Origin of the sequence: Streptomyces sp. x-80 (genome assembly GCF_046549095.1) — a bacterium.
In the GTDB taxonomy this organism is placed as follows: domain Bacteria; phylum Actinomycetota; class Actinomycetes; order Streptomycetales; family Streptomycetaceae; genus Streptomyces; species Streptomyces celluloflavus.
Map to the genome: position 1 here is coordinate 1 of NZ_JAJPWM010000028.1, position 83036 is coordinate 83036.

An 83036-nucleotide genomic window follows, 5' to 3' on the forward strand; every position below is an offset into this window, starting at 1 on the left:
ACGTCCTCGCCGAACGGGCGGCGCCCCTGGACCGCCTGGTGCCGCGCGCGCCCGACGATCTGGCCCTGGTGCTGTACACCTCGGGCACCACCGGCCGGCCCAAGGGCGCGATGATCACCCAGCTCAATCTGGTGATGAACGTCAGCACCACCATGCGCTCGCCCTTCGACCTCGGCCCCGACGACGTGCTGCTCGGCTGCCTGCCGCTGTTCCACACCTTCGGCCAGACCTGCGGCATGAGCGCCTGCTTCCTGGCCGGCGGCACCCTGGTCCTCATGAACCGCTTCGACGGCCCCGGCGCGCTCGACCTCATGGTCACCGAGGGCTGCACGGTGTTCATGGGCGTCCCGACCATGTACCTGGCCCTCCTCGACGCCGCCGCCCACGACGCCCGCCGCCCCGTCCTCGACCGCGCCTTCTCCGGCGGTTCGGCGCTGCCGGTCAAGGTGCTGGAGGAGTTCCAGGAGGTCTACGGCTGCCCGATCTACGAGGGGTACGGCCTCACCGAGACCTCGCCGGTGGTGGCGTACAACCAGAAGGCGTGGCCGCGCAGGCCCGGCACCGTGGGGCGCCCCATCTGGGGCGTGGAGGCGGAGATCGCCGCCGCCGGCGTCGAGGACCGTATCGAGCTGCTGCCGGCCGGGGAGGTCGGGGAGATCGTCATACGCGGCCACAACGTCATGGCCGGCTACCTCAACCGGCCGGAAGCCACCGCGGCCGTACTGGTCGACGGCTGGTTCCGCTCGGGTGATCTGGGAGTGAAGGACGCCGACGGCTGTCTGACCATCGTCGACCGCAAGAAGGACATGGTGCTGCGCGGTGGCTACAACGTCTATCCGCGCGAAGTCGAGGACGTGCTGGTGCGCCACCCGGCCATCGCCCAGGTCGCGGTCATCGGTGTCCCCGACGACAAGTACGGCGAGGAGGTGTGTGCCGTGGTGCGGACGCGGCCGGGCACGGACCCGGACGCGGCGCTGGCCGCGGACATCGTGTCCTGGAGCAGGCAGCGAGTCGCCGCGCACAAGTACCCGCGCCTGGTGGAGTTCGTCGAGGACTTCCCCCTCGGGCCGAGCGGCAAGGTACTGAAGCGGGAACTCACCGCCCGCTTCACCGGCGGTCGCTGACCTGGCGTGCACGCGCCCTCGCGTCCGGCGCGTGCACCCCTCCCGACCCGGATCAGCGCTCGGCGCCGATCCGGGAACGCTCCTGGAAGCCCGTCAGATCCTCACGCGGTGCCGCGATCACCTGCGCGCTCCGCTCGGCGAGGCAGAAGTGACCGCCGCATCGAGCGGCTCCGTCGCTACCCGTGAGGCTCCGGACACCTGGCGCGCACCGGGCTCCGAGCGCGCATTCCGTCGGGAATTCTCAGCGGCGCCTGAGCACCGCCCGTCTCGCCGTCAGGTCCACACCGATGGCACGCGGTGGTGGTGCACCGGCCTCGCTGTCATGACGTACCCACGCCGTTTCCCTGGCGAGCACCGGATTCCCCATGGCGTGAACCTGCTCGCACCCGGCTCACTGATGCCGGCCACGCCTTCCGGGCGTGGCCGGCATCGGCCGGTGCTATGAGCCGGCAGTTCGTTGTGGGTTGCAGGGTGTGGCGATGCCGAGCCCGAAGCCTGATCCGGTGGTGCGGTCCGACGAGGAACGGTCGTCCCCGGTGGGCTGAGCGTCTCCACTGTCCCCTCCAGGTTGCGGAGTGCAGCCCGCCGACGCGGTCACCCGCACCGCGAACGCCGCCGGCGCCGGCGCCGCTGACACAGTGGTCGACAGGAACGGGCCACCGGCCTGCGGTCGTCTCCTGGCCGGGACATCACGCCGACGGCTGCTACCAGGGCACGGGCTGGTCCTGGTAGTTGAGGAATTTCAGGCCCGGTTCGCCGCTGTGACGGTTGATCGTTTCCACTGCACCCGGGATGGACTGATCGATGGTCAGCGGTGCCTCCGGTCCGCCGAGTTCCGTGCGGACATGGCCGGGGCAGATGAGCAGCAGTGTGTGCGCGGCGTCGGCGTACCGGGCGGCGTAGCTGCGCATCAGCTGGTTCAGGGCGGACTTGCTGGCGCGGTAGACATCCTGACCGCCGTTGGTGTTCAGGCTGAGGCTGCCCTGGCGCGAGGACATGACACCGATGGTCCCGGTCGGCGCGACCAGCGGGCGGAGGGACTCGATCACGCGCATCGGGCTGAGTGCGTTGGTGACCACGACCTCGACGAACATCTCCGTCGGGACGTCGCCGACGGGAATGTTGCCCCGTGTGATGGCGGCGTTGACGAACAGCAGGTCGAGCGTGTGCCCCGCCAGGCGTTCGCGTAGCGTGGCGACCTGTTCCGGCTTCGTCATGTCCAGCGACTCGACGGTGACCCGGCCCCCGGATGCCTCGGCCAGGTCGTGGAGGCCGGTGCGCCGGTCGCCCCGGACGGTTCCGATGACGTCCCAGCCGCGGCGCGCGTACTCGGTGGCGAGGCCGAGTCCGAGGGAGCGGGATGCCCCGACGATGAGAGCGGTTCTGGCGGTCATGCCTGGACCGCCGGCTGGAGAACCTCTTCGCACCACTCGCGGAAGGTCGTCGGGCTCGCGGTCTGACGGGTGCGCGGTACGCCGTCGTCGAGACCGTTGTTCTTGGCGCGCATCATGTCGACGTAGCCCTGTACGAACGCGTCCCCGGTGCCGCGTCCGGCGAGTGCGGCGCGGAAGTCGTCGAGCGTCTGCCGCTCGTAGCGGATCGGGCGGCCGAGCACATCGGACATGATGCGCGCCATGTCGTGCGCCGAAAGGTCCTCGGGCCCCAGCACCGGGACCTCGCCCGTCACCGTCCACGAGCGGTCGAGCAGCAGGCCGGCGGCGGCCGCGGCGATGTCCCGGACGGCGGCCGTCGGTGCCTTGCGGTCGGCGGCGACGGTGCCGGTGAACACGCCTTCGTCGCGGATCGAAGCCGCCTGCCACAGCAGGTTGTCCATGAAAGTCGGGTTTGCCAGCGCACGGTAGGCCACGCCCGTGCTCGCGATCAGGTCGTCCATGGCCAGCGACGCGGTCACGTGCCCGGCGCGGCCGGCGACGGGGGTGCCGCGGCCGAGCGCCGAGACGCCGACGACGTGTCCGACTCCATGGGCCGTGAACGCCTTGGCGGCAGTGCGGGTGAACCCGGAGTACACGGCGTCCAGGCTCGGCGCCCGCGGGTTTGGCGGAGCCAGCCAGAAGACGGCGTCGGCGCCGGTGAAGGCCCGGTCGACGACCTCGGCGTCGCCGTGCGAGCCGGTGACGACGTCGACATGGGCGCGGACCGCGTCGGGGAGCTTCCCGGGGTCGCGCACGATGACGCGCAGCTCCTCACCGCGCGCGGGGGCCTCTTTGAGCAGGATGTCCAGCAGCCGGCTGCCGATCTGGCCGGTGGGAGTGGTGATGACGATCATGTTTCGAGTCTCGGGGCGGCCACCCGCGGCCGTCCAATACCCTTCCGGCACATTGATACCCTCAAGGTATGGATCTCGATCTGCGCAAGCTCCGCTACTTCGTCGCGGTGGCCGAGCACCGGCACTTCGGCCGGGCGGCGGAACAGCTCTACATCGCCCAGCCGGTCCTCAGCCGTCAGATCCGGTCCTTCGAGCGGGAGTTGGGGTGCACTTTGCTCGTGCGGACCACCCGCAGCGTGGAGCTGACCGCCGCCGGGAAGCAGCTCCACGAGGAGGCGCAGCAGATCCTCGCGGCCGTCGCGGCGGCGGTGCGGCGCGTGCACGACGCCGATCAGGCCGTCCAACGGCTCGTGGTCGCCTTCTCCCCCGGGCTGCATGTGTCGGATGCGATCCGGGCGTTCACGTCGCGCCACCCGGACGTCGAGACCGACGTCGTCCCGGCACGCTGGTGGGAGCAGGACGCACCGCTCCGGGACGGCCGGGCCCAGGTCGGGTACCTACGGCGGCCGTTCGACGAATCGGGGCTGCACACCATCCCCATCGGCCACGAGCCCAGGGTCGCCTGCATGCCCGCGGCGCACCCGCTGGCGCGCCGTCAGGAGCTCACCTCCGCGGACCTCGCCGACGAGCGCATGCTCGACGTACCGAGGCAGCGAGCGTCTTCGCCAGACGAAAAGTTCGAGCTCGTCGCCTCCGGACACGGCATCGCACTCATCCCGCGGAGCGTCGCGCGGTCCTACTCCCGCCCCGACCTCGCCCACGTCACCGTCACGGATGCCCCGGGGATCCAGACGTGCCTGGCCGTCCTCGCGGACCGGCGCGAGAAGCTGCTGCGCGACTTCCTGGAGATCGCCACCGCGACACTGCGGACCCCCTGAGCCATCAGCGGCCGCCGTCGGCGGCTTCCCGGCCACTGGCGTGAACACCATCACGATCAACAGCGCCACAGTGGGAGGCGCGGTCCACCGTCCCGCGCCACTTCGCCCTCGACGGCACCTGCCGTACCGGCCAGAACGAGCAGGGCGGCATGCCCCGCCGCCACACCCTCTGGCGAAACCGTGACGCTGCGGGTGTGCGGACCTGCCGTCGCCGACCGTCAGCGGCCCGCCCACCCCGCGGAAATCGTCCTGGCCGCGCTGGTTGTCCTCGGAGCGCCGGAAATACGGCGGCACATCGGCGTACGACCAGCCCGTGGCCCCGGCCGCGGCCCAGCCGTCGTGGTCCGCGCGGTTGCCCCGGATGTAGATCACCGCGTTCATCGAGCTGGCTCCGCCGAACGTCCTGCCCCGGGGCAGGTAGGCCACCGATCCCCGGCTCCGGGTCGGAGTCGAGGTCCCGGTCGAGGCCGGTCCTGAACAACTGGGGGAAGGCGGCCGGGATGTGGATCTCCTGCGCGGCGTCGGGGCCGCCCGCCCCGATCACCGCCACCCGGACCTCGGGGTCTTCCGACAACCGTGCCGCCGCACGGAGCCCGCGGATCCGGCGCCGACGATGACGTAGTCATAGCTGTTCACTCCCTCCCCTTTGGCTGAAGTGGCTGCCGGAGCCGCGGCGGTCGAAGACGAGCGCCTCGCTACCGGTACTGGCGAAAGATGCGCTCCGGACCCACGCCGGCCCCGGGCCATCGCCACCCGGCGCTCTCCTCTCCGATCGGGTCGCCGACCGGCACCGTACGTCGTGGAACTCCCTCTCTCCCTCGCGCCATCGGTGACCGGTCGTTGGGCGATCGGCGCTGCCAGTAAGCCGATACCGGCATCGGTGCCGATCGCGGTCTGCCCCGCGAGTTTGTCGGCCATGGATGCTCCTTGACCGGCCATGGATGTGCCCCGACGGGGACGGGCCTGCTCAGTACGAGCCGTTGTCCAGCGCTGCGGCGATGTCGCGGGCGGCACCGGCGCCGGTTTCCATGGCGCCTTCGATCCCCCCGACGCCCAGCGTCGCGATATCGCCTCCGGCGAAGTGGATGCGCCCGTGGGGCTTACGCAGCTGCGGAGCGGCCTGGGTCAGGCTCCCGGGGCGGTGATGGACCCATGTTCCCTGGGAGTACGGGTCGCCCACCCAGTCGTGGCCGGCTGTCTCCAGTACGTCGATGTCGGGGACGAAGGTCCGTAGCGCGGCCTGCACGCCCTCGCGGTCCTCGGCGCTGAGGGCCGAGGCGTCGGAGGCGAAGCACACGACGAGCGTGTCGCCCTCGTGCCGGTACTCCACCCTGGCGGTATTGACGGGGTTCTTGCCGACCGGGGCAAAGGCGTAGAAGGGCTCGATCTCGCCCCTGACCCTCGCCAGGATCTTGGCGGTCCTCATCGGGTGCCTCCGGTCGATCATGGCGCGCACCGGCGCAGCGACCTCAGGGGTGATCGTCACCTCGCTCAAGGTGTTGAGCGGCAGCGCGACGACGGCCGCACGGGCCCGGATCTGCTCGCCTGCGCGGGTGGTCACGGTGACACCGCAACCGTCGTCCTCGATGGCGCTGACGGGCGTGGACAGGCGGAGTTCGGCGGTCGATTCGCCGAGGACGGCATCGATGAGCCTCCTGGTTCCGCCCTTGATCGGGCAGTGACCGGCGGCCTCCAGGAACGCACCCCACTCTCCGAAGTTCACCGAGGCCCAGAGAAGCATCTGCGCGAGGCCCTGCTCGCTGTAGGAGTGGACCAGCGTGGCCAGCACACCGTCGAGTACGTCCCGGTCGTGGTCGGACAGGTTCAGCGAGTCGAGCCGGCCCGCGAGCGTCTCCTTCTCGATCGCGCTGGTGTCGACCGCGGACACGTCGAACGGCCGGGGGAACCACGTTCGTGCGTCGGCGAAGAACTGGGCCGTGAGGGGAGCGACGGCGCTGTGGTAGTCGGTCTGGTTGCCGGAGTGCACCGTGCCGCCGGCCAGCCAGTGCACGGTGTCGACGTCCAGTGGCCGCGCCAACGGGATGTTGTGGCGCTGGAGTTCACGCCACACGTTCGGCTGGGTCCAGTGCACATAGGTGCCGCCGAACTCCACTTCGCGACCGAAGGCTTCGCCGGTGTGGGTCCGGCCGCCGACCCTGCCGCGCGCTTCGAGGTGGATCACCGAGCGCCCCTCGGCGCTGAGGTCCCGTGCCGCGGTGACGCCGGCGAAGCCGGCACCGATCACCACAACGTCACAACTGTGAGCCATGACCCGCTCCGTTCTGTTGTCCTCGCCCTCCGTGCTCGGCGAGATCCGTATCGCGACCGGCCTGACCAAGAGGCAAGATCCGATCTCGAATCGAGTTCGAGTTTATGACCCACGCAAAGCCTGTCAACCTTGACCGGCACGGAAGTTGAGAGAGCGACTGATACGATCCCGAATCGTGTTCGAGAAGAATCCGGCAATCCAGGCACCAGCCCGCTCGGCGGGGACGCAGCGTCGCGGGGTGGAACGCAGACGGGCCATCCTCGACGCCGCCGAAGACCTGCTCGCCGAGCAGGGCTACGAGGCCGCCACACTCAAGGCCGTCGGCGAACGGGCAGGCATCCCCACCGCCTCCGTCTACCACTACTTCTCCGACCGGCATCAGGTCGACGCCGAACTCGTGCGGCGCCACGTGAACGACCTCGACGCCCTCATCGCCGCCGCCCTGGACAACCCCGGGCCGCGCACGCTTCGCGACGCCGTCGACGCCGTCATCGACCCGCAGCGCGCCTACTTCCGCCGGCACCCGAGCTGCGCCGAGCTGTGGTTCGCGAGGAGCACCGAGACGATCGACGAACTGGTCCGCACCTTCGACGCGTCACAGGCAGACCGGCTATGGCACTTCCTCGTCGAGAAGAACCTCCTCCCCGCGGACACCCCCCCACTCGTCCTGCGGCTCGCCTGGGACGCCGGCAACCGGCTCTTCGAGGTCGCGTTCCGGCGCACCCGGACCGGCGACGCGGCCACGATCGACGAAACCCGACGCCTCATCACCGCCTACCTCCAGACCTACGCCGCGCAAGCGCCGGGGCGACGCGACTGACGCACCGATCCGCCGGGGACCGGCCGCCGGAGAACCGGCGCGCGAGCGGCCGCCTGGACCTGGACCAGGAGGGGGCACCGCTCGCACGGTGACCCCTCCTGGTCCGCGACACCGCCGGCCTGCCGCCGCGCGCCCCGGAGCGCATGTCCTGTCACGACGCGCGCGACCAACCCCTTTACAGCGCGCCCGCCGACGCGAATCGCTGCACCCCTGTGACCCAAGGCGCATCTTCAGCGTCGAGAGGCCGGGAGATCGAGCCCCTCGACGCGCGAGGGCACTCGGTCACGAGTTGACCCTCCTCCTCCCCCTCGCCCCCCACTTCCCCGCCACTACCTCCGCTACCGCCGCTACCGCCGCCCAGAAGCAGCCTGCGCGAGCGTGGCTCCACCCGGCACAGCCACTCACCGGTCAACCCGACCGGACTCCGGAGCGGGCCGGGGCCCGGCTTCCCCGTAAACCGGAGCGAACTACCGCTCGGCGCAGGCCGGATGCCAGCGGAAGCAGCCGCGCAGTGGGTCGATGACGGTATCGACGACGCGACCTTGACGGAGCCTCAGTCAGAGCTAAACTCAAATCCGATTCGAGATCGAATCTCGCGCTCTCGGCCTGCACAGCTGACCGCGACACGTATCTCGCCGCGTACATACGGCGACGGCACCGGAAACGGAGAGGCCATGGCCAACAGGTATGACGTTGTGCTGATCAACGAAGGAATCGCCGGAGCCACCGCATGACGGCCCGGCGGGTGGTCTTCATCGGAGCCGCCGGCGAGATGTGCCGGGTGGCCATCGAACGCTTCGCCCGCGCGGACGGCGACTGGGCACTCACCCTCGCCGACATCCGGCCCGAGATCCTCGAACCGCTCACCACACGGCTGCCGGCCGGACGCGCCACGGTCCGACGACTGGACCTCTACGACCGCGCCGACCTCCTCCAGGTGATCGACGGCGCCGCCCTCGTCGTCCTGGGCGCGGGGCCCTACATCCGCACCTCCGAACCCGTCGTCTCAGCCTGCCTGGAAGCGGGGGTGCCCTACCTCGACTTCGACGACGATGTGGAGAGCACCCGGGCCGCACTCGCCCTCGACAACCAGGCCCAGGAGGCCGGCGTACCGCTCTACATCGGCTGCGGCGCCTCGCCGGGAATGAGCAACGTGCTGGCGGTCGACGCCGCGAGCGAACTCGACACCGTCGAGAACATCGATGTGTGCTGGGTGGTCGGCGACGAACGACCGGCGGTCGGCCGGGCGGTTCTGGAGCACCTGATGCACATCGGTGCCGGCGACTGCCTGACGTGGTCGGGCGGCGGGCCGGTCATGCACGAGTCGTGGGTCGAAACCGGCGCTGCGCCGATGGGCGGCGGTCTGGGCGAGACCCTCCTGTACGAGACCGCGCACCCAGAACCCGTCACCTTGCCCCGCCGCTATCCCACGGCCCAACGCATCCGCTGCCTGGGCGGGCTCGACCCGGCACCGTTCAACGGCATCGCACGCGGCCTCGGCCTGGCCGTCCACGACGGCAAGATGACCGTCCACCAGGCGGTCGGCTTCCTTGAGGACCTCCTCAAAAACCGCATCGGCACCGCCACGGGCTGGCGCCACGCACTGTCCGGCATGATCGGCCAGATCCGCCGCGGCGAGAGCGGCGCGGGCACGATGGCCGCATTCCTCGCCTCATCAGCCCTCCAACGCAGCTACCCCTACCGCGGCGGCCTCCTGGCCCGCGTCACCGGCACACGCAACGGCAGACCGGCCGTGGCCATCCGGCGCACGCCCCTCAGCGGCCCGAGGGCGTACCTGATGCGCAACATGGCCGCCATCACGGGTACTTCCTGCGCCGCGTTCATGGTGCTGGCCCTCGACGACAACGGCACGCGCACCGGAGCGTTCGCCCCCGAAGACTGGGCCGATCCGCCGGCCTTCTACACCGCCCTGGAGCGCGTCGGCACACCGCGCGCCGAGATCGTCGAGTCGGTGCGTTAGGCCCAGCCCGTCCAGGCGGTGCGCTGCCGCAAGGACACTCCTGACCTCAACACCCACCGGGGCGATGCCGCGACCGTGCGCAAGGGCGGGGCACGGCGATGCCCCGGGTGTCCCGGTGCCCGCTGCCGAGGCGGTCGCCGGCCCCGGCGGGGGCCGGGTGGCCGGGCGGCAGCCGGCAGGCACGAACCGGGCGCTCGCCTTCTGCCGACGTCCGTGAAACCGCAACATCGTTGACGCACAGACGAATAGAGGAGCCTGACATGTCCGAAGCCAATGGTGGGTTGACAACTCACGATGTCGCGGTCATCGGCTGCGGATTGATGGGTGCCGCTCTTGCGCGGGCATTCGCGAAGAGCGGGTACTCGGTGGCGGTCTGGAACCGCACTCCCGAACGCGCGGAAGCGCTCGCCGGTGAGGGCATCAGGCCGGTGCGATCCGTCGGTGACGCGGTGGGATCGTCACGACTGGTCGTCGCCTGCCTGTCGACCTGCGCAGCCACGCTCTCGGCCCTCGCCCCCGCCGCCGGCTGGCACGGCACCACGCTGGTCAACCTCGCCAGCAGTACGCCGGACGAGGCCGAAGAGCTGGAGCGCTGGGCCGCGAAGCGAGGTGCCGAGTACCTCGACGGGGCCATCGTCTGCTACCCGCAGGACATCGGCTCGTCCGACGCGACGATCGTCTTCTCGGGCTCGCCCGCGGCCTGGTCGGAGCACGAGCGGACGCTCACGGCCCTCGGTGGGGCGCCGCGTCACGTCTCCGACCAGGTGACGGCCGTCAGCCTGCTGGACGTCGGGGTCATTGGCGCGTTCGGCGTCACCGCACTGAGTGCCTACGTCGAGGGGGCGACCTACGTGCTCGGTCAAGGCGTGCCCGCCGCGGCGCTGCGCGAGCACACCCAGCTGGCCCTCGGCACCCTTCGGCGCGCTGTGGAGGAGGCCGCCGCGGCGATCGCGAGCGGCAACCACCGAACGGACCAGGCGACTCTCGCGACCTACGCAGAAGGGGCACGCGCCGGCCTGGCCGTCATGCGCGGAGCCGGCCACCGGGCCCGGCTCCTCGAAGCGGCCACCGAGAACTTGGCGCTGGCCGAGGCAGCCGGCCTGGGAACACTCGGCTTCGCCGCCCAGACCACGGTCGTCGGCAGCGCCGATTCGGCCAAGGAGGTGTGAGGTGACCACCCTGGGAGTCACGTACTCGGCGTTCACCGGCTGGGTCGATCCCCCCACCGATGTCATGCCGGCGCTTGAGGGTGAGCTCATGTGCGATGTCGCCGTCGTCGGTGGTGGGTACGCCGGCATGGCAGCGGCGCTGCGACTGGCCGAGCGGGGTGCCGATGTCGTCCTGCTGGAGGCCGGGTTCTGCGGCTGCGGGGCGGCCTCGCGCAACGCCGGCCAGTTGACGGGTGCACCGGCGGGCGACCCTCAGCTTCTGAGCACGCTGCACCCGCGCCGCTTCCCTGCCCTCGTCCACTTCGCCGAGGAAGCCGTCCACTTCACCGAGAAATTGATCGGGCGGCTCACCACCGACTGCGAGTACGAGCCGACGGGCAATGTCGGGGCCGCCGTTTCCAAGGGACAGCTTCGGAAGGCGCGGCGCAACGCGCGGATTCTCCACACCGCGGGGGCCGGCGTCGAGTTCGGCGACGGCCACGATCTGGGTCTGCCGGAGGGGTTCGTCGGTGGCTTCCTGGAGCGCCTCGGGGGGCTGTTGAACCCCGGGAAGTTCGCGCTCGGTCTCCGCGAGGCACTCCTCGGGTCGGGTGCGAGGGTGTTCGAGCGGACCGCCGTGCGCGCGGTGGAGCCCAGTCGCGCGGGAGTCGTCGTGAGCGTGCCGGGAGGCCGCGTCCGTGCCGAGCGGGTCGTGCTCGCCACCAATGCCTACTCCCACGACCTCGCGAGTGCCCCGAGGCGGCTGGCCACACCCCTCTGGGTCAGCATGGCCGAGACCGAGCCGATCAAGCCCGAACGCCTGGCGGCGACCGGCTGGACGAGCCGTTCCGGCATCGCCACCCAGCACCTCCTCATGCAGAGCTACCGTCCCACCGCGCGCGGCACGATCATGTTCGGTGTTCGCCGGCTCCAGCCGGCACGGGGAGCGCTGGGTGCTCGTGAGCCGGACCCCGCGGTCGTGGCGGACCTCGCCCGCGGCTTCTACGACCGGTTCCCTTCCCTTCGCGACGTCGCGCTGCAACGGGCGTGGGGCGGGTGGGTCGCGCTGACACCCTCGTGGCTGCCGGTCGCGGGAGAAGCGACGCGGAACGTCTTCTACGCCATCGGCTGCAACGGCCACGGCCTCGCCCAGGCCCCCTACCTCGGCACGCTGCTCGCTGACCGGCTCGCCGGCGATGAACTCCACGACGACCTCGGCGCCGTCTGGCGAGCGCGGCCACGGTTTGCTCCCTCGCTGGTCCTCAACGCTCCGACACTGCGAGCCGCTTGGGCGATCGACCGGATGTCGGACCGCCTCCACAGCTTCAGGGGCTGACGTCCGTACCGCCGGGGCCTCTCCTGTCCATCGAGCCGGCGCGTCCGCCCGCACCGCGGACGCCCCGGCCGGACACCTTGGGCAACAGCCCACATGCCGGCTGCCGTCGTCCTCGGCCGGGTCCTCGGCGCGGAACAAGCTGACGGAGGGGCGGGGGCGGAGAGTTCGCCGTGCCGGAGCAGGTGGGTGCCCTCCTCGACGGAGAGAGGGCTATGACCAACATTCGAGCCGGACTGACCGGCGTCCCCGCGCGGCTGCCCCGCGGGGACCCGTCAGCTCCCTGAATGGCATGCACCCCAACGCCCTTGGAGTTCAGGTGGCCCAGAGGACCCTGGCCAACACCGGGAGGGCCCGACCCGTGATCTCGACTCGCCTCACCGAGATGTCCGGAGTGGTCCATCGGATCGCCTGCGGCGGACCGACCGGCGTGGGCACCATCGGGCCGGTGCCCTACGCAGCCGTTGTCCCGGCTCAACCGACGACGCTGCGACAGCGATCGAGGTCGAACTCAACGTTTCGGCAAGGTTCCTGATGAAGATTCAGCAAGGTTCCCTGATGAAGAAGGGAAGTTGACGTGCCTGAATCCAACGGTGGATCCACGACCGATGGCGTCGTGGCCATCGGCGCCGGATTGATGGGTGCCATGGGCGCGGACGTTCGCACGAGGTGGGTACGGAGGTGTGCGATGACGTCCGTCGGAGGCGCCTACCCGGAGTTCGGCTGGGCAGACCCCCCGACCGGTGTCACGGCGGCACTCAAGGGATAGTCACAGACATGCGAACCACGGGATACACAGCAACAGAATACGGCGAGGTCAGCGTGCTCGTCGGCGCTGAACTGGGCGCCTACCCGTACAGCAACTCGCTGCTCGTACGTGGCGCGACGGAATCGCTGGTCGTCGATCCGTCGCTGTCGCTCGTCGAAGCGGCACCACCCGCGGACGTGGTCCTCGTAAGCCATGCGCACGAGGACCATATCGCCGGTCTCGGAAGCTACGAGGTGCCGGTCCACATCCACGAAGGCGACCTCGACGCGCTGCGCTCCCGCGAGGTACTGGTCGCCGGGTACGGCTTTCCGCCCGACGCGGCCGACGCGGCCGACAAGGGAATGCGGGACCAGTTCCACGTGCGGGGACGTCCGGAGGCGATGGGGCTGGAAGACGGCGCCGTGTTCGACCTCGGCGGGCGCACCGTGACCGTCGTGCACCTCCCCGGCCATACCGCAGGCCACAGCGGCTTCCTGATCGAGCCGGACGGCTTCCTGTTCGTGGCAGACATCGACCTGACGTCGTTCGGTCCGTACTACGGTGACGTCGGCAGCAGCCTCGTGGACTTCGAGGCGTCGATGCGCCGGTGCCGCGAGATCGACGCGCGCTGGTACGGCACGTCTCACCAGAAGGGCGTGATCGAAGGCGCCACGGAGTTCCGACGTCGGCTCGACGCCTTCGCCCGCGTGGTGGAGAAGCGGGAGGCGGCACTCCTCTCGTTCCTCAACGAGCCCCGGACCGTCGAGGAGATCGCCGAACACCGGCTGGTCTACCGGCCCCACGTCGAAGGGCCACACGTGAGGCCGGTAGAGCGGAGGACGGCGGTACAGCACCTGGACCGGTTGATGAGCGGAGGGCTGGTCGCGGAGGCGGAGGAGGGACGATTTCGCGCGACGTAGGCCCGCGACGGCGGCTCGGGTCACCCGCGGGCGATTGCCCCAGAGCTGAACCCGAGGGGCACTGCGTGGAGGTGGAACGTGCGCGCCGACTGGTCGCGTGGGTGGGTGCAATGGCGGTGGGGGCTTGGCCCTGCCGCGGCGCTCGAAGCGCCAGGCAGACAGTACTGGTGCGATCAACTCCCAGCGGGCATCGGCCGGCGGAGCCGCTCGACAAGGATCTCGGCGTCCTGGTTTCGTGGCAGCGGTGGCCCGGTGTCGCGTCAACATCCCGCACCTTGAGGTCAGCGAGCCCGACGCCTACTGGCGGGCGACTGCGCCCCTGCCGTCCAGAAGCAGCCGCCGATGCCGGCCACCCGTACCGGGAGGCTGCGGCGGCGCAGCACGCCACCGCCGAACGCCACGCGGGTACAGCGCCGTCGGGCGGCAGCCCGCCCCGGCCGGGGACTTACGCGATCACCGGACACGCCCGGCCAGCTCCACACAAGGTCCCTTCCGCACATGAGGAAGGGACCTCGCCATGTGCCGTGTTCGGCTGGCTTGGACTTGGCGATCTTCTTGATCTCGCGCCGCTCGGGCAGGGTGAAGGTCTTCGGACGGCCGCCCTTGTGCTTTGGGTAGAGCGAGTTGAAGCCGTCGGCGTTGACGTTGTGGATAACGTCCCGGACCCGGTCTGTGCTGGTGAAGGTCACCTTGGCGATCTTCGCCACGGGCATGCCCTGCGCGGACAGCGGAAACATCTGCGCCCGCCGCCAGGTCACCACCGGCCCGGAGCCTCTGCGGATGACCCGCAGCAGCCGTCGGCCCTCGTCATCGTCGATCTCACGCACCCGCACTCGTTCTGCCACCGCAACAAGCCTGATGGCACGGTGTTCAGGCACGTAGCGGGATTCTGGAGGTCTCCTTCCTGGCGCGGCGGCGGACACCGATCGGTAGCTGTGGGGCAGACTGCTCGATCTCTTCCCACTCGGTCGATGTGACGTCGACGTCTGTCTCGGTCACTTGGTCCCGGTTCGCCAGTCGCAGTTCGACCTGTCGGCGGAGGGCCGCGTAGCGCACTGCGGCTGCTCGGTGGCGCGAGGCGAGTTCGGGATAGTTCCAGACCAGTTGCCCGGCACTGAGCGCAGCCGTCAGCAGGCTGGAGGCTCCGGCTGCCACACGAACCCCGCTGAGGCCGGAGGCCGAGAGAGAGGCGAAGAGCGTTGTACCGACGACTGCGGACAGCATGGCTGTGGAGATCCCGGTGACGCGGTTCCAGTGATGGAACCGCTCCGAGGCGATGTTGTGAGCCACATGGAGCATCTGTAAGCCCCGGGCCCAACGCTCCAGTATCTCCACGTGGTCCGGACCACCGACACCTTGCACCACGTGCCCCCCGACTCGACAGCCGCGCCCCGTGCGCACCCACCATCCCGCCCGACTGTGAAGCGACTGTCAAGAGTGCACCGCAGGCCGCCGTCTCGTCGTGGGGCATGTCGCCGTACATCAGGTCCCCCAATTGCATTGCCCTGCAAGGCAGAGGGCGAACATTGCCTGATGCGGCACCAGGCAGTACGCACGGTCTCAGGCCACTGACAGGGCGGAGCTGCTGCACGATGTCAAGATGCTCAGCTGCAACTTCGGCCCGCGGGAAGCGGGGTGGGAGTCGGGCGTCTTCGACCATCCACCCGAACCCCTCGCGAACATCCCGCAGCAGCTCACGCTCGAAGACGTCGTGTGACCAAGGCCCTCAGACACCACAGCCAGGGCCGGATCCTCGGTCAGCCACGCGAGCAGGACGTTGCACTCGAAGCCATTGAGGCCGACGGAGATGCCGGCGAACAGCTGGTGGAGAATCCGCAGCAGGACGTCGCGGCGCCGGGGCTTGTCACGCCGCTCGTACAGGCAGCGCCGGCACAGCCGGCCCATCGGGACGAACCGTGGGTCCTTGGGGCGCGCATCCGGCTGATGAGGTCGCCCGCCTTGACCGGATCGCCGCACAGGCCGCACATGGTGTCCACGCCGGCTGACGTGACCGTACGGCGCACGGGCAGCTGACCGATACCCTCAGGCCGCCGCACCCGCGGCCACCGGTCGGGCGGGGCGATGCCGGCGGCAGGTCAGAAAATGCCCTCCCCGCTGACGACGGGGTGCTCCGATGGAGGGCAGCAGCGACGACGCGCTCCAAGGTGCCCTCCGAAGGAGCGGGCGGGCCTCGCGGCTCATGCGGCTCGGAGTTCCTGGACCGTGCCTTTCGACAGGCCGACGCGCACCAGGGCGGCTGCGAGTCGGGCGTGGTCGTCCGGCCGCACCAACCGCCCGAGGCCGTCGGGAGTGTGCGGCAGTCCCAGACTCTTCGCCGTCTCACAGGTCCTCTCGTCGAAGAAGGGGCGCAGGTGTGGCCAGACGGCCTGGGCCTCCCGGCAGAAGATGTTCGCGCCGACCGGGCCGATCCTGGGGACCTCCCGCAGCAGCTCCTGGAGCTTGCCACGGTCGCCGCCGGATTCTTCGTGCATCCGCCGGAGGTCGCCGTGCCAGCGTTCGAGCACCATGTCCGCCCCCCTGCCGAGAGCGGTGGCGGTGCTTTCGTCGTAGCGGACGTAGTGGGCCCGGCCCAGCGCGTCCACCCGGTCCTGCCAGTCGGAGCCCGCCATCGCTCGTGGCGTGCGGAAACCCGCCGCGAACAGTTCCTGGGCCGCGTGCGTAGCCGTCTCGGCCTTGATCCGGATGGCGCACAGTGTCGCGAACACCAGCAGCTGGTACAGCGGCGCGGGTTTGTCCCGGAGTGTGATTCCGGCTTCCGCGGCGTATGTCTGCCCGTGTGCGGACAGCAACTCGGAAACGATCTCGTCGGACTTCATGAGGGCTCGCATTCTCCGGACGTGGTCGTCGTCACTGACGGACCGCATCAGTCACTGACGGACCGCATCCCCGTGGTGCCGTCGCGGGGTCCGTCCTCTCCTGGCGGTGGGAGGGTGAAGACCCCATGGAAGGCCCACCGTCCGACGTGGGCCGGTGCCCGCACGGCGATCCCTCCTTCGCTCTTCTGCGACTCGCGAAATACGGGAGTGTGGAAACGGGCGCTGGGCGCGCACGGCGGGCGGCGGTACCACGCGCGGCGGGCGCGCGGGCGCCGCTCGGCCCGGCACGGGCCGTTCCTTCAACGATAAATTCCGCTGACGGCATGCGCACCGCGGCCGTCGCGGAGAGCAGTGCGCGCAGGAACCGGTCGGTTGTGCCCCGCGCCACGGTGCGGAGACGCCGCATCGCTGATTCGGGGCCAGTCGCCTGTCGGCGCGCTACGGGTGCCGAGCCGTCGGGAGAACGTGGGGGGCGCGCTGGAGCGGCCGCTCGTCGCACCACCACAGGGAGGCGGACGAGGACGGGACGTGGCGGTCTACCGGTGATCGGCTGCGCTTCCGGGCCGGATGGAGCGGTCGAGGAGGCGGACGGCGATGTCGATGGCGCGGTCCGCCCGTGCGCGGTCCCCGGAGACGAGGAGATCGAGCTGAAGGCCCCGCACCTGCGCGAGGACAAGGGTGGACAGAGCGGAGGCTTCCTCGGGCGGCCAGCCGTCCGCGGCGGGCCTGGTGGCCCGCGCCACCAGCCGCCCGGTCGCCGACTACATGCACGAGAAGCTGTGCGAACCGCTCGGCATGACGTCGGCGGGCTACTGGCTGCTGGACCCCGCCGGGAGGGAACTCGCCTTCGCCGGGCTCAACCTGACCGCCCGCGACTTCGCCAGGCTCGGCGAGCTGTACCGCAACGACGGTGCCTGGCAGGGCCGGCAGGTCGTACCCGCGCAGTGGGTGCGCGACTCGGTCACCGCGACCGCGCCGCACCTTCAGCCCGGCCGCCCGCTGACCGGCGGCCAGCACATCGATCTCGGCTACGGCTACCAGTGGTGGATCCCGGCCGGAGACCGTGGCGAGTTCAGCGCGATCGGCGTCTACAACCAGTTCGTCTACGTCGATCCGGTCAGCCGGACCACCATCGTGAAGCTCTCCGCCAACCGCCGGTACGGGACGTCCCCCGGCGAAGCCACCAACCGCGAGATGGAGACCGTCGCCTTCCTGCGCGCGATCGCCCGGCACGGCCACTGACCCACGGGCCGGACCCCGATGGCACGCGGGCGCTGTGTCGTGTGTGTGAGGGGGGCGTGAGGAGCGGGTCGGCCGGGACGGCGCGGTGCTGGCAACGCGTCAGGTCCCGCCATTCCAGGGTGAACGATCAGGAACGCATGCCCGTACCGCTGCGCGCTCCTGGCCGGGGCTGTCCGTGTCGGGCGTCGCCCGGCGGTCAGAGGCTGGTGAGCAGGCCGTCGAGCGGGGCGGGTGTGCGGTCGGGGTCGAGGGCCTCGACGAGGACACGGCCGTAGTGGATCTTGCGGCCTTTCTTTGTGCCGAGGAAGCGCCGCAACTGCTGCGGTGAGGTGCGGCCCTGCTGTGCGGGCTGACGCAGGAAGGTCCGCAGGGCGCGCGGGTCGCCCTCCGCCCGGACGAGCTCCGCCACCCGTGTCACGCCCAGCGCGCGGATGAGCTCGTCCTCCAGATCCGCCGCGCAGACGAAGAACTCTTGCGGTGCCGTATCGGCCCGCGCCAAGGCGCGGGCGTAGTAGGGCCGCTCCGCCTCGTCGCACAGTCCCGTGAGGCGGAGGCCCAGGCCGGTAGGCCCGAGAAGGCGGGCGAAGCGACCGACGCTCATCGCACCGCCCATCGACAGGACGCAGACTCCTTCGGCCGCCAGGTTCCGGCCGCGGCTCGTGGCCAGCGCGCCGACCGCCGCGGCGTCGCTCAGCCCTTCGAGCAGGACGACGGCCCGGACGGGCAGCCGCCCGGCCAGTTCGCGCGCGCCGTCGCCGGGGCCACCCGCCGCCCACGCGGCGACCGCCTCCCGGAACGTCTGCATATCGGCCATGAGGCGGAGTCTCCACCCCTTCCCGGCCACCGCACCAGGGGATTTCCGAGGGCGCGTCGATCGGCGGTGTGCAGCCGGTCCGAGGCCCCAACACGGCTGACCGGTACGGGATTTCCTCCAGTCGGTGCGCCAGGGGGACGCCGATTCCCCGGCCTCCAACTCCTCGGAGGCGGGGAAATGGCGCGGGGCATGGAAGTGGAGTAGGGCGGTGGCAGCCGTGCTTCCGGGACGGCTCCCCCGCACGGGACCCGTCCACCTCGCTCGTCTCCGGCGGTGCGTTCATGCCGGACTCACTCGGCAAAAGCGGGCTTCCGCACTCAGGAGTTGGACGGTGTCCTACGTGGCCGGTTCGAGGCGTCCGTGCCGGGGCTCAAGTCGCGGCCCCGTCCCCCGTCCCCCGTCCCCGGCCGCCGGTCAGCCGAGGCGGGTGAGCTTCGCGGTGAACGACGGCTCGACGAGGCTCTGCTGGAGTGCCACCGGTACCTTCACCTCGCCCTGACCGCTGCCCGCCGTCAGCAGACCGACCTCCGTACCGGCCTTCGCCGCGTGCGGGAGCTTCTTTCCGCCGTCGGTGAGCTTCAGTCGCACGGCCGCGGCGGGCCAGCCGACGACCGTCATGTCCGCGGTCGCCACGACCGGCGTCCGGCCGCCGAGCCCGTCGTCGATCGCGCCGACGACCTGGCCCTTCTTGACCACCGTCCGCTCCGTCAGTTCCTTGCCCGCCGCCAGGATGAGCTGCTTGCTGTGCTCGGTGGCGGTCTCGATGATGTTGGGCTTGTGCTGCCCGAAGACCGCGCCGACGATCAGCTGCGTGGTCGGGCCCACCTTCTTCTCGGCGGCGAAGAGCAGATTGCCGCCCGCCTTGGTGGTGGAGCCGGTCTTGATGCCCACCACACCGAACATCGGCACGAGCTTGTTGAAGTTGTACTGCGTCCGCGTGGTGGGGTCACCGGGGCTGCCGGTGCCCGACGTCGTGGTGGCGGTGTAGCTCGTCATCTTCGCGATCTCGCGGAACGCCTCGTCCGTCATCGCCTTCTTCGCCAGTTTCACCTGGTCCTCGGCGGTGCTGACCGTGGTCTCCTTGAGCCCGCTCGCGTCGGTGTACGTCGTGTTGGTCATCCCGAGCTCCTTCGCGGTCGCGTTCATCTTCTCGATGAACGCCTCCTCGGAACCGCCGGTGTCCCAGCGGGCGAGCAGCCGGGCGACGTTGTTCGCGGACGGCAGCATGACGGCCTCCAGGGCTTCGCGCTGGGAGATCTGCTGCCCCTTCTTGACCTCGACGACCGACTCCTTCTCCTTACGGCCCTGCGTGTAGTCGTCCTCGGCCTTCTGGTCGACGGCGAGGGACGGGCCCTTCGCCCCCTTCTCCAGCGGGTGGCCCTTCAGCACGAGGTACGTGGTCATCACCTTCGCGACACTGCCGATCGGCAGCGGCTTCATCTCGCCGAACGCGCCCATCCGGCCGAGACCGTTGACGTCGACGACCGCCTGCCCCTCCGTCGGCCACGGGAGCGACGGTCCGGCCCCGTCGAACGTGTGCGTCTCCTGCGCGGTGAGCACCGCCTTCGGGTCGGGCAGCGGCCGTACCGCCTGTACGACCACGAGGCCGACCACGAGCAGCGCCGCCAGCGAGCCCCATATCTTCACCCGCCGGGCGGCCGTACGCATCGGAGTCTCGGGCGGCGCCGGGGTGTTGGTCAGCTGCGCCAGGAGGTCCAGCGGCGGCTGGGCGTCCGGTTGCGGGCGCCCGGTGTCCGGGACCCCGGCCGCCGGGCCGGCAGGCCGGCCGACGGGGGGCGCGGCCGGCGGCCCGGTGAGGGCGGGGCCGCCGGCCGCGGTGCGGTTGCCCAGCGTCGGCGCCTGCTGGTCCACCGCTCGCCAGGCGGGCCCGGCGTCCGCTTGCCGGGCCACCGGTGCGCCGCCGCCCGCTCCCCCGCCCGCTCCCCCGCCCGGTCCGTCTCCGGCGGCCGGAGCGGACGCGCCGCTACCGGGGACGGCCGGCGGACGGGACCCGGCCGGGCCCGGCGACAGCGGCTGCGGAGGCTTGGCCGGCGACACCGGCTGCGGAGGTTTGAGCGGTTGTGGGTCCGTCGACTTCAGCGCCACGAACCGGCTGGTCCGCTCCGCGTCCGACGCGTCGTCCGACGGCGCGGCCGGGCGCTTCGGCACGCGTACGGGCAGCGCCGACGGCCTGGACTCGGCACCGGTGCGGGCGGCCGCCCCCGCGTCGGCCCGTACCGTGCCGACGGCCCGTACCGCCCCGTCGGCGCCGTCGGATTCCGCGCGCCCGGCTTCGGCCGCGTCCTCGCGGGTTTCGGAGCCTGTGCGGGTCTCGGTGGCCTTGCCGGTCTCGGTGGCCTTGCCCGGCCCGGTGGCCTGGCCGGGCTCCCCGTTCTCGCCGGCCTTGCCGTGCGTACCGATCGTGCCGGTCTCGGCGCGATCGGCGGCCTTGGCGGCCTCGGCAGCCTTGCCGACCGCGCCGTTCGTACCGGTCGTGTCGGCCCTGCCGGTCTCGCCGCCCGCGCCCGCCTTGCTGTCCCTGCCGTCCTTGCTGTCCTTGCCGTCCTCGCCGGGCGCGCCGTTCTCGGTCCCGCGGCTCGTCACGGCCCCGCCGCTCGTCACAGCCCCGGCCCCGGAGGTTCTGTCTCTCGGCGTGAACGCCCAGGAAGGGACGGCCTTCGCGGCGTCACGACCCGTCGCATCGCGACCCGCCGACTCACGACCCGTTGTCTCGCGGCCCGCGGAGTCGCGGTCCGCTGGCTCGTGGCCCGCGGACCCGCGCCCCGCGGAGTCCCGGTCCGCCGGACCGTGGCCCGCTGACTCACGCGGCGCCACCTGTGGGACATCGTCACGTCGCCGAGGGGATTGGTCCCCCGTCAACTCCCCTGACGACTGCTGCTCTTCCGGTCTGCCAGGGGATGCGCCCGCCACCGTGTCTCCTTCGTCCCTTGCCCTGCTGCCTGGTCGGTGTCCGCTGCTCCGCAGAAGAAGTGGATCACCGAGCTGCTAGACGGGTCGAAACACGTGATGGTTCCGGGAGAGAACACGCCGTATGTAATGAATTGACTCCCACTGTGGCGCAGGTGTCCGGTGACACGGTGCGGGGCCCGGCGCGATCGTCCGGACGGCGGTTGCCGGGAGCCCCGGCGCGCGGCGGGCCGTCGTCGGAGATCAGCCGAGGGAGAGGGATTTGAAGGCGCGGGCCTGGTCGGTGATGGCGCGCTCGGTGGGCAGGCGCTCCATGGAGGAGGCGCCGAAGAAGCCGGCGATACCGGAGGTGTGGTCCAGGATGTAGCGGGCGTCCGCGGGTTCGGCGATCGGTCCGCCGTGGCAGAGCACGATGATGTCCGGGTTGACCCGCTTGGCGGCGTCGTGCATCTCCTGCACGACGGAGGCGGCCTGGTCGAGGGTGAGGGCGGTGGCGGCGCCGATGGCGCCCTTGGTGGTGAGTCCGACGTGCGGTACGAGGACGTCCGCGCCGGCCCGTGCCATCTCGGCGGCCTGGCCGGGGTCGAAGACGTAGGGGGCGGTGAGCAGATCGCGCTCATGGGCCTGGCGGATCATGTCGATCTCCAGGCCGAAGCCCATGCCGGTCTCCTCCAGGTTCGCGCGGAACGTGCCGTCGTACAGCCCGACGGTGGGGAAGTTCTGTACGCCGGTGAACCCGACGGCCTTCAGCTGGTCGAGGAAGTTGCCCATGATCCGGAAGGGGTCGGTGCCGCACACCCCGGCGAGCACCGGCACGTCCCGTACGACGGGCAGGACCTCGCCCGCCATCTCCAGCACGATGGCGTTGGCGTCGCCGTAGGGCAGCAGGCCCGCCAGCGAACCCCGGCCGGCCATCCGGTACCGGCCGGAGTTGTAGATGATCAGCAGGTCGACGCCGCCGGCCTCCGCGCATTTGGCGGACAGACCGGTGCCGGCGCCGGCGCCGATGACGGCGTGGCCGGCGCTGACCTGGTCGGTCAGGCGGGCCAGGGCTTGCTTGCGGTTCACGGGTGGCTCCTGTTCGGTCGGTACGGGGTTCAGGCGTGCGCGGTCGAGCGGTCCTGCGCGGTGATCAGCCGGTGGAGGTGGTCGGCGGCGGCGACGGCGAAGGCCTGGTCGTTGAGGTGCGCGTCGATCTCGTGCAGGGCGACGGCGCTGTCCGTCAGGGCCGCGCGCAGCGCCGCGAGGCCGGCCCGGTCGGCGGCCGGGTCGTGGAAGGGGCCGTCCGGGGCGTCCACGGCGGAGACGCCGCCCAGCGGCCAGAAGACCGCCGCCGGGCCGCGCGCCGCGGCCAGCTTCTGCCCGATGGTGGTGCCGAGCACCGCCATCTCCTCGGCCGTGGTGCGCATCAGGGTGACGGTGGGGTTGTGGACGAGCAGCCGGCGTTCGGCGAAGCGCTCCGGGACGGTCTCCGCGGGGCCGAAGTTGACCATGTCCAGCGCGCCCGGGGCGATGACCTGGGGGATGCCCGCCCGGCCCGCCGCGGTGAGCCGGTCGGGCCCGGCGCTCAGCACGCCGCCGACCAGTTCGTCCGCGAGTTCGGTGGTGGTCAGGTCCAGGACACCGGCGAGGAACCCGCCGGCGGCGAGCTTCTCCAGGGCCCGGCCGCCCGCACCGGTGGCGTGGAAAACCAGGACCTCGTAGCCGAGGTCGTCCAGGCGCCGGCGGGCGGCGTCGACCGCCTCCGTGGTGACGCCGAACATGCTGGCGCCGATCAGCTTGCGGCCCTGCGGCTGCGGATGGTTCAGGCTCCGCTCGTGGTGGGCGGCCATCCCGGCGGCCGCGGCCACCGCGTTCCCCAGGATCCGGGAGGAGACGGAGTTGATGCCCGCGACGTCGACGACGCTGTACATCATGGTGAGGTCGCTGCTGCCCACGTACGGCGCCACGTCCCCGCCGGCCATGGTGGAGACCAGCAGCTTCGGTACGCCGACGGGCAGGGCCTGCATGGCACGGGCGGCGATGAACGAGCCGCCGCTGCCGGCCACCGCCAGCACCGCGTGCAGCCGCCCCTGCCGGTACAGATCGGCGACGACCCGCTCGACGCCCTCGGCCATCGCCGCCACGGCCGCGCCGCGGTCGCCGCCCGCCCGCAGTGCCGCCAGGTCGTGCCCGGCGCGGCGCGCCACGGCGGCGGCGTCGATGTCACCGGCCGGTGTGCTGCCGCCGGCCGGTGGCGGCAGCACACCGGCGTCGACGGTCACGACGTCGCAGCCGGACGCGCGCAGCCGCGTCGCGAGCCACGCGTACTCCGCTCCCTTTGTGTCGAGTGTCCCGACCAGCACCACGGTCGCCATGTCCTTGCTCCTTTGAACGGACGGTGCTCCCGATCCTGCGTCCGGCGCCGGCGGGCGGCAAAGACCACTTGGGGGCAATTGGCCTGCGGGGCGCCGGCCGGCCCGGCGCCGTCCGGGCGGGTGATGCGCGGCGGGGGATCATGGGGGCATGGACCGGATACCGTCCACCCGCCTGTCGCGTCTGCTGACCGGGTGGTCCAAGGGCGGCACCGAGGCGCTGCCGCGGCTGCTGGCGGACGCGCTGCGCGAGCTGGCGCAGCGCGGCGATGTGGCGCCCGGCACGGTGCTGCCCTCGCAGCGCGCCCTCGCGGCGGCGATCGGCGTCAGCCGCTCCACGGTGACGGCCGCGTACGGCCTGCTGGAGGCCGAGGGGTGGCTGGAGAGCCGGCAGGGCAGCGGGTCCCGGCTGCGGGGGTCCGGGGCGGTGGGCGAACCCGCGACCGAGGGACGGCTGGCGAGTTTCGGGACCCGGGACGGTGGCATCGATCTGTCCAGCGGCGCGCTGGACGGGCTGCCCGCGGTCGCGGCGGCGGTCGGCGCCCTGTCCGCCCGGGACCTCACGGCCGCGCTGGCCGGTGACGGCTACTTTCCGTACGGGCTGCCGGAGCTGCGTGCGGGCATCGCCCGGTATCACCGGTCCGCGGGCCTGCCGACGTCACCGGAGCAGATCCTGGTCACCGCCGGGTCCCAGCAGGCCGTCTGGCTGATCACCCAGGGGCTGGTCGAGCCCGGTGACACGGTGGTCGTCGAGGACCCGACCTACCGCGGCGCCCTGGAAGCGCTGCGGGCCCGCGGGGCCCGGCTGGTCCCGCTGCCGGCGGACGCCGCCCCCGGCGAGGGTCCCGCCGCACTGGCGCGGCTGGCCGGTCACGTCCGCCCGCGCCTGGTCTATCTGCAACCGTCCGTCCACAACCCCACCGGCCGCGGTATGGGCGAGCACACCCGCCGGGCCTGGGCGGCCGCACTGGCCGAGCACGGTCTGTACACGGTGGAGGACAACGCCTACGCGGAACTGTCCCTGCGCGACGACACCGCGCCCGTCTCCCTCGCGGCGCAGCTGCCGCCCGCCGCCACCGCCACCGTCGGCACCCTGTCCAAGCTCTTCTGGGGCGGTCTGCGGCTGGGCTGGATACGCGCTTCCACCACCGTCATCCGCCGCCTGGCCGACATCAAGAAGTCCGTCGACCTGTCCTGTCCGGTGGTGGACCAGATGCTGGCCGCGCAGCTGCTCCGGCAGCTGCCCGAGGCGCGCGCCCGGCGCCGCGCCCAGCTGCGCGAGCGGCTGGCGGAGACCGAACGGCTCCTCGCCGACCGGGCGCCCCGCTGGCGGTGGGAGCGCCCCGCGGGTGGCTCCGCCCTCTGGGTGGAGATCCCCGGTGCCGACGCCGAGGCCACCGCGCAGCTCGCCCGCCGCGCGGGGGTACTGATCGTCCCCGGCCCGGCCTTCTCCGCCGTCGACGGCTTCCGTCACCATCTGCGGCTCCCGTTCGCCGACCGCGACGGCGGCCTGGCGCGGGCCCTGCCCGTCCTCGTCGACTGCGCGGAGCGGAGCCGCCCCCCGCACTGAGCGCGAGGGGCGGCGACCGGGTACGGGCCAGGTGCCGGGGTTTACCGCTCGGTCCAGGTGAACGCCACGCTGTCGCCGTCGGCTGTCCGGAACCGGCAGCCGCCCACCGGTGTGGCGACACCGTTGACGGCGATGTTCCAGTACGCCTCGGAGCCGCCCGTATGCCCGGCGATGGACGCCACGAGGTGGTCGTCGAAGGACGCGTACCAGGTGTCGTCCCAGGTGAAGCCGGCCGCGTGGGGCCGCACATCGTGCGTCCGTTCCCCTATGCCCACCAGACCCGCGGCCGGATGCCCGCCCGAGGGGCGGCGGCACCCGCCGGGGGCCCGTTTTCCGCGATAAGAGGAACCGGTTCTCCGCGGCGATCCGTTGATCTACAGTGCCCGGAAAGCCCCCGTCACCTGGTGACCTGTAAGGATTCCACGCATATGCCGACCGAGACATTCGAGTTCCAGGTAGAAGCACGCCAGCTTCTGCAGATGATGATCCACTCGATCTACTCGAACAAGGATGTGTTTCTGCGCGAGCTGATCTCCAACGCGTCCGACGCGCTGGACAAGCTCCGCCTCGAAGCCCTGCGCGACGACACGCTCGGGGCCGACGTGTCCGACCTCCACATCGACATCGAGGCCGACAAGGACGCCCGTACGCTCACGGTGCGCGACAACGGCATCGGCATGTCGCACGACGAGGTGGTCCGGCTCATCGGCACGATCGCCAACTCCGGCACCGCGAAGTTCCTGAAGGAGCTGAAGGAGGCCCAGGACCCGGCCGCCGCGGAAGGGCTCATCGGACAGTTCGGCGTCGGCTTCTACGCCAGCTTCATGGTCGCCGACGAGGTCACCCTGGTGACCCGGCGCGCGGGCGAGAGCAAGGGCACCCGCTGGGCGTCCACCGGCGAGGGCACCTACACGATCGAGACGGCCGACGACGCCCCGCAGGGCACCTCGGTCACGCTGCGGCTCAAGCCGGCGGACACCGAGGACCAGCTCTTCGACTACACCTCTCCCTGGAAGATCAAGGAGATCGTCAAGCGGTACTCGGACTTCATCACCTGGCCGATCAAGATGGCGCCGGAGGCCGCGGAGCCCACGGCCGACGCCGAGGGCGGCGAGAGCGGCGAGGACGGCGAGAACACCGCCCGGCCGGAGCCCGAGACGATCAACTCCATGAAGGCGCTGTGGGCCCGGTCCCGCGACGATGTGTCCGATGACGAGTACCACGAGCTGTACAAGCACATCAGCCACGACTGGAACGATCCGCTCGAAACCATCCGCATGCAGGCGGAAGGCACCTTCGAGTACCAGGCGCTGCTCTTCATCCCCTCGCGCGCGCCCCAGGACCTGTTCACGCAGGGGCACAAGCGCGGGGTGCAGCTCTATGTGAAGCGCGTCTTCATCATGGACGACTGCGAAGCGCTCATGCCCGAGTACCTCCGCTTCGTCAAGGGCGTCGTCGACGCGCAGGACCTCTCGCTCAACGTGTCCCGCGAGATCCTCCAGCAGGACCGCCAGATCCAGCTGATGCACCGCAGGCTGGCGAAGAAGGTGCTGTCCAGCATCAAGGACATGATGGCCGCCCACCCGGAGCGCTACGCGACGTTCTGGCGGGAGTTCGGCCGGGTCCTCAAGGAGGGTCTGCTCGGCGACTTCGAGAACCGCGACGCGATTCTCGGTGTCTCCTCGTTCGCCACGACCCACGACGAGGAGGAGCCGACCACCCTCCAGCAGTACGTCGCGCGCATGAAGGAGGGACAGCAGCACATCTTCTTCATGACGGGCGAGTCCCGTGCGGCCATCGAGAACTCGCCCCATATGGAAGCCTTCCGGGCCAAGGGCGTCGAGGTGCTGCTGCTGACCGACCCCGTCGACGAGGTGTGGGTCGACGTCGTCCCCGAGTTCGACGGCAAGCAGCTGCGGTCCATCGCCAAGGGCGAGGCCGACCTCGACACCGAGGAGGAGAAGAAGGAGGTCGAGGCCGAGCGGGAGAAGCGGCAGCAGGAGTTCGCGGAGCTGCTGACCTGGATGACGGCGCGGCTCGGCGAGGACGTCAAGGAGGTCCGGCTCTCCTCCCGTCTCACCGTCTCCCCGGCCTGCATCGTCTCGGACACGCACGATGTGACCCCGGCCCTCCAGAACATGTACCGCGCCATGGGCCAGGACGTGCCCCGTACCAAGCGCATCCTGGAACTCAACCCCGGCCACCCGCTGGTCACCGGCCTGCGGACGGCCCAGGCCGAGCGCGCGGAGGACACGGACCTCGCCGAGGCGGCCGAGCTCCTCTACGGGCTGGCGCTGCTCGCCGAGGGCGGCGAACTGAGCGACCCGTCCCGCTTCACCAAGCTGATGGCGGACCGCCTGGAGCGCACCCTGTAGGCGCCCCGGCGCTCTGTGGGTACCCGGCCGCGGGGCAGGCCGACGCACACCTGCCCCGCGGACCGGCGCGGAGAGAGCACGCCGGCGACAACGCGGCCGGCGCTCCGTTTCCCCGGCCGTTCGGTGTAACTCCATCGAGTACGACGGGATTTCAGCGCTCCACCGAAGGCCGCCGCGCAGTCACCTCCGCGAGAACAGCGGACTTCCCCTCTTCGGCTTTATCCGGTCGGGACGGGATACGGGAACGGCCCGCGATGCGGAACGCCGGTGTCCGGCACGGCGATTCACCGGCCGGCCCCGCCCGCACGGCCCCCGGCCGCAATGTCGTGTGAATGTTCTAGCCAATTCGAACCACACCGACTAAGATCCTTCGTAACCGGCAACACACGGCCCGTCCCGCGGACTTGACCTGGAGGCTGCGATTCCGTCCCTCGGCCTCCTGCTGCGATTTCGGCCTGTCCCGTCCTGCTGACGCAGTACCGCTCGCGAGAAATTCCTCGCGGGGGTAAATGCGACGGGATGCCGTGGCGTTACCGAATGGGCGCGGCCTGACGTGCCTTCCGCCACAGGCCGGGCCCGGCAAGAATATGCGGCGTCATTCCTCTGCCCGCATACGTCACATGTGAGTACCCGTTCTTCCCGCAATGCGCTTTCGCGCACTACACGAAGAGTAAGGAAATCTCGATGACTACTGCCCTCCTCGCGGACGAGACGGATCTGGATCTCGACCTCGCCGACCTCGACCTGGACATTCAGACGGCGGTCACCGGCGGCGCGAACGCCCCGCTCGAACCGACGATGTTCACGTTCGTCACCTGTGACACCGGTGGCGCCACGGGCACCTCGTGCGCGTTCACCAACGGCTGCAACCCCATGTGTTGCTGACCTCGGGGTCCTGAACCGACCGGACTCACCGAGTCCTGAACGTCCAGGCCGCAGGCCGCCATCGGCGACACCCGCCGGTGGCGGCCCCGGCTGCCTGTCCCGACCGGAAAGAACCTCAGCATGACGCGGCGCAGCCCCTTCTCAGCCGTCGGACCGGTTCTCCTGCGGTCCGCCGCCCTCCCCCACGACACCTTCGACGAGGCCGTCGAAGGGTTCGGGCGCACCACCGCGCCGACCGACGCGGAACTGGTCGCGTACCTCACCGGCATCGCCGCGCATCCCGTGCTGCGCGAGGCGATCGCGGTGTCGAGTGACGCCCTGTCGGAGGAGCTGGACAAGATCGCGGGCGGTGCGGCGGTCAGCCGCAAGAAGCTGATCCGCGCGGCGATATCCGTCACCCGCTACGCCCGGCGGATCACCGGCCGGCCCACGCCGTTCGGTCTCTTCGCCGGAGTGTCGGTACCCGGCGGGCACGACCGCCCGGCGGACGCTCCCGCCGCCGGTCCCGCGGTCAAGTCGGCCCGCCCCGACGCCGGCTGGTTCGACGGGCTGGCCGCGAAGTGGCTGGCCGACCCGGCTGTCCGCCGCTCCTTGCACGTCGTGCTGAACAACCTCTGCTTCGTCCGGGGCGACCGGCTGGTGCTGCCGCACGTCCGGCTGCGCAGCGCGGGCGACGAGAAGGCGACCACCACCCAGCAGGCGAGCCAGGAGCTCTCCCTGCGGTGCACTCCGGTCCTGTCCTGGGTCCGGGAAGCGGCCGCCCGCCCCGTGCCGTACCGGGAACTGCTCGCCGCGGCCGTGGCGGCCCACCCCCGCCTCGGCGAAGCCCGTCTCGAATCCTTCCTCGGCAGCCTGGTCGCCCACGAAGTCCTGCTCACCCAGCTCGCCCCGACCCGGCTCGACGACCCCTACCTGGAGTCGCTGGAGCGCGTCCTGCCCGCGGACTCGGCCGAACGCGCCCACCTGACGGCAGTGCGCACCGCCCTGGCCGCGTACGGCGGGACCGCGCCGGGCGAGGGCCGGGAGCCGTGGCGCCGTCTCGTCGAGGTGTCGGAACGGGCGCACCGCTCCCGGGCGGTCGCGCCTCAGGTGGACCTGCGCCTGGACACGGATGCCGAGGTCCCGCCGGCGGTGACCGAGGAGGTCGAGCGGTACGCCGCGGCGATGTGGTCGATGTCGCCGAAGAACGAGTCGTACGCCCATATGCGGGGATACCGGCGCGCCTTTCTCGACGCCTACGGGCAGCACGGTGCGGTCCGGCTCGCGGAACTCGTCGACCCGCACCGCGGACTGGGCTACCCGGACACCTACCTCCACCCGAGGTCCAGCAACGAGTTCCCGTCCGGGAAGCGCGCCGCGGGAGCGGCGGACGACCGGATCCAGGCGCTGGCCGACGTGCTGCACCGGGGCCTGGCCGATGAGCGGCGGGAGGTCGTCCTCACCGAGGAGGACGTCCGACGGCTGACCGTCGATCCGGACGCGCCGGTCCCCGCCTCGCTCGAACTCTGCTTCCAGCTCCTGGCCGGCAGCGCGCAGGACCTGGCGGCCGGGAGATTCGACCTCCTCACCACCCCTTCCGTGGGCACGCCCACCGCCGGCGCGATGGCGGGACGGTTCGCCGCGCTCACCGACAGCACCAAGAGCCTCGGCCGGCTGATGGCGGACACGGACGGTGCGCTGGCCGCGCAGGTGGAGTTCCGCCCCGTGCTGCCCCGCGCGCTGAACGTGATGCAGGTGCCCGGTCTCCTGCCGCACTCGATCCCCGTGGGGACCTTCGGCGATCCGGGCGGGGAGGGCTGTATCGACTGGCGGGACCTCGTCGTCGCCGCGGACGGCGACCGGCTCCGCCTGTACTGGGAGAAGACCGGTCAGGAGATCCGGCCGGTGATCCCCCATGTGCTGTCGCTCGGCACCGCCGCACCCGATCTCGCGCGCTTCCTCGGGGAACTCCCGTACTGCGGCGAGGACAAGACCTGGCAGCCGTGGGACTGGGGACCGTTCGAGCACCTCCCCTGGCTGCCCCGCGTCCGGCTCGGCCGGGTCGTGCTCTCGCCCCTCAGCTGGCGGCCGAGCGCGACGATGCGGGAGAGCGCGGGGCGGGGCAAGGACTGGCGGCGGGTGGTGGACGCCTGGCGGACCGGTACGCGCGTCCCCGACCGGGTCACCGTCGGCCAGCGCGACCAGCTCTGCGAGCTCGACCTGGGCAACGCCTTCCACCAGGAGATACTGCGCCGCGAAATCGTCCGGGGCCGGGTGACCGTCGCGGAGAGCCCCCGGGACTTCGGCGAGGTGTACGGCTGGCTGGGCGGCCGGAGCAACGAGATCATCGTGCCGCTCCGGGGCGCGCCGCGGCCGCCCGGCGCGGAGCCGGCGGCGGCGGAGCTGGACGTGCAGCGCGTCGCCCACAGCGCCGCCGCCACCGCCCATCCCCCGGGCGGTGAATGGGCCTTCGTCGAACTCCACGGTGTGCCCGAGGTCCATGAGGAGTTGCTCACCCGCCATCTCCCCCCGCTGATCGACCGCACCGCCGGGCAGGTCGACCGCTGGTTCTTCATGCGCTACCGGGAGGCGGGCCACCACATCCGGCTGCGGCTGCACGGGGACCCCGCGGAGCTCGTCGCCACCGTGTGGCCGGAGCTGCTGGGCTTCTGCGACTCCCTGAAGAAGGCCGGTCTCATCCGGGACTTCAAGGTCTCCTCGTACGCGCCGGAGGTCTCCCGCTACGGCGGGCCGGAGGGGGTCCGGCGCGCCGAGGAGTGGTTCTGCGCCGACAGCCGGCTGGCGACGGGGCTGCTGACCCTGCTCGCCGGTGGTGGCGGCGCCGTCCGCAAGGACCTGCTCCTGCTGGCGGGTTACGTCCATCTGCTGGAGTCGCTGGGGCCGTGGGACTGGTGTTCCTGGGTGGACCGGTCGCTCCCGAAGGAGAACGGCGCCGCGCCCGCCCGGTCCGACATCGCGGCGGCGGCGCGGCTGGTGCCGCCGGGACGCGCCCGGGAGGAGCTGGCCCGGGTGCTGCCCGCGCCCGTGCGGCCGGTGCTCGACCGGGTCGCCACGACGGCGCGCGGACTCGGTGAACTGCTGCTGCCCGGTATCGGCCGGTACGCCGGACGGGGCTGGCAGGACACCGCGGTGGCCAGTCTGCTCCATATGCACCACAACCGGCTGTACGGCATCGACCCCTACAGCGAGGCGCGCAGCCTGGCCCTGCTGGCGCACGCGGCCCGTGCCCAGCTCGGCAGGGCCCGGCACACCGCACCACCCGCCGCCGGACCGGCGGCGACGGCCGAGGAGAGGAGCGGGCAGTGACACCGACCGTGCCGGTCCCCCGGCACCGGGACCGGGCCCTGGCGCTCGTCGGCACCCTGGCCGACCGGTTGCGCGACCCCGCGCGCCTGCCCCACGCCACCACCGGGACGGAGCCCGCCGACCGCTGGAAGACCACGTCCCTCGCCAGCGGATACGCCGGTATCTCGCTGCTCTTCAGCAGCCGGTCCGGTACCGAACCGGCTGACCGGCGCACCGCGCACCGGTATCTGAGCCTGGCCGCGGACAGTCTCAAGAGCCAGCCCAGGCCCCACTACGGCCTGTTCTACGAGATCGCCGGCCTGGGGTTCGCCCTGGACCTCGCCCACCGGGCCGGCGGGGGCTATGCGAAGGCCCTCGCCTCGCTCGACGCCCGTGCCGCCGAGGGCGCCCGCGGCCTGTGCCACGTGGTGGACACCGTCCCGCTCGGCCCGATGGCCCGGTTCGACGTCCTGGACGGCCTGGCCGGTCTGGGCCGGTACCTGCTGCTGCGCGGACTCGGCGGCTCCGCCGAGATGGAGCGGATCCTCACCGCCCTGGCGGCCATGCTCGGCACCACCGAGCACTTCGGCCGCCAGGTCCCCCGCTACTGGTCGACCACCCCGCCGAACTGGTACCCGACGACCGACCGCGCCCTGCGCGAGTCCGGCCACCTCAACCTGGGGCTCGCCCACGGCATCGCCGGACCGCTGGCCCTGCTCTCCCTCGCCCACCGGCAGGGTGCCGTGACCGACGGACAGGAGGAGGCGATCCGCGGCCTGGTCGGTCTGCTGGACCGGTTCCGGCAGACCGATGAGTACGGCGTCTTCTGGCCCCATACCGTCTCCCTGGACACCTTCGCGGGCAACGCGCCCGGCGCCGGCCGCGGCCGGGTCGCCTGGTGCTACGGAACCCCCGGTATCTCCCGGGCCGTGCAGCTCGCCGGACAGGCACTGGGCAGGGCGGACTGGCTGCGCCTCGCCGACGACTCGATCGGCGCGGTGGCCGCCCTCCCCCTGGACGCCTGGCGGGCCGATCACTGGTCGCTGTGCCACGGGTGGGCCGGTGTGCTGCATCTGCTCGGCTTCTTCACGGACGGGCCCGTCGGCGCGCGGGCGGGCGCGCTCATCGACACCGTCGCCGGGCGGATCCTCGACGGCTTCGACACCGCCGGCTGCCCGCCCCTGGAGATCGGCCACGACGGCCTGCGCCCCGGCAACGAACCGGCCGGATTCCTGGAGGGCGCCGCGGGCCTCGCCCTCGCCCTCGACTCCTACGCACGTCCCGGGCAGACGCTGCCCTGGGACACCGTCCTGATGGTGAACTGAATGCCCCGCACCCCTGCCGCGCAGACACCTGCCGAGAAGCCCGCCGCCGGAAAGACCGTCGGTGGCACGACCCATGCCGTCGGGCCCGGACCCGCCCAGGGCTCCGGGACGGCACCGGCACCGGCGCCGGGCGGCACCGTCCGGTGCGGCGAACTCGATCTGCCGCTCCCCCGGTTCCTGCGCACCGTGGCCGACCAGCTGGAAGGGACGGACACCACACCGCCCGACGGGCTGCTCCCGGCTGCCGAGGTCTTCCTCGGCGCCGGCCTGTCCGCGCTGCGCGCCGCCGACCGCCCGCACGCCTGGCTGGAGTACCGCCTCCTGACCTCACCGGCGGCCACGGGGGCACCCCGCCACTACGCCGCTCTGCTCGGGACGGTGCGCGAACTCCTCGCCGAGGGGACCGTCGAGGACTTCTTCTTCGTCCACAAGACACCCGGCCTGCGGGTGCGCTTCCAGACCCGCCCCGCGCTCCGGGAGCGGGCCGCCGGCCGGCTGGCGCGGACCTGGGCCGACTGGCAGGCCCGCGGCATCATCACCGGCGTCCAGCACGCCGTGTACGAACCGGAGCAGCATCTGTTCGGCGGCCCGGAGTCGATGCGCAGCGTGCACCGCGTCTTCACCGCGGACTCCCTGGTCTGGCTGCGTCACCTGTCCCTGGCGGAGCCGCCCGCACCGGTGTGGGCGCTGTCGATGGCCATGATCCGCGTCCTGTTCACGGAGCTGCACATCACGGACTTCGAGGACCGGGACGTCTGGGACCGGATGCGGTGGCAGGTCGGCAGGAGATTCGCCGGGGACCCGCCCGCCGGCTGGGCGGACACCTCGGCCAGGCTGCGCCAGGTCTGGCACTCCCCCGAGCGGCTCGACGCGCTCCGCGGCCCCGCCGTCGAGGACGACTTCGCCGCGTTCCGGGAGTCCGTCGCGGAGATCTGCGCACAGTGGCGCGCGGAGTACTTCACCGGGCCGGGCGCACGGGTCGGCCCGCGGGAGGCGGCCGCCTTCCTCCTCGTCTTCCACTGGAACCGCGCACGGCTGCCGAAGGACTGGCAGATCGGCATCACCGAAGCACTGGTACAAGGACCGGCGAAGGGCGGGGGACATGACTCCTGACGTACACGGCGCACCCACCACCGGCGACGCGTTCGGCGCCATGCTCCACGACTGCTGGGCGGGCGGCGGGGCGGGCAGCGGGGTCCGCGAACTCCTCGAACGGGACGACGGGCAGCTCTACCACTCGGACGCGGGCCTGTACTTCACCGCCGCCGCATCCTGGCCGGACGTCGACCAGGAGCTGCTGCGCCGGGTCCGCGGCACGGTCCTCGACATCGGGTGCGGCGGCGGCCGCACCATGGCCGAACTCCAGGCGCGCGGACACGAGGTGCTCGGCGTCGATCCCTCCCCGGGAGCCGTCCGCCTGTGCACCGGGCGCGGACTGCGCGCCGTCGAGGCCACGGCGGCCGATCTCGGCGCCGTCGACGGCGAGTTCGACACCCTCGTGCTGACCGGCAACGGGCTCGGCTTCCTCGAAAGCCGGGAACAGGCCCCGCGCGTCCTCAAGGAGCTGGCGCGGGTGGCCAGGCCCGGGGCGGCGCTGCTGGGCACGACGTTCGACCCCGCCCGCCTGACGGCACCGACCGAGACGGACTATCGCGCACGCAATGTGGCGGCCGGCCGCCTCCCGGGGCAGTGGCGGATCCGGGTCCGCTACGCCGGTCTGGCGACCGACTGGTTCCGTTACGCCTTCCTCTCCCCCGACGACCTGGCGGAGCTCACCGCCGGCTCCCCTTGGCGTATCGAGGAGATCCACTCCGGGGACTTCCACTACCTGGCACATCTCGTCCTGGACTGATCACGATGGCTGATCACGCTGGGCGGCGCGAGGCGTCGCACGGACAGCGCGGCGGGGTGCCCGTGGATTCCCGGGCACCCCGGCGGGCGGGCCGGGGTGCCGGGGTGCCGCGTGTGTCAGGGCGCGGGTTCGAAGTGGAAGGCGCTGATGAAGCAGTCCCGGGGCTGGTTCACCGCGAAGGTGATGCAGTCGACGAGCGACTGGGCGGTCAGGGTGTTCTCCGGTCCGCGCGGGGCCGTCTCCCACTCGGGCGAGAGGGGGTCGATGTTGTCGAAGTCCGGCGGGAAGAGGGAGATGACGCGGACGCCCCGCTCGCGCAGCCGCTTGGACAGGATGCCGGTGAAGGCGCTCTGCGCGCCCTTGGCGGCGTAGAAGGCGTCGTGCGCGGCGGAGCCCGCGAAGTTCGGGACGCCGCACACGGAGACCATGGTGACGATGTCCGGCTGCGCGGAGGCGAGCAGCAGCGGCAGGAAGTGCTTGGTCACCAGCACCGTGCCGGTCGCGCCGGAGCCGGTGGTGGCGAGGATCGCCTCGTCGTCGGCCGACAGCAGGTCCTCGCCCTCCAGCCAGGCGGCGCCGTTGTTGATGAGGAGGTCGACGTGGTCGGTGTGTGCGCGGACCGCGTCGGCGAACGCCCGGACCGATTCCGGTGAGCTGATGTCGCAGGCGAAGGCGTGGACGCGGTCGTGGCCGAGCGCCCGGATCTCGTCCCGGGTCCGCTCGGCGCCGGTCAGGCTGCGGGCGGAGAGGTACACCTCGGCGCCCAGCCGGGCGAAGGCGATGGCGAGGGTGCGCCCGAAGTCCCGGGCGGCACCGGTGATGACGACGCGCCGGTTTTCGATGGTCATGCGGTTGGCTTTCTGTTCGGGAGCGGGTGGCGAGAACAAGGGGGCGACGGTGGGTGGGGACCACCGGGTGGCCGGTGCCGGTGCGGGCGGCGAGGCCGGTCCGGCGGCCAGGGTGTCCGGTGGTCAGGTGGTCAGGTGGTCAGGTCGAAGATGCCCGCGCGGTTCAGTTCCTGACAGCGTTCGATGTCCGCGCGGAGTGCCGCCTCGTCGCGGTTGCGCAGCAGCACGGTCAGCGGTCCGCCCTCGATCGAGCGCTGCCGCACCTCGTCGCCGGGTGACGGGGCCTCCAGTACGCCCGCGTAGGAGCCGAGTGCCCGGATGGTGTCCAGGTGACGGATGCGGACCAGACGGCCGGAGCGGCGGGTGATGAAGGAGTAGTCGGCCAGGAAGCCGGTGCCGTACTCGGCGAGTTCGCGGGCCAGTGTCGGCAGCGGTTCACCGCCGGCCCGGGGCGCGAACTTCACGACCTTGCACGTCCGCTCGCCGAGGACCAGCTCGAAGGTCACCGGCCCGTCGCGCAGTCCGGCCTCGTCCACCACCGGCTGGAGGCGGTCGGCGAGACCGCGCACCGCCCGCGCGCCGGGGGGCACGTTGATCACGCTGGTGAGATACGCGAAGGGGCCCTCGTCGAGGCAGAAGCACTGCCAGCAGTCGGTGAGTTCGAGCCGGCCGCCGGTCACCCGGCCACCGGCGAAATGCGGGACGCCGGCGACGTGGTCGTGCGCGACCAGGCGGGTGCCCCGGGCCCAGAGGTCCGCCGTCTCCCGTTCCGGCAGCGGCGCACCGGCGCGGCACAGGACGGCGGAGCCGAGGTCGTCGGAGAACTCCGGGCGCAGCACCACGGTGCCGGTCCGCGCGGCCAGATGGCCCGGGAGCTGCTCGGGAGCGGTCAGGACGGTGAGGTCGAGGGCCAGGTCCGGATCGGCCGCGGCGACCAGATCGCGCTGGGCGATCTTGCCGGTCCACGGGTGGACGGCGGACTCGGGCGGGGGCGACGGGGACACGGCTCTCTCCTCGGTGAACGTCGGGCTGCGGACGGGGTGGTGGGACGCCGGTGACGGGGAAGGCCCGGCGAGGCGGCCGGCCGGGGAGACGCAGCGGTACGGGCCGGCCGCCCCGCCGCGTCAGCCGCGTCGCAGGTGGCCGGGGAGCGCGATGTCCGGGGGCAGCGCCGGGTCGGGTACGAGCGCGCCGCGCACGGTGGTCAGCGGCAGTACGCCCGCCCACAGGCCCAGTCGCGCGTCGGGGCTGTCGCCGTCGTCCGGCGGACCGGTGCGCACCTTCACCGACGCCTCGTCGAGGCCCAGCGCCAGCAGGGAGGTCGCGGCCAGTTCCTTGCGGCTGGGGCGCCGTGCGTAGTCCCACTGGCCGGGGGCGGCCTGTTCGGTCAGGACCCGCAGGCCGGCCAGCTTCTCGGCGTCGTCGGTGACCTGGCGCGGTACGCCGTAGATCATGGCGCAGCGGTAGTTGATGCCGTGTTCGAAGACCGACCGGGCCAGGACCACGCCGTCCACGTGCGTGACCGTCACACAGACGGTCCCGTCCGGGGCCTGTATCAGGCTGCGGCTGGCCGACGAGCCGTGGAGGTACAGGGTGTCGGCGGTGGCGCCGTACACGGTCGGTACGACCATGGGGGTGCCGTCCACGAGGACGCCCAGGTGGCAGACGAAGCCCGCGGCCAGGACGGCGTCGAGGTCGCTGCGGGTGGTGCGGGCCTTCTCCTTCATGCGGCGCAGCCGGGTGCGGTCGGTGACCGGCAGCTCGGTGCGCGGCTGTCCGGTGGCCGGGAGTCCGGTGACCGGGGGGCGGGGCGGCGGGTTGTTCAACGTATGACCTCTGTCGGCGCTGGTGGTACTGGCTGTACTGGCTGTCCGGCCTCGGTCCCGGCGGGGGCCGCGTGGTCCGTCCGCAGCAGCCGCCGGACGGCCGCCGCCGCTTCGGCGGCGGCACCGGGTGCCGTCTTGAAGCCGGCACCGGACCAGCAGGCCGCCACCACGACGCGCGGTTCCCCCGGGAGCGGTCCCAGGAACGGACCGTCCGGATGGTACAGATCCGCGCCGAACCTGCCCAGGAGATAACGGGCTTGGCCAATCCACGGCCAGCGGCGGACGGCGCCGGAGCGGATGTGGGCGATCTCCTCAGCGGTGAGCTGCCCGCCGCCGGCGGCGGGCACGTCCCATTCGTCCACCGGGCGTCCGGTGAGGTGTCCGCCGGCCGCCGGGCCGCCGGTCTGGGGCCGTCCCCACATACCGGTCGTCAGATCGCTGACGGCGGGCAGCCGGCGGCCGCCGAGGTCGAAGAAGGCGTACCGGATGCGCTTGGTGCGCGGTGCGCCGCGGCCGGGGCGCACCGGCAGGCGGTCGCCCAGCAGGGCCGGGGTGCCGCTGCCCGCCGCGACCACCGCGCACCGCGCGGTCACGGCGCCGGCGGGGGTGACGGCGCGGACACCCCGCGGGTGCGTGTCGAGTGCCACCACGGGGCCGGGCAGCAGGGTGGCTCCGTACCGCAGGGCCCGGGTGCGGTAGTGGGCCGCGGTGGCGGGCGGGTCGGCGTAGCCGCCGCCGGGTTCCCACACCGCGCCGGCGATGCCGTCGGCCGCCAGGTCCGGCCAGCGGTCGCGGACCTCCCCGGGGCCGAGGAGTTCCGCGGTCACCCCGGTGTCGCGCAGCTCCGCGACACCGCGTGCGGCCGCTTCGACGTCCCCGGTGCCCAGCAGTACGAGGGAGCCGGTACGGCGGAAGCCGCAGGCGGCGCTCTGCCCGGCGGGTCTCCCCCACAGCAGGCCGTGGCTGCGGACGGCCAGGGCGCGCATCGCCGGATCCGGTTCGTAGGCCCGGACCAGGCCGCCCGACCAGTCGGTGGCCGAGGCGGCGCCGGGGCCGGGCGTGGTCATGGCCACGGACAGTCCGGCCTCGGCCAGGTGGGCGGCGGTGGCGGCGCCGACCACACCGGCGCCGACGACCACCACGTCCGGGCCGGGCGCGGGACCGGGCGCGGGGGGCGCCGCCCGGAGCACGGGGACGACTTCCCAGCCCGCGGCGCTGTCGGCGTCCACCGGGTCGCCGTCCGCGTCGAACGCCAGGCCCGCGTGGGCGCGCAGGGCGGTCAGCAGCCGGCCGCCGCGCGCCCCCGGGTCGTCGGCGAGGGCCCGGACCAGGCAGCTGAAGGCGGCGTCGACGTGGGTGTACGGGCCGCCACGGAGCCGTACGACGCGGGCGTCGCGGGCCTCGTCGGTGCCCAGCAGCCCGGCGAACTCGTCCACCGCGCAGTCGTCGGTGAACAGCAGCCGGCCCGCGAAGCCGGCCGTGCGCCGCCGCCGGGCCGTGTCCGCGGCCCCGAAGTGCGTCCCGCAGACCACCAGCGCGGCCGGGCCGTCCTGGCGTACCGGTGGCGCGGTCCGCCAGGCGGCGCGGAACCGTTCGGCGAGCCGGCGCCCGTAGTCGGTGCCGTCGTCGGCGACCGCCGGAGTGCCGGTCGCGGCGGTGGCACAGCGCAGTGCGGCGGGCTGGCCCGTGTCGAGCGGGCACCAGCGCAGCGCGCCGCCACCGCCGCCGCGGAGCAGGCCGGGGGCGGTGGCCAGGGGCAGCAGCAGGGGTAGTCCGGCGCGGCGGTAGACGGGCAGCGCGTGGCCGGCGCCGATGCTGTTGAAGTGGCCGACGACGGCGGCGTATCCGCCGTCGCCCGTCACCGCCTCGGCGACGGCGGCGGCCCTGCTCGCGTCCCCGCGGTCGTCGTGGCGCTCCCAGGTGATGCCGCGGTCGCGGTGGGCGTTTGTCGCCCGGGTCAGCAGTTCGCCCCAGGCCGCGCGCGGTCCGCTGAACGGTCCGACCACCGCGACGCGCAGCGGGCCCGCCGCGGCGGGGTGCGGGCCGGCCGTCTCAGCCACCGAAGACCGGCCCGGCCGGCGGGTCGAGACGGCGGCCCGGTGCGGGTGCGGCGAGGGCGGCCGCGGTGACCGGGCGGCCGGGCCGCTCGCCGAGCAGGGCGGCCAGCCGGGCGGCGCCGGCCGGCATGACCGGGGCGGCCCAGGCGGCCAGCGCCGCGGCGACGGCGAGCTGGGCGGTGAGGGCGGCGCGGTGGGCGGCGGCGCCGCCGGGGCGGTCACGTTCGTGGGCGTGCACATGTCCGAAGTCGGCGGTGCGGGCCACCGCGTCGTCGAGCAGCGCCACGGCGCGACGCGGGTCGAACCCCGCCGTCCCGTACGCCTCGCGCAGTTCCCCGACGGTGCGCAACAGCCCGGCCCGCAGCCGCTCCCAGGCGGGTCCGGCGGGCCGTTCGGCGGGTACCCGGCCGTCGCAGTCCCGGGCGACGGCGGCGCACAGCCGGTGCAGCCAGCCGTCCCACCCGGTGCGCAGGTGGCCGACGGTGCGTGCCAGGTCGGCCGGGGTGAAGCTGGTCTGGCGGCCGTCGGGGCGGTCGGCGAGCACATGGTGGCGCAGGGCGTCGGAGCCGGCCCCGGCGAGCGCGTCGTGGGCCCAGACCGCGTGCCGCCGGCTGGTGGAGAACTTCTGCCCGTCCAGTTGGTAGAACTCGTTGACCACGAAGGCGGTGGGCAGCGGGAGGGCCGCGTCGTACGCCATGAACAGGGCGGGGAAGAGCACGGCGTGGAAGTAGCCGTTGTCGAAGCCGAAGAACTGCACGGGTCCGGTGGCCGGTCCGCCGTCCGGCCCGCGCCGGTCCGACTGGAAGAGGTAGCCGGGTGCCATCTCGCACCACACGTAGGCGCGCTGGTCCGTGAAACCGTCGACGGGCACCGGGACGCCCCAGTCCGCGGGGTGGCTGACGGCGATCTCCGGCAGTCCGTCGGCGAGCATGGTCTCGCACAGCACCCGCAGATGGGGCGGCATACGGACGTCGGCCCAGAAGGCGGTGAGCCGGTCGGCGAAGGGCGCCAGCGGGAAGTACAGGCGGGTGCAGTCGCGCAGTTCGGCCGGGAGGCCGCAGGTCTCGCAGTGCGGATCGGTCAGGTCGCCGCAGTCGTTGGGGCGGCCGCAGGGTTCGCAGGCGTTGCCGTGGGAACCGGCGCCGCAGTGCGGGCACTTGCCGGACACGTACGCCTCGTACAGCCAGCGCCGGCAGCCGGTGCAGTAGGGCAGCGGGCGGGTCCGGGCGACGAGGTGCCCGGCGTCGTGCAGCCGGCGCAGGAAGTCCTGGACGAACGCGGGGTAGTCCGCGTCGCGGCGGGGGTGGACGGTGCGGTCGAAGGCGACCTCGGCCGCGCGCCAGGTCCGTTCGATGGACGCGCCGTAGCCGTCGGCGACGTCCTCGCCGGTGCGTCCGTCCTTGGCGCCGCGTACCGGCACATAGCTCTGGTGGTCGTCGAGTCCGGTGGTGTACCGGGTCTCGACGCCGTCGGCGGCCAGGAAGCGGCGCAGCACGTCCCCGGCGACGTACGGCCCGGCGATATGGCCGACGTGCAGATCGCCGTTGGGGGTGGGGGGTGTCGCGGTGATCCAGACCGGGGCGCTCATGCGCCGGACCGGGGGCCGGGCGCCGGTCCGTCCGGCTGCGGTTCGCGCAGCGGCCAGTACAGGGAGACCCAGACGAGGGTGTCCGTACCGGGGTTGTGCACCACGTGTTCGTGCTTGCGGGGCAGGACGACGACGTCCCCGGCCTCGAACGTGCCCTCTTCGCCGGCCAGGTCGAGGCGGCCGGCGCCGGACGTGATGATCATGACCTCGTCCTGGTCGTGGCAGTCCGGCTCGGAGCTGGCGCCGGCCGGCAGGAAGCAGGCCATGGCGCCCAGCGGGGGTTCCTCGTCCTGGCCCTGCCAGGGAATGATCCGCTGGCACGCCATGCCGAACTCACGGGTGGCCGCGTCCTCGTTCAGCCGAAATTTCGTGATCATAAAAGGTATGCACCCCGAAAGATAATCCGGCACGTCGTCCGGAGATCCGGAATTCACGCGTTTCGCCGCGGCAACTGTGGTGCGCGGCGTTCACGGAGGTCAACGGATCCCCGCGCGATGTGCAGGAAGGTGCCACCAGTGGTGGCGCAAAAGAAGCCACAAGAGGCGACAAGACGCGACAAGTTGCCCGGGTCGGACAGCGAGAACGGCAGCCCCCTGCCATGTTTCGCCCCACTCGCCCCAGTCTTCCCTCGCGGCCCGTTAGCGTCCGGTCAGCTCAGTCGGCGACGACCCGGCAGCGATACCGGTAGCGAGGGAAGGGCGAAGTTTCATGGGGAATCCGCTCGGTCACTGTGCGCCCGTCCATGATGTCGTGGGAATCGGCTTCGGCCCGGCCAACCTGGGCCTGGCCATCGCGCTGGAGGAGCACAACGAGAGCGTCCCGCCCGACCGGGCGGTCACCGCGATGTTCCTGGAGCGCCAGCCGCGGTTCGGCTGGCACCGCGGCATGCTCATCGACGGCGCGACCATGCAGGTGTCGTTCCTCAAGGACCTCGCCACCCTGCGCAACCCCACCAGCCGGTTCGGCTTCGTGCCCTATCTGCACGACCGCGGCCGGCTCGTGGACTTCATCAACCACAAGATGCTCTACCCCACCCGGGAGGAGTTCCACGACTACCTGGAGTGGGCGGCCGCCGGCGTCGACCATCTGGTCGGGTACTCCTCGGAGGTGACCGAGATCCGCCGGGCCGGCGATCTGCTGGAGGTGGCGGTGCGCCGTCCCGACGGCACCGCCGTGCACCTCGCCCGCAATGTCGTCCTCGCCTGCGGACTGCGCCCCCGGCTGCCCGAGGGCGTCAAACCGTCCGAACACGTCTGGCACAGCAGCGAGTTGCTGCCCCGGCTGGCGGACACCGTCCGGGACGACGTCCGGCGGTTCGTGGTGGTCGGCGCGGGGCAGAGCGCGGCGGAGGCCGCCGAGTACCTGCACCGCACCTATCCCGCGGCGGAGGTGTGCGCGGTCTTCTCCCGCTACGGCTACAGCCCCGCCGACGACAGCCCGTACGCCAACCGCGTCTTCGACCCGGAGGCGGTCGACGTCTACTTCGGCGCGGACGAGGACGCCCGGCAGCAGCTGATGGCCTACCACCGCAACACCAACTACGCCGTCGTCGACCTCGAACTCATCGAGGACCTCTACCGCCGCGCCTACCAGGAGAAGATCCACGGCCGCGAACGGCTGCGCGTCCTGGGCACGACGGAGGTGACCGAGGTGTCCGACGGCGCCGGCGGCGCGACGGTGCGCACCCGCTCGCTGACCACCGGCGCCGAGGACGAACTCACCGCCGACGCCGTCGTGTTCGCCACCGGCTACGAGGAGCAGGACCCCATCCCGCTGCTCGGCGCGGTGGCCGCCGACTGCGCGCGGGACGCCGCGGGACGGCTGCGGGTCGGCCGCGACTACCGGGTGGCGACCACCACCCCCGCGGGGCCCGGCATCTACCTCCAGGGCGGCACCGAGCACACCCACGGCATCACCTCCTCGCTGCTGTCGATGGTGGCCGTACGGTCCGGCGAGATCCTCGGGTCGGTACTGGCCCGGCGCACCCCCGCCCCCGCCGCCGAACGGCCCACCGTGGCCGGCGCCGGCCATGAGTGAGGCCGGGGCCGACGCCGATGTGGTGGTGGTCGGCGGTGGTGTGGTCGGCGCCGCGGTCTTCCACGAACTGGCCGCCTGCGGCGCCGCCGTCACCCTGGTCGAACAGCACCGCGGCGGGCTGGGCTCCACCGCCTGGAGCGGCGGCATCGTCCGCTGCTACCACGACGACCCGGAGCTGACCGACCGCGCCGTCACCGGCTGGCGGCACTTCCGGGAGTTCGCCGCGCACACCGGCGAGACCGCCGCCTTCCACCCCTGCGGCTTCCTCTACCTGCCGCACCCCGACCGCGCCGGGCACGCCCGGCGCGAGACCGCCCGGCTGTCGGCGCACGCGCCCGCCCGGTGGCTGTCCGCGGAGGAAGTGGACAGCCGCTTCGGCCAGTTGCTCACCGCCCCCGCCCGCAGCGGCGCCGTATGGGAGCCGGAGGCCGGCTGGCTGGACGCCACCGAGGTGACCCGCGGCTATCTGCGGGCCGGCCGGCGCAAGGGCGGCACAGTGCTGGAGGGCGTCGCGGTGCACAGTCCGCTGCGCGGGGGCGACGGCCGCCTGCACGGTGTGCGGACCTCCTCGGGCGCGGTCCGGGCCGCCACCGTGGTGCTGGCCGCCGGGGCCGCGACGCCCGGTCTGCTGACGTCCTGGGGGATCGAGCACGACCTGTGGGCCCAGGCCGTCCAGGTCGAACTGCGGCGCCCCGCCGCCCCGGTGACCGGCCAGCCCGCGTACACCGACGACGAGTTCGACGTCAACGGCCGCCCGGACCCCGATTCCGGCGGCATCTACCTGGGGCACCCGACCGGCCGCCGGGTGCCCGGCGCGGGCCGCGAACCCGTGGACGCCGCCCAGTCGCAGCTGGCCGCCGAGGCGGGTGCCCGGCGGTGGCGCTGGGTGCCCGGCAGCCGGAGCCTGGGCGGGCTGCGGGCCGCCGAGTGCTGGGCACCGGACGGCCACGGCCGGGTCGTCCGCCACCCGCGCGAGCCGGGCCTGCTGCTGGCCACCGGCTTCAACGGGGGCGGATTCAAGATGGCGCCTTGGGCGGCCGCCGAGACCGCCCGCCTGATCGGCATCGACGGCAACCACGCGCCGCCCCCGGCGCACGACACGAACGGAACCAGCCGATGAGTCTGCCCACAGCCAAGGACGTCAAGGGTGTTCTGCCGGTCGTCCTCATGCCCTACACCGACAGCGGCGCGCTGCACGAGGACGACTTCCGCCGCCAGGCCGACCACATGTTCCAGGCCGGCTGCGACGGATTCGTCGTCGGGCAGGTCTCGGAGGTGCTGCGGCTGACGCACACCGAGCGGCTGCGCGTCGCCGAGCTGTGCGCCAAGTCGGCCGACGGGCGCGGGGTGTCGGTGATGAGCACCGGTGCGGAGACCGCGGAGGCCGCGGTCGAGTACAGCCGGCACGCGCAGGACGTCGGCGTCGACGCGCTGCTCGTCATGCACCCGGCCACGATCGGCCTGGGCGAGGACGAGATGGTCGGCTACTACAGCCGCGTCATCGAGTCGGTCGGCATCCCGGTGATCGTCCACCACGCCAAGAGCCTGGCCAAGCAGCCGCTGACCATCGGCGCCCAGGCCCGCCTGCTGGAGACGTACGGCGAGGAACGGGTGATGTTCAAGCCGGAGGCGCAGCCCACCCCGCCGCGGGTGAGCCAGCTGCGCGACGCCACCGGGGGCCGGGCCAGGGTCTTCGAGGGCGACGGCGGCATGATGCTCCTGGACTGCCACGGCCGGGGCCTGACCGGGACCATCCCCGCCACCGAGATCGCCGAGATCGTCGTGACGCTGTGGCGGCTGCTGGAGGCGGGCGACCGGGCGAACGCCGAACGCCTCGGCCACCCGCTGTCGTACCTCATGTGCCACATGATGAACAGCACCGACTACTACCTGTCGATCGCCAAGCGCTTCCTGAAGGAACGCGGCCTCATCACGACCACCTATGTCCGGGGTCCCAGCCGCCACGTCCTCGACGACGAGTCGTGGACCGAAGTGAACCGCACCTACCAGCACCTGCTCACCCTCGCGAAGGAGCTCGCTCGATGAAGAACCACGCCTTCACCATCCGTCTCCGGGACCAGGCCGCCGCCGACAAGTACATCGCCCTGCACCGGGAGGTGTGGCCGGAGATCGTCGGCCCCGGCGGCGCGCTGGACACCATCGGCGTCCGCAAGCTCCAGATCTTCTTCATCGAGCCGCTCACCCTCTTCATGTACGTCGAGGCCGAGGACCACTTCGAGCCGGTGCGCGACTTCCTGCGCGCCAACGACCTGGACCCCCGGGTCCAGGAGTGGGACGACATGATGCACGACGGCGACGGCAGCCTCCTGGTGCGCCACCCGGGCAACGACGGCCGCCTCAACTGGGCCCCGATGCAGCGCGTCCACCACGTCGACTTCACCGACACCCTCCCGGACCTGGAGGACAAATGAGCACGCCCGCACCGCGGACACCCGCCGGCCGGGACCGGGTGACCGTCCTGGACTGCACGCTGCGGGACGGCGGTTACTACACCAACTGGGAGTTCGACGACGCCCTGGTCGAGGACTATCTGCGGGTCTGTGCCCACACCGGCATCGACATCGTGGAGCTGGGCTACGCCCGGTTCGACCCGGGCGGCCGCGGCCCCTACGGCAGGCTCCCGGCCGGGCTCACCCCCAACCTGGCCAAGGTCCTGCCCGACGACCACGGGCTGCGGTTCGCCGTGATGGTGGACGCCTCCGGTCTCGCGGGCGTCCCCGCCGCCGAGACCGGCCCCCGCCTCGCGGAGCTGCTGGCCCCCGGCTCGCTCCCGGTCGACCTGGTACGCGTCGCGGTGCACCACAGCCGCGCCGCCGGCCTCGCCGCCGAGATCGGCTCACTGCGCGCCGCGGGCTTCGGCGTCGGCCTCAACCTGATGCAGATCGACCTGGCCACCCCCGCCGAAGTCATCGCCCTGGTACGGACGGTGGCGGACCTGGGGCCGCTGGAGGCGGTGTACGTCGCCGACTCGCTCGGCTCGCTGCACGCCGCGCGCATCGCCGAACTGGTGGAGCTCTTCCGCACCGGGCAGGACGCCCCGGTCGGCATCCACGGCCACGACAACCAGGGGTTCGCACTGCGCAACACCCTGGCCGCCGCCGAGGCCGGGGCCACCTGGCTCGACGCCACCGTCCTGGGCATGGGCCGCGGCGCGGGCAACGCCCGCACCGAGCAGCTGCTCGCCGCCCTCGGCACCGGCCCCGACACCCTCCAGCAGCTGCTGGACCTGGTGGCCCGGCGGTTCGAACCGCTGCGGGACACCCACCGGTGGGGCGCCGGCGCCCTGTACGCGATCGCCGGGATGCGCCGCGTCCACCCGACGTACGTACAGCGGCTGGAGGAGAACGCGGAGCGGGACGTCGAGACCAAGCTGCGGGCCCTGCACCACCTGGCCGGGCAGCGCGCGACGTCGTTCACCCCGCAGGCACTGGAGGACGCGCTGCGCCATGCGTGTGCCTGAGACCGGCCCGGTCCCCCTGGAGGAGGCGCTGGCCGGCCACACCGCGGTGGTGTTCGACCTGGACGGGGTGCTCGTCGACTCCAACGAGCTGAAGGTGGACTGCGTACGCGACGCGCTCGCGGTCTTCGGCCCGGAACTCGTCGATCCCTTCGTCGACGAGTTCCGCCGCACCTTCGGCCGGACCAGGCGGGAGCACTTCCTCGCCTTCCACCGCGACTACCTCGGCGGCCGGAGCACCGGGCGCGGCGAGGACTTTGAGCCGTTCTACGCGCGCTACGCCGGTGACTACGCCGCCCTGCTGGGCGAGCGGTACGCCAAGGCACCGCTGTGCGCGCACGCCGACCGGCTGGTGCCCGCCCTCGCGGCCCGCGGCGTACCGCTGTACGTGGCGACCGGCACGCTCACCCCCGAGGCCGAGCGGCTGCTGGCGTGGCACGGCCTGCTGGACGCCTTCCGCGGCGTGCTGGGCGGGGAGGAGCCCAAGGCGCGGCGGCTGTCCGGCGTGGTGGCCGGAACCGGTGCCGCGCCGCACCGGACGGTCCTGCTGGGCGACTCGCGGCAGGACCTGCTCGCCGCGGGGGCCGCCGGCACCGCCTTCGTCCTCGTCACCGGGTACGGCTTCTTCCCGCCCGGCGAGATCCTGGGCGCACCCGGCGGACCGGCCGGCAAGGAGGTGGCGGTGGCGGCCGGATTGGATCCGCGCGGTTTGGTGACCGGGGCCGTCGTGGCGCAGGGTCCTGGGCAGCAGGTCCGGTGAACGCCGAACCTCGGACGGCGCCGTGAGCACACCGGGCGGTCCGGGCCCCGGTGCCCGGACCGCCCGGCACCGCGCCGCCGCGGACCCGGGGCGCCCCGGGGCACGTCCCCGACGGCCCCCGCCCACGCGGTAACCGGCCCGCCGCACCGGTCCGCTCCGCCCGGAGCGGGCCGCCCGAACCGGAAGGACGACGCAGCCTTGACTACCGACCGCACCGACCGCACCTCCCCGGTGGTCATCTCCGGCGTCAGCAGAGGACTGGGGGCCGCGCTGGCCCGCCGGTTCGCCGAACTGGGCCGGCCCGTCGCCGGCTGCGCCCGCGACCGGACCGCGCTCGCCGCCCTGCGCGCGGACCTCGGCCCCGGCCATCTCGTCAGCGCGGTGGACGTCACCGACGCGGCCGCGGTCGCCGAGTGGGCCGCCGAGGTCACCGAGCGCCTGGGCGCCCCCGGCCTGGTGGTGGCCAACGCCGGGCACATCACCGCGCAGGCCCCCGTCTGGGAGGTGCCCCCGGCGGAGTTCGAGCACATGATGCGGGTCAACGTCGTGGGCGTGTACGCGATGGCCCGTGCCTTCCTGCCGCTCCTCGGCGACGGGGGCACGCTGGTCACCGTCTCCTCCGGCTGGGGCCGCAATCCGCGCGGTCTGCTCGCCGCCTACACCGCCGCCAAGTTCGCGGTGGAGGGGTTCACCCGGGCCGTCGCCCAGGAGACCGGCGCCCTGCGGCCGGGCGTGACGGCCGTCTCGCTCGACCCCGGCGGCGGGGTGGACACCGACATGCTCGCCACCTGCCTGCCGGACGAGCACACCCGGTACGAAGGTCCCCGCGAGTGGGCGCTGCGGGCCGCGGACTATCTGCTGCACCACGTGCCCGCCGCGCCGAACGGCGCGGCACTCACCGTCCCGTCCGGCTGACGGCGCGCCCCGCCCGGACCGCGGCCAGCCGGCCACCCCAGCACAGGAGAAGCCCATGCCAGCACGCGGTACGGTCGCCCTCGTCGACGCGTACTCCTCGGCCCACCGGCTCGCACCGCTCTTCCGGGAACGCGGCTACCGCTGTGTCCATGTGCGCAGCACCCCCGTGATCCCCGCGGTGTACGCCGGTTCGTTCGTCGCCGGGGACTTCGCGGCCGAGGTGGTGCACGACGGCACGCTCGCCGACACCGTGCGGCAGCTGCGCGCGCAGCGGCCGGTGGCGCTGCTGGCCGGGATCGAGAGCGGGGTGGAGCTCGCCGACGAGCTGAGCGAGGCGCTGGGGCTGCGCACCAACGGCACCGCGCTCAGCCCGGCCCGGCGCGACAAGTTCCGCATGGCGGAGGCGGTCCGCGCCGCCGGGCTGCGCGCGGCCCGCCAGCTGCTCACCGCCGACGAGGACGAACTGCGCGCCTGGTACGAGGAGACGACCCGCGAGCAGGGCGCCGCCGGGCGGGTGGTCGTCAAACCCGTCAAGAGCGCCGGCAACGACGGGGTGTTCTTCTGCGACAGCCCGGAGGAGGCGGCTGCCGCCTTCCGCGCGATCGTCGGCACCCGCAGCGCCCTGTCCCTGGACAACGACGCGGTGCTGGCCCAGGAGTACCTGTGGGGCGGCGAGTTCTACGTCAACACGGTCAGCCTGGACGGTGTGCACCAGGTCTGCGACGTGTGGAAGACCAGCCACCTCCACGCGAACGGCGTCCGCGACCTGCTGGACGGCGCCTGGCTCCTGGAGCGGCACGGCCCCGTCCAGGACCAGTTGGTGCGGTACGCGTTCGGTGTGCTGGACGCGCTGGGCATCCGCAACGGCCCGTCGCACACCGAGCTGAAGCTCACCCCCGACGGGCCGTGCCTGATCGAGACCGGTGCCCGGGTCTGCGGCGGGGACCTGCCGAACCTGGTGCGGCGGGCGGTGGGCGAGAGCCAGCTGGAGTGGACGGCCGACGCCTACACCGACCCCGGGCGTTTCCGCTCCCGGGCCCATGTGCCCTACACCGTGCGGGAGTTCGTCTCCTCGCAGGCGGTGGTGGCGCCGCGGTCGGGCACGCTCCTGGGGTATCCGCGGCTGGCCGAGGTCAAGGCGCTGGAGAGCTTCCACGAGGTGAAGATGGCGGTGGCCCCCGGCGAGCGCGTCCACCGGACCGTCAACGACTTCACCATCCCGCTGCTGGTCAACCTCGCCCACCCGGTGCAGGACGTCGTGCTGCGCGATTTCGGCACCGTGCGCTACCTGGACGGGGAGGGCTTCTATGACCTCGCCTAGCCGTACCGGGCGGGCGGCGGGCGCGGTCCGGGCGGCCGCGTGGGGCGGGCCCCTCCTGGTGCTCGTCTACTGCCTCGCCAACGCGGTCAAGTCGGTGGTCGAGGGCGCGCTGGTGCAGCACATCAGCCCGGAGTTCTACGCCTTCAACACGTTCGTGGTCACCCAGCTCTTCTATCTGGCGCTCAACCGCGATCTGCGCGAACTGGCGGCCGCCGTACGCCGCTCGTGGCGCGATGTCCTCGCGTACAACGTGACGACGACGCTGAGCTGGGTGGCCGTGCTGTACGCGCTCACGGTCTTCGAGCCGGTGGTGACCAACTCGATCATCGTGGGGCTGGTGCCCTGTCTGACGATCCTGCTCGGCGGCCTGCTGCGCCCCCAGGCGCGGCCCAGCCGGGTGGAGGTGCTGTCCTCCCTCGGCGTGCTGGCGGCCATGGCCTATCTCGCGGTGACCACCCTGGCCGGTTCGGCGGCCACCGGGTCGGTCCCGGCCGGCGGTTTCGCCCTCGGGCTGGCCGCCTGCGCGCTGACCGCGGGCGCCGTGGCGGGCAACACCTTCTACACCAAACGGCTGGGCGAGGCCGGGATGCGCGTGGGGCAGATGATGGCCTGCCGGTTCTGGCTGCTGCTGGTGTCCACACTGGTCATCTTCCTGGTGCGGGGCAGCGCGAGCCCGTACAGCGGGACGAACGTGGCACTGTTCGTGGGCCTCGGCCTCGGGGTGATCGGCACCCTGTACGTCCTCCAGGTGGGCATCACCCGCACCGAGCCGATGACCGTGTCGCTGCTCTTCGGCAGCAATCTGGTCATGACGTTCGCCCTCCAGTTCTTCGACCCCAGGCTGCACCAGTCCGGGCACACGCTGACCGGGGTGCTGCTGCTGACCGGCTTCATCCTCTGGGGCGCGCTGGCCCGGTCCCGGCCCCCCGCGGACCGGGCGCCGGCCGGGGAGCCGGCCGTATCCGCACCGGCGGACGGGGCGCCACCGGGCGCCCGCACCCCCTGACCCGGCGGCGGGCGGTGCGGCGCCCGGGACCGTGCGCGCACCGCGGGCGCCCGCCGGACAGTGCGCCCGCCGCGGACCGTCAGCCGTCGCGCGGCAGCAGGCCCGCCTCGGCGGCGCGCACCCCCGCCTGGAACCGCGAGGTCGCGCCGAGCAGCGCCATGATGTCCGCGACATGCCGGCGGTAGGTGCGCACCGACATCGCCAGTTCCCGGGCCGCCGTGTCGTCGCTGACGCCGTCCCGCAGCCGGACCAGCACCTTGCCGGCCGCCTCCGGCCAGTTCCGCTGCCGGAGCCGCAGGTACTCCTCCACTTCCGTCGCCCCCTGCCAGACGGTGTCGAAGAGCGAGCGCAGGCTCGCCACCACGGACGGCGCGCGCACGACGGCGGCGGCGCCCGGACCGGTACCGCCGGTCCGCAGCAGGGCGACCTCGCCGTCGGCGATGACGGCGGTCAGCGGGAGCAGCCGGGCCATCCGGACCTCGGGCCGCACCGTGTCACCGTCGTCCGAGAGCGCGGCCAGCAGGGCGCATTCCGACGACAGCGGCACCGCGCACCGCCATGCCTGCGGGGTGCACAGGATGCGGGGTTCGGGCGCCGTGGTGTACGGCGGCAACGCCTTGCTCAGGGCCGCGATGACCGCGCCGTTCACCTGCGGGAGCCCGGCCAGCAGCACCTCCACGCTGCCGACCGCCCGGGACATCAGCGCCCCGGCCGTGGCGCCGAAGGCTTCGTGGTGCGGTTCCACGACGGTCACCTGCGCGTTGCTCGCGGTCTGGTCGCGCCGTCTGGCGGCCAGCGCCGCCAGCAGTTCGCGCACCTCCATGAGATCCCGCTCCATGTCCTTCGTCCCCGGCAGCACCCGTGCTCTCCTTCCTCACAGCAACCGTGACTCGGCGGCGCGCACGCCTGCCTCGAAGCGGGTACGGGCGTCCAGGCAGCGCATGATCTCGGCCACGTGGCGCCGGTAGGTGCGCAGCGAGATCGCCATCTCCCGGGCGGCGACCGCGTCGGTGGCCCCCAGGCGCAGCCGCTGGAGCACCTGGCGCGCGACCTCGCTGTGCAGGTATCCGTCCAGCTTGCGGCTGTCGGCCCACGGCTGCGCCGCGGCCCAGGCACTGTCCACCAGGCGGCTCAGGGACCGGACCGTGGCCTCGTCTCTGACCAGCAGGCCCTTCGCGGCGGCGGCATCGTCGGCGGCCGCCTCGGACCACACCAGAGCGGTCCGGCCGTCCACCACCACGGTCGGGGTGAGGGCGCAGCCGGCCGCGCGGACTCCGGTGCGCTCGGTGATCCGGGGCGGCAGCCATATGGGGAGACGCCCCGCCACCAGCAGTCGGGCGGTGAGCGGTGGCCGGTCCGCGGCGGCCGAGCGCCGCTCCAGCGCGTCCCGCAGCACCGTCAGGAGTTCCGGGCTGCCGGGGAGGGCCGCGGCGACCGTCCGGCGGGCGCCGCCCACCACATGGGCGACCAGTTCCTGCGGCGCGGCGAGGGCCCGTGCCGGCAGTGCGGTCAGCCGCTGGTCGGGCAGGGAACGCAGCGCGGAGACGGCGGTGTCGACCAAGTCCCGGGTGTGCAGCAGGACTTGCTCGACCGGGTCGGCGTGCGGCGCCGCGGCGGGCTGCCGTGCCGGACGGGCGGGCGGGGCCGGGAGCGGGCCCGTCTCCTCGTGCGTCAGGGACGCCTGCTCCCCGCTCACCGGCCCATCACCACCGGCCGCACGGACGGGTGTCGAGAGGGGGGTAAGTGGTCCTGGCGGGGGCCGGTGCCCTCGCCCGGCGACCGGTGCGCGAGCCGGCCGACTGCGGGCCGGGGTCGCCCCGGCGGGCCCGTCGGCCCCTCCGGCCTTCTTGCCACGAGAAACACCCCCGCACCCCGGTGCACCACGGCGTGGTGCTTGCCTGCCTCGTTCCGGCCCGGCACCCGGGCGACCGCGAAGCGGCCAACGAGTTGGTCCTCTTGAGCAATCGGTCGCAATATACCGCACATGCGTTCTGACTGGTGAGGGGTTGATCACCGACTGTCGCCCCGCACCGCACCGGCGCGGGTTCGACAGTGACCGGCCGTCAGCTGCCGCCCACGGCCCGCGACTTGCCGGACTCCGGGGAGCGCCGCCGGACTTCAGGGCCTCCCCCGGTACAGCTCCTTCGCGATGAGGGAGCGCTGCACCTCGGTGGCGCCTTCGTAGATCCGCGGCGCGCGCACCTCGCGGTAGAGGTGTTCCAGCAGATGGCCGCGGCGCAGTGCGCGGGCACCGTGGATCTGGACGGCCGCGTCCACGACGTACTGCGCCGTCTCGGTCGCCAGCAGCTTGGCCATCGCCGCGCGGCGGGCGATCTCCGGGTCCCCCGTGTCGTACGCGGCGGCGGCCGCGTACACCAGGAGACGGGCGGACTCGACGCGGGTGGCCATCTCGGCAAGCTGGTGGCCCACGGACTGGAGGTCCTTGAGCGGGCCGCCGAACGCCGTGCGCGCACCCGCGTACGTCAGCGCTGCGTCCAGCGCGGCCTGCGCCATGCCGACCGCGAAGGCGCCCACGCTCGGCCGGAAGAGGTTCAGGGTGCGCATCGCGACACCGAACCCGCGGTCCACCTCACCGAGCACATCGGCGCGGGTCACCGGCACCCCGTCGAACTCCAGGGTGCCGATCGGGTGCGGGCTGAGCATGTCCACATGACTGCCGGTCAGGCCCGGCCGCCCGGCGGGCACCAGGAAGGCGGTGATGCCGCGGGCGCCGGGCGCGCCGCCGGTGCGGGCGAAGACGGTCGCGAAGTCGGCCTCGGGGGCGTTGGAGATCCAGCACTTCTCACCGGTCAGCCGCCAGCCGTCCGCGCCGTCGGGCTCGGCGGCCAGGGTGAGCGCCGCGGCGTCCGAACCGGCGCCCGGCTCGCTCAGCGCGAAGGAGGCGACCGCGCGCCCGGCGGTCACCTCCGGCAGCCAGCGGGCCCGCTGCGCCGCGCTCCCGGACTGGACGATCGGGTAGGCACCCAGTCCCTGGAGCGCCAGCGCGGTCTCGGCCTCGGTGCACTCCTGCGCGAGGGACTCCCGCAACAGGCAGAGATCGAGGGCGCGCAGCTCGCCTTCGGCGGGGAACATCCGCCGCAGCAGGCCGAGTTGGCCGAGGGCGGCGACCAGCGGACGGTTGACCCGGCCCGGCGTCCCGCCCGCCGCCAGGGGACGCAGCCGCTCGGCCGTCAGCGTGCGCAGCTGCGCGCACCATTCCCGGTCGTCCGGTCCCAGCGCGAATGCGGTCACGAGGCGGCTCCCTGGTAGCGGTCCTCTGTCGCGATCTGTTGCCTGCCGTCACGAACACGTTACGCTGGCGGCGGATCCGTACGGCAGTTCCCGGCCGGTTCCCGCACCGGCCGGGCCGGCTGCTCCGCCCGGTCCGGCCCCTTCTCGTACCGGCCTCCAGAGTCCCCCATCCCTTACCCGGCCGCCCGTCGGCCACCTCGGCGCAAGGGGGCGCTTGTCCATGGAGCCACGGTCCTCGGCCCACACCGACACCTTCACGCGCGACCGGCTGCCACCCCCCGGGCAGTGGCCGCACCTCACCGATCTGGGCTATCCGGACCGGCTGAACTGCGGCACCGAGCTGCTGGACGCGACGATCGGGCGGCTGGGCCCCGCCCGGCCCGCGATGCGTGACGCGAACGGCCCCGTGTGGTCGTACGGGCAGCTGCGCGACCGGGTCGACGCGATCGCCCGCGCCCTCACCGACGACCTGGGGGTGCGGCCGGGCAACCGGGTGCTGCTGCGCGGCCCGACCACCCCATGGCTGGCCGCCTGCTGGCTGGCGGTGATGAAGGCGGGCGCGGTCGCGGTGACCGTACTGGCCGCGCACCGCCCGCCCGAACTCGCCACGATCTGCCGGCTCGCACGGGTGCGGCACGCGCTGTGCGACGCCCGCTCCGTCGCGGACCTGGCGCGCGCCGGGGTCCCGGGGCTGCGGATCACGGTGTACGGCGGGGACGGGCCGGACGATCTGCGGCGGCTGGCCCGGCGCCGCACCGGGCCGTTCGAGGCCGTCGCGACGGCCGCCGACGATGTCGCGCTGATCGCCTTCACCTCGGGCACGACCGGCCGCCCCAAGGGCTGTATGCACTTCCACCGCGATGTGCTCGCCATCGCCGACACCTTCTCCGCGCAGGTGCTCCGGCCGCGCCCCGACGACGTGTTCGCCGGCAGCCCGCCGCTCGGTTTCACCTTCGGCCTCGGCGCCCTGGTCGTCTTCCCGCTGCGGGCCGGCGCCGCGGCCCTGCTGACCGACTGGCGCGGACCGCGGCAGCTGCTCGCCGATATCGCGGCGCACCGGATATCGGTGCTGTTCACCGCGCCGACCGCCTACCGGGCGATGCTGCCGGAGCTCGCCGGGTACGACCTCACCGCGCTGCGCCGGTGCGTATCGGCCGGCGAGCATCTGCCGGCCGGCACCTGGCGGTCCTGGTACGACGCGACGGGCCTGCGGATCATCAACGGCATCGGCGCGACGGAGCTGCTGCACATCTTCGTCGCCGCCGCCGACGACGCGATCCGGCCGGGCACGATGGGGCTGCCGGTACCGGGTTTCACGGCGCGGGTGGTGGGCGCGGACGGCCGGCCGGTGCCGGACGGGGAACCGGGGCTGCTCGCGGTGCGCGGCCCGACCGGCTGCCGCTATCTCGCGGACGCCCGGCAGACGGAGTACGTACGCGACGGCTGGAACATCACCGGTGACACCTGCGTCCGGGAGCCCGACGGCTACTTCCGGTACCTCGCCCGCGCGGACGACATGATCGTCTCGGCCGGGTACAACATCGCGGGCCCGGAGGTCGAGGAGGCGCTGCTGCGGCACCCCGGCGTGACCGAGGCGGCGGTGGTCGCACGGGCGGACGCGGAGCGCGGGCAGGTGGTCGTGGCGCATGTGGTGCTGCGGTCCGGCGTCCCGCGGGGCGCGGCGACCGTCGCCGCGCTGCGTGCCTTCACCAAGTCCGAGATCGCGCCGTACAAATGCCCGCGCGAGTTCGTCTTCCACACCGCCCTGCCGCGCACCCCGACCGGCAAGCTCCAGCGTTTCCGGCTGCGCACCGGCGCCCCGGAGCGCGGCGGACCCGCTCTAGAGTGAGCCGGTGAACGACCGGCAGACGCAGCGCACCCCACGGTCCCTGATCGTCACTTTCTACGGCGCCTACGGGCGCGGCGGACCGGACGGCCCCGGCACGGCGGCCGGCCCGGTGCCGGTCGCCGCCCTGATCCGGCTGCTCGGCGTGGTCGGGGTGACACCGCCGTCGGTGCGCTCCGCCGTCTCCCGCCTCAAGCGCCGCGGACTGCTCGTCGCGGCGCGCACGCCCGCCGGGGCCGCCGCGTACGGTCTCTCCGACGCGGCCCGCCAGCTGCTGGCGGACGGCGACCGGCGGATCTACGGCCGCCCGGCCGCGCGGCTGTCCGACGGCTGGGTACTGGCCGTCTTCTCCGTCCCCGAGGCAGAGCGGCACAAGCGCCATCTGCTGCGCTCGCGGCTGTCCCGGCTGGGCTTCGGCACCGCCGCGCCGGGCGTGTGGATCGCCCCCGCACACCTCTGCGAGGAGACCCGGCACACCCTGGAACGCCTGCAACTCTCCCCGTACGTCGATCTGTTCACGGGCAGCCACGCGGGTTTCGAGCCCACCGCGCGGTCGGTGGCGCGGTGGTGGGACCTGGATGCCATCGCCGCACAGCACCGCGCCTTCCTCACCGCGCACGAGCCGGTCCTGCGCCGGTGGACGGGCCGGGGCAAGGTGCCGCCCGAGGCCGCGTACCACGACTATCTGCTGGCCCTGGACGCCTGGCGCCGCCTCCCCTACGCGGACCCCGGACTGCCCTCTCCCCTCCTGCCCGAGGACTGGCCGGGCGGCCGCGCGGCGGAGGTGTTCGGCCAGTTGCACACCACACTGCGGTCGGCGGGCGCCCGTTACGTGCGCGGCGAACCCGGCCGCGCCACGGGTGCCGGCTGAACCGCGGCCGCCTCAGCGGCGGCGCTGCTGCGGTGCGCCGGCGGTGGCCGGCCGGGGCCGGGCGGCGGCGATGACCGAGACCACGTCCTTGAAGGAGCTGCACATCCGGGTGCCGGCGACCGCGGCCAGCTCACCGAAGGTGCCGATGCCGTACGTCACCGCGACCGGCTCCATGCGCGCGGTGACCGCCATCCGCATGTCGCCGACGGTGTCCCCCACGTACGCGCTCTCCCAGGGTGCGACCCCCAGCCGGCCGGCCGCCCGCAGCACCATCTCCGGGTGCGGCTTGCCCCGCCTGACCACGTCCTGCCCGATGACCGGACCGACCAGGTCGCGGATGCCCATGACGTCCAGCAGCGCCTCGGCGCTGCGGGTGGTCTTGGACGTGGCGACGGCCAGCTCGACACCGTGGGCGCGCAGCGCGGAGAGCCCGGCCGTGACGCCGGGGAAGAGCAACTGCGGCCCCTGGCACAGGACTTCGTAGGAGAACAGCTCGCGGTAGCGGGCGATGGCGGCCTGCACCCGGCCGTCGTCCTCCGGCCTGCCCAGCAGCCGCCCGAAAGCCTGGCCGGGCGGGCGGCCCATGGCGGCGGCGGCCTGCCGCGCGGTCACCGAACAGCCCTGCTCCGAGGCCACCTTGACCAGCAGCTTGCTGATCGGGGGCTGGGTGTTGGCGAGGGTGCCGTCGAGGTCGAAGACCGCGGCCCTGATCGTCTCGCCGCCGGCACCGCGCACGCCTCGTGCAGGACGCTCGCCGACTTCCGCTGATACGCGCATGACTGGAGACCTTTCCGGATTCCGAATGGATGCAGTGGCTCTGATGACGTTGCCGGCTCGGCTGGTTCGGGCGGCTGGCGGTCGGCGGCAGACGGAGGCAGAGGCGGTCTCGCCAGGGCGCACCGCTGTCCAAGGGCGGCGCGCGACCGTCAAGGCGGCTGGCACGGAAGGGATCGTCCCGTTTGCCGCCTCCGCAGATTTAAAAACCGCCTGCGCTGTTTGTCAATGCGCCTTGGTCACACCGTCCCGGGCGGACCGCACCGCCCCACAGCCCTTGCCCGACCGCGCCGATCCCGGCCCTGTACACCTATTGACGGCCGATCCGACGGTCGATCACTTCACGACAGGCCGACGGGCATCCGGCCATTCGCCGGGAGCATAGCGAACCGCATGGTTGGTTTTCTATGTACACTCAGCTCGCAGCCGTACCAGAGAGCAGCCGCACTAGAGACGGGACGGACACCGTGCCCACGCAGCATCGCGCCATCCAGAGCCGCCAGGCGCTCATCCGCTCGGCCGCCGAGACCTTCCTGGAAAAGGGCGTGCCCGCCTCGGGCATGGTCGAGATCAGCCGACGGGCCCGCCTGAGCAAAGGGGCGCTCTACTTCCACTTCACGTCCAAGGACGATCTGACCCTCGCGGTGCGCGACGCCGCGCTCGGCACACTCCGAGGGGTCGAGGACGCCTTCACCCGCTCCCCGCAGCCGCTGGCGACCGCCGTTCAGGACTTCGCGGTCGCGCTGTTCGACCAGGTGGAATCCGACGCGGTGCTGCGCGCCGGGCTGCGGCTGCGGCCGGAGACCGCGCCCGGACTCGACATCTACGCCCTGGAGCAGCGCTGGTACGCGCTCTTCCTCGACAAGGCGATGACCTGCGAGCCCGGCGAGCGCCTCGGGCCGGACGGGCAGCAGCGCCCGGACAGTGAACCGCGGCGCACCGCGCAGCTGTTGACGTCGGTCGTGGTGGGTCTGCTGCACCTCGGCGGCGAGGACCGGTCGTGGTGGGACAAGGAGGCCGTCGTCGGCCTGTGGGCGCTGCTGTCGGGCATGTCCGGCCGGGAGGCGGCGGCCGGTATCCCGGCGCCGGCCCAGATCCCGGCCGGCTGACCCGGCCCGTCACGGCCGGCGGCCCGGCAGGGCGGTCGCACCGCGCGGCCCGGCGGCACCGGCCGGCCGCCCCGGCGTCAGATCTCGACCAGCACCGCCCCGATGTGCCGTCCCTGCGTCAGCTCGCACAGGGCCCGAGGCGCCTGCTCGATCCCCCGCAGCACGGTGTGCGGGAAGACCAGCGAACCGTCCCGCAGGCCCTGCCCGAACTCCTTCGTCCACTCGGCGGGCACATCCGGGTGGGCATGCAGTCCGAACCCACGCAGCGCGACCCGGCGGGTGATGATCAGCCCCGCGTCCAGCCCGACCACGGAGGAGGCACCGCCGTCCCCGCCCAACTGAGTGGAGAGCGCGCCGACCAGTGCGAACCTTGCGTCGGCGCGGGCCACCGTGAGCGCCGCCGCGAGCTGTTCGCCGGCCACGGTGTCCAGCAGTACGTCGATTCCGTCCGGGGCCGCCCGGCGCAGCTGTTCCGCGATCGGCCCCGCCCCCCGTACGACCGTGTCGTCATATCCCAGCTCGGCCCGCAGCCGGGCGGCCTTGTGCGCGGATCCGGTGCTGCCCACGACCCGGCCCGCGCCCAGCCGCCGGGCGATCTGGCCGGCCAGGGTGCCCACCCCGCCGGCCGCGCCGGTGACGAACACGGTGTCCCCCGGCCGGACCTCGGCCGCCCGGCGCAGCGCGCCCCAGGCGGTCGCGCCCTGCGACAGATGCGCCGCGGGCGATGGCAGCGCGGCCGGGTCGAGCCGCCGCAGCCGCGCTTCCTCGACGACGGCGAATTCGCGCCAGCCGTACGGATGCTCCACGAGCTCGCCGGGCGCGAAGCCGCCGCCCGGCGCCGCCACGACCTCGCCGACCGCCGCACCCCACAGTGCCCGGCCGGGCTCGAAGGACGGCATCGGCAGCCGGACGCCGGTCATCCGCGTACGCATCGCCGCGGTCACCGCCATCAAGCGGGTGCGCACCAGTACCTGACCGGGCGCCGGTTCGGGCACCGGTACCTCGGCGACAGTGAAGTGACCATCGGTCAGCTCGCCCCGGACGTGGTGGGCGAGCCGCACCTCCCGGTGCATGGCGGGGACAGCGTCGGGGGACATCGGACAGCTCCTATCACACTTGGTGGCGGGGCACAGGATCACGCCACCGGACACTCGCTTGGTTGAATACCGCATGGTTGGCTTCTTTATGATGCGGAAACCGAATCCGCGGCCACCGGCAGCGGGTCATACGGACACAACAGCTCCAAGAAACCATACGGAGGACGATCGGTGGCCAAGCAGGAACGCGCAGTGCGCACGCGACGTGCCGTCATCGAAGCAGCAGCCCACGTCATCGGCACACGCGGGTACGAGGCCGCCACGATGGCAGAGATCATCCAACGTGCCGGGGTCACCAAGGGTGCCGTCTATTTCCACTTCACCTCCAAGGACGCCCTCGCCCGCGCCGTCATCAAGGAGCAGACCGAGCCGTTCCTCCCGCCGGTCAGCGACTCCCGCTTACAGGATGCGATCGACTTCACCCACCAGGTGGCACAAGGGCTGCGTACCGATCCGCTGTTGCAGGCGGGTACGCGGATCGCGGTGGAGACGACGTTCAGCGACGACCCGCTGGTCCCGTACCAGGCGTGGACCGACATCATCACGGACCTGTTCAGCGAGGCCCGGGAGAACGGGGAGTTGCTGCCGGCGGTCATGCCGGAGCGGGCGGCCGAGTTCTTCGTCTCCGCCTATATGGGGGTGCAGTTGTTCTCGCGGGCCGCGACGGATCGCGCCGATCTGCCGGAGCGCGTCACCACCCTGTGGCGGCACACCTTGCCGGGTCTGGCCTCACCCGGTGCGCTCAGCCATCTCGACCCGCACGGCCGCAATATCGAGATCACCGTCTGACCTGCGCCGCCCACAGTCCCTCCGGCGGAAGAACGGCCCGCGCACAGCAGTAGAAAACAGACCGTGTGGTTTGTATCTTGGTGCGCGGGCCGACACCGAGGTCCAGCCCGCCAGGGCGCCGAGAGCCCGCCCATCAGAAAGGGACTCCATGGCCAGCGCAACCCTTACCTCGTACCCCCGTACCCGCGACAGCGACGACGCGAGCAGGTCCGCCGACGAAGGCCGGCCGCCGGTACTCACCACGACCGTGCCCCGTGAGTACGTCCACCGCACCGCCGTGTCCGAGGTGTTCCTGACCGACTGGCGGCACGACGGCGGGGACAGCTGGGTGGTGAACGCCCAGTGGCCGCGGGCGCACAGCTTCTACGGCCCGGTGAACGGGCTGCACGATCCGGTGCTGCTGGTCGAGACCGTGCGCCAGGCCGGGATATTGCTCAGCCATGTGGCGCACTGCGTACCGCTGGACCACCCGATCATCTGGCAGCAGGTCCGCTACCACCTCGCCCCCGAGGCGCTGCGCGCGGCCGAGGCGCCGGCCGAGGTGCAGCTGCATGTCACCGACCACAACCTGGTCCGGCGTGGCAAGCGGCTGGTCAGCGCCCGCCAGGTGTTCCGCATCGTGTGCGACGGCGCCGAGCTGGGCACCGCGATGCTCGACTTCTCCTGCCACAGCCCGGCCGTCTACCGCCGGCTGCGCGGCGAGTACAGCGATCTGGCGCTCGCCAACGCCCGGCGCCTGTCGCCGCCGGACGCCGTCGCCCCGCAGCTGGTCGGCCGGGAGCGCACGCGCGATGTGGTGCTCTCCCCCACCGACGACACGGACCGCTGGCAGCTGCGGGTGGACACCTCGCATCCGGTGCTCTTCGACCACCCGGTGGACCACACCCCCGGCATGCTGATGATCGAGGCCGCCCGGCAGGCCGCGCAGGCGGCGACGGACGGCGGCACACTGCCCGTCACGATGGAGTGCTCCTTCGAGCGGTACGCCGAGCTGGACACACCGAGCTGGGTACGGGCGCACACCACCGGCCGTGACGAGGACGGCCGGGAGCAGGTCGAGGTCGGTATCGAGCAGGGTGGCGCACCGGTGCTCACGGCGCGGGTCACCAGCCTGCCGACGTCCTGACGGGCCCGTCGCCCGCCCCTGAACGGCCCCGCCCCGCTGCTACCGGCCTCCCCGTCACCGCAGCGTGAGGCGGGGTTTCGGTGCGTCGGTGCGTCCGGTGGGCGGTCTGCGGCTGCCCGCCCGGTAGGGCGGCGGCCAGGGGGCGCCGGGTCCCGTATAGCCCTGTTCCGCGGCCGCGTGCAGCGTCCAGTGCGGGTCGTACAGATGCGGCCGGGCCAGCGCGCACAGGTCCGCGCGCCCGGCCAGTACCAGGGAGTTGACGTCGTCCCAGGAGGAGATCGCGCCGACCGCGATGACGGGCACGCCCAGGGTGTTGCGGATGCGGTCGGCGTACGGCGTCTGGTACGAGCGGCCGGTCTCGGGGTGCTCGTCGGCGACGACCTGCCCGGTGGAGACGTCGATGGCGTCGGCGCCGTGTGCCGCGAAGGCCGCGGCGATGGCCACCGCGTCCTCGGCCGTGGTGCCGCCCTCGGCCCAGTCGGTCGCGGAGATCCGGACCGTCATCGGGCGGCCGGCCGGCCAGCGGGCACGGACCGCGTCGAAGACCTCCAGGGGGTAGCGGAGCCGGGCGGCCAGGCCGCCGCCGTAGGCGTCGGTGCGGTGGTTGGTGAGCGGGGAGAGGAAGCCGGAAAGCAGATAGCCGTGCGCGCAGTGCAGTTCGAGCAGATCGAATCCGGCGCGGGCGGCGGACTCGGCCGACCGTACGAACTGCTCGCGTATCACGGCGAGTTCGGGCCCGGTCAGGGCGTGCGGGACCTGGTTGACGCCGCGGCGGTAGGGCAGCGCCGAGGGGGCCACGACGGGCCAGTTGCCCGCCGGGAGCGGCTGGTCGATACCGTCCCACATCAGCCGGGTGGAGCCCTTGCGTCCGGAGTGGCCGAGCTGCACGCCGATGGCGGTGCCGGGGGCGTCGGTGTGCACGAAGTCGGTGACCCGGCGCCAGGCGTGCTCATGGCCGGGGGTGTACAGGCCCGTACAGCCCGGGGTGATGCGGCCCCGGGGGCTGACGCACACCATTTCCGTCATCACCAGGCCGGCCCCGCCCAGCGCGCGGGCCCCCAGATGGACGAGGTGGAAGTCGCCGGGGGTGCCGTCGCCGTCCACCGCGGAGTACATGTCCATCGGGGAGACCACGACCCGGTTGCGCAGCGTCAGCCCGCCGAGCCGGAACGGCGTGAACATCGGCGGGGTACCGGCCGGGACGCCGGCCTCCTCGGCCACCGACGCGACGAACTCCGCGTCCCGCAGCCGGAGATTGTCGTGGGTGACGCGGCGGCTGCGGGTGAGAAGGTTGAAGGCGAACTGGTGGGGCGGCTGGTCGGCGTAGGCCGTCAGGTCCTCGAACCAGGTGAGGCTGGCGCGGGCGGCGCGCTGGAGCGAGACGACGACCGGGCGGCGCTCGGCCTCGTACGCGGCCAGCGCGTCGGGCAGTGCGGGGTGCTCCGTCAGGCACGCGGCGAGCGCCAGGGCGTCCTCGACGGCGAGCTTGGTGCCCGAGCCGATGGAGAAGTGCGCGGTGTGCGCGGCGTCGCCGAGCAGCACGATCCGGCCGTGCGACCAGTGCTCGTTGACGACCGTACGGAAGGCGGTCCAGGCGGAACGGTTGGAGCGCAGCGGGTGGCCGCGCAGAGTGGGGGCGAACAGGTCGGCGCACCACCGGGCCGAGGCGCGTTCGTCGAGGCGGTCCAGGCCCGTCCGCCGCCAGACCTCCTCGCGCATCTCGACGATGACGGTGCTGGCGCCGGGGCCGTGCGCCGGGCGGGCGTAGGGGTAGCCGTGCAGCTGGACGATGCCGTGGCCGGTCTCGGCGGTCTCGAAGCGGAACGCGCCGAAGGCGAAGTCGGCGGAGAGCCAGATGTAGCGGCAGCGGTGGGTGGTCAGCCGGGGGTGGAAGACCCCGGCGTGCGCGGTGCGGGTGGTGCTGTGCACCCCGTCGGCGGCGATCACCAGGTCGTGGTCGGCGGCCAGTTCGGCGGCGGGCGGTGCGGCGGTGCGGAAGATCAGCCGGACGCCCAGCGCACGACAGCGCTCGTGCAGGATCTCCAGCAGCCGGCGGCGGCCGAGCGCGGCGAAGGCATGGCCGCCGGAGGTCAGGGTGCGGCCGCGGTGCACGATGTCGATGTCGTCCCAGCGGACGAGCTCCGTCTGCAACGCGCGGTGGACGACCGGGTCGGCGCTCTCGATGCCGCCGAGGGTCTCGTCGGACAGGACGACGCCGAAGCCGAAGGTGTCGTCCGGGGCGTTGCGCTCCCAGAGGGTGATCTCCCGGTCCGGGTCGAGGCGTTTGAGGAGGGCCGCGGCGTAGAGCCCGCCGGGGCCGCCGCCCAGGATGGCGATCTTCCGCACGGGCTCCGCCACCCCGGACATCTATTTCCCCTGCCACTCGGGCGGGCGCCGCTCGGTGAAGGCGGCGTGGAACTCGGCGTAGTCGGCGCTGTTCATCAGCAGCGCCTGGGTGGCCGCGTCCAGTTCGACGGCGGCGGCCAGCGGCATGTCGAGTTCGGCGGTGAGCAGCGCCTTGGTCTGGGCGTGCGCGAGCGCGGGGCCCTCGGCGAGCCGCCGGGCGAGCGCCGCGGCCGCCTCGTCGGCCCGGCCCTCCTCGGTCAACTCGCTGATCAGGCCGAGCCGTTCGGCCTCCGGTGCGCGCACCGGTTCGCCGAGCATCAGCAGCCTGGTGGCGTGGCCGAGGCCGATGACGCGGGGCAGCAGATAGGCCGCGCCCATGTCGCCGCCGGACAGCCCGACCCGGGTGAAGAGGAAGGCGAAGCGCGCCGAGGGGTCGGCGACCCGGAAATCGGCGGCCAGCGCGAGCACCGCGCCGGCGCCCGCCGCGACGCCGTGCACGGCCGCGATCACCGGGAAGGGGCACTCCCGCAGCGCCCTTACGACCTGGCCGGTCATCCGGTTGAAGTCCAGCAGCTGGCCGGTGTCCAGCTCCAGCGTGGCGCCGATGATCTCCTCGACGTCACCGCCGGAGCAGAAGCCGCGGCCCTCCCCGCCGAGCACCAGGGCGCGTACCGAGCGCTCCCGGCTCAGCTCCGCGAGCAGGTCGCGGAGGTCGGCGTACGCCTCGAAGGTCAGCGCGTTGAGTTTCTCCGGCCGCGCGAGGGTGACGGTGGCGACGCCGTCGTCCCTGGTCACGCGGATGTGTTGCCATGCGCCGGTGGTGCGAGCGGATCCTGCGAACGGGCTCATGGGCGGTCTGCCCCCTTCAGCCGGACGGCTGGTGCCTGCGTCTGCGTCTGCCTGCGGTGCCTTGCAGTTCCTTGTGTCTGTCTGCTCTGCGCTGCGCACGTGCCTGCTCTTCGAAGTTATCACCGCTCTATGACTGTCGTCATGGGCACGCGATACGCGAACGGGGGGGGCGGGGACGGGCCGCGGCGGGGGTGGTGGGGCCGCGGAGGCGGGCGGGGGTGCGGAGGCGGGCGGGGGTGCGTGAGCAGGCGGGAAGGTGGGGGGTGGGGCGGTGTGGGGTGGGGCGCCGAGCCTGGGTCGGCCTTGCGGTGGCGGCATCGGCCGGGGGTGGCGGCGGCCGGGCGGGGGTTTCGCCCTGCCTGCCGGGGCGGGCCTCGCCGTGCCTGCGCCTGCCGAGCGAGGGCCCGCCGCGCCGCTCGTCGGCAACGCGGCCACGCCGCCACTCGGCGCCCCGGCCACCCGGTTATGACGCCCCTCGGCCATATGGCCGTGCGGGCGGGGCTGCGGCCCTACGGTCGTGCGGGGGGGGTGCGGCCCCACGGTCGCGCGGGGGGGCGGCCCTACGGCCGTGCAGGGGGGGCGGCCCCACGGTCGTGCGGGAGGGGTGCGGCCCTACGGCCGTGCGGCCCCGTCGGTCCTGCATCGATCCGGCGCTGCGGAACCCGGCGATGCAGCGATCCGGCGCCGCGGCACCCGGCGACGTGACGACCCGACAATGCGACGACCCGGCGACGCGACGACCGGCAGATCCCGCCATCCGAAGGTCCCGCCCGCCCGATGACTCAGGTCCCGGCGTTCCCGGCCGCCCGCCTCTGCCGGGCTCCGTACCCGCTTCCTACGGTTGAGCCATCTGACCTGGTCTTCTGCGAACGGACAGCGCCATGCCGGAAACGTCCCTCCCCACCTACTGGCGGATCGGTCTGCCGCGCTCGGCGGCGGCCGTCCCCCTCGCCCGCGCACTGGTCCGTACCGCCCTGCTGGACCTGCGGGCCCCGGCCGACGACGACACCGTGGAGCGGCTGACCGCCGACCTGGTCACCGACGCCGTCGCCCACGCCCCCGGCGCGGACCCTCTGGCGCTGGTGATGGAACTCCTGCCGGCCGACCGTCCGGCGGAGGCGCCCGACGGCGAACCGGCACCCGCGGACGGACCGTCCGCCGCGCCGCCGCCGGACGGACCCGTCGCAGGCGCGGCGGACGGCCGCGGCCTGCTCCTGATCCGGACGCTCGGCCCGGCCGCCGGCGCCGGTGCGGCGCCCTACGGCAAGGCCGTGTGGTTCACCCTCGCCGAACGTCCGCTGCCGTGCTGCCGCTGACCGGCCCGGCCTCGTCCGGAGCGTCGTCTGCCGGTGTCCGCGGGGTGGTGCCGAGGCGCGAGTGGCGGCGGCCGTAGCGCGCGTAGACCAGGGCGCCGACGGCCAGGAAGCCGGCGAACTCCAGCCAGGTCACCGGGCCGGTGCCGTAGATCAGGTAGCCGCAGAAGGCGATGCCCAGTACCGGGCTGAGCGGGAAGAGCGGGACGCGGAACCGGCGCGGCAGATCGGGACGGGTGCGGCGCAGCACCATCACGCTGACGTTGACCACCGCCATGATCGACAGCGTTCCGATGGTCGTCAGGTTCATCACCACGTCCAGCGGGACGACGGCGGCCGGGATCGCGAAGGCGACGGCGACGATCCAGGTGCCGGCGACGGGCGTGGACGTCCGGGGTGAGATCCGCTCGAAGACCCGCGGGATCAGGCCGTCCCGCGACATCGACATCAGGATGCGGGTCTGGCCGTACATGACGGCGAGGACGACGGACGCGATGGCGACGACGGCGCCGAAGGCGATCACACCGCCGCCGAAGGCCGACTCGGTGACGCGGTTGACGATCAGCGAGAGCGCGGCAGGCTGGCCGGCCACCTGGTCGGCGGAGAGCGCGCCGATGGCGCCGACCGCGACCAGGCAGTACAGGACGGTGACCACGCCGATGCAGATCATGATCGCGAGGGGGATGTTGCGCCGCGGGTTCTTGACCTCCTCACCGGCCGTGGTGATCGCGTCGAAGCCGATGTAGGAGAAGAACGCGACCGACGCGCCGGAGGTGATACCGGCGACGCCCTCCGGGGCGAACGGTGTGAGGTTCCCGGCCCGGAACGCGGTGCAGGCGATCCCGCAGAACAGGATCAGGATCGCGATCTTCAGCACGGCCATCGCGGCCGTCGCGCGGGCGCTCTCCCGGATGCCGCGGACCAGGAGGAGCGCGGCGAGCAGCATCACGACGACGGCGGGGATGTTGACGATGCCGCCGTCGCCCGGCGGGCTGGACAGCGCCGCCGGCAGCTGCCAGCCGGTCAGGCTGCCCAGCAGTTCGTTCAGGTACTGGCCCCAGCCGACGGCGACCGCCGAGACCGAGATGCCGTATTCGAGCAGCAGGCACCAGCCGACGAGAAAGGCGGTGCGCTCGCCGAGGGTGGCGTACGCGTAGGAGTACGAGCTGCCGGAGACCGGTATCGCACCGCCCAGCTCCGCGAAGGAGAAGGCGGTGAAGACACAGGTGACGGCCGCGAGGACGAAGGAGACGATGACGGCGGGCCCGGCCTGGGCGACGGTGTCGGCCAGGCCGACGAAGATGCCGGTGCCGACGATCGCGCCGATGCCGAAGCACACGAGCTGGAAGAGCCCCATGGTGCGCTTGAGGCCGTGGCCTTCGCGGTCCGCGCCGGATTCGGCGATGAGGACGTCGGGGGACTTGACGCGCAGGGCGGACAGACCCGCAGGAGCTGCGGCGCGCAGCGCCTCCGTGGGGCGGTGGCGGGCGGCGGGCGGACGCATGGGGTGGTTCTCTTCTCTGGTGGTGCGGTGTGCGCGGCGGGGGTGGCGCCGCACACGGAGCGGGGTCCGGACCGGTGGGCCCGGACCCCGTGAGCGGCTCGATGGTAGCCGCTCCGACTGCATGATCGCCCATTGAGACGTATGACTATGCGGTGCCGCCGGGCGCGGCTCCGTCACCGGCCATCGTCGCGACCAGTACGGCCTTGATCGTGTGCAGCCGGTTCTCCGCCTCGTCGAAGACGACGGAGTGCGCGGACTCGAAGACCTCGTCCGTGACCTCCAGCGACGTCAGGCCGTGCCGTTCGTGGATCTCCCGGCCGACCGCCGTACCCAGGTCGTGGAAGGCGGGCAGGCAGTGCAGGAACTTCACCGCCGGCTTCCCCGTGGCGCGCAGCACGTCCATGGTGACCGCGTACGGGCCGAGCAGCGCGATCCGCTCGTCCCAGACCTCCTTGGACTCCCCCATGGAGACCCAGACGTCGGTGGTGACGAAGTCCGCGCCGCGCACGCCCTCGGCGACGTCCTCGGTGAGCGTGATCCGCGCACCGCTCCCGTCGGCGAGCGCGCGGGCCTGCGCGACGACCGGCTCGGCGGGCCACAGCTGCCGGGGCGCGACGATCCGCACATCCATGCCGAGCAGCGCGCCGGTGACGAGGTAGGAGTTACCCATGTTGTTGCGGGCGTCACCGAGGTAGGCGAAGGCGATCTCCGCCGGCGGCCGGCCCTCACCGTGCTCGGTCATCGTCAGCACGTCGGCGAGCATCTGGGTCGGGTGCCAGTCATCGGTCAGGCCGTTGAAGACGGGCACGCCCGCGTGCGCGGCCAGCTCCTCGACATCCGCCTGCCGGCTGCCGCGGAACTCGATCCCGTCGAATATCCGGCCGAGGACCCGGGCGGTGTCCTTCACCGACTCCTTGTGGCCCATCTGCGAGCCGGCGGGGTCGAGGTAGGTGGTCGACGCACCCTGGTCCGCGGCCGCGACCTCGAAGGCGCAGCGGGTCCTGGTCGAGGTCTTCTCGAAGATCAGGGCGATGTTCCTGCCGCGCAGGCGGGCGACCTCGGTGCCGGCACGCTTGGCGGCTTTGAGCTCGGCCGCCAGGTCGATCAGTCGGCGGAACTCCTCGGCGCTGAAGTCCAGCTCCTTGAGGAAGTGGCGGCCCGTAAGGTCTATCGCCATGAGTGGGCTCCTGATTCGCGGCATTCGGGGACGAGGGGTGGAGGGGACGGCGGACCGGGACGGCCCGCCGAACACTGGAAGTGTATACGACGGTCCGCATTTCCATACGAACCGAGATCTCCCCAACCGGTGGTTCTCCCCACAGAACTTCCCACGGAACTCCCCACGGAACTCCCCACCGGACGGAGCGGCCGCCCGCCCCGCGGTGACGGCTCACCCCACACCCGGCACGGCGTCACGTACCACCGGGCAGCTCATACAGCGCGGCCCGCCCCGCCCTCTGCCCAGCTCGCTCCCGGGGATCGTGATGACCTCGATGCCCCGCTTGCGCAGAAACGTGTTCGTGGTGACGTTCCGCTCGTACGCCACCACCACGCCCGGCTCGACGGCCAGCACATTGCACCCGTCGTCCCACTGCTCACGTTCCGCCGCGTGCACATCCTGGGTCGCGGTGAGCACCCGGATATCGGTCAGGCCCAGGGCGGCCGCTATGGCACGGTGCATATGCTCCGGCGGATGGTCGGTGACCTTGAGATCCCGCTCTCCCGAGCCCGGTTCGATGGTGTACGAGCGCAGCATGCCCAGGCCCGCGTACTGCGTGAAGGTGTCCCCGTCGATCATGGTCATGACGGTGTCCAGGTGCATGAAGGCCCGCCGCTTGGGCATGTCCAGCGCCACGATCGTGCGCGCCGAGCCCGCCGCGAACAGTCCGCGGGCCAGCAGCTCCACGGCCTGCGGGGTGGTCCGCTCGCTCATCCCGATCAGCACCGCGCCGCCGCCCATGACCAGCACGTCACCGCCCTCGATCGTCGAGGGGAAGTCCGCCTGCCCCTCCGACCAGACGTGGAAGTCCTCGCCACGGAAGAGCGGATGGTGCCGGTAGATCGCCTCGTAGTGCACGGTCTCGCGCTGCCGGGCCGGCCAGCGCATCGAGTTGATCGACACGCCGTCGTAGACCCAGGCGGAAGTATCACGGGTGAAGAGGTGGTTGGGCAGCGGGCCCAGCAGGAAGTCGTCCAGATCCATCACATGGAAGCGGACCGAGGTCGGCTCGGGGTACCGCTCCAGGAACTCACGCTTGGTCATGCCGCCGACCAGCGCCTCGGCGAGCTCGGGCACCGGCAGTTCGTCGAAGGCCGCCCGGATGTGGTCGGTGGCCAGCGGCCCGTACTCCTTCTCGTCGAAGACCCGGTCCAGGACCAGCGTCCGCGCCGCGGGGATGCGCAGGCTCTCGGCCAGCAGATCCCCGAAGAGGTGCACGTCCACGCCCCGGTCGCGGAGCACATCCGCGAACCCGTCGTGCTCGGCCCGCGCCCGGCGCACCCACAGCACGTCGTCGAAGAGCAGAGCGTCCTTGTTACTGGGCGTGAGCCGCTTCAGCTCCAGATCGGGTCGGTGCAGAATGACCCGGCGCAGCCGCCCGGCCTCGGAGTCGACATGGAATCCCATCTCCCCATCTTGGCCGCTTCCGGCCGCCCGCGGACGGCGTCGGGCGGATGAGATCACGAATTTCGGAGGGATGGGCTGTGCGGTATCGGGGGCGGGGGCGGTGGTATCGGGCCCGGCCTCGGCTGCGTCGGGCTTCGCGGTGTCGGGGTCAGCGGTATCGGATCCGGGGGGCGGCGGACTTCTCGGTATCGGGCTGGGCCGCTGCGGGTCCCGAGGTGGCGGACTTCGCGTATTGAGCTCGGCCGCATCGGACTTCGCGGTGTCGGGCCTACGGTTACGGGCTCGGCGGTTACGGGGCCCGCACCCGCCACGGTGCGCCACGTCCACGCACACCACCTCGATACCCGGCATGCGCGCCACACAGGAGCTGAGCCCGAACCGTCTCCCTCAACGTCCGTGTACCCGAAGGTCGGCAGGTCCGGTGAAACCCACGACAAACGCTGTCGGCAAATGCTGTCGGTCGACAAACGCTGTCGGCGGACACCAACGAAACCACCCCCGCCTCGGACTGGACCGAACCGGACGGGACGGGACGGGACGGGACGGGACGGAACCCTCACTGCTGAACTGCCGTGGACCACGGGACGTTCCGGACGTGATGAGCCCAGGCCGCCAGGACCGTCAGGACAGCGGCCGCACCCCCCAGCGCCATGACCAGCGCCGAGGAGGAATGGTCGACCACCACCCCGCCGACGAGCGCACCGAGGGAAATGGTGGCTTGGAACGATGCCGTGAAGAGGACAGCGGATGCCTCAGGCGAGCCGGGCGACGCTTTGGTGAACCAGGTCTGCGAGCAGACAGGTACGGCCCCATAGGCAACACCCCAGACGGTCAACAGCCCCAGCGCCCCGAGATCCCACTTGCCGAGGACCGGAAGCAGCAAGGTCGCACCGGCGATCATCGCGGCACCCGCGGCGAAGGTGGCCCGCGGGTAGCGGACCACAGCCGATCCGCCCAGGAAATTCCCGACTATTCCTGCCGCTCCGTAGACGAGCAAGAAGACCGTGATGAGACCGGAACTCAGATGAGTCACCTGTTCCAGAAAGGGAGTGACATAGGTATAGGCACCGAAGTGGGCGAGCACCACGAAGAAGGTCATCACCAGGGCGAACCGAGTGTTGACACTCCGGAGCATACTGCCGAGCACATTCAGGCGGGTTACCCGTTCGGCAGGGAGGGCGGGGACAGTCAGGAGCAGCATGACGAAGACGCAGAGTGTGAAGAATCCCATGGCAAGAAATGTGGTGCGCCAGCCGGCGATATCTCCGATGAGAGTGCCCAGCGGTACCCCGAGCACGGAGCCGAGAGGCACCGCGGAAAAGATCACGGAGGTCGCCCGGCCCACCGATTGTGCGGGTACCAGCCGGCCGGCCAGCCCGGCGCCGATGGACCAGAAACCGCCGATGGTGACCCCGACCATCACGCGGGAGACCAGGACCAGCCAGTACCCTGACGCGACCGCGGCCAGGAAATTCGCCAGCGCCAGCACGAGGACGAACGCGCCCAGCATGAGTCGACGGTCAATTCGTCCAGTGGCCACGGTTACCAGGGGCGCTGAAATCGCGGCAAGGAAACCGGGCATGGTCATCATCAGACCAGCCATTCCGTCGGAGATGGCGAAACTCGACCCGATGGACGTCAGCAGGCCGATCGGCAGAATTTCCGTGGTGACGATCGAGAAGATTCCCGTCATCACTGATATCACGGCCAGCCAGGAGACAAGTGGAGAGCGAACCGGCGGCACAGAGGGTTCGATGGACGTAGTGGTTGCTGTGGACATGAATCCCGTCCTGAATGGGGCATCACGTGGAATGTGAGCACCAGTGCAGCAGGGACAGCAGCCATGATCCGGCGGATTTGCGACGTCAACGACGTCAACGACTGGATCTCAGGGTGATGGCGCATTCCCGCGAGGCGCCGGGCGAAGGCGCGATCTGAAACACGGCTGCCGGTCAACAGCCAGGTCGCGGAACTCGTCACGGCGGAACACACAGGACGTGCGGAACAGAGCGCGAGCCGAACGGATTCCCCGGAACCGGCCTGCCCCATCAGCGGGATCAGAGAGCCCGGGAACAGGGAGCCCGGGAAGAGAGCCAGGGAGCAGGGCGCCCGGGAACAGAGTGGAGTCGGTCAGTCATCCCTCAACTCCGGTGATCGGACGGGGCGAGGCCAGGGGACGAGGCTGATCGCCGCGGCCTCGTCCCCTCCGTCTTCGGGTTTCCCGTCCCCTTCGTCTTCGGGTTTCCTGTCGCCCTGGTACGCCGGAGCCGGGTAAGGGCCGGGCACGTACACCAGGTGGACCACGTCCGCCGCCGGGCCGAGGACATGCGTGGTGCCGCCGTACGACGTCGGGAACCACTGCGGTGTCGGGAACCTCTGCGCCTTGTCGGGGCGCTTGTGCCGCGGAAACCCGAGGCCGGTCGCGGGGCGGCCGACGCTGCCCGCCGCGGTCGTACTCAGGAACACGCGCCGCGTATCACCGCGCATACCCTGATTCCGCACCACGTTCCGGCAGCACCGGCCGCCCCCAGCCGATGGCACCAGGAACTGACGTCAGCTCAGCTGCGACTGCACCTGTGCCGAGATCAGCTCAAGGTGGTCCAGGTCATCGAGGTCCAGGATCTGGAGGTAGACCCGGGACGCGCCGATGGCGGCGTACCGCCCGATCTTGTCGACGACCTCGGCGGGCGAGCCCGCGAGGCCGTTGGCCTTCAGTTCGTCCACCTCCCGTCCGATGGCCGCGGCCCGCCGCGCCACCTCGGCGTCGTCCTTGCCGACGCAGGCCACGAGGGCGTTGGAGTACACCAGGTCGTCCCCCTTGCGCCCGGCGGCTTCGGCGGCCGCCCGCACCCGTCCGAACTGGCGCTCACTGTCTTCGAGCGAGGCGAAGGGGATGTTGAACTCGTCGGCGTACTGCGCCGCCAGCCGCGGCGTGCGCGTCGCGCCGTGTCCGCCGATCAGCACCGGCACCTTGCCCTGGGCCGGCTTGGCCAGCGCGGAGGACTTCTCCAGCTGGTAGTAGGTGCCGTCGTAGGAGAACTCCTTTCCGCGCTCGGTGGCCCACAGGCCGGTGACGATCGCCAGCTGCTCTTCCAGCCGCGCGAACTTCTCCTTGGGGAACGGGATGCCGTACGCCTTGTGCTCGTCCTCGAACCAGCCCGCGCCGAGTCCGAGCTCGACCCGGCCGCCGGACATCTGGTCGACCTGGGCCACCTGGATGGCCAGCACTCCGGGGAGGCGGAAGGTACCCGCCGTCATGAGGGTGCCGAGACGGATGCGCCGGGTCTCGCGGGCCAGGCCGGCCAGTGTGATCCAGGCGTCCGTCGGGCCGGGCAGCCCGTCGGCGTTGCCCATCGGCAGGTAGTGGTCGGAGCGGAAGAACGCGTCGAAGCCGAGGTCCTCGGTGGCTTTGGCGACCGTGAGAAGGGTGTCGTAGGAAGCACCCTGCTGGGGCTCCGTGAAGATTCGTAGATCCATACCTCCATCCTGCCCTCTCGGCGATGGGCAGACCCGCCAGGGCAAGTCGTGTGCGCCGGGTCGGATCACCTCTCGTCCACCGGTTCCTCCACCGAGATGTCCGTCCGGCCGACGCCCCGGTGGGTGACGGGGGGCGGGTGAGCATCAGGTGAGGACCCTGGTCGGTGATCTGAGGCCAGTGATCCGTGGTCAGTGACCGACGGCAGACGGGCCGGACCTGGCGGGTGGGAGCGGACGACGGGATCGGAGAGACGGGAGCGGGCGCGGATCTCGCGCGACGGGGGCGGTCCCGGCTCGCCGGTCAGCCAGGCTCGTAGGTCAACCCGGCTCGTAGGTCAGTGTGTGGTGGTCTCGACGGTGGTGGCGGAAGCAGAGGCGCGAAGAGCGCGCGGGGGCGGGTCGGGAACGCGTCGGGAACAACGGTGGCCGGGGTAAGGGCGTGGGCGTCCCGCGGCAGCGATGTCCGCGCCCGTCGGCCGGTCTCTCGCCCTGTGGGCGGGTGAGGCGGGCGACCGGTGGCGGGCGTGATCGTCGCCGGGCCGCGCCGGACTGCCGCACCGTCGGCGGCGTCCGGTGGACCTGGTCCGGAGGGACCCGTCCACATCAGGCGGGGTTCCGGTCCCGCACCTCCAGCTTTTCCAGTATTCCGGTCACGCGGTCCCTCGATTCGTCAGCCGTGTCCATGGCCTCGACGCAGGTCCAGTACATCCCCTCCTCGTCCGCCGAACACACCACACTCACCAACGCCTCGCACACTTCTCGCAGCAGTTGACGCAGGCTGGTCAAGGCGGCCTTGGCGTCGCGCACCTCGGACAGCTGGGCCGCCCGCAGGCCACCGGCCCTCAGCGGCGGGCACAGCAGTCCCCCGCTGAACCGCCCGCCCGCGTCGCCCAACCCTCGTGCTCTGGACCGCACTTCGTACGGCCCGAATATCGCGAGATGGCTGCCTATCGCTTCCGCCAAGGCTTGCGCCTGCCATGCCTCGACGATCACGTCCTGAACCGTGCTCGCCTGCGCCAGACCGCGCCGACTGGCCGCGATGATCCGCACCGCGTCCATCCGCGCCCCTCCTTCCATCGTCACTCGCACTCACCCCACAATCTTTCCACTACCCAGAGTGAGGTCCAACACCCAAAAAAGCTAGGGGAATTCGCAAATCTGTGGACAAGCAAGGCGATGTGAGAAGATCCATGACTCCGGAGAGTGACGAACGGCGAGCCCGAGCCTCTCCTACCCCTCCCATCGTCCTGTCCCCTCGAACTACGTGGCACCCACGAACCACTTGAGTCCCTGACGCCACCACAGTCGCGTCGATCGACGTGATCCCCGCCGGCATCCATCGGCGTCCGCCGGCGTTCCTTCAGCGCCCCGGTGCGCCCTCAGCTTCCGCCGGCCGCCTCACACGAGCGCGCAGGAGGGAAGGCGATGAGAGCTGACGGAAACCGACGGGAGGCCGCCGGAAAGCGGCCGGAAGCGACGGGAACCGATGGGCGCCGGGCTTCGATGAGAGCCGGCAGAAGCAGCAGGGACCGCCGACGAACAGGGCCACGCAGCGGGCGACGGACAGGGCGACGTAGCGGGCGACGAAAAGAGCGGCGCAATGAGCGACGGAGACGGCAAAAAGGGAGCAAAAGGGGTGACGCAGGAGTGCGGAGCCAACAGCCCCGCCCTCCTGCATCGCCCCGCCTTTCCCCTGCTACTCCCGCTACTCCTGCTACTCCTCTTCCACTCCCCCTACTCCTGCCGCTCCCCGCTCCCCCGCGGCCGGTCCGGGCGGGCCGAGCGGACCGCGGGGAAACGCGACTCATTGCGCTCGATCTTCGCGGCGAGCGCCGTCAGCGCATCGATGCCCAGTGCCTCGCAGAACTGCAACAAATACGCGAGGACATCCGCGACCTCGTCCTCGACCCGGCCGGCCGCCCCCGGGTCGGACATCACCTTCGCCGACTCCTCCGGCGTCAACCACTGGAAGATCTCGACCAGTTCGGCAGCCTCGACGCTCAGCGCCGCGGCCAGGTTCTTGGGGGTGTGGTACTGCTGCCAGTCCCGGGCGGCCGCGAACTCGGCCAGTCGTCGTTGCAGGGCATGAAGATCCTCGCTCATGCCCCTAGGTGTAGCACCCGTACACCGGGCAGCCCCTCGGCGACCGACGGATCCCGCACCGTCCCGAGCAGCCGGACATGTCCGCGCTCGGCCATCCGTACGGCCAGCGACACCAGTTCCCGCGCCTGCCTGTGGTCCATGCAGCGGTCCATCCCGTCCGCCATGACCGTCAGCTGCTGCTGGGCCGCCGGGATCTCCCCCACCGGGTCCATGGCCAGTACCCCCGGCCCGGTGAGCAGCACCAGCGCCAGACCGAGAAACCGCAGCTCACCGTCGCCGAGCTGTTCGACGGGCATCACCCCCAGCGCGCCCCGGTCGAGAACGGCCTGCAAACCGTGTGGCGCCTGCACCGCCTCCGCCGCCGGTAACGCCTGCACCGCCCTTGCCCCCTGGGCCGCCGGTGCTGCCTGTGCTGCCTGTGCCGTCCGCAACGCCCGACCGGTCGGTGTCGTCCGGGCATCCGACGCCCCCGGGCCACCCGGTGTTCCCAGCGCACCTTGCGTACCCGGCGCCGCGCCACGACCGGCCGTCCCCGGCCCTGCCCCCGGCCGCGCCGCCGCACCCGCCCCGTCCCCCACCGCGCTCGGCCGGCGCGGCACCGCCCGCAGCCCGTCGACGGGGCCGGCGCACGCGTCCCGCACGGCCGCGACCAGTACCGCGTGCCGACGCGCGCATTCGCGACTCGTCCGCTCAAGGACCGCCGGGAGGTTGTCGCAGGACGACCGCAGCCGGCCCTCGTCCGGTTCCTCGTCCCCCTCCCCGGCCCAGCCGCCGGCCTCGCCGCCCCGGCCGCCCGCACGCCGCCGCACACCCGCGCCGCCCCGGGCACCCCCCAGGGAGCCGCCGCCTCGACGGCCACCGGGCCGGCGCCCCGCCCCCGGCCCACCGGCCCCGCTGTCCCCACCGGCCACACCGTCCGCGGCCTGACGCCCCAGCGCACCGTCCCCGCCGGCCCCGCCCGTCCCGGCCGCTCGCATCGCCTCCGGCCGCGGATCGCAGGGGAAGGCCGACCGGAGTGCGACCACGACTTGTTCCGCGGCGGCCAGGACCAGCCGCTGCCCCGCCGTCTTACCCGCGACCCGGAGCGGCAGCAGCGCGGTGCCCAGCCGGTCGTCGGGCAGTGGTGCGCGGGTCACCGGCGTCGTGCCCGCCGTATACCAGGCCGCCTGGACGGCGGGGCGGGCCGGATCGGTGAGGGCCGTGCTGAGCAGCGTCTCACCGCCACCCGTCAACCGTTCGCCGACGATGCGCAGTTCGGGCTCGGCCTGTACGGCGAGATCGAGGTGGACGAGACCGGCGGGGCCGTCGACCGTGCAGCCGATGCGGAAACCGCGCCGCCCCTGTTCATCGGGGCGCGCACCCGCCGGAACGCAGGCGCTCGCGCCGCCCGCCACCACCTCGACGGCCCGCGCCAGCCGTTCTCCGCTGCCGAGCCGGGCGAGGATCTCGTACGCCTGTAACGCGCTGGACTTGCCGCTGCCGCTCTCACCGCTCAGCAGGGTCAGCGGGCCCAGCGGGAGGGTGACGCCGCGATGGGTCTTGAAGGCGGACAACCGTAACTCGGTGACCGCGGGTCGTGCACTGTCGGTATCCATAAGCGGACGCTATGCAGTGGCCCGTCCGGAGAACCGTTCCGCCGGACTGCTCTTCCTACGATCGGGGGACGACCCGCGGGCCGGGGGTTCCTCGGGCCGCGGTGCGAAACCCACGCCAGGCCCGCGAGACAGCCACACGACAGGTCCGCGGCAAACCCACCGCAAGTACGGCAAGCAAACCCACAGCAAGCCCACGGCCGGGAGGCTTCCTTCGGGAGACCCTGTGAGCCAGCGCGGGAGGAGGACGGCCCTACCGGGCCGGAGCCGGTGAAATTCCCCGGCCGGAGAACCGTCCCGCCCGGGGCGACTCCCCGGCCAGGGCGGCCTCCGTCCCGGGTGGCCCGGTCCGGGAAGGCCGCCCGTACGCACGAGAAACGCCGCCCCTACGCAGCGGCGGCGCCCCCGAGCCGACGGCATCCCGGCCCCGGCAGACGGTCTCCGGAACTTCCGGAGCTTCCTACAGCCGGGGAACGGCGGCGCCGGCGGCCGACTCCGCGACCTCCGTACCGACCGGTGCGAGCAGAAACACATTGGTGTCGACGCGGTGCATCCCGCTGCTGAGACCGAAGACGACTCCGCTGGAGAAGTCCAGGATGCGCTTGGCGACATCGGCGTCGGCGTTGGTGAGGTCCAGCAGGACCGGAATCTGCGCCATGAGGTACTCGGCGACCTCGCGAGCGTCCGCGAAGATCTGGACCCGGATGACGACGAGCCGCCGCATCTCCTCCGCCGGTTCCTCCTCGGGGAGGGCACGGTGGTCGGGCCAGGACGGCCATTCGCTGCTGCTGCGGAGCGGGACGACTTCGGCGAGACCTTCCCACTGCTCGTCGGTGGCATCGCGGCGGCCGTTCACCGAATCACCTCACTCAGGGGTGCGCTGGCTATCTGCGGTATCTGCATCGCACAATTCTAGAGATAAACATACAAAACTTGCCGGACGCGACACACCCGGTGTCACATCCTTGTCCCATCCTGCACCATGGCCCCTGACCAGTGCCGACAGCCTCGGCAGTTATCCTGCGTCGAGTTTATGTGTGGCTGTTCATCCCCCCTCGTGAAGGAGGTCGCTTCCGTCGTGAGCACTGAGCCTCCCGTCCGGCGGCTGCGCGCGCTGCGCAGCCTGCGCAAGCCCGCGAAGAAGCGGCCCGCGGTACCCGCGCCGGCCGAGTCCGCGGACCGGCCCGGGACACCGGAACCGGCCACCGTCGCCGCCAACAGCGTCATCCATGCCGCCCTCTACCGCGACGGCCACCGGATCAGCACCCCCGAGACGCTCACCGACACCTTCCGGCAGCTGCGCGCCGCCCCGGACACCCTCGCCTGGATCGGGCTGCACCGCCCCTCGTCCGCCGAACTGGTCCGCCTCGCCTCGGAGTTCGATCTCCATCCACTCGCCGTCGAGGACGCGCTGGAGGCCCACCAGCGGCCGAAGCTGGAGCGGTACGGCGGCACCCTCTTCGTCGTCCTGCGCGCCGCGCGCTATCTGGACGACGCCGAGGAGGTCGACTTCGGCGAACTGCACATCTTCGTCGGCCGCGACTTCGTGATCACCGTGCGGCACGGCGGCGCCCCCGACCTCTCGGCCGTACGCCGCCGCATGGAGGACACCCCCGAACTCCTCAAACGCGGCCCCGAAGCCATTCTCTACGCGATCCTGGATGCCGTGGTCGACGGCTACGCACCGGTCGTCGCGGGTGTCCAGAACGACATCGACGAGATCGAGACGGAGGTCTTCGGCGGCGATCCGCGGGTCTCCCGACGGATCTACGAGCTCTCCCGCGAGGTCGTGGAGTTCCAGCGCGCGACCCGCCCGCTGAACGGCATGCTGGAGGGCCTGACCGCCGGCTTCGAGAAGTACGCCATCGACGAGGAACTGCGCCGCTATCTGCGTGACGTCGCCGACCACGCGCTGCACACCACGGACCGGGTGGACGGCTTCCGGCAGGCCCTCCAGGACATCCTCACCGTCAACGCCACTCTGGTGAACCAGCAGCAGAACGCCGAGATGCGCGCCCTGGCCGAGGCCGGCTTCGAACAGAACGAGGAGATCAAAAAAATCTCCTCCTGGGCCGCCATCCTCTTCGCCCCGACACTGGTCGGCACGATCTACGGCATGAACTTCGAGGAGATGCCGGAGCTGCACTGGGCCTTCGGATACCCCTTCGCGATCGGGTTGATGGCAGTGGTCTGCGTCAGCCTGTACCTCATCTTCAAGCGGCGCGACTGGCTCTGAGCAATCGAACCGATGAGGCACTCGCTACGGGTCCACAACCACGGGCATGAGCCTCGGAGGCCCGTCCGAGGCCGCTGGGGAGAATCCGGGGAGAACGGAAACTCGATCAACTCGGGCTGCCCCGCGACTTGCCGGACGTTCATCTTCGATCCGCTTGAAGTACGGCGATCGTCCGTTCGCGTTTGACGGTCTTGCCGACGTCGTAATGGGGTGCCGGGCGGCGGTTCTTGGAGCCGGGCGGTCGTCCAGGACCGATGCCGCGGGGTTGGGGGACCCGGGCTGGGCAGAGCAGGTGGGCGCGGATGTCCCTGAACCCTCGTCGGACCCGGGCCGGGGTCAGTTGCTCAGGTTGCGCGGGTTTCTCCCAGGGGCGGCGGAGGTGCTCGGCCAGGGACCGGGCGAGCCGGAGCTGGGTGTGAGCGACGATCAGGATCCAGGCCCAGCGGTCCGCCGCCTCGGGCGTGCGGAGCTTCGGGGTGGTCCAGCCGAGGGTCTGCTTTCCGCAACGGAAAATATGCTCCAGGTCGAATCTCCTCAAGAACCCCTGCCAACAGCGGTCTACGTCTGCCGGGGTGGCGCCGGTCTTCGAGGACCACAGCCACACCGCTGGCGCCTCCCGCTTCTTCGACAGGTGCTCGACTTTCAGTCGGACCAGGGTGCCCTCGACGGTGGGGAGTTGGCCATCGTGGTCGAGCCAGCCCGAGCGGTGGGTCAGCCTCGGGTGGACTCGGTCCCATGCCTGGGCCTGGGCCTGGGCTTTCCCGTAGTTCATCGTGTCTGTGGCGGTGACGATGGCCGGCCCGCGCCAGGTCTCCGGTTTCGCGAAGCGGAACTCCGGCCCGTGCTTGGGCGGTCGGCCGTTGGTGCCGTGCACTCGCGGCGGTTTCGGCAGCCGCATGACGCGGGCGGAGCGGATCCGGCCGACCACCTCGACGGGCAGGCCCCGCAGCACCCAGGCCGGACCAGTGACGTCGTATCCGGCATCCATGACGATCGTGCTGTCCGGGTCGCCGGGCGTCCACTGGCCGGCCACGATGAGTCGCCCGACCACGCCGCGCAGTTGGGTAGCTGTGACCGCAGTCGCGTCATCCGTGGGCCCGAGCCGGACAGTGTCCAGAATCGATGTCCAGAATCGATGTCCATGAGGTGGCGCGCGGTTCGAGGACGGCGACGAAGGAGTAGCGCCGGCCCGGGGATGAACTGCGACGCGGTCTTCGCGCGGCCGTGGACATGGCAGAACAGCCGGTCTGCCGAGCATGGGGCGTCCGAACGCAGCCACGGGCTGACGTCGACCGCCAGGACCAGGCGGCCGCCTTCGAAGCGAGGCAACGGCAGGCCGGCCGGCAGCGTCCGTAACCGCTCGATGTCGACACCACCGTGGTTGAGGCCGCCGTACCACGCGCCGTGCCCACGGCGGTGCTCGGGCACCAGCGTCAGGCCGACCGGAGACTTCACCGGACCGTCGCTGCAAAGCACCGTGTCGCACAGCTCGGACAGTTCATCGTGGCGCGCGATCAGACATGCGTAGAACTCGCCCCGGAAGCGTGACGCCTCATCGAAGGTTCCCGCCGGACGTCGTGATGCGGCAAACCCGCCGCCGGCAGACTTGGTCCCCGTCAGGACGGTGCGAAATGGGCGCTCTGACAGCACGCAGGATCACGCCAAGGCCGCCCCCACGTCCCTGGAGTCTTCACCCGGGTGATCAAGTTCGGAACGCCGTCCGATGGCCGTCCCCGCAGCTCGGCCCAGAGCTCAGGACGCCGGGTGGGATCATGACTGGATGTCCGAGATATCCAATCCGGTGACCGCGCAGTGGCCGCTCGCGCCGTCCAGTTCGACCGACTGGCTGCTGGAACTGTGCGGCGACGGCGTGACGGGGTTTATGCCGCCGCCGATGCCCGACGCCGTCTGGGTGCTGAACGCCATGTACGAGCACGAGCAGGGCCTGGCCGATGTGTCGTACCACGATTACCACCAGACTTGCCTGGCAGACGGAAGCATCGAGCCCCACATCGTGGCGGGCATCGACCTCGAAGCCGTCGGGGTTGCCACCGGGGGCGACCTGGGCCGCGCTGAGCATCCCGGCCCTGGCTGGCGACGCCTGCGCTGGGCGGAACTCGCGCAGCGGACCGGAGATCCCCTCGTACCCGAAGGACTCCTGCCCTCCTACCGCTGCTTCGCCTCGGCCAAGAAGGACGGCAGCTGGCCGCTCAGCATCAGCCCACCGACCGAGGGCAGCCTGGACCGCGAGACCTGGAACCGGCTGATCACGCTCCTCACCGAGCACGGCCCTGCGGGCGCGGACACCTGCTGTCTGGCCTACTACAACCCGCTGATGCTCGGGCACACCGACTTCGAGAACCTACATGCGCGCAGCGGTCGGCTCGGCGACGCCCCGGCTCTCTACGACAACCCCGAGGCGGACTTCAGCCCGTCCAACCTCTGGGCAGAGGACCGCTCATGGGTCCTCTGCACCGACTACGACCTGTGGGCCACCAAGGTGGCCGGCCCCGCCCCGCTCATCGAAGCCCTCCTGAACGACACGGAGATCGAGGCCGTACGACTGCCCTGGGCCCCCTGAGCCCACTTCGCCGCAGGAAGAGGTACGGGGCTGCGGCCCGCTGGGTGCCGGCTCAGGCGAGGCGGTCGAGGTGCCGGGGCGTGAGGGGGCACCGAGGGCGGTGTAGAAGTCGCGGACCGCATCCTCCAGCGACCTCGGTGTCCCCGGTGTCGCTGGTGCTGTTCCCGTGAACACGTCGATCAGGACGGAGTCAGGAGCCGGGGCATCGGCGCCCCAAGGGCGGTCGGCCAGCGGCGATTCGGTCATGTCCGGACGCACGCTCACCGGCGGGATGAGCACCTGGGTGTCGCCGCGGCGTGCGCCTGCTCCGGACGCTGAAGCAACTGCCCGAGGTGGAAACCCACCTCGGGCTGTCCCGATGGGCACGCACCACGATCGAACTGGAGACGGGACTGTCCGCGCGCGAGGCCACCTCGCGCGCCGACGAGGCACACCACGCGAAGGAGCGGCGCACGCTCGTGCTGGTGCAGCGCACGGATCGCGATGAACGTGCACGGCTCTTGGGCCAATCGTGTAGCCGGTGCAGGTGACCGGCGCGTGGAAGGGCCACACGGGCCGGGAACGCAGAAAGGCCCCGCACCATAAGGTGCGGGGCCTTCCCACAATGATTGTTCGGCGGCGTCCTACTCTCCCACAGAGTCCCCTCTGCAGTACCATCGGCGCTGAAAGGCTTAGCTTCCGGGTTCGAAATGTAACCGGGCGTTTCCCTAACGCAATGACCACCGAAACACTAT

Annotated in this window: 67 protein-coding genes, 1 rRNA gene and 3 pseudogenes; 34 read left to right on the forward strand and 37 right to left on the reverse strand. The window is 72.2% G+C overall.

Annotated features, from left to right (window positions below; genetic code table 11):
* Positions 1-1124: AMP-binding protein (locus ACLJWH_RS37075; protein ID WP_411146205.1), on the forward strand; the 1124-nt coding region annotated here is incomplete at its 5' end.
* A 704-nt stretch (positions 1125-1828) separates the two neighbouring features.
* On the opposite strand, the gene ACLJWH_RS37080 is transcribed toward ACLJWH_RS37075, so the two are convergent.
* Both ACLJWH_RS37080 and ACLJWH_RS37085 read right to left on the reverse strand, forming a co-directional pair.
* Positions 1829-2518 carry an SDR family oxidoreductase gene (locus ACLJWH_RS37080; RefSeq protein ID WP_411146206.1) on the reverse strand — a complete coding sequence of 230 codons (690 nt, stop codon included), beginning with the start codon at positions 2516-2518 and terminating at the stop codon, positions 1829-1831.
* Positions 2515-3411: an NAD(P)H-binding protein gene (locus ACLJWH_RS37085; protein ID WP_411146207.1), complete on the reverse strand. Its 897-nt coding sequence runs from the start codon at positions 3409-3411 to the stop codon at positions 2515-2517. The genes ACLJWH_RS37080 and ACLJWH_RS37085 overlap by 4 nt, the downstream gene beginning before the upstream one ends.
* A 68-nt stretch (positions 3412-3479) precedes the next feature.
* Between ACLJWH_RS37085 and ACLJWH_RS37090 the strand changes: the two genes are divergently transcribed.
* On the forward strand, positions 3480-4289 hold the full coding sequence (locus tag ACLJWH_RS37090) for a LysR family transcriptional regulator (protein ID WP_411146208.1): 810 nt from the start codon (positions 3480-3482) through the stop codon (positions 4287-4289).
* Between the two features lie 171 nt (positions 4290-4460).
* On the opposite strand, the pseudogene ACLJWH_RS37095 reads toward ACLJWH_RS37090, so the two are convergent.
* Positions 4461-4715: pseudogene (locus tag ACLJWH_RS37095) on the reverse strand (GMC family oxidoreductase N-terminal domain-containing protein); the annotation flags it as partial.
* A 541-nt stretch (positions 4716-5256) separates the two neighbouring features.
* Positions 5257-6558 (reverse strand): flavin monoamine oxidase family protein, encoded by a 1302-nt coding sequence (locus ACLJWH_RS37100; protein ID WP_411146209.1) that lies wholly within the window; start codon positions 6556-6558, stop codon positions 5257-5259.
* A gap of 238 nt (positions 6559-6796) precedes the next feature.
* On the opposite strand from ACLJWH_RS37100, the gene ACLJWH_RS37105 reads away from it, so the two are divergent.
* The 5 genes from ACLJWH_RS37105 (at position 6797) to ACLJWH_RS37125 (ending at position 13508) form a co-directional block, all read left to right on the forward strand.
* Positions 6797-7378: a TetR/AcrR family transcriptional regulator gene (locus tag ACLJWH_RS37105; RefSeq protein ID WP_411146210.1), complete on the forward strand. Its 582-nt coding sequence runs from the start codon at positions 6797-6799 to the stop codon at positions 7376-7378.
* A gap of 730 nt (positions 7379-8108) precedes the next feature.
* Positions 8109-9359 (forward strand): saccharopine dehydrogenase family protein, encoded by a 1251-nt coding sequence (locus ACLJWH_RS37110; protein ID WP_411146211.1) that lies wholly within the window; start codon positions 8109-8111, stop codon positions 9357-9359.
* A 260-nt stretch (positions 9360-9619) separates the two neighbouring features.
* Positions 9620-10528, forward strand: a complete 909-nt coding sequence (locus ACLJWH_RS37115) for an NAD(P)-dependent oxidoreductase (RefSeq protein WP_411146212.1) — start codon at positions 9620-9622, stop codon at positions 10526-10528.
* A 1-nt stretch (position 10529) separates the two neighbouring features.
* Entirely contained in the window at positions 10530-11843 is a 1314-nt protein-coding gene (locus ACLJWH_RS37120) for an NAD(P)/FAD-dependent oxidoreductase (RefSeq protein ID WP_411146213.1), read from the forward strand.
* A 774-nt stretch (positions 11844-12617) separates the two neighbouring features.
* Entirely contained in the window at positions 12618-13508 is an 891-nt protein-coding gene (locus tag ACLJWH_RS37125) for an MBL fold metallo-hydrolase (RefSeq protein WP_411146214.1), read from the forward strand.
* A 515-nt stretch (positions 13509-14023) separates the two neighbouring features.
* Here ACLJWH_RS37125 and ACLJWH_RS37130 read toward each other — a convergent pair.
* Both ACLJWH_RS37130 and ACLJWH_RS37135 read right to left on the reverse strand, forming a co-directional pair.
* Positions 14024-14353 (reverse strand): annotated as a pseudogene (locus ACLJWH_RS37130) (helix-turn-helix domain-containing protein); the annotation flags it as partial.
* Positions 14354-14378: 25 nt separating this feature from the next.
* On the reverse strand, positions 14379-14843 hold the full coding sequence (locus tag ACLJWH_RS37135; RefSeq protein ID WP_411146215.1) for an SLATT domain-containing protein: 465 nt from the start codon (positions 14841-14843) through the stop codon (positions 14379-14381).
* A 378-nt stretch (positions 14844-15221) separates the two neighbouring features.
* On the opposite strand from ACLJWH_RS37135, the gene ACLJWH_RS37140 reads away from it, so the two are divergent.
* Positions 15222-15542 (forward strand): hypothetical protein, encoded by a 321-nt coding sequence (locus ACLJWH_RS37140; RefSeq protein ID WP_411146216.1) that lies wholly within the window; start codon positions 15222-15224, stop codon positions 15540-15542.
* 164 nt (positions 15543-15706) lie between these two features.
* Here ACLJWH_RS37140 and ACLJWH_RS37145 read toward each other — a convergent pair whose 3' ends face one another.
* The gene (locus ACLJWH_RS37145; protein ID WP_411146217.1) at positions 15707-16345 is read right to left on the reverse strand and encodes an endonuclease; all 639 of its coding nucleotides are present in this window, start codon (positions 16343-16345) and stop codon (positions 15707-15709) included.
* A gap of 536 nt (positions 16346-16881) precedes the next feature.
* The gene (locus tag ACLJWH_RS37150; protein ID WP_411146218.1) at positions 16882-17007 is read right to left on the reverse strand and encodes a hypothetical protein; all 126 of its coding nucleotides are present in this window, start codon (positions 17005-17007) and stop codon (positions 16882-16884) included.
* A gap of 16 nt (positions 17008-17023) precedes the next feature.
* On the opposite strand from ACLJWH_RS37150, the gene ACLJWH_RS37155 reads away from it, so the two are divergent.
* Positions 17024-17587 carry a serine hydrolase domain-containing protein gene (locus tag ACLJWH_RS37155; RefSeq protein ID WP_411146219.1) on the forward strand — a complete coding sequence of 188 codons (564 nt, stop codon included), beginning with the start codon at positions 17024-17026 and terminating at the stop codon, positions 17585-17587.
* Between the two features lie 196 nt (positions 17588-17783).
* On the opposite strand, the gene ACLJWH_RS37160 is transcribed toward ACLJWH_RS37155, so the two are convergent.
* The 4 genes from ACLJWH_RS37160 to ACLJWH_RS37175 all read right to left on the reverse strand — a co-directional run bounded on the left by ACLJWH_RS37160 (position 17784) and on the right by ACLJWH_RS37175 (position 23686).
* Entirely contained in the window at positions 17784-18401 is a 618-nt protein-coding gene (locus tag ACLJWH_RS37160; RefSeq protein WP_411146220.1) for a TOPRIM nucleotidyl transferase/hydrolase domain-containing protein, read from the reverse strand.
* A gap of 414 nt (positions 18402-18815) precedes the next feature.
* On the reverse strand, positions 18816-21005 hold the full coding sequence (locus ACLJWH_RS37165) for a D-alanyl-D-alanine carboxypeptidase (RefSeq protein WP_411146221.1): 2190 nt from the start codon (positions 21003-21005) through the stop codon (positions 18816-18818).
* A gap of 567 nt (positions 21006-21572) precedes the next feature.
* The gene (locus tag ACLJWH_RS37170) at positions 21573-22397 is read right to left on the reverse strand and encodes a phosphoenolpyruvate hydrolase family protein (protein WP_411146222.1); all 825 of its coding nucleotides are present in this window, start codon (positions 22395-22397) and stop codon (positions 21573-21575) included.
* Positions 22398-22426: 29 nt separating this feature from the next.
* A complete protein-coding gene (locus ACLJWH_RS37175) occupies positions 22427-23686 on the reverse strand; it encodes a Tm-1-like ATP-binding domain-containing protein (protein ID WP_411146223.1) in 1260 nt (419 codons plus the stop codon).
* A gap of 148 nt (positions 23687-23834) precedes the next feature.
* Here ACLJWH_RS37175 and ACLJWH_RS37180 point away from each other — a divergent pair, with 148 nt between their 5' ends.
* On the forward strand, positions 23835-25253 hold the full coding sequence (locus ACLJWH_RS37180; protein ID WP_411146224.1) for a PLP-dependent aminotransferase family protein: 1419 nt from the start codon (positions 23835-23837) through the stop codon (positions 25251-25253).
* 41 nt (positions 25254-25294) lie between these two features.
* Here the strand turns inward: ACLJWH_RS37180 and ACLJWH_RS37185 are convergent, their stop codons facing one another.
* The gene (locus ACLJWH_RS37185; RefSeq protein WP_411146225.1) at positions 25295-25501 is read right to left on the reverse strand and encodes a DUF4430 domain-containing protein; all 207 of its coding nucleotides are present in this window, start codon (positions 25499-25501) and stop codon (positions 25295-25297) included.
* Between the two features lie 180 nt (positions 25502-25681).
* Here ACLJWH_RS37185 and htpG point away from each other — a divergent pair, with 180 nt between their 5' ends.
* From htpG to ACLJWH_RS37215, 6 genes are all read left to right on the forward strand, one after another.
* Positions 25682-27628: a molecular chaperone HtpG gene (gene htpG, locus ACLJWH_RS37190; protein WP_411146226.1), complete on the forward strand. Its 1947-nt coding sequence runs from the start codon at positions 25682-25684 to the stop codon at positions 27626-27628.
* 684 nt (positions 27629-28312) lie between these two features.
* Positions 28313-28513, forward strand: coding sequence for a hypothetical protein (locus ACLJWH_RS37195; protein WP_411146227.1), 201 nt, complete (start codon positions 28313-28315; stop codon positions 28511-28513).
* A 120-nt stretch (positions 28514-28633) separates the two neighbouring features.
* Entirely contained in the window at positions 28634-31819 is a 3186-nt protein-coding gene (locus ACLJWH_RS37200; protein WP_411146228.1) for a lantibiotic dehydratase, read from the forward strand.
* Entirely contained in the window at positions 31816-33123 is a 1308-nt protein-coding gene (locus ACLJWH_RS37205) for a lanthionine synthetase C family protein (RefSeq protein WP_411146229.1), read from the forward strand. Before ACLJWH_RS37200 ends, ACLJWH_RS37205 begins: the two co-directional genes overlap by 4 nt.
* On the forward strand, positions 33124-34236 hold the full coding sequence (locus ACLJWH_RS37210) for a thiopeptide-type bacteriocin biosynthesis protein (protein ID WP_411146230.1): 1113 nt from the start codon (positions 33124-33126) through the stop codon (positions 34234-34236).
* On the forward strand, positions 34226-34975 hold the full coding sequence (locus ACLJWH_RS37215) for a class I SAM-dependent methyltransferase (protein WP_411146231.1): 750 nt from the start codon (positions 34226-34228) through the stop codon (positions 34973-34975). Before ACLJWH_RS37210 ends, ACLJWH_RS37215 begins: the two co-directional genes overlap by 11 nt.
* Positions 34976-35091: 116 nt before the next feature.
* Here the strand turns inward: ACLJWH_RS37215 and ACLJWH_RS37220 are convergent, their stop codons facing one another.
* The 6 genes from ACLJWH_RS37220 to ACLJWH_RS37245 form a co-directional block, all read right to left on the reverse strand.
* Positions 35092-35823 (reverse strand): SDR family oxidoreductase, encoded by a 732-nt coding sequence (locus ACLJWH_RS37220; RefSeq protein WP_411146232.1) that lies wholly within the window; start codon positions 35821-35823, stop codon positions 35092-35094.
* Positions 35824-35954: 131 nt separating this feature from the next.
* The gene (locus ACLJWH_RS37225) at positions 35955-36827 is read right to left on the reverse strand and encodes a hypothetical protein (protein ID WP_411146233.1); all 873 of its coding nucleotides are present in this window, start codon (positions 36825-36827) and stop codon (positions 35955-35957) included.
* Positions 36828-36947: 120 nt separating this feature from the next.
* Positions 36948-37550, reverse strand: a complete 603-nt coding sequence (locus ACLJWH_RS37230; protein ID WP_411146267.1) for a pyridoxamine 5'-phosphate oxidase family protein — start codon at positions 37548-37550, stop codon at positions 36948-36950.
* A 95-nt stretch (positions 37551-37645) separates the two neighbouring features.
* Entirely contained in the window at positions 37646-39709 is a 2064-nt protein-coding gene (locus tag ACLJWH_RS37235) for an FAD-dependent oxidoreductase (protein ID WP_411146234.1), read from the reverse strand.
* Positions 39702-41294 (reverse strand): methionine--tRNA ligase, encoded by a 1593-nt coding sequence (locus ACLJWH_RS37240; protein ID WP_411146235.1) that lies wholly within the window; start codon positions 41292-41294, stop codon positions 39702-39704. Before ACLJWH_RS37240 ends, ACLJWH_RS37235 begins: the two co-directional genes overlap by 8 nt.
* Entirely contained in the window at positions 41291-41671 is a 381-nt protein-coding gene (locus ACLJWH_RS37245) for a cupin domain-containing protein (protein WP_411146236.1), read from the reverse strand. Before ACLJWH_RS37245 ends, ACLJWH_RS37240 begins: the two co-directional genes overlap by 4 nt.
* A 331-nt stretch (positions 41672-42002) precedes the next feature.
* Here ACLJWH_RS37245 and ACLJWH_RS37250 point away from each other — a divergent pair, with 331 nt between their 5' ends.
* The 9 genes from ACLJWH_RS37250 to ACLJWH_RS37290 all read left to right on the forward strand — a co-directional run bounded on the left by ACLJWH_RS37250 (position 42003) and on the right by ACLJWH_RS37290 (position 50811).
* Positions 42003-43331, forward strand: coding sequence for a lysine N(6)-hydroxylase/L-ornithine N(5)-oxygenase family protein (locus tag ACLJWH_RS37250; protein ID WP_411146237.1), 1329 nt, complete (start codon positions 42003-42005; stop codon positions 43329-43331).
* A complete protein-coding gene (locus ACLJWH_RS37255; protein ID WP_411146238.1) occupies positions 43324-44451 on the forward strand; it encodes an NAD(P)/FAD-dependent oxidoreductase in 1128 nt (375 codons plus the stop codon). The genes ACLJWH_RS37250 and ACLJWH_RS37255 overlap by 8 nt, the downstream gene beginning before the upstream one ends.
* Complete coding sequence (locus ACLJWH_RS37260; RefSeq protein ID WP_411146239.1) at positions 44448-45377, forward strand: dihydrodipicolinate synthase family protein; 930 nt, start codon at positions 44448-44450, stop codon at positions 45375-45377. Before ACLJWH_RS37255 ends, ACLJWH_RS37260 begins: the two co-directional genes overlap by 4 nt.
* Positions 45374-45763 carry an L-rhamnose mutarotase gene (locus ACLJWH_RS37265; RefSeq protein ID WP_411146240.1) on the forward strand — a complete coding sequence of 130 codons (390 nt, stop codon included), beginning with the start codon at positions 45374-45376 and terminating at the stop codon, positions 45761-45763. The genes ACLJWH_RS37260 and ACLJWH_RS37265 overlap by 4 nt, the downstream gene beginning before the upstream one ends.
* Positions 45760-46812 (forward strand): hypothetical protein, encoded by a 1053-nt coding sequence (locus ACLJWH_RS37270; protein ID WP_411146241.1) that lies wholly within the window; start codon positions 45760-45762, stop codon positions 46810-46812. The genes ACLJWH_RS37265 and ACLJWH_RS37270 overlap by 4 nt, the downstream gene beginning before the upstream one ends.
* Positions 46799-47569: an HAD family hydrolase gene (locus ACLJWH_RS37275; protein ID WP_411146242.1), complete on the forward strand. Its 771-nt coding sequence runs from the start codon at positions 46799-46801 to the stop codon at positions 47567-47569. Before ACLJWH_RS37270 ends, ACLJWH_RS37275 begins: the two co-directional genes overlap by 14 nt.
* 198 nt (positions 47570-47767) lie before the next feature.
* Entirely contained in the window at positions 47768-48484 is a 717-nt protein-coding gene (locus tag ACLJWH_RS37280) for an SDR family oxidoreductase (protein WP_411146243.1), read from the forward strand.
* Positions 48485-48539: 55 nt separating this feature from the next.
* Positions 48540-49805, forward strand: coding sequence for an ATP-grasp domain-containing protein (locus ACLJWH_RS37285; RefSeq protein WP_411146244.1), 1266 nt, complete (start codon positions 48540-48542; stop codon positions 49803-49805).
* A complete protein-coding gene (locus tag ACLJWH_RS37290; protein WP_411146245.1) occupies positions 49792-50811 on the forward strand; it encodes an EamA/RhaT family transporter in 1020 nt (339 codons plus the stop codon). The genes ACLJWH_RS37285 and ACLJWH_RS37290 overlap by 14 nt, the downstream gene beginning before the upstream one ends.
* 79 nt (positions 50812-50890) lie before the next feature.
* On the opposite strand, the gene ACLJWH_RS37295 is transcribed toward ACLJWH_RS37290, so the two are convergent.
* From ACLJWH_RS37295 to ACLJWH_RS37305, 3 genes are all read right to left on the reverse strand, one after another.
* Positions 50891-51670, reverse strand: coding sequence for a LuxR family transcriptional regulator (locus ACLJWH_RS37295; protein ID WP_411146246.1), 780 nt, complete (start codon positions 51668-51670; stop codon positions 50891-50893).
* A gap of 15 nt (positions 51671-51685) precedes the next feature.
* Positions 51686-52507 (reverse strand): hypothetical protein, encoded by an 822-nt coding sequence (locus ACLJWH_RS37300; RefSeq protein WP_411146247.1) that lies wholly within the window; start codon positions 52505-52507, stop codon positions 51686-51688.
* A gap of 422 nt (positions 52508-52929) precedes the next feature.
* On the reverse strand, positions 52930-54063 hold the full coding sequence (locus ACLJWH_RS37305; RefSeq protein WP_411146248.1) for an acyl-CoA dehydrogenase family protein: 1134 nt from the start codon (positions 54061-54063) through the stop codon (positions 52930-52932).
* Positions 54064-54283: 220 nt separating this feature from the next.
* On the opposite strand from ACLJWH_RS37305, the gene ACLJWH_RS37310 reads away from it, so the two are divergent.
* Both ACLJWH_RS37310 and ACLJWH_RS37315 read left to right on the forward strand, forming a co-directional pair.
* Positions 54284-55912: an AMP-binding protein gene (locus tag ACLJWH_RS37310; RefSeq protein WP_411146249.1), complete on the forward strand. Its 1629-nt coding sequence runs from the start codon at positions 54284-54286 to the stop codon at positions 55910-55912.
* A 4-nt stretch (positions 55913-55916) separates the two neighbouring features.
* Positions 55917-56780 (forward strand): PaaX family transcriptional regulator C-terminal domain-containing protein, encoded by an 864-nt coding sequence (locus ACLJWH_RS37315; protein ID WP_411146250.1) that lies wholly within the window; start codon positions 55917-55919, stop codon positions 56778-56780.
* 12 nt (positions 56781-56792) lie between these two features.
* Here ACLJWH_RS37315 and ACLJWH_RS37320 read toward each other — a convergent pair whose 3' ends face one another.
* Positions 56793-57557: an HAD family hydrolase gene (locus ACLJWH_RS37320; protein WP_411146251.1), complete on the reverse strand. Its 765-nt coding sequence runs from the start codon at positions 57555-57557 to the stop codon at positions 56793-56795.
* 464 nt (positions 57558-58021) lie between these two features.
* Between ACLJWH_RS37320 and ACLJWH_RS37325 the strand changes: the two genes are divergently transcribed.
* Complete coding sequence (locus ACLJWH_RS37325) at positions 58022-58663, forward strand: TetR family transcriptional regulator (RefSeq protein WP_411146252.1); 642 nt, start codon at positions 58022-58024, stop codon at positions 58661-58663.
* Between the two features lie 77 nt (positions 58664-58740).
* Here the strand turns inward: ACLJWH_RS37325 and ACLJWH_RS37330 are convergent, their stop codons facing one another.
* Positions 58741-59760, reverse strand: a complete 1020-nt coding sequence (locus tag ACLJWH_RS37330; RefSeq protein WP_411146253.1) for an MDR family NADP-dependent oxidoreductase — start codon at positions 59758-59760, stop codon at positions 58741-58743.
* Positions 59761-59952: 192 nt separating this feature from the next.
* On the opposite strand from ACLJWH_RS37330, the gene ACLJWH_RS37335 reads away from it, so the two are divergent.
* Positions 59953-60549, forward strand: a complete 597-nt coding sequence (locus tag ACLJWH_RS37335; protein WP_411146254.1) for a ScbR family autoregulator-binding transcription factor — start codon at positions 59953-59955, stop codon at positions 60547-60549.
* 148 nt (positions 60550-60697) lie between these two features.
* Positions 60698-61675: a ScbA/BarX family gamma-butyrolactone biosynthesis protein gene (locus ACLJWH_RS37340; RefSeq protein WP_411146255.1), complete on the forward strand. Its 978-nt coding sequence runs from the start codon at positions 60698-60700 to the stop codon at positions 61673-61675.
* 54 nt (positions 61676-61729) lie between these two features.
* Here the strand turns inward: ACLJWH_RS37340 and ACLJWH_RS37345 are convergent, their stop codons facing one another.
* Together ACLJWH_RS37345 and ACLJWH_RS37350 are read right to left on the reverse strand one after the other, a co-directional pair.
* Positions 61730-64021 carry a bifunctional salicylyl-CoA 5-hydroxylase/oxidoreductase gene (locus ACLJWH_RS37345; RefSeq protein WP_411146256.1) on the reverse strand — a complete coding sequence of 764 codons (2292 nt, stop codon included), beginning with the start codon at positions 64019-64021 and terminating at the stop codon, positions 61730-61732.
* 21 nt (positions 64022-64042) lie between these two features.
* Positions 64043-64870 (reverse strand): enoyl-CoA hydratase family protein, encoded by an 828-nt coding sequence (locus tag ACLJWH_RS37350; protein WP_052856789.1) that lies wholly within the window; start codon positions 64868-64870, stop codon positions 64043-64045.
* A gap of 881 nt (positions 64871-65751) precedes the next feature.
* Between ACLJWH_RS37350 and ACLJWH_RS37355 the strand changes: the two genes are divergently transcribed.
* Positions 65752-66186, forward strand: coding sequence for an ATP-binding protein (locus ACLJWH_RS37355; RefSeq protein WP_411146257.1), 435 nt, complete (start codon positions 65752-65754; stop codon positions 66184-66186).
* On the opposite strand, the gene ACLJWH_RS37360 is transcribed toward ACLJWH_RS37355, so the two are convergent.
* The 9 genes from ACLJWH_RS37360 to ACLJWH_RS37400 all read right to left on the reverse strand — a co-directional run bounded on the left by ACLJWH_RS37360 (position 66149) and on the right by ACLJWH_RS37400 (position 78341).
* Positions 66149-67687 (reverse strand): amino acid permease, encoded by a 1539-nt coding sequence (locus ACLJWH_RS37360; RefSeq protein WP_411146258.1) that lies wholly within the window; start codon positions 67685-67687, stop codon positions 66149-66151. The genes ACLJWH_RS37355 and ACLJWH_RS37360 overlap by 38 nt on opposite strands.
* Before the next feature lie 145 nt (positions 67688-67832).
* Positions 67833-68864 carry an ornithine carbamoyltransferase gene (gene argF / locus ACLJWH_RS37365; RefSeq protein ID WP_411146259.1) on the reverse strand — a complete coding sequence of 344 codons (1032 nt, stop codon included), beginning with the start codon at positions 68862-68864 and terminating at the stop codon, positions 67833-67835.
* A 213-nt stretch (positions 68865-69077) separates the two neighbouring features.
* Entirely contained in the window at positions 69078-70313 is a 1236-nt protein-coding gene (locus tag ACLJWH_RS37370; protein ID WP_411146260.1) for an arginine deiminase, read from the reverse strand.
* A gap of 556 nt (positions 70314-70869) precedes the next feature.
* The gene (locus tag ACLJWH_RS37375; RefSeq protein ID WP_411146261.1) at positions 70870-72093 is read right to left on the reverse strand and encodes an MFS transporter; all 1224 of its coding nucleotides are present in this window, start codon (positions 72091-72093) and stop codon (positions 70870-70872) included.
* 773 nt (positions 72094-72866) lie between these two features.
* Positions 72867-73790 (reverse strand): LLM class F420-dependent oxidoreductase, encoded by a 924-nt coding sequence (locus ACLJWH_RS37380; protein ID WP_381532529.1) that lies wholly within the window; start codon positions 73788-73790, stop codon positions 72867-72869.
* A 603-nt stretch (positions 73791-74393) separates the two neighbouring features.
* Positions 74394-74849 carry a DUF6099 family protein gene (locus tag ACLJWH_RS37385; RefSeq protein ID WP_052861841.1) on the reverse strand — a complete coding sequence of 152 codons (456 nt, stop codon included), beginning with the start codon at positions 74847-74849 and terminating at the stop codon, positions 74394-74396.
* A gap of 675 nt (positions 74850-75524) precedes the next feature.
* Positions 75525-75893: a nucleotide pyrophosphohydrolase gene (locus ACLJWH_RS37390; RefSeq protein ID WP_381676460.1), complete on the reverse strand. Its 369-nt coding sequence runs from the start codon at positions 75891-75893 to the stop codon at positions 75525-75527.
* A complete protein-coding gene (locus tag ACLJWH_RS37395; RefSeq protein ID WP_411146262.1) occupies positions 75890-77488 on the reverse strand; it encodes a biotin transporter BioY in 1599 nt (532 codons plus the stop codon). The genes ACLJWH_RS37390 and ACLJWH_RS37395 overlap by 4 nt, the downstream gene beginning before the upstream one ends.
* Positions 77489-77945: 457 nt before the next feature.
* Entirely contained in the window at positions 77946-78341 is a 396-nt protein-coding gene (locus ACLJWH_RS37400; protein WP_411146263.1) for a cell division protein SepF, read from the reverse strand.
* 222 nt (positions 78342-78563) lie between these two features.
* On the opposite strand from ACLJWH_RS37400, the gene ACLJWH_RS37405 reads away from it, so the two are divergent.
* Positions 78564-79721 carry a magnesium and cobalt transport protein CorA gene (locus ACLJWH_RS37405; RefSeq protein ID WP_411146264.1) on the forward strand — a complete coding sequence of 386 codons (1158 nt, stop codon included), beginning with the start codon at positions 78564-78566 and terminating at the stop codon, positions 79719-79721.
* Between the two features lie 139 nt (positions 79722-79860).
* Here the strand turns inward: ACLJWH_RS37405 and ACLJWH_RS37410 are convergent.
* Positions 79861-81341, reverse strand: a pseudogene (locus tag ACLJWH_RS37410) (NF041680 family putative transposase).
* 160 nt (positions 81342-81501) lie between these two features.
* Between ACLJWH_RS37410 and ACLJWH_RS37415 the strand changes: the two are divergent.
* Positions 81502-82302 (forward strand): hypothetical protein, encoded by an 801-nt coding sequence (locus tag ACLJWH_RS37415; RefSeq protein WP_411146265.1) that lies wholly within the window; start codon positions 81502-81504, stop codon positions 82300-82302.
* 296 nt (positions 82303-82598) lie between these two features.
* Positions 82599-82832 (forward strand): hypothetical protein, encoded by a 234-nt coding sequence (locus ACLJWH_RS37420; protein ID WP_411146266.1) that lies wholly within the window; start codon positions 82599-82601, stop codon positions 82830-82832.
* An 80-nt stretch (positions 82833-82912) separates the two neighbouring features.
* Here the strand turns inward: ACLJWH_RS37420 and rrf are convergent.
* Positions 82913-83029, reverse strand: a 5S ribosomal RNA gene (gene rrf, locus ACLJWH_RS37425).
* Positions 83030-83036 lie beyond the last annotated feature (7 nt).

Bases quoted from the DNA above. Each gene is read 5' to 3' on its own strand.
- ACLJWH_RS37080 (WP_411146206.1), bottom strand. From the start codon at position 2,518: ATGACCGCCAGAACCGCTCTCATCGTCGGGGCATCCCGCTCCCTCGGA.
- ACLJWH_RS37085 (WP_411146207.1), bottom strand. From the start codon at position 3,411: ATGATCGTCATCACCACTCCCACCGGCCAGATCGGCAGCCGGCTGCTG.
- ACLJWH_RS37090 (WP_411146208.1), top strand. From the start codon at position 3,480: ATGGATCTCGATCTGCGCAAGCTCCGCTACTTCGTCGCGGTGGCCGAG.
- ACLJWH_RS37100 (WP_411146209.1), bottom strand. From the start codon at position 6,558: ATGGCTCACAGTTGTGACGTTGTGGTGATCGGTGCCGGCTTCGCCGGC.
- ACLJWH_RS37110 (WP_411146211.1), top strand. From the start codon at position 8,109: ATGACGGCCCGGCGGGTGGTCTTCATCGGAGCCGCCGGCGAGATGTGC.
- ACLJWH_RS37115 (WP_411146212.1), top strand. From the start codon at position 9,620: ATGTCCGAAGCCAATGGTGGGTTGACAACTCACGATGTCGCGGTCATC.
- ACLJWH_RS37125 (WP_411146214.1), top strand. From the start codon at position 12,618: ATGCGAACCACGGGATACACAGCAACAGAATACGGCGAGGTCAGCGTG.
- ACLJWH_RS37145 (WP_411146217.1), bottom strand. From the start codon at position 16,345: ATGAAGTCCGACGAGATCGTTTCCGAGTTGCTGTCCGCACACGGGCAG.
- ACLJWH_RS37160 (WP_411146220.1), bottom strand. From the start codon at position 18,401: ATGGCCGATATGCAGACGTTCCGGGAGGCGGTCGCCGCGTGGGCGGCG.
- ACLJWH_RS37175 (WP_411146223.1), bottom strand. From the start codon at position 23,686: ATGGCGACCGTGGTGCTGGTCGGGACACTCGACACAAAGGGAGCGGAG.
- ACLJWH_RS37180 (WP_411146224.1), top strand. From the start codon at position 23,835: ATGGACCGGATACCGTCCACCCGCCTGTCGCGTCTGCTGACCGGGTGG.
- htpG (WP_411146226.1), top strand. From the start codon at position 25,682: ATGCCGACCGAGACATTCGAGTTCCAGGTAGAAGCACGCCAGCTTCTG.
- ACLJWH_RS37195 (WP_411146227.1), top strand. From the start codon at position 28,313: ATGACTACTGCCCTCCTCGCGGACGAGACGGATCTGGATCTCGACCTC.
- ACLJWH_RS37200 (WP_411146228.1), top strand. From the start codon at position 28,634: ATGACGCGGCGCAGCCCCTTCTCAGCCGTCGGACCGGTTCTCCTGCGG.
- ACLJWH_RS37210 (WP_411146230.1), top strand. From the start codon at position 33,124: ATGCCCCGCACCCCTGCCGCGCAGACACCTGCCGAGAAGCCCGCCGCC.
- ACLJWH_RS37215 (WP_411146231.1), top strand. From the start codon at position 34,226: ATGACTCCTGACGTACACGGCGCACCCACCACCGGCGACGCGTTCGGC.
- ACLJWH_RS37220 (WP_411146232.1), bottom strand. From the start codon at position 35,823: ATGACCATCGAAAACCGGCGCGTCGTCATCACCGGTGCCGCCCGGGAC.
- ACLJWH_RS37230 (WP_411146267.1), bottom strand. From the start codon at position 37,550: ATGAAGGAGAAGGCCCGCACCACCCGCAGCGACCTCGACGCCGTCCTG.
- ACLJWH_RS37240 (WP_411146235.1), bottom strand. From the start codon at position 41,294: ATGAGCGCCCCGGTCTGGATCACCGCGACACCCCCCACCCCCAACGGC.
- ACLJWH_RS37245 (WP_411146236.1), bottom strand. From the start codon at position 41,671: ATGATCACGAAATTTCGGCTGAACGAGGACGCGGCCACCCGTGAGTTC.
- ACLJWH_RS37250 (WP_411146237.1), top strand. From the start codon at position 42,003: ATGGGGAATCCGCTCGGTCACTGTGCGCCCGTCCATGATGTCGTGGGA.
- ACLJWH_RS37255 (WP_411146238.1), top strand. From the start codon at position 43,324: ATGAGTGAGGCCGGGGCCGACGCCGATGTGGTGGTGGTCGGCGGTGGT.
- ACLJWH_RS37260 (WP_411146239.1), top strand. From the start codon at position 44,448: ATGAGTCTGCCCACAGCCAAGGACGTCAAGGGTGTTCTGCCGGTCGTC.
- ACLJWH_RS37265 (WP_411146240.1), top strand. From the start codon at position 45,374: ATGAAGAACCACGCCTTCACCATCCGTCTCCGGGACCAGGCCGCCGCC.
- ACLJWH_RS37270 (WP_411146241.1), top strand. From the start codon at position 45,760: ATGAGCACGCCCGCACCGCGGACACCCGCCGGCCGGGACCGGGTGACC.
- ACLJWH_RS37275 (WP_411146242.1), top strand. From the start codon at position 46,799: ATGCGTGTGCCTGAGACCGGCCCGGTCCCCCTGGAGGAGGCGCTGGCC.
- ACLJWH_RS37285 (WP_411146244.1), top strand. From the start codon at position 48,540: ATGCCAGCACGCGGTACGGTCGCCCTCGTCGACGCGTACTCCTCGGCC.
- ACLJWH_RS37290 (WP_411146245.1), top strand. From the start codon at position 49,792: ATGACCTCGCCTAGCCGTACCGGGCGGGCGGCGGGCGCGGTCCGGGCG.
- ACLJWH_RS37310 (WP_411146249.1), top strand. From the start codon at position 54,284: ATGGAGCCACGGTCCTCGGCCCACACCGACACCTTCACGCGCGACCGG.
- ACLJWH_RS37320 (WP_411146251.1), bottom strand. From the start codon at position 57,557: ATGCGCGTATCAGCGGAAGTCGGCGAGCGTCCTGCACGAGGCGTGCGC.
- ACLJWH_RS37330 (WP_411146253.1), bottom strand. From the start codon at position 59,760: ATGTCCCCCGACGCTGTCCCCGCCATGCACCGGGAGGTGCGGCTCGCC.
- ACLJWH_RS37340 (WP_411146255.1), top strand. From the start codon at position 60,698: ATGGCCAGCGCAACCCTTACCTCGTACCCCCGTACCCGCGACAGCGAC.
- ACLJWH_RS37350 (WP_052856789.1), bottom strand. From the start codon at position 64,870: ATGAGCCCGTTCGCAGGATCCGCTCGCACCACCGGCGCATGGCAACAC.
- ACLJWH_RS37355 (WP_411146257.1), top strand. From the start codon at position 65,752: ATGCCGGAAACGTCCCTCCCCACCTACTGGCGGATCGGTCTGCCGCGC.
- ACLJWH_RS37360 (WP_411146258.1), bottom strand. From the start codon at position 67,687: ATGCGTCCGCCCGCCGCCCGCCACCGCCCCACGGAGGCGCTGCGCGCC.
- argF (WP_411146259.1), bottom strand. From the start codon at position 68,864: ATGGCGATAGACCTTACGGGCCGCCACTTCCTCAAGGAGCTGGACTTC.
- ACLJWH_RS37370 (WP_411146260.1), bottom strand. From the start codon at position 70,313: ATGGGATTCCATGTCGACTCCGAGGCCGGGCGGCTGCGCCGGGTCATT.
- ACLJWH_RS37375 (WP_411146261.1), bottom strand. From the start codon at position 72,093: ATGTCCACAGCAACCACTACGTCCATCGAACCCTCTGTGCCGCCGGTT.
- ACLJWH_RS37380 (WP_381532529.1), bottom strand. From the start codon at position 73,790: ATGGATCTACGAATCTTCACGGAGCCCCAGCAGGGTGCTTCCTACGAC.
- ACLJWH_RS37385 (WP_052861841.1), bottom strand. From the start codon at position 74,849: ATGGACGCGGTGCGGATCATCGCGGCCAGTCGGCGCGGTCTGGCGCAG.
- ACLJWH_RS37390 (WP_381676460.1), bottom strand. From the start codon at position 75,893: ATGAGCGAGGATCTTCATGCCCTGCAACGACGACTGGCCGAGTTCGCG.
- ACLJWH_RS37395 (WP_411146262.1), bottom strand. From the start codon at position 77,488: ATGGATACCGACAGTGCACGACCCGCGGTCACCGAGTTACGGTTGTCC.
- ACLJWH_RS37415 (WP_411146265.1), top strand. From the start codon at position 81,502: ATGTCCGAGATATCCAATCCGGTGACCGCGCAGTGGCCGCTCGCGCCG.